The sequence below is a fragment of the Lentisalinibacter sediminis genome (assembly GCF_040706615.1).
Lineage (GTDB): Bacteria > Pseudomonadota > Gammaproteobacteria > Steroidobacterales > Woeseiaceae > Lentisalinibacter > Lentisalinibacter sediminis.
In genome coordinates this window covers 288358-377537 of record NZ_JAPDRF010000004.1, presented here as the reverse complement: position 1 = coordinate 377537, position 89180 = coordinate 288358, and the positions used below count along the sequence as shown (strand labels likewise).

Below are 89180 nucleotides of genomic sequence, written 5' to 3'. Positions count from 1 at the left end.
CAACACCGAGCTTCGCCAAAGACTGATCACCGCCGCCGCGGCCTGATCGACAACCCTCAAAAAAACAACGCCCCGGAATGCTCCGGGGCGTTGTCGTTAGTGCCGGCCCGCAGGGTTTTGACACACCCTGCCCGGGCGGCCTTTTTCGTCGATATCCATGTAGGAGGGCCTTCAGGCCCGATTGTGTAATGGATCGGGCCTGAAGGCCCTCCTATATGATCTATTCGTGTTCCACGTAGGTGGAGCGGGCGAACGTGCGGATGTACTCGTCGAGGATGTCCATGCCCTGCTTGGGGCGCAGCACGCCGGCGTTGATCTTCTCGCGCACGAGCGCGCTCATGCGCCGTTCGAGATCGTTGGCGAAGTACTGAACCTGGCCCAGGATCTCCTGCACACGGGTGCCCGGGATGATCTTCTCCACCCAGTAGTTGCCGGGCTCCTCGTCCTCCGCGTAGATGTGGGCCTCGGCGACGCGGCCGAACAGGTTGTGGGCGTCGCCCATGATGTCCTGGTAGGCACCCATCAGGAACAGACCGATGTAGTAGCGCTCGCCCGGGCGCGGGTCGTGCAGGGCCACGTAGGTCTTGTCCGCGTTGGCGGTGACGTAGTGGTGGATCTTGCCGTCGGAGTCGCAGGTGAGGTCCACCAGCACGGCACGGCGTTCCGGCCGCTCGTCGAGGCGTGCCAGCGGCATCAGCGGGAAGGTCTGGCCGATGGCCCAGTGGTCCAGGATGGACTGGAACACCGAGAAGTCGCACAGGTGCTGGTCCACCAGCGCCTCCTCGATCATGCCGAGCTCCGTCGGCGGCGGGTCCAGCTCGGCCGCTCGCAGCCCTTCGGCGATGAGGGCGCAGGTACTCCAGAACAGCCGCTCGATCAGTGCCTGCTGCTCCAGCGGCATGTAGCCCAGCCGGAAGCTGGCCTCGGCATCCCGGCGCACGTCCCGGCACTCGTGGTAGGCCTCGGTCAGCAGCGCCGGCCCGGCCTTGCCCTGCGCGGTGCGCCGGCGCAGCCGCTCCAGTACCCGGTAGAGTTTCTGCACCAGGGCGTGGTCCTCGTCGCCGGGCCTGAATTCAGCGGCGATCATGTCCTTGCCGTAACTGCCCAGGGATTCCACGACCAGCACCGAGTGGTGCGCCGTGATGGCGCGGCCGCTCTCGGATATCAGGGTGGGGTGGGGCAGTGACTGTTCCTTGCAGACGTCGTGCACGGCCGAGACCACCGCGTTGGCGTACTCCTGCAGGCTGTAGGTGATGCCGCTTTCCTCGCCCTCGTCGTAGCGCACGCCGAGCCCGCCGCCCACGTCGATGTAGCGGATCCGGATGCCGCGGCGTATGAGCTTGGCGTAGACCTGGGTGATCTCCTTCACCGCGCTGCGCAGCACCTGCACGTCGGAGACCTGGCTGCCCACGTGGAAGTGCAGCAGGACGAACGCCTCCTCGCGGCCGCTCTCGCGCAGCCGCTCGAGCAGCGTCACCAGCTCCGGGATGGAGACGCCGAACTTCGAACGGTCTCCGCCGGATTCGGCCCAGCGGCCAGCGCCGGCAGTAGTGAGCCGCACGCGGACGCCGAACGCGGGCACGGTCTCGCTGGCCGCGGTCAGCGCCATCCAGTGCTCGAACTCGCCGAACTTCTCGATCACCGGGATCACGTTCTTGCCGAGGCGCTGGCCCGCATGAATCAGCGACAGCATGCTCTCGTCCTTCACGCCGTTGCAGATCAGCAGCGTGTCGTCACGGGTGAGGTGGGGCAGGGTGGCGACCAGTTCCGGCTTGGAGCCGCATTCGAGACCCAGCCCGTAGGGTTCGCCGGCGTCCAGGACTTCCTCGACCACTTCGTGCAGCTGGTTGACCTTGATGGGGTAGACGCTGCGGTACTCACCCTCGTATTCGTGGCGCTCGATGGCCCGCCGGAAGGCCTCGTTGATGCGCCGCACACGGGAGCGCAGCACGTCCTGGAAGCGCAGCAGTACGGGCGGCTGGATGCCGCGCTCGGCGAGGTCCGCCACCACGTCGGCGATGCGGATGGCGATGTCGCTCTCCACGTCCGGTCGCACCGCGGCGTGGCCAGAGTCATCGATCAGGAAGAACCCGTCGCCCCAGACCTCCACCCGATAGAACTCGGCGGTGTCGTCGGTGGTCCAGGCCTCGGCGCTGTCGGGCAGCGCACGCGCGTCGCTCTGCTCGCTCATCGGCGCCCTCAGATACCCAGGACGCAGGCGAAGACGAGGGGCGCGACGATGGTCGCATCCGACTCGATGATGTACTTCGGCGTGTCCGCCGAGAGCTTGCCCCAGGTGATCTTCTCGTTCGGCACGGCGCCGGAGTAGGAGCCGTAGCTCGTCGTGGAGTCGCTGATCTGGCAGAAGTAGCCCCAGCGCGGGATGTCTTCCCTGCCGAGGTCCTGCTCGATCATGGGCACGACACAGATGGGGAAGTCACCGGCGATGCCGCCGCCGATCTGGAAGAAGCCGATGGAGGCATCCGTGCAGGTCTTCTGGTACCAGCCGGCCAGCGCAATCATGTACTCGATGCCGTTGCGCACCGTGTGCACGTTGCCGATGTCGCCGTTGATGCAGTGGGAGGCGAAGATGTTGCCCAGCGTGGAATCTTCCCAGCCGGGCACGAACAGGGGCAGGTCCCGCTTCGCCGCCTCCACCAGCCAGCTGTCGGCCGGGTCGATCTGGTAGTGCTCCACCAGCTCGCCGGACTGGATCAGCCGGTACAGGAACTCGTGCGGGAAGTACGATTCGCCGGCCTTGTCGGCCGTCTGCCATTCCTTCAGCACCGCATGCTCGATGCGCCGGATGGCCTCGTCCTCTGGGATGCAGGTATCGGTCACCCGGTTCAGGTGGCGTGCGAGCAGCTGCTCCTCGTCCTCCGGGGTCAGGTCCCGGTAGCCCGGGATGCGCACGTAGTGGTCATGGGCCACCAGGTTGAAGAGGTCCTCCTCCAGGTTGGCGCCGGTGCAGCAGATGGCATGCACCTTGTCCTTGCGGATCATCTCGGCCAGCGACAGACCGAGCTCGCCCGTGCTCATCGCACCCGCCAGCGTCATGAACATCTTGCCGCCGATGTCGAGGTGCCGGCGATAGCCGTCGGCGGCGTCCACGAGCGCGGCGCTGTTGAAGTGACGGTAATGGTGATGGACGAAGTCCGTGATGGCAGTCATTGCGGGGACCTCCGGATGGCGTGGGCGTCCCGGGCCCGCCAGGGGCCGCCGGGATGCGGAGAATAGGGCCAAAACACCATGCTAACAAGCGAAAGATTTCGTCGCAGGAGGCGCGCTGTCGGGCTACCAGGGCTCCGTCCACGGCAGCGGCTCCTCGTCCATGAGGGCGGCCTGTTCGCGCAGTGCCAGGATGTGCTCGCCCCAGTAGCGCTCGGTGTTGAACCAGGGGAAGGCGATGCGGAAGGCGGGATCCTCCCAGCGGCGGGCGAGCCAGGCGGCGTAGTGCATGATGCGCAGTGTCCTGAGCGCCTCGATGAGACGCAGCTCCCGCGCCTCGAACGGCCGGAATTCCGTATAGCCGGCCAGGAGCTCGGCCAGCTGGGGTGTCTGCTCCTCCCGGTCTCCGGAGAGAAACATCCAGAGATCCTGCACGGCGGGACCCATGCGCGCGTCGTCCAGGTCGACGATGTGCACCTGCTCGTCGCGCACGAGCAGATTGCTCGGATGCAGGTCGCCGTGCAGCCGCAGGTCGCGCGCCCCGCCCGCGACCTCGAAGCAGCGCTCGGCCCTGGCGAGAAGGTCGGCGCTCAGCGTATCGTAGGAGGTAGCGAGTTCGTCCGGGATGAAGCCTTCGTCGAGCAGGAACTCCCGCGAGGCATCGCCGAAGCTCTCGATATCCAGCGTGGGCCGGTGCCGGAACGACTCCCGGGCGCCGCAGTTGTGCAGCCGTGCCGTGAAGCGGCCGATCTGGCGCAGGAGGCGAGCGTCGTCCAGCTCGGCCGCGTGACCGCCGTGACGCCGGTACACGGCGAGGCGGAAACCGCCGACGTGATGCAGGGTGCGGCCGTCGATCGACATCGGCGCCACCACCGGGATCTCGGCTTCCGCCAGCTCCTGCGCGAAGGCGTGCTCTTCGAGAATGGCCTCGTTGCTCCAGCGACCCGGGCGGTAGTACTTGGCGACCAGCGGCGGGCCGTCCTCGATGCCCACCTGATATACCCGGTTCTCGTAGCTGTTCAGCGCCAGCAGGCGGCCATCGGTCAGGAATCCCAGCGCCTCGATGGAGTCGAGGATGTCTGCGGGTCCGAGCTGGCGGAAAGCCAGCGTGTCGTCTGCGTCGTCTGCCGGCATGGCCATGCTGCAGTGTAGCACCACGCCGCGGGCTGGCAGCCCTTGCGACCTTTGGGTACTCTTCATCGCCGTCTCGAAACGGAGAGTGCCGTCCATGCCCAGAGCCGATGCCAACGGAGTCGAGATCGAGTACGACGAGTTCGGGTCGCCCGATGCCCCGGCCATCCTGCTCATCATGGGGCTCGGCATGCAGCTGCTCGCATGGCGCGAGCCGTTTTGCCGGCTGCTCGCCGACGCCGGCTACCGGGTGATCCGCTACGACAACCGCGACACCGGGCTGTCGACCCGCTTCGGTCACCTGCGCACCCCGGCCATCCCCACGGTCGTGTTCCGCGGCCTGCTGGGGATGCGCCAGAAAGTGGCCTACACGCTCTCCGACATGGCGCGGGACGCCGTCGGCCTCCTCGACGCGCTGGGTATCGAGCGCGCACACGTCGTGGGTGTATCCATGGGCGGGATGATCGGCCAGATCCTCGCGGCGAAGCACGCCGAGCGGGTACAGTCGCTGACCTCCATCATGTCCACCAGCGGTCACCGTTCGCTGCCCCGACCGCGCCGGGAGGTACGCCAGCACATCTTCCAGGCCCGCCCGGCTGATGCCAGCCGCGAGGATGTGGTGGCCCACGCCGTGCGAACCATCGAGCTGATCGGCAGCCCCCGCTACCCGGTGGACCGGGACACCATTCAAGCCCACGCCGAGGAGGCCTACGACCGGGCGTACTACCCCGAAGGCATCATGCGCCACGTGGGCGCGATCATCGCCGACGGCAACCGCCGCGACCGGCTGCGGGCCATTCGCCGCCCGAGCCTGGTGATCCACGGCACGGACGACCCGCTGGTGCCTGTGGAAGGGGGCATGGACACGGCGGAGCATATCCCCGGCGCACGCCTGGAGCTGATCCCGGGCATGGGGCACAACCTCCCCGAAGGCCTCTACGACCAGCTCACCGACCTGATCACCACCCACGCCCACCGAAACCGCTGACCGAACCGTAGGAGGGCCTTCAGGCCCGATCTTTTCCGACCGCCCCCCCCTTCTCTTATGGCCGCCCTGCGGGGGTATCCGCCTTGCTCCCGACAAAAGGTCGCGGCGATGGATACCCCCGCATGACGGCCGCCTCGCGGTGGCGTGAAGGAAGCGCCAGTCAGTAGCGCCTGCTGACTGGCGCCAAGCCTCTCGGCTACGGGCCCGTCAGCGGCCGGGGTGGACTGCTGGCCCGTCAGCGGCCGGGGTGGACTGCTGGGGTCGTCCGGGCCGACTGGAGCCATGACGGCGGGAAGGAGGCCCGGCCGAAGCGAAGGAGGACAGGACGTCCGACTGAGCGTCCCCAGCAGTCCACCCCGGCCGATGGCGGGCCTACGCCAAGAGAACCTCATCGGGCCTGAAGGCCCTCCTACATGGGTCAGGCGTCAGTGCCGCAGTAGATGTCGTGCAGGAGGTTGATCATCTCCGTGGCTGGGCCGGGGACCAGCGAGTAGTAAATACTCTGGGCATCCCGGCGGGTGTTCACCAGGCCTTCGCGGCGCAGGATACCGAGCTGCTGCGACAGCCCGGACTGGCTCATCGGAATGCGATCGTTCAGCTGACCCACGGTCATCTCGCTCCCGGCCAGGGTGCAGAGGATCATCAGCCGATTCTCGTTCGACAGCGCCTTCATGAGCTGCGCGGCTTCTCCCGCGTGCTCGTGGATTTCCGAGAAATCGCGCTCGGACGCGGCCCGGTCGGGCGCCTCTACGGATTTCGACGGCATCGCCTGTCCCCCTCCGATTCCGTAATAACCACGATTGTATATTGCAAAATTATAATATACAAATATAATATCCGAGATGAACTGCGGAGCTTGTCCCGTGAGCACCCCGAAAGTTGATACTTTTTACCATGAAGACACCAATACGTTCTCCTATGTGGTGTCCGATCCGGCCACGCGGCAGGCCGCGGTCATTGACCCGGTGCTGGATTACTGCCCCGGTTCGGGGCGCACTTCGACCGCATCGGTGGATGCCCTGCTGGCCCGGGTGGAGCAGGAGAGCCTCCGCGTCGCCTGGATCCTGGAGACCCATGCCCACGCGGATCACGTGACGGCGGCCGAGTATCTGCAGGAGCGGACCGGCGCCCCCGTCGGCATCGGCGCCGGCATCCGCGACGTGCAGGAGAACTTCCGCCGTACGTTCAACCTGGGACCCGATTTCCCCGCCGACGGTTCCCAGTTCGACCGCCTGTTCGCCGATGGCGACGGCTTCTCCATCGGTGAGCTGCCGGTACGCGTGCTGGCGGTGCCTGGCCACACCGACGACAGCATCGCCTACCGGGTCGGCGAAGACATCGTCTTCGTCGGCGATACGCTGTTCCGGCCGGACTACGGCAGCGCCCGCTGCGACTTCCCCGGCGGGAATGCCGGGCGTCTGTACGATTCCGTCCAGCGCCTGTTCGAACTGCCGCTCGAGACCCGCCTGTATCTCTGCCACGATTATCCGGCCGAGGCGGCCGAGCCCCGCTCGGTGACGACCGTGGCCGAGCAGCGGGAACACAACCGTCACCTGCGTGACGGCGTCTCCCGGGAGGAATTCGTGCGCATGCGCGAGGAGCGCGATGCCGGGCTCGGTCTGCCGCGCCTGATCATCCCGGCCATCCAGATCAACATCCGAGCCGGCCGCCTGCCGCCCGCGGAAGGTAACGGCGTCTCCTATCTCAAGATTCCCGTCGACGCTTTCCCAGGGGGTGGAAAATGACACATATCGTCGTACTCGGTGCCGGTCTCGGCGGCATTACCCAGGCCTATGAACTGAAGCAGGCCCTGTCCGGCAAGGCCCGCATCACCGTCGTGAGCGACCTGCCGTATTTCGAGTTCACGCCGTCCAACCCCTGGGTGGCGGTGGGCTGGCGGGAGCCGTCCGATATCCGCGTGGATCTGGCCGACGCGCTCGGCCGCCACGGCGTCGATTTCATCGGCAAGGCGGCGGCGAAGGTGCGCCCGGAGGAGAACCGCATCGAACTGGCCGACGGCGAGAACGTGGACTACGACTACCTGGTGATCGCGACCGGGCCGGCCCTGGCCTTTGACGAGGTGCCGGGCCTCGGGCCCCACGGCGGCTACACCCAGTCCGTGTGCAAGACCGATCACGCCCGTCAGGCCATGGACGACTTCGAGAAGCTGGTGGCGGACCCGGGTCCGGTGGTGGTGGGCGCGGCCCACGGCGCCTCGTGCTTCGGCCCGGCCTACGAATATGCGTTCATCCTCGAGACGGAGCTCAGGCGCCGCAAGATCCGCGACCGGGTACCGATGACCTTCGTCACGCCGGAGCCCTACATCGGCCATCTGGGCCTGGACGGCGTCGGCGACACCAAGAGCATGCTTGAATCCGAGCTGCGCGAACGCCATATCCGATGGGTGACCAATGCGCGCATCGACGAGGTGACGGACGGCCGAGTCCGTGTGTCGGAGATGGCCTCCGCCGACGAGGTGGGTCAGGAACACGACCTCGAATTCCGCCATGCGATGATCCTGCCCGCGTTCCGCGGCATCGATGCCGTGCGCGACGTCGAGGGACTGGTCAACCCGCGCGGTTTCGTGGTCATCGACGACTATCAGCGCAACCCGAAGTATCCCAACGTCTACGCCATCGGCGTCTGCGTCGCCATCCCGCCGGTGGGACCCACCACCGTGCCGCTGGGCACGCCGAAGACCGGTTACATGATCGAGTCGATGGCGACGGCCGCCAGTCACAACATCGCCGATGCCATGGCGGGCCGGGAGCCCGGCCACCGGGCCACCTGGAACGCGGTCTGCCTGGCGGACTTCGGCGACCGGGGTGTGGCCTTCGTGGCGCTGCCCCAGATTCCGCCGCGCAACACCAATTGGTCCGGCGAGGGCAAGTGGGTGCATCTCGCCAAGGTGGGTTTCGAGAAATATTTCCTGCGCAAGGTACGCCGCGGCCAGACCGAGCCCGTCTATGAGCGGCTGGTGATGCGTCTGCTCGGCGTCGACAAGCTGAGGCAGTCCTCATGAGACAACCCCTGATGCAGCTGGCTACGGGCAAGCCCCGGATCGTCTACGTCCTCACCGTACTCCTGACGGTACTGCTGGGATCCCAGATCCCGCGTATCCAGATCGACACGGACCCGGAGAACATGCTGCCGGACGACCAGACGGACCGGGTCTTCCACAATCAGGTTGAGGAGACCTTCCGGCTGCACGACGCGCTGGTGGTCGGCCTCGTCAACACGAGCCACCCCGAGGGCGTCTACAACGTGCAGAGCATGACGGCGCTGCACAGGCTCACCGACGAGATACTGCAGCTCGACGGCGTGATCCGGCCCGATCTCATGTCGCTGGCCGTCGCCGACAACATCACCCAGGGCGAGCAGGGCCAGCTGCGCTTCGAGTGGATGATGAAGCAGCCGCCGGAGACGCAGGAGCAGGCCCGGACCCTGCGCGCCCACGTGGACGATCTGCCGATGCTGCGGGACACGCTGGTCTCCGGCGACGGCAAGGCGGCGGCCATCTACGTTCCCATCGAGAGCAAGGACCTGAGCTATACGCTGTCGCAGCAGATCCGCGTGCTGGCCGCCGAGCACGCGCCGGACCAGGAGATCCACATCACCGGTCTGCCGGTGGCGGAGGACACTTTCGGTCACGAGATGTTCGTGCAGATGGCCATCTCGGCGCCGCTGGCCGGCCTGATGATCTTCCTGCTGATGTGGTATTTCTTCCGCAGCGTGCGACTCATCATCGCGCCCATGATCGTGGCCATGGTGACAGTGATCGCCACCATGGGCCTGCTGATCGGCCTCGGCTTCACCGTGCACATCATGAGCTCGATGATCCCGATCTTCCTGATGCCGATCGCGGTGGTGGACTCGGTGCACATCATGTCCGAGTTCGCCGACCGCTACGGCGGGCGCGAATCCGCCGAGAAGGCCATCCGCGAGGTGGTCGGCCACCTGTTCCGGCCGATGCTGTTCACCTCGCTGACCTCGTCGGTGGGCTTCTTCTCCCTGCTGCTGACCCCCATCCCGCCGGTGCGGGTATTCGGCGCGTTCGTCGGTTTCGGCATCCTGCTGGCCTTTCTGGTCACGATCGTGTTCATCCCTGCCTACGTGGTGCGGATGAAGCCGGAGAGCCTGAAGGTGCTGGCGCGGCTCGGCACCGAGGAGCAGGAGAGTGACACATTACTCGCCCGGGTTCTGCGCAGGACGGGCTCTGCGGCGTTCGCCAATGGCAAGCTGATCCTCGCGGTCACGGCTATTGTGGTGGCACTGAGCGTCGCCGGCGTGATGCGCATCCAGATCAACGACAACCCGGTGCGCTGGTTCAAGGCCAGCCACGACATCCGCATCGCCGACCGGGTGCTGAACGATCACTTCGCGGGCACCTACGATGCCTATCTGGTGCTGAGCTACGACAACGAGGCCAACCGGGCCGGGACCCGCCGCGAACTCGAGCAGCTGGCGGGAGAGCTCGGTTCCGGCCCGGCGCTCGACGCTGTGCGCGAGGCTGTGAACGCCGAAGAAGACGAGAGCGGCGCCTGGCTCGACCGGGTGATCGCGGCCGCGGACGATGCGCTGTTCGAGGTGAGCGGCGACGACGACATCGAGACGCTGGAGGAGATCCTCTCCACGGCTGAGCAGGCGTCGTCGCGCTCGAACTACTTCCAGCGCCCGGAGGCGCTCTCCATGATCGACGACCTCCAGCAGGCGCTGGTGGATACCGGCAGGGTGGGCAAGGTCAACGCGCTGCCGGACGTCGTCAAGACCGTCAACCGCGAGCTCAGGAGCGGCGAGCCGGAAGACTACCGCCTGCCGGAGTCCCAGCGCGGCGTCGCGCAGACGCTCCTGCAGTTCCAGTCCTCGCACCGGCCCCAGGACCTATGGCACATGGTGACGCCGGACTATCAGCAGACCACGCTCTGGCTGCAGCTCACCAGCGGCGACAACCAGGACATGGAGCGGGTGATCGAGGCCACCCGGGAGTACCTGGACGACAACCCGCTGCCGGAGGCGGTGAGCGCGCGCTGGGCAGGCAAGACCTACATCAACCGGGTCTGGCAGCAGGAGATGGTGGAGGGCATGCTCTATGCGCTGCTGTCCGCCTTCGTCGTCGTGTTCCTGATGATGGCGTTCCTGTTCCGCTCGATCCGCTTCGGCGTGCTCGCGATGCTGCCGCTGTCCGCGACCATCCTGGGCGTGTACGGGCTCATCGGCTGGGTGGGCAAGGACTACGACATGCCCATCGCCGTGCTCTCGTCGCTGACGCTGGGGCTGTCCATCGACTTTGCCATCCACTTCATCCAGCGCATGCGTTCGCTGCACGCGGAGCTCGGTTCCTTCGCCCGGGCGGCGCAGGCGGTGTTCGAGGAGCCGGCGAGGGCGATCTCGCGTAACGCCATCGTCATCGCGCTCGGTTTCACGCCGCTGTTCCTCGCGCCGCTGGTGCCCTACATCACGGTGGGTGCCTTCATGGCCTCGATCATGGCCATCTCGGGCGTCGCCACGCTGATATTGCTGCCGGGATTGATGGGCGTCGCGCGACGCCTGTTCTTCCCGGGTGAAACCCATAACGCCAAGGCCGAGGGATCGGGCTGAAGCAAGGAGGTACAGAGATGATCCACCCCAGGACCAAACTGATCGGGCTCGCGGCCGTGCTGGCACTGCCGCTCGCAGCGGCCGGCCAGTCCGCACCCGACGTCGACACCATCGTCGAGAAGGCCAATCTCGCCGCCTACTACGCCGGCGACGACGGCCGCTCCGAGGTGCGCATGGTCATTTACGACGAGCAGGGCCGTGAGCAGCGGCGCCAGTTCACCATCCTGCGCCGGGACGTCGAGGATGGCGGCGACCAGGAGTTCCTGGTGGTGTTCAGCCGGCCCTCCGACGTGCGCGGCACCACCTTCCTGGTGAAGAAGCACGTCGGCCGTGACGACGACCGCTGGCTGTACCTGCCGGGCCTGGATCTCGTGAAACGCATCTCCGCCGGGGACAAGCGCACGAGCTTCGTCGGCGCGCACTACTTCTACGAGGACGTCTCCGGCCGCAGCCCGGAGGAGGACGAGCACGAGTTCGTCGAGGAGACCGAGGACTACTACGTGCTGCGCCACATCCCGAAGGACCCGGATGTGGTGGAGTTCAGCGACTACACCACCTGGATCGACAAGGAGACCTGGCTGCCGATGCGCATCGAATACCGCAACGCCGCCGGCGAGACGTACCGTACGATCGAGGCGGGGGCCGTCGAGACCATCGAGGGTTTCCCGACGGTGACCAAGAGCCGGGTCGAGGACAAGTCGCTGGGCGGCTACACGCTCATGCAGTTCCGTTTCATCGACTACGACATCGGCCTGCCCGCCGACATCTTCACCGAGCGCTCGCTGCGCCGCCCGCCCCGTGAGTGGCTGGAGCGCACGGAGGGCGGTAGCTGATGCCCCGAGTCCTCGCCATCACCCTGCTGGCGGCGCTGATGCTCGCCGCCGGCCCCGCCGCGGCCCGGGAGCAAGACCCGTGGGCGGATGAGGGGGCGGACGAGGGGGTGAGCGAGGGCGGCGAGGATCCGTGGGCAGAGGAGAGCGGTGAAGAGTGGGCCGAGGACTGGGGCGACGGCTGGGAAGACGAAGGCGGCGGCATCGTCGTCACCGGATTCGCGGAACTCGCCGCGGGCATGCGGGCCGACAGCGACGGCCCGGTGAACCGGCGCATGACGCTGGGCGATGCCCGCCTGCGTGCCGAGGCCGAGTGGATCGGCGAGGCGCTCGAGGCGAATGCTGTGGGCGACGTCTGGTACGATGCGGTGACGAGCGACTTCGAGGTGGAGATACGCGACCTGACCGTCGCTTTCTCGCCGACGGAGGACATCGACGTCACCGCGGGCCGCCAGGTGCTCACGTGGGGTACCGGCGATCTCCTGTTCCTGAACGACCTGTTTCCGAAGGACTTCGTCTCCTTCTTCGCCGGTCGCGACGACGAGTACCTGAAGGCGCCGTCGGACACGCTGCGGGCGGGCTTCTATAACGATCTCGCCAACGTGGAAGTGGCGTGGACGCCCCGCTACCAGCCCGACGAGTATCTCACCGGCCGGCGTTTCTCGTTTTTCTCGCCGCAGGCCGGCCAGGTGGTGGCGCCGGACCCGCCGATCGGCGCGGTGGAACCGAGCCGGTACGAGCTGGCGCTGCGGCTGTACAAGACGGTGCGCGGCGTGGAATACGCCGCCTACGGCTATTACGGCTACTTCAAGCAGCCGACGGCGGTGGACGCCGACGGGCGGCTCACTTTCGCGCCGCTGACGTCGCTCGGCGCCAGCTTGCGGCTGCCGCTGTGGTCCGGCCTCTTCAATGCGGAATTCGCCTGGTACGACTCACGGGACGACGAGGACGGCGACGATCCGGCCGTCCCCAACAGCCAGGTGCGCTTCCTGGCCGGGTTCGAGCGCGAGCTGGTGGCCAATTTCACCGCCGGCTTCCAGTACTACGTGGAAGTCACCCGGGACCACGACGCGCTGATCGCGAACTCGCCGGCGCCGCAGTTCGAGCCCGAGGAATACCGCCAGGTACTCACGAACAGGCTGACGTACCGCATCGCCCAGGACCGCTGGACGCTGTCCCTGTTCACGTTCCTCTCGCCCTCGGACGAGGACTTCTATCTGCGCCCGTCGGTGACATTCCGCCAGAGCGATGAATGGCAGCTCACCGCCGGCGGCAACTGGTTCGGCGGCCGGGACGATCACACGTTCTTCGGCCAGCTCGAAGACAACAGCAATCTTTACGTGCGTATCCGCTACCACTATTGAGCGAGAATCCAGTGACTACAGGAGGAGACATCATGTCCGTCGAAAGAGGCATCTTCGCATTCGCAGGCTTCATGGTCCTGCTCTCGGTCTTCCTGACCTACTTCGTGCACCCGTGGTTCGTCTGGCTCACGGTCTTCGTGGGCGCGAATCTGCTGCAGAGCGCCTTCACGGGCTTCTGCCCGGCCGCGATGGTCATGCACAAACTCGGCATGCGCACCGAGAAGGAACTGGCAACAACATGACAGGTGCCGGACCGAACTTTTGCAACTTTCCCAACTTGTCTGCGCGGCGCGCCGGCCGTCTGACCGGCGCGCTGGCGGTTGCGGCGCTGATCACCGCCTGCGGGACCGAGCCGCCGGCAGAGCCGAGCGCGCAGAAGGTTTCGCCGCAGAAGGCGGAGCAAGCCAGGGCGGCAACCTCCGAACTCGGCCAGCGCCTCAAGTCCCGCTTGATGGAGACCATCGGCAGCGAGGGCCCCGTCGCGGCCATCCGCGTGTGTTCCGAAGAGGCGCCGGAGATTGCGCGCGAGGTCTCGGCGGATGCCGGCCTCACGGTGTCGCGCACGAGCCTGAAGACGCGCAATCCGGACAACGCCCCGGATGCCCGTGAGCGCGCCGTGCTCGCGCTGTGGCGCAACAAGATCGACGCCGGCACGCCTGCCGCCGCGCTGGAGCCGTTCGCGAGCGACGGCGGCGACTTCCTCTGGATGAAGCCCATCGTGGTCGAGCCGCCGTGCCTCATGTGCCACGGCAGCGACGTGCCGGAGGCCGTGGCCGAAGCGATCGCGAAGCGCTACCCGCAGGACCGCGCGACCGGTTACAGTGCCGGTGACCTTCGCGGCGCCTTCGTCGTGCGATGACGCCGGCGGGGCCGTCCCTACCGACCCGGCAAACACCGGGCTGCAACGACAACAGGAGGATCAGATGCCTGCAGGGAAACTGGTGACTGCCACGATGACGTGGCTGGCCACGGCGACAGTACTGGCTATGGCTATGGCAATGCCCGCCGCGGCCGGCGCGGAGACCACCCGCATCCCCGTGCACGTCCTGTCCCAGGACGCCAAGCTCATCGGCAGCGGCGTCGGCGGGACCTGGGTGACGGTCACGGACACCGCCACCGGCGAGGTGCTCGCCCAGGGCGCCCACCGGGGCGCCACCGGCGATACGCAGAAGATCATGCGGCTGGATCCCCAGGAACGCGATACCGTGCTGTTCGACACCGATGGCGCTGCAGTCTTCGTGGCGGAATTCGATATCGACGAGCCGACCATCGTGCGCATCAGCGCAACCGGCCCGCTCGGCAATCCGGACGCGAGTATGCGGGCCTCGACCGAGATGCTTATCACGCCGGGGGCGGAGATCACCGGCGACGGAGTCGTGCTGACGCTGCACGGCCTGAACATCGAGATCCTGCAGGCAGCCGCCGACGCGGCGGGCGAGCCGATCCGGGTGCTGGTCAACGTCGGCATGATGTGCGGCTGTCCGCTCACCCCCGGCGGACTCTGGGACGCCGATACCGTCGAACTCACGGCGCGGCTGCTTCGCGACGGCGAGGTCGTCGCCACCGGCGCGCTCGACTACGCCGGCGAGCCCAGCCGCTTCAACGGTGCGGTGACGCCGCCCGAGCCCGGTGCCTACACGCTGGAAGTCATCGGCGCACAGCCCTCGAAAGCCAACTTCGGCCGCGCGCGCATGCCGCTCGCAATTGGCGACTGAGGAGCGTCATCAGCATTGTCGTGAGCATCGTCGCGGGAACGGTCAGCGCAGTCGAATCGGCCTGACCGTTCCCGCCACTCAGGCGGCGCGCAGGACGCGGCCGCATTTCTCCTTCCCGAACGCGGGCGTGTAGGCGTCGTCCTGCCAGACCAGCCGCCCGCCGACGATCACCCACGGCACCACACCGTCGGAGCGGTTCACGAGCTGGCTGTGCTCGAAGTCCTCCCGGTAGACGCTGCGGATGTTGGCTTCCGCGTCGTAGCCGGCCAGCGCCTCCGGGTCCACGATGGCGATGTCCGCCGCCGAGCCCGGGTCGATGCGTCCCGCCGGGATGCCGAAGAACGCCGCCGGGTCCCGGGTCAGCCGCCGCACCATGTAGGCTACACCCTCGTCGCCGTCCGCCGAGGCCAGCTGCAGTGCCCGCAGATTGCAGTCGTAGAACGCCATGTTGGTGAGATGAGCGCCCGAGTCGTTGAAGCCTGGAAGCAGCTTCGGGTGCATGATCAGCTGACGGGTCATCTCTGCATCCCGGTTGGCCGTGATCATGTACCAGTACAGGTCCGTGTCGTAGACCTTCAGCAGATGCAGGAAGAAATCGGCGTCGTCCCGTATCGGGTCCGGGAAGCTGGCGAAAGCCTCGCTCTCGGCCTCGGATCGGGCCATCGAACGGTCGCCCGCCTGCCAGCTCCCGAGCCGCTCGTGGATGTCGGACATCGCCTCGCCCGCCCAGTCCGGCACCGGACAGCGGTCCACCACCATGTCCTCCAGGGAGCGACCGAAGGCGAGGTCCTCGCGCTTCAGCCGCCGCTTGATCGCGTCCAGGCCGAAACCGCTCTTGCCCTTGTGCCACATCTCCCGGAAGTCGCGGACGAACAACGGGTCTTCCAGCAGCGCACGGCGGGCTGCCCGGTCCTCCAGGTCCGTCATATTCAGCTGCCGCAGGACGGGGATCTCCTCGAAGATCGGATTGATCGGACCCTCCGACCACACCTTGAACCGGCCGGCCAGCGCCTGCAGCGCGAAGCGGCCGTCGACGGCGCGGGAGTTCAGCAGCCGCGCGAGCACCATGCCCAGCTTTGCGATACCCCGGTTCGTGGCCACGTCCAGCGCGGCCACCACGGTGGTCTTCAGCGGCTTGCCGTGCAGCCGGCCGCTGGTGAGCAGAAGGTTCCTCAGCGTCTGGCCTACGCTGTCCTTGGGCGGTGTGGCCTGCCATACCCGGCCGTGGCGGCGCACCACCCCGGTCAGCCGCTTCAGCTCGCCGTAGCTGCCGTACTGCGTGGGTATCTTGCGATCCCGGTGCGGGTCGTTTGCCAGATAGTGGAAGGGCAGGGCGTCGGTGGAAAAGCCGGCGTAGCCCTGGCGCATGCCCTTGTCCAGCAGCGCCGCCATCTCGTCGAGTTCGGCTTCGGTGGGCTCGCGGCTGATGCTGTCATCGAGGCCCATTACCTCGATGCGCAGCATGGAATGCGGGATCATCGTCACGATGTTCGCGCCGAGCGGCAGCGAATCCAGGTGCTCCAGGTAGGCCCCGCTGTCGTGCCAGTCGGCCTGGTCCGCGACCTTGGAGAGCACGTGCTTCGGCACGTTCTCCACGCGGGCGAAGCAGTCGACCACGGGGTCCGCGCCGTCCCGGCGCTGGTTGCCGAAGGCGAGCCCGAGGCTGCAGTTCGCCACCACCACCGTGGTGGTGCCGTGGCGCACCGCCTCGGGCAGGCCGGGGGCGATCTCCACCTCCAGGTCGAAGTGGGTGTGGATGTCCAGCAGGCCGGGCATCAGCCACTTGCCGTCGGCGTCGATCACCTCGGCCGCGCCGGATTCCGGCAGGCCGATACCCCGGGCCGCGATCCGGCCGTCGCGCACCGCGACGTCCTCCACCCGCGGCGGCTCTCCCGAGCCGTCGAATACTTTGGCTTCCCGGATCAGCAGATCCCAGAACTTATCGGTCACCGGTGATTCCTCCCCCTCTGCAGGCAATGGTGGCAAGTCAGGCATTCTCCCCGGCAGGGAAGTGCGCATCAAGAAACTCCCGGTAGTGGGCGAGCACCTCCTCCGGCGCCTCCACCTGGGGATAGTGGCCGATCCGCGGCAGCTCCACGATGTCGCGCTGGCTCACGAGTTCCCGGTAGCGGGCTACCATGTGGGCGCCGGACACCGGGTCCATCGAGCCATTGATCAGCTGGATCGGGATCGCGGCCGTCCGCAGGGCCTGCACCCAGCGCTCCCGATGGCGGCGGCGGTCGCGGATATAGCGGATGAGCCGGTGGGCGATGTGGTCGCCGCGGCTCTCGGTGATCAGCGTCCAGAAGGCGTCGAGGTCCTCCGCCGACGGCGGCGTCTGCGGCCCGAACACGGCACGCAGGTTGCGCTCCAGCGTGCCCCGGCTCATCAGCCTGCCGATCACCGGGCCCAGCGGCCCGTGCAGCAGCTTCTGCGAGAGACGGGCGTGGTGGGTCTCCGGGAACAGCCCGCCGTTCAGCAGGCACAGCGACCGCCACCGGCGCTCCTCGCGGGGCCTCGCGTTGTCCCGCGCCAGCATCTCCTGGGCCACGGAATCGCCGTAGTCGTGGGCCATCACGTGGAAGCGGTCCAGCCCGACGCCTGCAATGACCTCTTCCAGCAGGTCCGCCTGTTCGTGGATGGTGTAATCGTGGCGTTTCGGCTTGTCCGAGAATCCGAAGCCGAGCATGTCCGGCACGACGAGCCGGTAGCCGGGCTCGAGGCCGGGCAATAGACGGTGGAAGTCCCAGCCCGCCGTCGGGAAACCGTGGATGAAGAAGACAGTATCCGGGCGTTCGCCGGCCGGGTCCGTGTCCATCAGGAACAACTCGTGGTCGCCCGCCTTCACCCGGCGGCCACGGTGTCGCCATTCATCCAGATCCATGCTCTCTCCCCGACGCATCATTGTGCTCGGGCGGAGATGCTACATCATCCGGCCGCGTTATACTGACGGGCTGCACCGACCCGGAAGGGCGCCCAGCGGCGCCAGGAGAACTCCCTGACATGTTGCCACGCATGCCCGCACGCCTCGCTCTCACGCTCGCCGTCGGCCTCGCCGCCCTGGCCGCTCTGGCCCCCGCCCTCGAGGCCCGGGAGCCTGCGGGCGAGCCAATCATCCGCTACGACGCCATCCATCACCCGGTGATCGATGCCGAGGGCATGGTGGCCAGCCAGAACGCGATCGCCACGGAGGTTGGCGCGCGCATACTCGCCGAGGGCGGCAACGCCGTGGACGCGGCCGTGGCGGTGGGTTTCACTCTGGCGGTGACGCTGCCGCGCGCCGGCAATCTCGGCGGCGGCGGCTTCATGCTGGTCCATATCGCGGAGGAGGATCGCACCATCGCCATCGACTACCGGGAGATGGCGCCGGCCGCGGCCGGACGGGACATGTACCTGGATGCCGAGGGCAACGTGGACAAGGAAGCGTCGCGCTTCAGCCATCGTGCGTCCGGCGTGCCGGGCACGGTGGCAGGCATGCACCACGCCCTGACCCGCTACGGCACGATGTCCTGGCCGGAGGTGATCGCGCCCGCGATCGAACTGGCGCGGGACGGCTTCCTGGTGAGCCACGACATGGCCTGGAGCCTGCAGCGCTGGAGCGAGCGGCTGTTGCACCATCCCGCGACGGCGGCGACCTACTTCAAGCCCGACGGCAGTGCCTGGCAGCGCGGCGAGCGCTTCCGCCAGCCGGACCTGGCCGCCACGCTGGCGCTGATCGCCCGGGAGGGCCCGACCGCATTCTACGAGGGCGCGATCGCCGAGAAGATCGCCGCCGAGATGCAGGCGAACGGCGGACTGATCACCCTCGAGGACCTGGCCGCGTACCGCGTGGTCGAGCGCGAACCGGTGGTGGGCGAGTATCGAGGTCACCGGGTGGCGCTGATGCCGCCACCGAGTTCCGGCGGTGTACACATCGTGCAGATGCTCAACGTGCTCGAGCGTTTCCCCGTAGCGGAGCTGGGTTACGGCAGCGCCGACGGGCTGCACCTGCTGGCCGAGGTCATGCGCCGGGCCTATGCCGACCGCAGCAAGCACCTCGGCGATCCGGACTACTACGACGTGCCGGTCGACTGGCTCACGGGCGAGGACTACGCGAAGCAACTGGCCGCCGCCATCGACATGGACGAGGCAACACCCTCCACGGAGATCCGCCCCGGCACGGCGCCACCCGCGGAGAGCCGGGATACCACCCATTATTCGGTGATGGACGCCGACGGCAACGCGGCGGCCAACACCTACACCCTGAACTTCTCCTACGGCTCCGGCATCACCATTCCCGGCACGGGCATCCTGATGAACAACGAGATGGACGACTTCTCGGCGAAACCCGGCGTGCCAAACGCCTTTGGCCTGCTCGGCGGCGAGGCGAACGCCATCGAGCCGGGCAAGCGGCCGCTGTCGTCCATGACGCCGACACTGGTGTTCAGGGACGGCGAGCCCCTGCTCGCCACCGGCACGCCCGGCGGCAGCCGCATTATCACCACGGTGCTGCAGCAGCTGGTGAACGTGATCGACCACGGCATGGGGATCGCCGATGCCACCCACGTCCCGCGCGTGCATCACCAGTGGATGCCGGACGTGCTGGGCATCGAACCCGGCTTCAGCCCGGACACGCTGGCGCTGCTTCGCGGCCGCGGGCACGAGCTGGCGGATGCGCGCTGGTCCATGGGCAGCCTGCAGTCGGTGATGTACCGGGACGGCTACTTCTACGGTGTGTCGGATCCGCGCCGGCCCGACGCGGCCAGCATGGGCCCGGCCCTGGTCCGCTGCCTCGCGGCCGGCCAGGCCTGCGTACACTGACATGAGCCAAGTCAACCGCCTGCGCAACATCGCGATCATCGCCCACGTCGATCATGGCAAGACCACGCTGGTGGACCGGCTGCTGCAGCAGTCCGGCACGCTGGACGCGCGCGCCGATCTCGGCGAGCGCATCATGGACTCGAACGACCTCGAACGGGAGCGGGGCATCACCATCCTGTCGAAGAACACGGCCATCCGCTGGGGCGAGTGGCGGGTGAACATCGTGGACACGCCGGGCCACGCCGATTTCGGCGGCGAGGTGGAGCGCGTGCTCAGCATGGTGGACAGCGTGCTCCTGCTGGTCGATGCGGTGGACGGGCCGATGCCGCAGACCCGCTTCGTCACCCAGAAGGCCTTCGCCCGGGGCTTCACGCCGATCGTCGTGATCAACAAGATCGACCGGGACGGCGCCCGGGCAGGCTGGGTGCTGGACCAGACCTTCGACCTCTTCGATCGTCTCGGCGCCACCGATGCGCAGCTCGACTTCCCCGTCGTCTATGCCTCGGCACTGGGCGGCTATGCCGGGCTGGAGCCGGATGTCAGCGACGGCGACATGACGCCGCTCCTGCAGGCCATCGTCGAGCACGTGCCCGCACCGGCCGTGGATCCGGACGGGCCGCTGCAGCTCCAGGTCTCGAGCCTGGACTACGACCCCTATGTCGGCGTGATCGGCATCGGCCGCATCACCCGCGGCACGCTGCCCGCGGCGAGCGCGGTCACGATCGTCGGCGCCCACGGCTCGCACCGGCCCGGCCGGGTGCTGGAGCTCTACGGCTTCCACGGCCTCGAGCGGCAGAAGATCGAGTCCGCATCGGCCGGCGACATCGTTGCCTTCTCGGGCATCGAGACGCTGCATATCTCGGACACACTGTGCGATCGGGAGTATCCCGAGGGGCTGCCCGCGCTGTCGGTGGACGAACCGACCATCAGCATGACCTTCCAGGTGAACAAGTCGCCGTTCGCGGGGAAGGAGGGCAAGTTCCTCACCAGCCGCCAGATCGGCGAACGGCTGGACCAGGAACTCAAGCACAACGTTGCCCTGCGGGTGGAGCGTACCGAGGATCCCGACAAGTTCCGCGTCTCCGGCCGCGGCGAACTGCACCTCTCCGTGCTGATCGAGAACATGCGCCGGGAAGGTTACGAGCTGGCCGTCTCCCGGCCCGAGGTCATTCGCATAGAGAAAGACGGCAAGTGGCTCGAGCCCTGGGAGATTCTCACGGTGGACTTCGCCGAGGACTATCAGGGCGCGGTGATGAGCCGGCTGGCCGAGCGCAAGGGTGAACTGCTGGGCATGCAGCCGGACGGCAAGGGCCGCATGCGACTCGACTACCGCATCCCGTCCCGGGGCCTGATCGGTTTCCGCACCGAGTATCTGACCGCGACGGCGGGCACCGGACTCATCCACCACGTCTTCGACGAGTACGGCCCGGCGGTGGAGGGCGGCATCGGCCAGCGCATCAACGGCGTGCTGATCTCCAACGTGCAGGGCAAGGCGCTCGCCTATGCGCTGTTCAACCTGCAGGAGCGTGGCAGGCTGCTCATCGGCCACGGCGCCGAGGTGTACGAGGGCATGATCATCGGCATCCACAGCCGGGGCAACGATCTGGTGGTAAACCCCACCAAGGCCAAGCAGCTCACCAACATCCGCGCGGCCGGCTCCGACGAGAACATCCTGCTGACCACCCCCATCCGCTTCTCGCTGGAGCAGGCGCTGGAGTTCATCGACGACGACGAGCTGGTGGAGGTCACGCCGGCGAGCATCCGGCTCAGGAAGAAGCTGCTGACGGAGAGCGATCGCAAGCGGGACTCCCGCCAGAAGCCCGCCGTCTGAGCCCGGTCGGGCCGCCGTACCGGCGCCGCCCCGTCCGGGTACGGGTATCCCCGGATTTCGCTGCCGGGCCCAGTCCTTAGACTCGGTCTAAACGCGCCGCTGCGCGCAGCCGACAGCGCCCGAGGAGGAGCGAGGACCCCATGGAAGCAGAAATGCTGGCGCGCATACAGTTCGCCTTCACCGTCTCTTTCCACATCCTTTTCCCGGCTTTCACCATCGGCCTCGCCAGCTGGCTGGTGATGCTCGAGGCGCTGTGGCTGAAGACGGGCAAGCCCGGCTACATGAGCCTGTACAAGTTCTGGCTGAAGATCTTCGCCGTCTCGTTCGGCATGGGCGTGGTCTCCGGCATCGTCATGAGCTTCCAGTTCGGCTCCAACTGGAGCGGTTTCTCGGAGGCCACGGGCAACGTACTGGGACCGGTGATCGGCTACGAGGTACTGACCGCGTTCTTCCTCGAAGCCACCTTCCTCGGCATCATGCTGTTCGGCGCCAACCGGGTCGGCAAGGGCCTGCATTTCTTCTCCACCTGCATGGTGGCCCTCGGCACGCTGATCTCGGCCTTCTGGATCCTCTCTGCCAACAGCTGGATGCATACCCCGGCCGGCTTCCGCGTGGAGGACGGCATCTTCTACCCCGTGGACTGGTTCCAGATCATCTTCAACCCGTCCTTCCCGTATCGCCTGGTGCACATGACGCTGGCGGCCTATCTCACCACCTGCTTCGTGATCGGCGCGGTCTCGGCGCGCTACCTGCTGGAGGGGCGCTTCCGGCAGCGTGCCCGGCACATGTTCTTCATGTCGGTGATCTTCGGCGCGATCGTGGTCCCGGCACAGGTACTCGTTGGTGATTTCCACGGTCTCAACACCAAGGAGTACCAGCCGCAGAAGGTGGCGGCGATGGAGGCCCACTGGGAGTCCGAGCCGCGGGCGCCGCTCATCCTGTTCGCGATACCGGACGAGGAAAACGAGACCAATCATTTCCAGCTGGGCATCCCCGGGCTCGGCAGCCTGATCCTGGAGCACGACATCAACGCGCCGGTCACCGGCCTGAAGGAATTTCCCCCGGAGGAACGCCCGCCAGTCGCGCCGGTGTTCTGGGCCTTCCGCATCATGGTCGGCCTGGGCGTTCTGATGCTGTTTGCTGCGGGCGCAGGCGTGGTGCAGCTCGTCCGCGGCAGGCTCTACGAGACGCGCTGGCTGCTGAAGCTCTACACCTGGATGTGGCCGACCGGGTTCATCGCCGTGCTGGCCGGCTGGTTCACGACGGAGATCGGACGTCAGCCCTGGGTGGTGTGGGAGCTGCAGACCACCTCTGACGCACTGTCTCCGGTGCCCGGAGCCAGCGTGGCCACCTCGCTGCTTCTGTTCTTCCTGGTTTACGGCGTCGTCTTCGGTGCGGGCATCTACTACCTGCTGCAGCTGATACGCGGCGGACCGGGTGAGATCGAGGGAGAGTCCGAGAAGGGCACGGCCCGCCGACCGCTGTCGGCGGCCGGGAAACCGGCAGAGGAGGGTACGTGATGGAAGGCGGCTGGCTGCCACTGATCTGGATCGTCCTGATCGCCGTGGCCATTTTCATGTACGTGCTGCTGGACGGCTTCGTTCTCGGCACGGGCATCCTGTTCCCGTTCGCCCCGGACGACGAGTCCCGCGACACCATGATGACGTCGGTGGCGCCGATCTGGGACGGCAACGAGACCTGGCTGGTGCTGGGCGGCGGCGGGCTGTTCGCCGTCTTCCCGCTGGCCTATTCCATCGTGCTGCCGGCCCTGTATCTGCCATTCATCTTCATGTTGCTGGCACTGGTGTTCCGCGGCGTGGCCTTCGAGTTCCGCTTCAAGTCGGGCAGGAACCGCCACCTCTGGGACCTGGCCTTCACCGGCGGTTCGATGGTGACCGCGTTTTTCCAGGGCATCATCCTCGGCACCTTCGTGAGCGGGTTCGCCATGGAGGGCACGCGCTATGTGGGCGGCACCTTCGACTGGCTGACGCCCTTCGGGTTGATCGTGGGCCTCGCCATGGTGGCGGGCTACGCCCTGCTCGGCAGCACCTGGCTCATCATGAAGGCGCCGGGCGAACTGGAGCAGTGGGCGCGGCGGGTGACCATCCCGCTGCTCGCCTCGGTGGTGGTGTTCCTGGCGGTGATCAGCATGTGGGTGCCGTTCCTGGAGAACCAGATCGCCGAGCGCTGGTTCACGATGCCGAACCTGCTCTACCTCTCGCCGGTGCCGGTGCTGACGGCCGTGGCAGGTTACCTGCTGTTCCGCAAAACTACGGGGGACGGGCACGCCTCGCCGTTCCTGCTCGCCATCGGCCTGTTCACGCTCGGTTACGCCGGGCTGGCGATCAGCCTGTGGCCGAACATCGTCCCGCACCAGATACCATTCTGGGAGGCGGCCGCAGCGCCGGAAAGCCAGCAGTTCCTGCTCATCGGTTCGCTGATCGCGCTGCCGGCCGTGTTCGGCTACACCGCGTATTCCTATTACGTGTTCCGCGGCAAGGTCACCGAGACTCACAGCTACTGAGGCGCTCGCCGGGCGCAAACGCGCCTCGCCACGATTCTTCCCTGATAGGCTAGAATGACCCGGCCCGCTTCGGCGGGCCTGTCATCAGGGGGAGAGAATCAGTGGAGCAGTCCGCGACGGCCGAGCGCCAGTCCATCAGCCCGGGGGCGAGACACTACGCCCTGTTCGTCCTGGTATTCGTCTACACCTTCAATTTCATCGATCGGCAGATCCTCTCGATCCTCATCGAGCCGATCAAGACGGAACTCGGCGTCTCGGACCAGGCCATGGGGTTTCTGGCGGGGGCCGCGTTCGCGGCGTTCTACGCCACCATGGGCATACCGATCGCACTCTGGGCCGACCGGGGCAATCGGCGCAACCTGATCGCCTGGGCACTCGCCATCTGGAGCGGCATGACGGCCGTCTCGGGGCTGGCCCAGAACTACTGGCACCTGGCGCTGGCGCGTATTGGCGTGGGCATCGGCGAGGCCGGCTGCAGCCCGCCCGCGCACTCGCTGATCTCGGACTACTACCCGCCCCAGCAGCGTGCCACCGCCCTTGGTATCTACTCGCTGGGTATTCCGTTCGGGATCATGTTCGGTCTGCTGGCCGGCGGCTGGGTCAACGAGTTTTTCGGCTGGCGCATGGCGTTCTTCGTCGTAGGCGTCCCGGGCATCGTGCTGGCATTCGTGGTGCGCTTCACGCTGGTGGAGCCGGAGCGGGGCCTGTCGGAGAACCGGGTCGCGGACCAGGACCGGCCCAGCATCAAGCGCACGTTCTTCTTCCTGTCCCGCCGGCGATCATTCATTCACCTCGCCTTCGGCGCGGCGCTGGCCGCCTTCAGCGGCTACGGCGTGGCCACCTGGTTTCCGGCCTTCCTCGTGCGCACCCACGGCATGAGCACGGGCGAGATCGGCACCTGGCTCGGACTCATCCTCGGCATCCCGGGTGGCATCGGCATCTTCCTGGGCGGCTATCTCGCCGACCGGCTGGGCTCGACCAACCCGAGCTGGAGTCTCTGGACCGCGGGCCTTGCCGCCCTCGTGGCCCTGCCGTTCGCCGTCGCCGTGTACTTCTTCGACACCCCCGGCTGGGCACTGCTGGTCTTCTGCGTGCCCGTCGTCCTCGGCAACTTCTACCAGGCGACCACCTTCGCGCAGACCCAGAGCCTCGTCGGCCTGCGCATGCGCGGCGTCGCCGCGGCGATCCTGCTGTTCATCATCAACATCATCGGCCTCGGTGCCGGTCCCTGGGCCCTGGGTGCCGTCAGCGACCTGCTGGTGCCGATGTACGGCGACGACTCGTTGCGCTGGGCGCTGGCGATCTTCGCGCTGCTGAACCTGTGGGTGGCGGTGCACTACTACCTGGCGGGCCGTTCCCTGCCGGGCGACCTGAAGCGCGCCGGCGACCCGGTCTGATGATGGTGCTGTAGGAGGGCCTTCAGGCCCGACGCGCTATCCCCCGGCTTCCCCGACGCCGTCGTCGATGGCGACCGCCCTGCGGTAGGCTTCCCGGTCGGTCGCCCGGGCCACGTAGGCGGCGAAGCTGTCGCGTTTCGGGACTGTGCCGAACTGGAGCCCGAAGGCGATCTGCGCGCCCACGTAGACGTCTGCGGCGGAGAAGGCGTCGCCGGCCACGTACGGCGAGTCGGCGATGGCGGTCTCGATGGCGTCCAGCGCGTGGTCTTTCGTGCCGTAGCCCACTGTCATCCGCTTGTCCTCAGGCACCTCGAAGCCGAGAGCGGCGTTGACGATGGCCGACTCCAGCGGTCCGGCGGCGAAGAAGAGCCAGCGGTAATAGGCGCCGCGCTCGGCGGGCGGCGGCACGAGCCCGGCCTCGGGAAACGCGTCCGCCAGATAGGCGCAAATCGCGGCGCACTCCGTGACCACCGTCTCGCCGTGCCGGATGGCCGGTACCTTGCCCATCGGGTTGATGGCCAGATACTCCGGCGACTTCATGGTGGTGCCGTACTCGAGTATCTCGGTGGCATACGGCGCGCCGACTTCTTCCAGCATCCAGCGCACGATACGTCCGCGCGACTGGGGATTCGTGTAGAAGACGAGTTCGCTCATCGGTTCACCCCTGTCTCTGTTTCCCGCAGATACCAGGCGCTACTGTAGCGCGGCCCCCTTCACTTTGACGAGCAGGGCCTGCGCGGTGGGGGCGGGCCGGGCCGTAAAGCCCTTGCGGAGGGATCGGGCCTGAAGGCCCTCCTACCCGGTTTGCTTGCGGCGGGAGCGGGCGATGCCGATCTCCGCCCGCTGGTGCTCGAACAGGGCCCGCAGCGGGTGCAGGTCCAGGCGTAGCGGCTTGCCATCGGCCATGGCCACGATCTGGCGATAGTACCAGGCGATGGCGGAGAAGGCGTTCAGCGCCTTGAACAGGAAAATGGGGCTGTCCGGGCCGAAGCGGCCCTTGCCGATGCCTATCTTCTCCTCCCACCGAACCGCTTCGTCCGCGCTGCCGTCGATCAACCGGCGGGGCAGGTCCGGTTCGGTACAGAGAGGACGCGCCAGTCCGATGATGTCCACCTCGTCGTTCGCCAGCGCCTCCAGCATGGCCTGGCGCGTGCGGAAGCCGCCGGTGACGGCGAGCGGTGCCTCGAGGCGCTCGCGCATGCGGGCCGCGTACTCCAGGAAGAAGGCTTCGCGCCGCTTCGTGCTCTCGCGCCGCACATCGGCCGCGTCCTCGGGACGGCCCTCGATGCCGAACATGGTCGGCTGCTCGTAATTGCCCCCGGAGATCTCGATGAGGTCGACGCCGGCCTCGTCGAGCCACTCGGCGACCTGCAGACTGTCCTCGAAGCTGAAACCTCCCTTCTGGAAGTCCGCGGAGTTGAGCTTTACGGAGACAGGGAAGGCCGGGCCCACGACCGAGCGTACGCCGCGGACGGCCTCGAGCAGGAACCGGGCCCGGTTCTCCAGAGCGCCGCCCCACTGATCGTCCCTGCGGTTGAGTTTCGGCGAGAGGAACTCGCTGATCAGGTAGCCGTGGGCGCCGTGGATCTGTACGCCGGTGAATCCGGTGTCGCGGGCGACGGCCGCCGCCCGGGTGAAGCCGCCCAGCGCCATCTCGATATCGTGTTCCGTCATGGCGACGGGCCGGCCGAAGTTGCCCATGAGATTGAGCTGCACCTCGGAGGGCGCCATGGGCCGTGAGGAGACGATCCGGCCGCACTGGCGGCCCGGGTGGCTCAGCTGCATCCACAGCTGGTTGCCGGCCGAGGTGCCGGCTTCCGCCCAGGCGCGCAGCGCCGCGAGCGCTTCTCCGTCGTCCGGGTCGTCGATGACCACGTTGCCCGGACGCTCCAGGAAACGCCGGTCGATCATCACGTTACCGGTGATCAGCGTGCCCGCGCCGCCCTTGGCCCAGCGGCGGTAGAGCCGCACGTGTCGCCCGGTGGCGCGATCGCGATCGTCGGCCAGGCCCTCGGTCATGGCCGACTTCAGGATGCGGTTCGGCAGCGTCACCCCGCAGGGCAGTGTCAGTGGCTCGCCCAGCCTGTCGCTCATCGGGTGGCTCCTCTGCGGCTACGTCTGGTTACGTCTGAGATCACGGTGATGATCCGGCTACGGAGTGTAGCGCGTCCCGCGACCCTCTTGCCTGAAGCGGACGGAGTCAGCATAGTGTGCTTTTTCCACTGACAGAAGAAGAGGCACTCGCGGTGCTTGAACAACTGACCGAGAAACTGCGCAACGAGTTCGCGGACAAGACCCCGCTGGGGTTCCCCATCAAATTCGACCTCGGCGACGAGGGCGTCATCCACGTGGACGGCACGACCACCCCCATGGAAGTCAGCAACGACGACAAGCCGGCCGAGACGACCTTCGGCGTCACGCCCGAGGACCTGGCGGCCATGGTGGACGGCGACCTGCCGCCGATGAGCGCGTTCATGAGCGGCAAGCTCAAAGTGGACGGCGACATGACCAAGGCCATGCAGGTGAGCGGCCTCTTCAGCTAGGCCGCTCCGCCAGGGTCGTCCCGTCGTATCACACGCGCCGTCGAGGTGGCGCGGGCGGTCAGCCGGCCCTCTTCGTCGAACAATTCTCCCTCCAGGAAGGCCACCGAACGGCCGAGCCGAAGGATGCGCCCGTGGGCCCGCTGGGGCCCGGCCAGAGTGGGGCGCAGGAAGCTCACGTTGATCTCCAGCGACGGCAGCGCGATGCGCATGCCGAGATCCATGAACACGGCATGCGCCATCGCGGCATCCAGCATGCCGGTCACGAAGCCGCCCTGCACGATGTTGCCGGAATGGCAGAACTCCGGTGGCATGGAGAAGCTCATGACGATGAGCCGGCGCTCGGGGTCGTAGTCCTCGACCCGCCCGCCGAGGCTCCTCACACAGGGCGGTGCGCCGCCATTCAGCTGGCGGATGCGCTCCGCAATGTCCCGGCCTGACGCCGCTTCGCTCATGTCGCCTCCGGCGCGTCCGGTTGGTGATCCGGGTGGGCGGCTGCGAAGGCCGGCAGTGCCGCGCAGTGGGCATCCACGCTCTCGATCACCGGGTAATCGTCCAGCGGCACGCCGAAGCGGCGGGCGTTGTAGACCTGGGGTACCAGATAGGCGTCGGCCAGGGTGACCGCGTTGCCGATGCAGTAGCGCCCCGCCGCCGAGCGGGCGGCCAGCAGCCGCTCCAGCGGCCCGAAGCCGGCGTGTATCCAGTGGGCGTACCATTCGCCGATGCCGTCCCGGTCCTGGCCATAGTGCTCGCCGATGTAGCGCATGACGCGCAGGTTGTTGACCGGGTGGATGTCGCAGGCGATGAGTGCGGCGATCTCGCGCACGCGGGCGCGGCCCACAGCATCCGCCGGCAGCAGAGCGGGTTCCGGATGGCGCTCCTCCAGGTACTCGATGATCGCTGGCGATTGCACGAACAGGCCGTCCTCGGCGGCGAGCGCGGGCACGGCGCCCATCGGGTTCAGCTCCCGGAAGGCGTTGTCGTGTTGCTCGCCCCGGTCCAGCGCTACCGGCACGTATTCGTAATCGATCCCCTTGAGATTCAGTACGATACGGGTTCGATAGCTCGTGCTGCTGCGATAATAGCCGTAGAGTTTCATGGGAGCTTCGTGGCCGGGCCCGTTTCGGCCCGGCGCGTAATCTACCACAATGCGGTGCGCCCGCCGCGGGCCGCGCCGGCGCGCACGCGAACGATTAGAATAGTGGCGCAACGGCAGCGAGAGTAACGTATGAGCCTGACACCCACCGTCGGGGTGCCCGCGGATCGCCGCATCGTGGGTCCCCATCCATTCCACATCGTGGGAGAGAAATACCTGCGCGCCGTCGTGGACGGCGCGGGCAGCCTGCCGCTGATGATCCCGGCCCTCGGCCGCCACATCGACCGGACCCACATGCTGGAGACCATGGACGGCCTGCTGTTCACGGGCAGCCCCTCCAATGTAGAGCCGCACCATTATGGCGGCCCGCCGAGCGAGGAGGGCACGCTGCACGATCCGGAGCGCGACGAGATGACGCTGCCGCTGATCCTGCAGGCGCTGGAGATAGGCGTGCCGGTACTGGCGGTCTGCCGCGGCTTTCAGGAGATGAACGTGGCGCTGGGCGGCACCCTGCACCAGCACGTGGAGCGCGTAGCGGACTACCATGACCACCGGGAGGACCACGAGGCGCCGCTGGAAGCCCAGTACGCGCCGGCACACCCCGTCCATCTCGTCCCGGGCGGCTATCTGGCCGGTCTGGCCAGCGGCAAGGACGAGCAGATGGTGAATTCGCTCCACGGCCAGGGCGTCGACCGTCTGGCGCCGGGCGTGACGGTGGAGGCGCGGGCCGACGACGGGCTGATCGAGGCGTTCACGGTGGACGGTGCGCGCTCGTTCGCCCTGGGCGTGCAATGGCATCCCGAGTGGCAGGTGGTGGATAATCCCTTCTATCTCGCGATTTTTCGCGCGTTCGGCGACGCCTGCCTGCAGCGGGCCTCGCACCGCAGAGGTGATGTGTGAGTGAAAAGGAAAACGCAAAAAAGTGGCTGACTGAGAACCGCATCGAAGATGTCGAGGCCTTCGTGCCCGACATGGCCGGCGCCGCGCGGGGGAAGGTGATTCCGGCCGACAAGTTCACCGAGCAGAACATGAAGATGCCGGAGGCGGTTTTCTCCCAGACCATCTCCGGCGAGTACATCGACGACCCTTCCAATCAGGAAGACCGGGACATGATGCTGAAGCCGGACCTGGACACCCTGCGTCCGGTGCCCTGGGCCGTGGATCCGGCCGCCTCGGTGTTCCTGGACTGTCTGCGCCTGGACGACCAGCCGGTGGCCACCTCGCCGCGGCAGATCCTGCGTCAGGTGCTGGCACTCTACGAGCAGCGGGGCTGGCGCCCGGTGGTGGCGCCGGAAGTGGAGTTCTACCTGATCAAGTCGCACACCGACCCCGGCGAGGAGGTGGAGCCGCCGGAGGGCCGGCTGGGGCGCACGGACCTCTCGCGCCAGCCTTACAGTATCGACACCATGAACGACTTCGAGCCGTTCATCATGGATGTCTACAAGTTCTGCGAAGAGCAGGGCATCCGCATCGACACGCTGTCCCAGGAGATGGGCCCCGCCCAGTTCGAGATCAATTTCCTGCACGGCGACCCGGTGGACCTGGCCGACCAGGTATTCCTGTTCAAGCGCACGGTGCGCGAGGCCGCCATCCGCCACGAGATGCACGCGACGTTCCTGTCGAAGCCGATGGCGGAGGAGCCCGGCAGCGCGCTGCATATCCACCAGAGCGTGGTGAGCACCGCGGACGGCAGCAACGTTTTCTCCACTCCGGAGGGCGAACCCAGCGAACTCTTCTCTGCGTTCCTGGGCGGGCTGCAGAAGTACATCCCGGAATCCATGCTGGTGCTGGCGCCCTACGTGAATTCCTACCGGCGCTTCCAGACCTACTCGGCGGCGCCGGTGAATCTGGCCTGGGCCATCGACAACCGCACCGTCGGGCTGCGCGTGCCGCAGTCCGGGGCCGAGAACCGCCGCATCGAGAACCGGCTCGCCGGCTCGGACGTGAACCCGTACCTGGCAACGGCGGTGACGCTCGCCTGCGGCTATCTCGGCATGGTGGAGGGTCTGCAGGCCTCCGAACCGGTCACCGGCAGCGCCTACGACGGCGAGCGCACGCTGCCCTGGAACATCTGGTTCGCCATCGAGAGCCTGCAGACCAGCGCCGCGATGCGGGGTACGCTGGGCGACCGCTTCGTGGACCTTTACTGCGGCCTGAAGAAGGCCGAGTACGCCGAGTTCGAGCACATCATCACCCCCTGGGAGCGGGAACTCCTGCTCCTGAACGTCTGAGCGGGCGCGGGCCCGGAAAGGAGAGCGCATGGCAGCCATCGAGCAGCGCAGCCGGGAGGACTGGCAGGCGGCGGACGCCGAGCATTACCTGCATCCGTTCACGGATCACAAGGCGCTGGGCAGGCAGAAGGCACGGATCATCACCAGGGCCGAGGGGGTCTACGTCTTCGATGCCGACGGCAACCGCATCCTGGACGGCATGTCGGGGCTGTGGTGCGTGAACGTGGGTTACGGGCGCGAGTCCCTGGTGGAGGCCGCCGCCGAGCAGATGCGGGAACTGCCGTACTACAACAGCTTTTTCCAGTGCGCCCATCCCCCGGCCATCGCGCTGGCGGAGCGCCTGACGGAACTGGCCGGCGAGCGTTTCCCGCGGGTGTTCTTCGCCGGCTCCGGTTCCGAGGCCAACGACACCATCGTGCGCATGGTGCGCCGCTACTGGGACATCCGCGGCGAGCCCGAGCGCCAGGTGATCGTGAGCCGCGTGAACGCCTACCACGGCAGCACCATGGCGGGCGCGAGCCTCGGCGGCATGAAACCGATGCACGCCCAGGGCGGTCTGCCCATCCCGGGCATCGTGCACATCCGCCAGCCCTACTGGTTCGGGGAAGGGCAGGGCGAGGACCCGGCGGAGTTCGGCCGGGCCTGCGCCCGGGCGCTGGAGGAGAAGATCGCGGAGGTGGGCGCCGACAAGGTGGCTGCTTTCATCGGCGAGCCCATCCAGGGCGCGGGCGGCGTGATCATCCCGCCGGCGAGCTACTGGCCGGAGATCCAGGCCATCTGCGAGCGGCACGGCATCCTGCTGATCGCCGACGAGGTCATCACCGGCTTCGGGCGGCTCGGCCGCTGGTTCGGCTCCGAGGACTTCGGCATCGAGGCGGACCTGATGCCCTTCGCCAAGGGCGTCACCTCCGGCTACCTGCCGCTGGGGGGCGTGATGGTGGGCAGCCGGGTGGCCGACGTGCTGGTGGAGGGCGGCGGCGAATTCCATCACGGCTATACCTACTCGGGGCATCCGGCCGCCTGCGCGGTGGCGCTGGAGAATATCCGCATCCTGGACGAGGAGAACCTGCTCGAGCGAGTGAGAAACGACATCGGCCCGTACCTGCAGAAGCGCTGGCTGGAGCTGGCCGATCACGAGCTGGTGGGCGAAGCCCGCATGCGCGGCCTGATGGGCGCCATCGAGCTGGTGCCGCCGGGACGCAAGGACGAGCGCTTCGAAGAGAAAGGCAAGGTCGGCACGATCTGCCGCGACCTGGCGGTGGAGAACGGGCTGGTGATCCGCGCCGTGGGCGACACGATGGTGACCGCCCCGCCGCTGATCCTCTCCCATGCCGAGGCGGACGAGCTGGTGGAAAAGACCCGCGCCACCCTCGACAGGTGCCGGACCGAACTTTCGTAACTTTGCTGCGATAGGTGCGATAGGTGCCGGACCGAACTTTTGGAACTTTTGCGACAGGTCGCTGCCTGAGGCGGCACGGAAAAGCGGCACGGTGTCGAGGTGCGCTGCCGATGGCCCCGATGCCGAGCGTTCGTTCACTTCCGGTGACCGGCACCACAAACGGAACTTTTGCAACTTATTCGCGATGACCTTCATGAGCCAGAAGCACGAGACCGATTTCGCCTTCACCGCGGAGGACAACTACGGCCGCCACATCGAGCCGACCTACGGCGGCGCGCTGTCTTTCCTGCGACGGCGCTACACGCGCGACCTCACCGGCGTCGACGTAGCGGTCACCGGCATCCCGTTCGATACGGCCACGTCGAACCGCCCGGGCGCCCGCTTCGGCCCCCGCGGCATCCGCGCGGCCTCGAGCTTCATGGCCTGGGAGCGCCTCTACCCATGGGAGTTCGATGCCTTCGATCGACTGGCCGTCATCGACTACGGCGACTGCATGTTCGACCCCGGCGTGCCGGAGCAGGTGCCGGCCGAAATCCGCGCCCATGCCAAGCAGATCATCGACCAGGGCCCCGCGCTGCTCTCGCTCGGTGGCGATCACTTCGCCACCTGGCCGCTGCTGCAGGCCCACGTGGAGAAATTCGGGCGACTGTCGCTCCTGCACTTCGACGCCCACACGGATACCTGGGACGACGAGTCGCCCCGGGTCGATCACGGCACCATGTTCTTCCACGCCACGAAGGAAGGCCTGATCGACCCCGCAAAGTCGGTCCAGGTGGGCATCCGCACCACCAACGACGACACCCTGGGCTTCAACATCCTCGACGCCCCCTGGGTACACGACCACACGGCGGACGAGATCGTGGCCGAGATCCGCCGCATCATCGGCGACGACCCGGTCTATCTCACCTTCGACATCGACTGCCTGGACCCGGCCTATGCCCCCGGCACAGGCACGCCCGTCTGCGGTGGGCTGACCACCCACCAGGCGCTGTCGATCATCCGCCGACTGCGCGGCCTGAACATCGTCGGTATGGACCTGATGGAGGTGGCGCCGCCGTACGATTCCGGGGAGATCACCGCACTGGCCGGTGCGCGCATTGCCGGCGAGCTGATCAGCCTGTACGCCACCAGTCCGCGCGGCGAGGCGGCGGCACGGGAAAAGGGCAGGCTCTGAGGCGCGCCCGAACCGCGCCCGGGTCGATCGAATGAACCGTGCGGCGGCCGGCAGGCGCTACAGCTGGCTGGTCTCCCTGGCCGTCGCACTCGGCGGCTTCCTCATGGGTTTCGACGCCTCCGTCATTTCCGGGGTCGTCGGATTCCTCGACACCGAATTCCGGCTGACCGACCTGCAGCTGGGCTGGGGGGTGGCGTCCCTGACGCTGAGCGCCACCGTGTCGATGATGATCTGCGGCCCGCTGGCGGACCGTTACGGGCGCCTCCGCGTGCTCAGGATCGCGGCGTTGCTGTTCGGTGCCTCCGCGGTGGCCTCCGCGCTGGCACCGAATTTCCTGCTGCTCGTGATCGCCCGGATGCTCGGCGGGCTCGGTGTCGGTGCCGCGCTGATCGTAGCGCCCATGTACATCGCGGAGATTGCGCCGGCGGATATCCGCGGGCGCCTCGTCGCGCTGAACCAGCTCAACATCGTGATCGGTATCTCGGCTGCCTTCTTCAGCAATTACCTGATTCTGCAGCTGGGGCAGGCGGATATTGCGTGGGCCGGGACCCTGGGGCTGGGCGTCTGGAACTGGCGCTGGATGCTGGGCGTCGAGGCGCTGCCGGCACTGGTGTATTTCGCGGCCTTGTTGCTGGTGCCGGAGAGTCCGCGCTGGCTCGGCATGCAGGGCCGGACGCGCGAAGCCCGGGCGGTCATGCAGCGGGTGCACGGTGCCGCCGGCGCCGACCGCGTGCTGTCCGCGCTGGCTGCCACGGCCGAGCCGGGCCGGCCCGCGCCCGCGATCCCGTTGCGCGAGTTGTTCGGCACGTCGATGCGCCGCGTGCTGGTCATCGCACTGGTCGTCGCCGTGCTGCAGCAGATCACCGGCATCAACGCCGTGTTCTTCTATGCGCCGATGATATTCGAGCAGTCGGGCATCGGTACGGACGCGGCCTTCATGCAGGCGGTGTTCGTCGGCTTGGTGAATCTGGCGTTCACCGTCGCTGCGTTGCTGCTGATCGATCGTCTCGGCCGGCGGCCGCTGTTGCTCGCCGGTACCGCAGGCGTCGCGGTCTGCATGGTTCTGCTCGCTTGGGCCTTCGGCTCGGCCACGTATACGCTCACCGACGAGGCGCTGGCGGCATTGCCGGCCGCCATCGACGGCGGCGCGCTCGCAGCACTGGCAGGGACCACCTTCGAAAGTGACGTCGCGTTCAAGGCGGCCCTGGCCGCCGCGGTGGGGCCGGAGACCATTGCCGAGTATGAGTCGGAACTCGTGGCGGCCGCGATCCGCGCGGACAGCGGCCTGATTCTCGCCGGCATCCTGGGATTCGTGGCGAGTTTTGCCGTCTCGCTGGGTCCGGTCATGTGGGTGCTGTTCTCGGAGCTGTTTCCGAACCGGATACGCGGCCTCGCCATCTCCTTCGTCGGGCTGGTCAACTCCTCCGTGAGCTTTCTCGTACAGCTCCTGTTCCCGTGGGAGATCGCGAACATCGGGAGTGCGGGCACCTTCCTGATCTATGGCCTGTTCGCCATCGCGGGGTTCCTGATCATCCTGCGTTTGATGCCGGAAACGAAAGGGCGCTCGCTGGAGGAACTGGAGGCGCTGCTCGTCGAGGCGCCGGCCGGGGTTACTTCGGGGCGGGCCCCGTCGACTCGCGGATGACGATCTCGGAGGCTATGTTCGCGTCCTCACCGCCGCTGTCGCCGTCGTATAGTCGTGCCAGCAGCAAGGCGGTCGCCCGTTCGCCCATCGCCTGCATGGGCTGGCGTATGGTCGTGAGCGGAGGCCAGACCTTGTGAGCCAGCGGGATGTCATCGAAGCCGGTGACAGATAATTCGTCGGGTATCCGGATTCCGAACTCGTGGGCGACGCTGATCAGGCCGGCGGCCATGTCGTCGGTACTCGCGATAACGGCCGTAGGGCGTCGCTTTCGCTGCAGCAGGCGACGGGCGCAGTCGACACCGGATTCGAACGAATTGTCGCCCTGGCAGACCAGCGATGTCTGGACTTTGAGCCCGGCTTCGTGGACGGCGCGGCGAAAGCCTGCGTAGCGCTGTTGGACGGCGAGCTGGTCGGGGTGTCCCACGATGAATCCGATATCCCGATGGCCGAGCGAGATGATGTAGCGGACGAGTTCGGCGCAGATCTCCTCGTCGTTGGTGCAGACCGAGCGACCGGCGTCGTCGTGCCCGCCCGGTGCGATGCGCGCGAGTGGTATGCCGCTTGCGTCGAGCTCCGCGATCAGCTCGTCCATGTCGGACAGGGGCGGCGTCAGGATCAGGCCGTCGAGCCGGGTGTTCCTGGCGAGTTCGCTGATCTGCCGCGGCAGGTCGGTATCGGTATAGATGCAGGGATGCAGCAGCAGCTCGAAACCCCCTGCCCGGCAGGCATCCACAGCGCCGGTGAGGATGTTGATGATGTAGCTGGCAGCCGGGTTGACGTAGAGGAGACCTATCAGGAAGCTGCGGTTGCCGGCCAGGCTGCGGGCGGACGTGTTCGGCGTGTAGTGGAGTTCGCGTATCGCCTTTTCCACGCGCCGCCGTGTATCCAGCCGAACGTTGGGTTCGCGATTGACCACGCGCGATACCGTCTTGATTGAAACGCCGGCGAGACTCGCGACGTCTTCGATCGTGACTCTTCCCATACCGCTTTCCCCTCGGCGGGCGGATCCGTTTGTCGGCCGGTGGCTCGCCGCGGGCGATTATAGCGCGTCGCGCCAATGGTGATAGCGCTGTCATTGGTTGGCCAAAAGAGGGTATGGCGACCCCGCGGCGCCGTTCGCGGTCGGTCCTCGATGCTGCCTGACGCCGAATAAGTTCAATAAGTTGCAAAAGTTCGGTCCGGCACCTCAGAAGGTGGGGGGGGTGCAGGCGGAGACGACCACGCAGTCGTCCGGGCCCGGGTTGCGGAAGCGGTGGGGCAGGCGGCTGTCGAAGAGGTAGGCGTCGCCCGGTTCGAGGAGCTCGGTGCGGCCGTCCACCGTGACCTCCAGGCGGCCGGCGATGATGACGCCGCCTTCCTCGGCATCGTGGGCCAGCGGCGAGCCGCCGGTATCGGCGCCCGGCCGGTAGCGCTCGTACAGGATCTGCAGTCGGTGCCGGCTGAGGTCGCCGCCGAGCTGGCGGTAGGAGATGGCGCCGCGGCTGATCTCCGACAGCTCGCCGGCGCGGAAAAAGACCTGCTCGTCGCGGGGCATGTCCAGGGCGAAGAAATCCGCCACCGAGGTCTCCAGCGCATCGAGGATGCGCTTCAGCATGCCGAGCGAAGGATCCGTCCGCCCGCTCTCGATCAGCGAGACGGTCGCGTTGCTCACGCCCGCCGCCCGCGCCAGCGCCCGCTGGGAGAGTCCTTTCGCCTCGCGTACGCGCCGCAGGCGCCGGCCCGTATCCTGCATCGGTTCCTGTCCGTTAAAGTGTTTAACAAATCGAACGATAATTCATCAGATGGCTGAAATACAACACAAAAAATATTCGGCGTTTAAATATTGTTAAACGTCGGTGCCCGGCGTAACCTGATCATGATGTACCAGCCGGCCGAACACGCACCCTCCTACTACGCCGCGACGGCGAAGGGAGGCGCCGACTATCCTGCGCTCGAAGGGACCGAGAGTGTCGACGTCGCGGTGATCGGCGGCGGCTTCACCGGCCTGTCCGCCGCGCTGGAACTCGCCGAGCGCGGCTACAGCGTGGCGTTGCTCGAGGCGAGCCGCATCGGCTGGGGCGCGAGCGGACGCAACGGGGGCCAGCTCATCGACGGCTTCGCCGAGCCGGCGAAGATCAGGAAGCGTTTCGGCGACGGTGCGGCCCGCATTGCCGCGCAGATGGGGCTCGAGTGCCGTGACATCGTGGTGGAGCGCGTGGAGCGCTACGGCATCGACTGCGATCTCAAATTCGGCTATCTCGACGTCGCAATGAAGCGGAGTGAGCTGCGCGAGCTCTGCGAGGACGCCGCCGAGAAACATGCCTCGGGTTATCCGCACAAGGTCGAGGTCATCCCGGAGGAGCGCCTGCCGGAGGTCATCGGCTCGAAGCGCTACATCGGCGGCGTACTCAACGAGGGCAACGGCCATCTGCATCCTCTGAACCTCTGTCTCGGCGAGGCCCGCGCAGCCGCAGAGGCCGGTGTGCGCGTGTTCGAGCGCTCGCCCGTCCTGCGCATCGAGCCGGGCGATCGGCCGATCGTGCACACGGAGCGCGGGCGCGTCTCCGCGGATTTCGTCGTGGCCGCCTGCAACGCCTATCTCGACGGCCTCATCCCGAAGCTCTCCGGCACCGTGATACCGGCAGGCAGCTACGTCATCGCCACCGAGCCGCTGTCCGAGGAGCGGGCCCGCGAGATCCTGCCGCAGGACTCGGCCGTCTGCGACCAGCGGGTGGCGCTGGACTACTATCGCCTGTCGGCCGACCGCAGGCTCCTGTTCGGGGGTATGTGCAACTATTCCGGTCGCCGGCCGAAGAGCATCCGCGCGAGCCTGGAACCGAACATGCTGACGGTGTTCCCCCAGCTCGCCGGGACGGCCATCGACTACGAGTGGGGCGGTGACATCGGCATCAGTATCAACCGCATACCCCAGCTGAACCGGCTGGGGACGAACATCTACTATGCCCAGGGTTACTCCGGCCACGGCGTCGCGCCCACCCATCTGGCGGGCCGCGTGCTGGCGGAGGCCATCGCCGGCCAGGCGGAGCGCTTCGACGTTTTCGCCCGCGTGCGCCACTGGCGCCTGCCGGGCGGGCGCTGGTTCGCCAATCCCGCGCTGGCGCTGGGCATGCTGTATTACCGGCTGCGCGAGATTCTCTGAGCGGCCGGCCTGGTAGAAGGGAGACGCGTCATGACCGAAGCCAATCCGATGCAGGCGGCCGAAGCCGGGCTGCCGAACCTGGAACCGTTCTGGATGCCGTTCACGGCCAACCAGTCCTTCAAGCGCAACCCGCGCATGATCTCCAGGGCCGAGGGTGTCTATTGCTGGACCCACGACGGCAAGCGGCTGCTGGATGGCGTCGCGGGGCTGTGGTGCTGCAACGCCGGCCACTGCCACCCGCGCATCGTGCAGGCGGTGAAGGACCAGATCGACACGCTGGATTACGCGCTTGCCTTCCAGGTCGGTCACCCGAAGGTGTTCGAGCTGGCCGAGAAGCTCACCGACCTGGCGCCGGACGGTCTCGACTATGCCTTCTTCGTCAATTCCGGCTCCGAGGCGGTGGACACCGCGCTGAAGATGGCGCTGGCCTACCATCGGCTGCGGGGCGATGGCGCGCGGACCCGCTTCATCGGTCGCGAGAAGGGCTATCACGGCGTCGGCTTCGGCGGCATCTCCGTGGGCGGCATCTCGCCCAACCGGAAGCTGTTCGGCGCCCTGCTGCCGGGCACCGACCACCTGCCGCATACCCATCATATCGAGCACAACGCCTATTCCCGTGGCCTGCCGGAGTGGGGTGGCCATCTCGCCGACGAGCTGGAGAACATCGTCGCCCTGCACGATCCGTCCACCATCGCGGCGGTCATCGTCGAGCCCATCGCCGGCTCGGCCGGCGTGCTCCTGCCGCCGCAGGGCTATCTGAAGCGCCTGCGCGAGATCTGCGACCGCCACGGTATCCTGCTGATCTTCGACGAGGTGATCTGCGGCTTCGGCCGGGTGGGCGCGGCCTTCGCGGCGCAGCGCATGGGCGTGACGCCGGATCTCATGACGCTGGCGAAGGGCCTCACCAGCGGGCACGTGCCCATGGGCGCGGTGCTCGCCAGCAAGGCCATCTACCAGGCCTTCATGGGCGCACCGGAGGGAGCCATCGAGTTCCCCCACGGCTACACCTACTCCGGTCACCCGCTCGCGGCGGCGGCCGGTTGCGCGGCGCTGGACGTCTACCGGGACGAGGGGCTGTTCGAACACGCCCACGCCATGGAGCCGGTGCTGGAGGACGCGCTGCACGCGCTCCGCGGCGAGCCCCACGTCATCGACATCCGCAACTACGGTCTGCTCGGCGCCGTCGAACTCGAGCCCATCGAGGGCAAGCCCACGGCGCGGGCGATGGACGTATTCCGCCGCTGTTTCGATGCCGGCGTCATCGTGCGTACCACCGGCGACATCGTGGCGCTCACGCCGCCCCTGACGGTGAACGAGGATCACATCGCCACCATCGTGGACACGCTGCGCGACGCGCTGCGGCAGGCCGATGGAGGAGTACGGGCATGACGGCGGAAGCGAGGAATATCGACCGGCTGCCGGCGCTCGGCCACTGGATCGCCGGCGGACGCAGCGACGGCACCGGCGAGCGCAGCGGTGTGGTCCACGACCCCGCCACGGGCGAGACGACGAAACGGGTGTCTTACGCGAGCGCCGCCGACGTGGACACGGCCGTGGCCGCGGCGAGGGACGCCCTGCCGGCCTGGGCGGCAACGCCGGTGCTGAGGCGTGCGCGGGTGATGTTCCGCTTCAAGGAGCTGATCGAGGCCCATCGCGACGAGCTTGCCGCGCTGATTACGGCCGAGCACGGCAAGGTGCTGTCGGATGCGGCCGGCGAGGTGCAGCGCGGCCTGGAGGTGGTGGAATTCGCCTGCGGCATCCCCCAGCTGCTGAAGGGCGACTACAGCGCCCAGGTGGGCACCGGCGTCGACAGTTATTCCATGCGTCAGCCGCTCGGCGTCTGCGCCGGCATCACCCCGTTCAACTTCCCGGCCATGGTGCCGATGTGGATGTTTCCGTTGGCCATTGCGTGCGGCAACGCCTTCGTGCTCAAGCCCTCCGAGCGCAATCCCTCGTGCTCCCTGCGGCTCACCGAACTGCTGGATGAGGCGGGCCTGCCGCCGGGTATCTTCAGCGTGGTCAACGGCGACCGCGAGGCGGTGGATGCGCTGCTCACCCATCAGGACGTCGCCGCCGTGAGCTTCGTCGGCTCGACCCCGGTGGCCGAGCATGTCTATCGGACCGCCGCCCAGGCCGGCAAACGGGTGCAGGCGCTCGGTGGCGCGAAGAATCATCTGGTCGTGATGCCGGACGCGGACATGGAGCAGACCGCGGACGCGCTGATCGGCTCCGCCTACGGCTCGGCCGGCGAGCGCTGCATGGCGATCTCGGTGGCGATCACGGTCGGCGACGCGGCCGAACCGCTGCTCGAGAAGCTGCTGCCGAAAATCGAAGCGCTGCGAGTGGCGCCCGGCACCGAGCCGGACGCGGACATGGGGCCGCTGATCACGGCGGAGCACCGCGACCGGGTGCGCTCCTACGTGGATCTGGGCGTCGAGGAGGGGGCGACCCTCGTGGTCGACGGCCGCCGGCATCCGCTGGCCGGGGAACCGGGCTATTTCCTCGGGCCCTGTCTGTTCGATCACGTGCGCCCCGGCATGCGCATCCACCAGGAGGAGATCTTCGGGCCGGTGCTGGTCATGATCCGGGCGCAGGACTTCGACGAGGCGCTGGCGGTCGTGAACGGCCACGAGTACGGCAACGGCACGGCCATCTTCACCCGCGACGGCGATGCCGCGCGGGAATTCGCCGCCCGCATCCAGGTGGGCATGGTGGGCGTGAACGTGCCCATCCCGGTGCCGCTCGCCTTCCACAGTTTCGGTGGCTGGAAGCGCTCCCTGTTCGGCGACATGGCCGTGCACGGGGAGGAGGGCGTTCGTTTCTACACCCGGCTGAAGACAGTGACCTCGCGCTGGCCCGGCGGCATCCGCGCCGGCGCCCAGTTCTCGATGCCGACGATGGAATAGCGTGGAGCCGTAGCCGCCACGGCAGCGCGGCGGGCGAAGGCCTACGCTCGGCCGATTCCGGCTGCCGCCCCCTCGTCCGCGAGCGCCATTTTCGCGGCGCGCAGGTTCTCCGCTCCCGCTTCGCCGAGCCGCAGAGCGAGGCTGACCTGGACGGCATCCAGGATCGCCAGTTGCGCGAGCCTGGATTCCATGGGGGTGTAGAGGCTCGTGTCCTCGGTGGAATGACTCTCCAGAATGTAGCCGGCTTCCCACCCCAGGGCCGATGCGCTCCGGGTGACTGCGATCACCGTGGCCCCTCGCTTCCGGCAGTGGACCGCCGCGCGGATCAGTTCGCCCTGCGCGCCGGTATGGGAGACGAACACGAAGACGTCCTGCGGGCCGGCGATGGCGGCACTCTGCAGGATCGTAGGACCGTCCGTGGCCACGGCGCAGGGTATGCCGAGGCGGAAGAACTTCTGGCGCGCATCCCGCGCCACATAGCCCGACGCGCCGAGCCCTGCGAAGACGATCTGGCGCGCGTCCGCCATCACCTCCACGATCTCCGCGATGGGCATCAGGCCCACGCTGTCGCGCAGCCCCATGAGTGCCCGCACGGCGCTGTCGATCACCTTGCCGACGGCGTCGGCGGCCGAGTCGTTCGGCAGTACGCCGCGGTGCACGAAGTCGGCGGGGCGGCCGAGAGACTCGGCAAGGCGGATCCGGAGCTCGCGGAACCCGCCCAGCCCGAGGCGCCGGCAGAAACGTACCACCGTCGGTTCGCTGGTGCCGGCGCCGGCGGCGACCTCGGCGAGGGTCGCTTCGAGGCCCTGGCGCGGATGGTCGAGCAGCCAGCGGCCCACCCGTGCCTCGGCGGGGCTCAGCGTAGGCAGCAGATGCTCGATTCGCGCCAGCATGTAGTAAAATTACAATAATTCTGAGACAATATCCAGGAAATCGCGGGCCTAAACGTCCGATAAGTAGCATAACTACAGAATCCGGGAGCAGAATGGCCAGGTTCATACCGGTCGAACCCTTCGACCTGATCATATTCGGCGGCGCGGGCGACCTGTCGCTGCGCAAGCTGCTGCCGGCCCTCTACCACCGCGACAGGGACGGGCAGATCCCTGCCGACAGCCGCGTGATCGCGCTGGGCAGGAGCGCCATGAGCGACGAGGACTACCTCGGCCGGGTGGAGGAGGCGCTGCGCGAGAATCTCGGCGAGGGCGAGTTCGACGACGACCAGTGGCGGTCTTTCTGCGCGCGGCTGACTTACACGGTGGCCGACGCCCTCGAATACGAGAGCTGGGGGTCGCTCTGCGATCTGCTGCAGGGCCGGGACGACCGAACCCGCGTCTTCTACCTGGCGACCGCGCCGTCGCTGTTCGGTGGCATCGCCCAGGGCATCCGGGCGAACGGCCTGATCACCGACGAGAGCCGCATCGTGCTGGAGAAACCCGTGGGCCACGACTACGAGTCGGCCCGCGGCATCAACGACAGCGTAGGCGAATGCTTTCCCGAGGACCGGATCTTCCGCATCGATCATTACCTCGGCAAGGAGACCGTCCAGAATCTGCTGGCGTTGCGTTTCGCCAACTCGCTGTTCGAGCCGCTGTGGCGCCGCGGCGAGGTGGATCACGTGCAGATCACCGTGGCCGAGGAACTGGGCGTGGAGGGCCGCATCGAGTTCTACGACCAGATCGGCGCGTTGCGGGACATGGTGCAGAACCACATCATGCAGCTACTGTGTCTGGTGGCCATGGAAGCGCCCTCGAGCCTGCACCACGATGCGGTGCGCGACGAGAAGCTGAAGGTGCTGCGCGCGCTGAAGCCGATCACGGGCGCCGACGTGAAACGCCACACCGTACGCGGGCAGTACTCTGCGGGGGCCATCGACGGGGTGGCCGTGCCCGGTTATCGGGACGGACTCGATTCCGCGGAGAGTCTCACCGAGACCTTCACCGCGCTGAAGGTCGAGATCGAGAACTGGCGCTGGTCGACCGTGCCGTTTTATATCCGCACCGGGAAACGGCTGAAGGAGAAGCACTCGGAGATCACCATGCAGTTCTCCCACGTGCCGCATTCCATCTTCCCGGAGAATCGATTCGACATCCTGCCGAACCGGTTGACCATCCGGCTGCAGCCCGACGAGGGGGTGAAGCTCTCGCTCATGGCGAAGGAGCCGGGTCCCGGCGGCTTCGACCTGCGCTCCGTCTCCCTGGACCTGAGTTTCGAGGAGACTTTCGGCATCCGTTATCCGGACGCCTACGAGCGGCTGCTGATGGAGGTGCTGCGCGGTAACCCGGCGCTGTTCATGCGCCGCGACGAGGTGGAGGCCGCCTGGCGCTGGATCGACGGGATCATCGCCGGCTGGGAGGAGGCCAGGCAGCCGGTGGAGACCTACGTCGCCGGCACCTGGGGGCCGATCGGCTCGGCCAATCTCCTGGACCGCGACGGCCGCTGCTGGTACCCGAACACATGAAGGCACAGATGAAGGCACAGATGAAGGCAGAGAAAGTCACTACCGCCCGGCGACCCATAGAAGAGATCTACTCCCAGCGCGAGATGGCCTCCGTCATCGCGGCGGAACGCATCGCCAGCGCGCTCCGGCGGCGGCTCGCAGCCGGCGGCGAAGCCGTGCTGGTCTGCAGTGGCGGCACCACCCCGGGACGCTGCTACGACGCGCTGTCCGCGGCGCCCCTCGACTGGTCACGCATCCGGGTCACGCTGAGCGACGAGCGCTGGGTGTGCGCCGAGGACAAGGCGAGCAACGAGCGCCTGGTCCGCCATCGGCTCCTGCGGGGTGAGGCGCGCGAGGCGGACTTCGTGCCCCTCCACCGGGAGGGCATGTCGCCGGAGCAGGGCTGCGAAGCCCTGACCGCGGATGCCGACGCCGGTCGCCTGCCGCGGCCGTTCGCCTGTTCGCTGCTCGGCATGGGCGAGGACGGGCATTTCGCATCCCTTTTCCCGGACAGCGCCGCGCTGGCGTCGGGTCTCGACCCCGCCGGGGACTCGCTCTGCCTGCCGGTCGTGACGGCGGCCAGCGAACTGCCGCGCGTCACGCTCACGCTCGTGCCGCTGGCCGAGAGCGAAGAGATCGTCCTGCTGATCTTCGGCGAGAAGAAGTGGGCGGTCTACGAGCGGGCGCGGGACGGAGACGAAGGGCTCCCGGTCGCCGCGCTGCTGGCGTCAGCCGCGACCCCGGTGCGGGTCGTCTGGGCGCCCTGACTCACCACGGATATCCACCCAGGGACAGTACACATGCATCCGACCGTAGAGACCGTCACCGACCGCATCCGCGAACGCAGCGCCGACTCCCGCGGCCGCTATCTCGAGAAGATCCGGGCGGCCGCCGACCGTGGGCCCACGCGCAGCGCGGTGTCGTGCAGCAATCTCGCCCACGGCATCGCCGCGTGCAGCGCCGAGGACAAGAGCCGGCTGACCAGCGACGAGACGCCCAACATCGCCATTGTCTCCGCCTATAACGACATGCTGAGCGCCCACCAGCCGCTGGAGACCTTCCCGCGGCAGATCAAGGAGGCGGCCACGGAGGCCGGTGCCGTCGCCCAGTTCGCCGGCGGCGTGCCGGCGATGTGCGATGGCGTCACCCAGGGCCAGGACGGCATGGATCTGTCGTTGTTCAGCCGCGACGTGATCGCCCTGTCCACGGCGGTGGCGCTCTCCCATGATCTGTTCGACGGCGCGCTGTGTCTCGGGGTCTGCGACAAAATCATCCCGGGACTCGTGATCGGCGCGCTGTCCTTCGGCCACCTGCCGGTCCTGTTCGTGCCGGCGGGGCCGATGGTGTCCGGACTGTCGAACAAGGAGAAGGCCCGCGTGCGCGAGCAGTATGCGGCCGGGGAGGTCGGGCGCGAGGAGCTGCTGGCCGCAGAATCCGCCGCCTATCACGGGCCCGGCACCTGCACCTTCTACGGCACCGCCAACAGCAACCAGATGCTGATGGAGTTCATGGGCATGCAGCTGCCCGGCGGCTCCTTCGTCAACCCCGGCACGTCGCTGCGGGACGCGCTCACCCGCGAGGCCGTCCGCCGGGTGATCGCACTGACCCGACCGGCCGGCGGCTACACACCGCTCGGCCACATACTCGACGAGAAGAGCCTGGTGAACGGCATCGTGGGTCTGCTGGCTACCGGCGGCTCGACCAACCACACCATGCATCTGGTGGCGATTGCCGCGGCGGCCGGGATCCGCATCGACTGGGACGATTTCGCCGAGCTCTCCCGGGCCGTGCCCCTGCTGGCAAGGGTCTATCCGAACGGCATCGCCGACGTGAATCACTTCCATGCCGCCGGCGGACTCGGTTTCGTCATGGGCGAGCTGCTGGAGGCCGGGCTGCTGCACGAGGACGTCACGACCATCATGGGGCAGGGTATGTCCCGGTTCTGCCGCGAGCCGTTTCTGGAGGACGGCGCCCTCGAGTGGCGTGCGGCTACGCGCCAGTCACACGACACCGAGATCGTGCGGCCCTGCAGCGACGCCTTCGACAGGGAGGGCGGCCTGCGCCTGGTGCACGGCAACCTGGGCCGGGCCATCGTCAAGGTGTCCGCCGTGGAGCCGCAGCACTACCGCATCGAGGCGCCGGCCCGGGTGTTCCACTCCCAGGAGGCTTTCATCGAGGCCTTCAAGGCCGGCCTGCTGGACGGGGATTTCGTCGCCGTCGTCCCCTGGCAGGGCGCCAGCGCCAACGGCATGCCGGAGCTGCACAAGCTGACCCCTTATCTGGGCGTCCTGCAGAACCGGGGACACCATGTGGCGCTCCTCACCGACGGTCGCATGTCCGGCGCCTCCGGCAAAGTGCTGGCCGCCATCCAGCTGACCCCCGAGGCGCTCGGCGGCGGTCCCGTCGGTCTGGTGCGCGACGGCGATACCGTGCTCATCGACGCCGATGCCGGCGTGCTGTCCGTCGAGGTTGCGGAAGGCGAGCTGACCGACCGGCCGGCCGTCGAAACCGATCTCTCCGCGAATCACGTCGGTCTCGGCCGTGAACTGTTCGGCGTCTTCCGCCGCGGCGTGAACGGCGCGGAGAACGGCGCCACCATCTTCACGGACCTGGGCTGATGGCGGGTTCGAACGGGGACATCCGGACACTCCTCGGCGGCACCCGGGTGGTACCGGTGATCGTGCTGGAGGATGCCGGCCAGGCGGTGGAACTGGCGCGGACGCTGTGCGCCGCGGGCCTGCCGGCGCTGGAGATCACCCTGCGGACCGATGCCGCGGCGCAAGCCATACGGCGCATCGCCGGCGAGGTACCCGAGGCCGTCGTGGGCGCCGGCAGCGTGCGCAGTGCTGCGCATCTTCGCGAGTGCGTGGAGGCGGGTGCGCAGTTTGCGGTGAGCCCCGGCGCCAGCCCCGGGCTGCTCGACGCCGCAGACGACACCGCGGTGCCCCTCGTGCCGGGCGCCGCGACGGCCAGCGAAGTGATGCGGCTGCTGGAGCGGGGCTACGTCCTGCAGAAATTCTTCCCCGCCGAAGGCGCGGGCGGCACCGCCATGCTGAACGCACTCGGCGCGCCACTTCCGGAGGCGCGCTTCTTCCCGACCGGCGGCGTCACCGAGACCCTGGCACGGGAATACCTCGCGCTGCCGAACGTCGATTGCGTGGGCGGATCCTGGATCGCGCCGACGGCGCTGCTGGCGGCCGGTGATTTCGCCGCCATCGGCCGCCTGGCATCGGCGGCCGCTGCTCTCTGACGACGACTCGTCCGGACTGCGCCGGGCGTCCGCGGCAGTGCCGGCGTGGATATCGGCGCTGCGCGGCGGTACTCTTCCCGGCGGCCGGATTCTCCCGGCCGCCGGGAGCCACGAAACCCCTATGGTCACGGACACCGTCATGCCAGCATTGCGCGAACGGATCGCGAGCGGCGATTTTGTCGTCACCGCCGAGGTCACGCCGCCCCGCGGGCCGGACACCGACCGCCTGCTGCGTGAGGCGGGCGTGCTGGCGCAGGCCGTCGATGCCATCAACGTCACGGATGGCGCCGGCGCCAACGTGCGGATGTCGAGTATCGCCGCAGCGGCGATACTGAAACGTGCCGGCTGCGAACCCATCGTCCAGGCGACCTGCCGGGACCGCAACCGGATCGCGCTGCAGAGCGACCTGATCGGCGCCGCCGCCCTCGGCATCGACAACGTGCTGGTGCTGACCGGCGATTCCGTGGAAGCCGGCGACCATCCGGACGCCACCCCGGTGTTCGATCTGGACTCCCGGGGGCTGCTGCGTGCGCTCGCTGCGCTACGCGACGAAGGCGTGACGCTCTCCGGCAAAACGGTGTCTCCCCGTCCGGCGTTCCTGCTCGGTGCGGCCGACGTGTGCCTGGATCCCGATTCCCCGACGTGGTCGGCGGAGCCGCTGCTGGCGAAGGTCCGGGCGGGCGCCGGCTTCGTCCAGTCTCAGTACTGCTTCGACGCCGAACGCATGCGCCGCCACGTCGGCAGGCTGCGCGACGCGGGCCTGCCCGCGGACGTGCGCTATCTCGTGGGCCTGGGGCCGCTGCGCTCGGCGCGCGTCGCGCGCTGGATGGCCGATGCGCTGTGGGGCACGGTGATGCCGGAGGGACTCCTGCGGCGGATGGAGCAGGCCGGCGACCCGGAAGAGACGGGGATCGATATCTGCGCCGAACTCCTGGCGGCCGCGGCCGCCACGCCCGGCATCGACGGCGCTCACCTGATGGCGCCGGGCCACCAGGCGGGCATCGTCGAGGCGGTGCGGCGCTCGGGTGTGGCTCAGGCGGCGGCGGTGTCGAGCACGCGCGCGTAGTCGCCCTTGGGGCGCACGCCGATCATCGTCTCCTGAACCTGGCCGTCCTTGAACAGCATCACCGTGGGGATGGAGCGGATGCCGTAGCGCATGGCCACCTGCTGGGCGGCGTCCACGTCCAGCTTGGCCACCGTCACCTTGTCTTCGTACTCGTCGGCGAGCTGCTCGATGATGGGTCCGAGCATGCGGCAGGGGCCGCACCACTCCGCCCAGAAATCCACGAGCACGGGCTTGTCGGAATCCAGCACCTTCTGCTGGAAATCACTGTCGCCGACTTCGATCATTTTGTCGCTGGCCATGGAGAACTCCTGTCGTTGGCTGTCCTGTGTGAAGGTCCCGGTCGCCGGTTGCGCCTCCTGTGCAACGAGATGGGGCGGGCGCCGGGGGATTCAAGTTCTCAGTAATTGTACTTGCTGATGCGGTCCGCCCGCATGGTGTAGTGGCTGTCGGCCACTTCGCTCGAGTATTCCTCCACTTGCAGCGTACCCTCGATCCAGTAGGGCTGCTGCAGCGAGACCAGGTTGAACGGCTCCTCGAGCGTGACGTAGACCAGCTGGTTCGGCGGCGGCGGTGGCACGTGGATGCATGCACCGAAATAGGGCACCAGCAGGAATTCGCTGATGAGGCCGCCCTCGTCGGACTCCAGCGGCACGATGAAGCCCGGCAGCTGCACCGTGCGCCCGTCCAGGGCCAGCACCGGCGCGCTGGAGGTCACGGCCAGCGGGTCGCCCGACGTCTTCGCCGGCACCATCTCCTCCCAGGTGAGCTTGGGAGCGTCCCGGGCCGGTGCAACCGTGGCGGCGAGCAGCAGCGCCAGGGTGGCGGCGAGTCGTACGGCGGTCATAGGCGGATGGTCATCCCATCGGCGAGCGAGTTGCGATAGGCGCGCCAGGCAGGCAGGGCGCCGAGGCCGAGGCCCGCCACGGTCACGACAGCGACGACCGCCGCCTCCGCCATGCCGGGCCAGACCCTCTCCAGCAGGATACCGGTGCGGGCCTGGATGGGCGAGGCGAGCGCGCCCAGCACGGCCGTCTTCAGCACGACCCCGAGCAGGGCCCCGGCGGCGGCCAGCAGCCCGGCCTCGGCGACCAGCAGCAGGAAAATCTGGCGCGGGCGGGCGCCCACCGAGCGCAGGATCGCCATCTCCCGCCGGCGTTCGTTCAGCGTGCCGAGGATGGCCACCAGCATGCCGACCAGGCCCGTGAGCACCGCCAGGGCGCCCACCGCGAGCAGCGCGTTCTCCGCCACGCCGATCACCGACCAGAGCTCGAACAGGGCGACGGCCGGGATGACCGCGGTGAGCGGCTCGCCGTCGTATTCGTTGACGGTCCGCTGCAGCCGCAGCACCTGCACCCGGGACTCGAGGCCGAGCAGGAATGCCGTAATGTCGGCCGGCTCACCCGGCTCCGCGTGTGCACCGTGGCCGTGGCCGTCGTCCTCCGCCGGCGCGGGCGCGAAGGACGGCCTGGTGCTGGCGTGGACGCGGTCCAGCGTCGCGAGGCTCACATAGACCGCCCGGTCGGCCACGGTCCCGGTCGGCGCCAGTATCCCGGTGATCGTGACCGGATGGCGGTCATGCTTCAGGAAGCTGGTGGCGCCGAGACCATGGGCAATGACGATCGCATCGCCGACCTCGTGCTCGAGTTTCCGTGCCGCCGTCGCGCCGAGCACCGCCTCGGGCCCCGCGCCGAATGCGCGGCCGGCCTTGAACTCGAGGCGCCGATCCCGGCCGTAGCGGAAATGGCGGAAGTAGGCGTCCGTGGTGCCGACCACCGCATGGCCCCGGTAGGAATCACCGAGGCTGAGCGGGATGCTCCAGTCCACGCCCGGCGCCGCGGCGAAGCGCTCGTAGCTCTGCCACGAGACGTTATTGGTGGGCTGGCCGATGCGGAACACGGCGTACAGCAGCAGGTTGACGCCGCTGGTGCGCGGCCCCACGAGCAGGTCCGTGCCCGAGATGGTGCTGGCGAAACTCTGCCGCGCGCTCTCGCGCATCTCCTGGACGCCCAGGACCAGCAGCACGCTGAGCGCCACGGCACAGCAGGTCAGAGCGGCGCTGGTACGCCTTGACGCGATGCTGCGTAGCGCGAGCCGCGCGATGGGGAAGCGGCCGCTCACGGCGCGCCTCCGGTCAGTTCGCCCATCGGGATGACCCGGTCGAACAACGGTTCCAGCGTGCGTTCGTGGCTGACCATGATCAGGGTGGCATCGACGCGTTCGCATTCCTCCTGCAGCAGCGCAAGGAAGGCCGCGCGGCTGTCCTCGTCGAGTGCGGAGGTCGGCTCGTCGGCGATCACGATCTCGGGGTTGCCGATGAGCGCGCGGGCCGCCGCCACCCGCTGCTGCTGCCCGATGCTGAGCCGCGCCGCGGAGGCGGAAGCCGCGTCGGGCAGTCCGAGTTCGGCAAGCAGGCGCTGGGCCGCGGCCTCTTCGCTGCCGTCGCTCGCCCGGGCGCGGGCGAGGCGCCGGGGGGAGAAGCGGCAGGGCAGCAGCACGTTGTCGAGGACCGGGAGATAAGGCAGCAGGTTGAACAGCTGGAAGATGATGCCAAGGTGCTCGGCACGGAAGCGGTCCCGCTCGCTCCCCCGCAGCGCCGAGAGGTCCGTGCCCAGCAGCGAGACCGTGCCCGACAGGGGCGTGAGGATGCCGGCGAAGAGATTCAGCAGGGTGGACTTGCCGGAGCCGCTGGCGCCACGGATGAGCACTTTCTCACCGGGCGCGATCGCCAGCGCGGGGATGTCCAGCAGCGGCGCCGACGGCTGCCAGCCGAAGCGGAGGCCGGTGGCCGCAAGCACTGGCAGCGGACCGTTTTGCGTCGCGTCGTGCATCATTCCGGGGGTAACGGGTAGTCGCCGGCGCGGGGCGCCTGCGCGAGGTGTCGTCTGCGCCGATAGTATACTAAGCTCTGCGGCGGCAACGACCGCAGCAGTCGCGGCAGCAACGTGAGCACGGCGTGGATATAAAGGGAGAATACAGGATCGCCAATACCCGTGAGCGGGTATGGCTGGCGCTGAACGACCCGGAGGTCCTCAGGCGCTGCATCCCGGGCTGCGAGTCCCTGGAGCGGGTCTCCGCCGAGGAGATGCAGGCGAAGGTGATGGCCGCCATCGGGCCGGTGAAGTCGCGCTTCAATACCACGCTGACGCTGGAGGATCTGAACCCGCCGGCGAGTTACCGCCTCGTGGGTGTGAGCAAGGGCGGCTCGGCCGGTTTCGGCAAGGGCGCGGCCGACGTCGAGCTGGTGGAGGACGGTGAGATCACCGTGCTGCGCTACGATGCGCAGTTCAAGGTCGGCGGCAAACTGGCGCAGGTGGGCTCGCGCCTGGTGCTTGGCGCCACGAAGAAGACCGCCGACGATTTCTTCGCCAACTTCTCCCGCGAACTCGACCCGGGCGCGACGAAGATCGAGGTGGAGGAAGCCGAGCCCTCGGGCGGCGCCGGCCTCGGGCGCAAGACCGCCTGGGCGGTGGCGGGTGCTGCCGTGGTGCTGGTGCTGCTTTGGCTGCTGTTCGGCCGATAGGACCCATGCTGAAAGTCGAATTCGAACTGAACGGAGAGCCGGCGAGCGTGGAGGTGGAGGCCCGCACGCTGCTGGTCGACGCCCTGCGCGGCGGCCTGGGCAAGACGGGCACTCACGTCGGCTGCGACACCAGCCAGTGCGGCGCCTGTGTGGTGCACCTGGACGGCCGTTCCGTGAAGAGCTGCTCGTTGCTGGCGGTGCAGGCCGCCGGGCGGCGTGTCACCACCATCGAAGGCGTCGGCGGGCAGGACGGGCTGCATCCGCTGCAAGCCGCATTCCGCGAGCACCACGGGCTGCAATGCGGTTACTGCACGCCGGGCATGATCATGAGCGCGCTGGATCTCCTGCAGACCAACCCGGACCCGGACGACAAGGAGATCCGCGAGTGGCTCGAGGGCAATCTCTGTCGCTGCACCGGCTATCACGGCATCGTGCGCGCGGTGCGTGCGGCCGCTGCCGAGATGCGGGGACAGCGCTGAGATGTACGACTTCGAGTATCAGCGGGCGGGCAGCGTCGACGAGGCGGCGGAGCGCCTCGGCGCTAACAGCGAGGCGAAAGTGCTGGCCGGCGGCATGACGCTGTTGCCCACGATGAAGCTGCGACTCGCCCAGCCCGAGGTGCTGGTGGATCTCGGCGGCGTGGAGGAGCTGCGCGGCGTCAGCGGCAGCGACCCGGTGGTGATCGGCGCCATGACCACTCATGGCGAGGTGGCGGCATCGGCGGAGGTCGGCGGCCACATCCCCGCGCTGGCGGCCTTGGCAGCCGGCATCGGCGACGCCCAGGTGCGCAACCGGGGTACCATCGGCGGCTCTCTGGCCAACAGCGATCCGGCGGCGGACTACCCGGCGGCGGTACTGGGTCTGGGTGCGACCATCCGCACGAACCGGCGCCGCATCCCTGCCGGGGAGTATTTCCGCGGCATGTTCGAGACCGCCCTGGAACCGGACGAGATCATCGTTTCGGTGAGCTTCCCGAAGCCGGCCCGCGCCGGTTACGCGAAGTTCGCGAACCCGGCCTCCCGCTACGCCGTTGTCGGTGTGTTCGTGGCGGATACGGCCGAGGGCCTGCGGGTGGCTGTCACCGGCGCCGGTCCCTGTGTGTTCCGTGTCGCCGAGATGGAGGCGGCGCTCAGCCGGGATTTCTCTCCGGAGGCCCTCAACGGCATCGAGGTGTCTGCCGACGAACTGAACGAGGACCTGCATGCCAGCGCCGATTACCGCGCCCATCTGATCGGTGTGATGGCGTGGAGAGCGGTCGCCGCCGCCCGTGGCTGAGGGCTCCGGTCAGCCTGCGCGGAGCCTGCCGGCATCGGTCGACGAAACCGTGGCCCTGCTCGCCGAGGGCAGCTACGTTGCCGGCCGCGATCTCGCCACCGCCGTGTACCTCGCGCTGAGCCTGCCGCGGCCGCTGCTGCTGGAGGGCGAGGCCGGTACCGGCAAGACGGAGGTGGCCAAGGTCCTTGCCGACCGGCTCGGCCGCCGGCTGCTGCGGCTGCAGTGCTATGACGGCCTGGATCTGGCCTCCGCGGCCTACGAGTGGGACTACCCGCGGCAGATGCTCGCCATCCGGCTGGCCGAGGCCCGCGGCGAGGGCGGCGTGGTCGCCGACGACATCTACTCCTCCGAATACCTGGTCAAGCGGCCCCTGCTCGAGGCGCTGGAACCGGCCCCCGGCGGTGCGCCGGTGCTGCTGATCGACGAGCTGGACCGGGCCGACGAGCCCTTCGAGGCATTCCTGCTCGAGATCCTCTCCGACAATCAGATCACCATCCCCGAATTCGGCCGGGTAGAGGCGCCCGAGCCACCCGTCGTGGTGATCACCTCGAACCGCACCCGGGAGATTCACGACGCACTGCGCCGGCGCTGCCTGTATCACTGGGTGGACTACCCGAGCGCCGAGGTCGAGCGGGAGATCCTGGCGCGCAAGTGTCCGGCGGTGACCGCGGAGCTCGGCACCCAGATCATCGATTTCGTGCAGGGGCTGCGGGAGGTCGATCTGTACAAGCGGCCCGGCGTGGCCGAGACGCTGGACTGGGCGGCGGCGCTGACGCAGCTGGGCGCCGACCGGCTCGGCGCCGGCGTCGTTGACTCTACGCTGGGCGCTTTGCTGAAGTATCAGGATGACATCGCGCGGGTTCGAGGCGATGAGCTCCGGGAGCTGCTGGGCAGCGGCGCAGAGCAGGCGGCCGGGTGAGCGCCGAGGAGGCCACAGGAGAGGCCTTTCGCGAACATCTGATCGTGTTCGTGCGCACCCTGCGCCATGCCGGTCTCGGTCTGGGGCCGGGCGACACCCGGGGCGCGCTCGAGGCGGGCGCGGCGACCGGTCTCCGCGACCGCGACGATCTGCGCCGGGCACTGGCGGCGTCGCTGGTGCGCAGCCCCCGCGACATGCCTCTGTTCCGGCAGGCTTTCGGTCTGTTCTTCGAGCGGCCCCAGGCGCTGCGCCGGCTGGCAGAAGCCGCCGCGGACCCTGCTGCGGGCGGGACCGGCGACGCGGCGGAAGACGGGCTCGGACGCCTCGCCCGGGCGCTGGCCGCCGCGGGGCACGGGCGGGAACGCTCACGCGAGACCGGCCGACGGCAGCGGGACCGGCACGGCGGCGCCTCCGCGCTGGAGGTGCTGCGGCGGAAGGACTTCGAGCAGATGAGCGCGGAGGAGCGGAGCATGGCCCGGGCCATGCTCCGCGAGGCGGCACTGCCGCTCGCGTCGCTGCGCACCCGCCGCTACAGCACTCACGCCCGCGGGCCGCGGCCCGACCTGCGCGCGACGCTGCGCCGCGGCGTGCGGCACGGCGGCGAGTTCATGGAGCTCGAGCGGCGCCGGCAGCGCCGGCGACCGCCGCCCCTGGTGCTGCTGGCGGATATCTCCGGGTCCATGAGCCGCTACACGCGAATGTTCCTGCATTTCGCGCATGCCCTGACAGCGCGCGGGGAGCGGGTGCATACGTTTCTGTTCGGCACCCGCCTCAGCGCGGTCACGCGCCGGTTGCGCGACCGCGACCCGGATCGGGCGCTGGCGCTCGTCGCCGACGACATCCGCGACTGGGACGGCGGCACGCGCATCGCGGACTCGCTGCATGAATTCAATCGTGACTGGGGCCGGCGGGTGCTGGGGCAGGGCGCGGTCGTTCTGCTGCTCACCGACGGGCTCGAGCGCGACCCGGACGCGCGGCTGGGTCGGGAGATGGAGCGTCTCGGCAAATCCTGCCGGCGCCTCGTGTGGCTGAATCCGCTGCTGCGCTATGATGAATTCCGGCCGCGGGCGCGCGGCATGCGGCTCATGCTGCCCCATGCCGACGACATGGTCCCGGCCCACAACGTCGACAGCCTGGAAGGCCTCGCGGCCCGGCTCGGCGGTTCCCTGCAGGCGAGGAGGCAGAGACGTAGACGATGAACACCAACGAGATGCTGCGCCGATTCTCCGAGTGGCGCGAGGCCGGCCGGCGCCTCGTGCTCGCAAGCGTGTACGAAACGGCCGGCTCCACCTACAGCAAGGCCGGCATGCAGATGCTGATCACCGGCGACGGCGATTTTCAGGGCCTGCTGAGCGGTGGCTGCCTGGAGGGCGACCTCGCCGAGCGCGCAGCCCGGGTGAGCGCGTCCGGAGAACCGGACACGATCAGCTACGATCTCGGCGGCGCGGACGACGAACTGTTCGGCCTCGGTGTCGGCTGCGACGGCACCATGCGCATCTTCCTGCAGCCGCTGCCACGGCCCGACTACCAGCCGTTCGCCGCCGTGGCCGAATGCCTCCAGGGTGACGAGCCCGGCGTGCTCGCGACGGTGATCGAGAGTGGAGCCACCGTGGCCGAGCCCGGGCAATTCGTATTGCTGGACCGTCGCGGCGTCCGGCACAGCACCCTCAGCGGGTCGGTCTCCGGTGCGGTGGAGGAAGCGGCGCTGCCGCACCTGGAGAGCGGCAGCTCGGCGATGGGCACCGTCTCCCTGCGGGACGGCGACGTGAGCGTGTTGTTCGCCGCCATCCTGCCGCCGCCCCGGCTACTGGTGCTGGGCGCCGGCCTGGACGCCGTCCCCCTGGTGGATCTGGCGGCCCGGCTGGGTTGGCGCGTCGCGGTGCGCGATCACCGGCCGGCCTATTTCGACAAGGGCGACTTCGGCCGGGCCGAGCAGTGCATCACGGGTCCGGCGGAGGAACTGGACGGAGACGAGCTGCCGCGCTACGCGGCGGTCATGGTCATGAGCCATCACCTTGCCACCGACCGTACCTACCTGCGGGCACTGGCGCAGAGCGACGTGCCGTACGTGGGACTGCTGGGGCCGCGGCGGCGGCGCGAACAGCTGTTGGCCGACCTGGGCGAGGCGGGCGAGCGCCTCGCCTCGCGGCTGTACGGTCCGGCCGGCCTCGATATCGGGGCACGCGGCGCCGAGAGTATCGCCCTGTCCATCGTCGCGGAGATCCATGCGGTGCTGGCGGGTACGGACGCGCCGGGCCGGCCGCTGGGAGCCCCCTGAACGGCGGATTCCGACGGCTTCAGTCGGTGGCCGTACCCAGGAACAGTCCGATCACGTAATCGGCGTAACCGCCGGCGCCGCCGTCGAGGGCGCTGCGCCCGGTCAGCTGTTCGTACTGGGCGCCGAAAGAGACGGCGCAGCCGGTCGCCCCCATCAGCGCTACGCAGACCTGGGCCGCTTCACCGCGGGCGATCAGGCCCTGCGACTGGAGCGACTCGAGCAGCGGGATCAGCATCCCGAACAGCCGGCCCATGTGGTTCTCCGTGAGCCAGCGCGCCCGGTCGCCGCCCTCCGCGGATGCGTCGCGGACGAAGTGATACCACTCGGGGTGCTCGGCCGAGTACAGCGTCAGCGTGCGGATGGCGCCGGTCAGCCGCTGGCGGTCGTCACCGGCGTCGGCGCCCGATACGACACGCTCCAGCCGCTCGTTGAGCTCGCCCAGCAGGTGGTCGGCGGCAGCCTGCCACAGGCGCGCCTTGTTGCGGAAATGGTAGGTGATCAGCGGATGATGAACCCCGGCGCGCTCGGCAATATCCCGTGTGGCCGCGCCGGCGTAGCCGGCTTCGGCGAATGCGGCGACCGCCGCGTCCACGAGCCGCCGCCGGGTGTCCAGGCTGCGGCGCTGCATGCGCCGGCCGGTGCTGGCAGCACTTTGTGTGGTCATTCGGAAATCCCATGCGAAGAGTGTGTCGTTCTTCGATGGGGAGAATGCCAGTTGGTTCCCTGTCCGTCGATGCCGGACGGGTGCCGGCGTGGCTCGGTCAGGGATCGATGCCGAAATTGATGCGGATGCGGATCCGCTCTCCTGCCGGCCAATCCGCGGCGGCGAGCGGCTCGTAGCGCCACTGGTCGACAGCCCCGATTGCGGCCTCGTCGAAAGTGCCGGCCGGGCTGGCGTCCGTTACGCGGATGTCCGTCGGCCGGCCTGCGGGCGTGAGCGAGAACTCGACGTCCACCCAGCCTTCCAGACTGCGCATCTGGGCTACCCGGGGATACTCCGGCGGCACGTAGGTGATGCGCTCCGGGCGGGTCGCTGGCGGCGTCTCCTCCGGGACGGTTTCCTCCCGACTCACCGCCGGCTCCCGAGGCCCGGCTGCGCCGGGGTCTGTCGTCGTGTCAGGGTCGTCCGCCGCTACGGCCGAATCGGCGGATGGCGTCGCGGCGGCAGTGTCGCTAGCTTCCGTGGTCTCCGCGACTTCTGACGTATCTGCCGGCGGACCCGTATCCTCAGGCATCGCCTCAGACGCCGTCTCGGACATCGCTTCAGACATCGGCTCCGGCGCGCGCTCCTCCGATGCCAAGGCGCCTTGTTCCTGCGCCGCCGGCGCCACAGCGGGCACGGCCGATTCCTCCACCACCGGCGCAGAGTCATCGACAGCAAGCGGCTCCGCCGATGCTGCCGGTTCGCCCCTGGTCTCGGGTTCCGGCGCGGGATCGGACTCGGGATCGGACTCGGGATCGGGAGCGGGCTGCGGCGCCCGCGTCTGCGCTGCCGGTGCCGGTGCCGAGGGCAGGCGCGCGGCGGCTTCCCGGAATGGCGCCAGGCGTGGCTCCTCGACGCCGCTGAGGCTGGCCTCCTCCAGCCAAAGCTCGGCGGCGGCGCGGTCGCCGGCCTCCACCGATTCGCGTATGCGCGTGATGAGGGCCGTGCGCAGGAAGGCCATGCCCTGGCGACCGGCGATGCTGTCGCTGTCCTGGGAGAGCACGGCGCGGTAGTAGTAACGGGCATTGTCGACGGCGGGCTCGACGAGCTGGTCCTGCAGCAGACGCTGATTGCCGAGTTCGAGCAGCAGCGTGCGGCCGCGATCGTCCGCGGCCGCCAGGATCGACTCGCGTCTCGCCGCCACTGCGGGGCTGCGGCCCGGCAGCAGTGCGGCGGCCTCGTCGAGCACCTCCATGGCCCTCGCGGTGTCGCCGGCGCCGGCCAGCTCGTCTGCGCGCGCCACGAGCCGGTCCTGTTCCGCTACGGCAAGGCGGGTGTCTATGATCTCGAGGCCGGGCGCGGCCGGGAAGCTGGCCCGGATCACGCTGCGCGCGGCGCGGGCTTCACCGGGGCGTCCCGCATCCAGTGCTGCCGCCACGGTGGCGACGGCTTCGGCGACGACCTGCTCGACTTCCGCCGCCAGGGCCGCGTCGTTCGGTGCCTGCGCCAGTGCGGTGGCGTAGAGTGCGAGCGCGCCGTCCTCGCCGGGTGCGAGCAGGCGGCCGGCCGCCACGGCCTGCCGGGCGCGCCGCAGGTCGCGGCTGACGGGCGGCGGGGCAGGCGGTTCCGCACGGGCCTCTCCGGCCGGGTCCGCGGCGGGCGCCGACGCGCCGGCCGACGTCCCGGCCGGCGATGTTGCCGCGCCTTCATCCGGACCGCCGCTCAGCGACCAGATGCCGCCGACCGTGATGAGCGCAAGCAACGCGCCCGCACCCGCGAGCAGTGCCGGACGCGAGAGACCCCCGCCGCCGGCATTCTCCGCCGGCACCTCGGCCTTCGTTTGGTCTTCCGGCGCCTTCGCTTTCGGTTCCTTGCGGCGGACCTTCGGCTTCGTGACGGCGGGCGGGGGCGTCTCCGGACGAAGCGGGGGAGTGCGCGTGGCCGGTGCCTCCTCGCTCAGCACCACTTCCTCGGCCCCCTCGAAGTCCGCGATGGTCGGCTCGACGCGCGCGCCCGGTGTCGGCGGCGCGAGAGGGGACGGTGCGGGTGCGGCCGGTGCGGCAGCCTTGGCCTTCTCCTGCGCCCGGCGGATGGCTGCCTCGATGGCGAGACGCGCCCGTCCCGGGGAAATGGGCTTCAGCAGGAAGCGGTAGACCATGCCGGCATTGATCAGATCCATCAGCTGATCGCCGTCGTCGCGGCGGCCGGCGACGATGGTCACCAGCCCGGGCTGACGGCTGCGCAGCCGGGTGGTGATGGCCTCCACGTCCCGGGGAGCGACGGCGGCGTCGGTGATCAGCACCGCGCTCCTGGCGTCGCCGACCAGTTTTGCGGCAGCCCGCAGATCGTCCACGGCGTGGACCGGCTGGCGTGGCGACAGCGCCTGGCGGATGGTATCCAGGAATACCTCGTCCTTGCTGAGCACGACCAGTTCCGTCGCCGCAACGGTCCCTGCCGCCGCCGGAAACGTCCCGCTGGCTTCCACGCCTGGCGCAGCCCGGCGGGCGGCCGGGCCGGCCTCGCGGGACGGCGCCGTGGGCGAGACGCGCGGGCGCGGGCCTGCCGATCGGTCGTTGGCTGAATCCTGCAGCGTGTTCAGCCGCAGCTGGTCGACGGCCTCGTCGATGACGCGGCGCATATCCTCCGGCGTGCCGATGCCGCGGATGACCTGGAACAGCGCCTCGCTGCCCACCAGTGCCTCGGCCTCGGCGCCGCTCATGTCCTCCGGCGCGATGAGGATGCCGAGGGTCTCCGGCGAGCGCTTCCTCGCCTCGCGCAGCGCCTCGATGCCGCTCATGCCGGGCAGCCGCTGGGCCGAGACCATGACGTGGATGGGGGTCAGCCCGAGGGTATTCAGTGCCTCGGTACCGCTGGTCGCCAGGTGCACGGAATAGGCGTCGCCGAGCGACGCGCTGAAACGGTCCAGCGTGCTCTGCTCGGAGTGCAGCAGCAGTACCTGAGTCTTGAACCTTTGCACGGCGTCCGATGCCTCTAGCGGTCTGATTCCCGGGCGGTTATCGAACGCCGAGTATATGCGCGCCCATGCCGCCGGCGGCCGGCTGGCCAGCGCGAATATGTCAAAGTGTGACCTGGGACACACTCCCGGCGGTACTGGTGCGCATTGCGGGCCCGGGCTGGCCCGGCGGGCGGCCGGGAGGTCAGCCGGCGGGCGGGGCGCGGCGCTGGCGATTCTCCGTGGCCAGCGTCTCGACAGCCTCGGCGAGCGGCAGCATCTGCTGGCGCTTGCTGCCCAGACGGCGGAGGGCCACGGTGCGTTCCTCCACCTCGCGCTTGCCGACGGCGATAATCACGGGGATTTTGGCCACACTGTGCTCGCGCACCTTGTAGCCGATTTTTTCGTTGCGCAGATCGGTCTCGGCCGCGAGTCCTGCCGCCCGGAGCGCCTCGGCCACCTCGCAGGCGTACTCGTCACCGTCCGAGGTGATGGTGGCCACCACCGCCTGCACCGGCGCGAGCCACAGCGGCAGCGCGCCCGCATAGTGCTCGATCAGGATGCCGATGAAGCGTTCCAGCGAGCCGAACATGGCCCGGTGGAGCATGACCGGCGTGTGCTTGTTGCCGTCCTCGCCGACGAAGCTCGCGCCGAGCCGCTCGGGCAGGTTCAGGTCCACCTGCAGCGTGCCGCACTGCCAGTCCCGGCCGATGGCGTCGCGGAGCACGAACTCCAGCTTCGGCCCGTAGAAGGCGCCCTCGCCCGGGTTGTAGGTGTACTCGAGTCCGGTCGTCTCGATGGCAGTCTTCAGCGCGGCCTCTGCCTGGTCCCATACCTCGTCGGCCCCCACGCGCACCTCAGGCCGGTCGGCGAACTTGATGCGCACGTCCTCGAAACCGAAGTCCCGGTAAATGCCCAGGATCAGGTCGCAGACGGCGATGGACTCGGCGGTGATCTGGTCGCGGGTGCAGAAGATGTGCGCGTCGTCCTGGGTGAAGGCACGCACGCGGAGCATCCCGTGCAGGGCGCCGGAGGGTTCGTAGCGGTGCACGGTGCCGAATTCCGACAGCCTGAGCGGCAGCTCCCGGTAACTGGTGATGCCCTGGTTGAAGACCTGCACGTGACCCGGGCAGTTCATGGGCTTCAGCGCATAGATACGGCCCTCTTCGGGTTCCGTGGTGAACATGTTCTCGCCGAAGGTCTCCCAGTGGCCCGAGGACTCCCACAGCGACCGGTCCATGACGATGGGTGTGGCGATCTCCCGGTAGCCGGCCGCATCCTGTCTCTCGCGCATGTAGTCGACCAGGCGCTGGTAAAGGGTCCAGCCGCGCGGATGCCAGAACACGGCGCCCGGCGCCTCTTCCTGGAAGTGGAACAGACCCATCTGGCGGCCGAGGCGGCGGTGGTCGCGCTTCTCCGCCTCCTCCAGCTGGTGCAGGTAGGTGCGCAGCTGCTTGTCGCTGGCCCAGGCCGTGCCGTAGATCCGCTGCAGCATCTCGTTGCGGGAGTCGCCGCGCCAGTAGGCGCCGGAAACCCGCGTCAGCTTGAACGCGCTGCCGAGCCGGCTGGTGGAAGGCAGGTGCGGGCCGCGGCACAGATCGAGGAACTCGCCCTGGCGGTAAACGGTGATGACCTCTTCTTCCGGCAGATCCTCGATGAGGCGGGCCTTGTACTCCTCGCCGTCGTCGCGGAAATAACGCACCGCCTCGCTCCGGCCCCAGACCTCGCGGACGATGGTCTCGTCCCGTGCGACGATGTCTCGCATGCGGGATTCGATCTTCTCCAGATCCTCGGGCGTGAAGGGCGTCTCGCGCGCGAAGTCGTAATAGAAGCCGTTCTCGATGGCGGGCCCGATGGTCACCTGGGTCTCGGGATAGAGCTCCTTCACCGCCTCGGCCATGATGTGCGCGGCGTCGTGGCGCAGCAGCTCCAGCCCGTCCTCGCTGTCGCGGGTGACAATCTCGACGGCGGCGTCGCCGGGTATCTCCCGCGTGAGATCGCGCAGTTCACCGTCGACCCGGATGGCCACGGCGTCCTTCGCCAGCTTGCGGCCGATGCTCTCGGCCACGTCGAGGCCGGTGACCGGCTTGTCGAATTCCCGTTTCGAACCGTCGGGCAGGGTGATGGATGGCATATTGCTCTCTGGGCTGCTTCTGGTCAGCGATTGGTCGGCGATCGGTCGGCGATTGGTGTGCGATGGGCAGGCGATAGATCGCGAAAAGGCCGCTATTCTACGCGACGCAGCGGCGCAATCGTAGCCTCGCGGGCAGCGCCGGCGACGCTGCGTTATCATGCAGCGCCAGTCCGGACACCCCGCTCGAAGAGGCTCATGAGCAGCGCAGACGCCGACCAGGACAGCCCGGTATTCCCGCCGGAGAATCATGACCACCGCCATTGCGTGGCGGACGCGATGGCCAATGCCGAGCGTCTGTGCCGGGAGCGGGGACTGCGCCTGACCGCGAGGCGCCGGCGCGTGCTGGAACTCGTCTGGACCAGCCACCAGCCGGTGGGCGCCTACGACATCCTGGAGGCCATGAGCGACGAGGGCCGCCGTCCGGCGCCGCCCACGGTCTATCGGGCCCTGGACTTCCTGATGGACGCGGGCCTGGTGCACCGCCTCGATTCCCTGAACGCGTTCGTCGGCTGCCGCGACCCCGAGCATCCCCACGCCGGACAGTTCCTGATCTGCCGCCGCTGCCGTTCCGTGGCCGAGCTGGACGATGGTGAGCTGCAGCGCGTGGTCAACGCGAAAGTGGCGGAGGCCGGTTTCCGCGCGGAGACCCAGATGCTGGAGATACAGGGCGTCTGCAGTCGCTGCCGTTCCTGAGATCCGTTCGGCGATAAAAAGAAAAGCCGGCGCGAGGCCGGCTTTTCCGTGCTGGCGAGCGGGCGCCCGCGCCGTGAGCATCAGAACTCGTAGCTGAATTCCAGTCCCCAGCGACGCTCCGCTCCCGGGTGAACAAAGGAGCCACCGAACTCGGCCGCCAGAATGACTTCCTCGACGATATCCTCGTCCAGGATGTTGGTGCCGAAGGCGGTCACCCGCCAGTTGTCCCGGCCGAAGCCGACGCGCAGGTCCCAGGTCTGGTAGGGGTCACGCTCGGTGACCGTGTAGTCGGCCGTGCCGAGTCCCGGGAAGCTGAGATCGAACAGCGTCAGGCGCTCCTCGTCCTGGGCCGTGTGGAACCAGGTCTGGCCGACGAAGGAGCCGTACAGCCCGCCGTAGAGATCCCAGCCGTTGCCGAGCGGATAGTTCACCTCGACTTCGACATTGCCGGTGTACTTGGGCGTGGACGGCGACTCGTTACCGACCGTGTTCGGACGCACCGAGTTGGCCTGGATACGGCTGGCGGTGTAGGCCCAGCCGCCGCCCACGGTGATGTAGTCGTTGAGCAGGTAGTTCGCACCGATCTCGGCGCCCGTCAGCTTCACCTCGTCGATGTTGGAGACGACGCGCAGGAGGCCGAAGGGGCCCACCTGGAACTCGAAGAACTGCATGTCGTCGACGTCCATCTGGTAGACCGCGCCCTCCAGGGAGAGCCGGCCGTCGGCGAGCTGCGACTTGAAGCCGAGCTCGAAGGCGCTGGAGGTCTCCTTGTCGAATTCGTCGCGGATACCCAGGTCCTTGCCGAGCGGCTGGTTGATGAATACGTCGATGGTGGCCGCCGAACCCTGGTTGTTGAAGCCGCCGCTCTTGAAGCCGATGCCCCAGGAGGCGAACAGCGTCACAGCATCGTTCACGTCGTGGCTGATGGAGAGCTTCGGCTGTACCTGGGTGAAGGTGCGGCTCTGGGGCTGCACGCCGCCCGGGTTCAGGGTCGGGTCGAGCGCCGGGTTCAGGGGAGCGCCGCCGCTGTACACGCCGTCGTTGGTGAAGTCCACGAACTCGGTGCGCGGCTCGGTGGGCACCAGGCTGCGGGCCTCGCGCTCCTCGCGGTCGTAGCGCAGCGCGAGGGCGAGCTCCGTGCGGTCGCTGAGGTCGTAGGCGAGCTGGCCGAACACGGCCCAGACGTCGGTGTCGAACTCGTCCCACAGCAGCTGCTCGGTGGGGTTGTTCGGGTTGTCCGTGTACAGCGTCGGGATGACGCCGAAGCCCCGGTCGATGGCCAGGTTCACGCCGACCTCGCGCTCCAGGGTGAGGTAGTACAGGCCGGCGATCCAGCGCAGGGCCTGGTCGCCCGGCGAGGCCAGGCGCAGCTCGAAGCTCACGTCCTCCTGGTTGCGCTCCTGGTACTGAGTGCCGTCACAGGTGGTCGGCGTGTAGGGGCCGAAGATGGGATCGTTCAACGGATCGCCGTCGAACACGTTCGCTGCCGGCAGGAGGATTTGCGGCGGCGGCAGTGTCACGCCCGAGAGGAAGAGATCCAGCGAGTTGGGCTGGCAGGCGTTCGGCGTCGCGTCGTCGGCGTTGAAGAAGCTGAAGGCCGCACTGGTGCCGTCCGAGGACAGCGAGTTCTCGATGTTGCTGTAGAGCAGCCAGCTGGTGAGGCTGGCCCAGCCGAGTTCGTAGTCCGCCTTGATGGAGAACTCGGTCGCTTCCTGATCGTTCGTCGGATCGATGTTCGGCTGGAAGACGAACTCGTGATCGTCGATATCTTCATTGAAGAACGAGGCGAAACCCTCACCGAAGATCGGATCGAGGGCGGGGGCGAATGCGGACGCGAAATCCGGCAGGTGGAAAGCGGCATTGAAGCTGATGGAGGCGGCGTCCACCTGCCCGTAGCGTGCCTTCACGTCCACCGTGAGGAGATCGGTCGGCTGGAAAACCAGCCTGCCGTTCACGTTGTAGTTCTCGAAGTCGTCGACCACGTCGGCGTCCAGGAAACTGTTCGTGTAATAGCCGTCGGTGTCGCGCCAGTCGCCGCCGAGGCTGAACGACACGGTGTCGGTGAGCGGGCCGCTCACGTAACCCGTGGCGTAGTAGGTGCTGTCGCCCGCGGCGCTCACCTTGACGTTGCCGCCCAGCTCATCGCCGGGCATCTTCGTGCTGACGATGATGGCGCCGGCGGCGGCATTGCGGCCATACACTGCGCCCTGGGGCCCCTTCAGAATCTCGATCTGCTGCAGGTTCGAGAACTCCCGGTTGAAGGCGGCCGGATTCGTCATCAGGATGCCGTCGATGATGAAGGCCACGCTGTTCTCGGCATCGCGGGCGCCGTTCAGGCCGCGGATGTTGATCTGCGTGTCGCCGACCTCGGCCGCGTCGACCAGGCTCACGCCGGGGGTCAGCTTGATGAAGTCCTCCGCGCGCTCTACGCCGGCACGCTCGAGGCGATCCTCGGTCAGTACCGTTACGGTGGCCGGCACGTCCTGCAGCGTTTCCTCGCGTTGCCGGGCCGTGACGATGATTTCCTCGATGCCCTGGGCCTCCTGCGCCACGGCGGGTACGGTATAACCGGCGGTCAAAGCGAGTACGCTCGCGACGCCGCAAAGCAGGGTCTTCGCACGCATAGGTCTCTCTCCTGGTCTGGTTCGGTCTTCGTGTTCCGCAACGATGTCGGTTATGGCATACATCGTTGTAGTCGGCTCTTGTTGGCCCCCACGGTATCGTATACAAAAGCGGGGGAGTGCGTCCAGAAAAAGCGCGGAAAAGCCAATGACTTGTGATTATTTGTATACAATCTGGTCTGTGTCGTCGGGTGGACAGGGAAGCCGGCTCGATGTCGCGCCTGCGCAACACGCGCCGGCCGCTTCGCGCCGGGAACGTTAGACGTGGATACCGTGACACAGGCCGTGCTCGGTGCCTCCATCGGCGCCGCGGTGGCCGGCCACGGCGAGCGCCGGCGCGGGGCCGCGTGGGGAGCCGCCTGCGGCACGCTGCCGGACCTCGACGTTCTCGTGCCCCTGGGCGACCCGGTAGCCGATTTCACCTGGCATCGGGGCTACAGTCATTCGCTGTTCGTGCTGAGTGTCGCGGCGCCGGCAATCTGGTGGCTGATAGCGCGGGTGGACGCGCGTGCGAGGCAGCGGCCGCGGCGCTGGCTTGCTCTCGTCTGGCTTGCCCTGTTCACGCATCCGCTGCTCGACGCCTTTACGGTCTACGGCACCCAGCTGTTCCTGCCGTTCAGCAATCACCCGGTGAGCGGCTCGACGTTGTTCATCATCGACCCGGCGTTCACCCTGTCGCTGGCGGTCGGCCTCGCTGTCGCACTGATCGTCCGTGACGAGCACCGTGCGCGGGCCGCCGTGGTCAGCGGCCTCACCCTCGCCGTGGCCTACCTTGGCCTGTCCGTCGCGGCCAAGCTGCACGTGGAGCGCTTCGCGCGCGACGCGCTGGCGGAGACGGGGATCGCGCACGGCGGTGTGCTCACGACGCCGGCGCCGTTCAACATCGTGCTGTGGCGCATCGTCGCGATGGAAGAGGGCGGCTATCGGGAGGGCTTCTACTCCCTGCTGGACCCGCCGGGCACGCTGTATTTCGAGCGTCACGAGTCGCGACCGGAGCTGCTGGACGGCATCCGGGATGCGTGGGCGGTGCAGCGACTGGCCTGGTTCACCCACGGCTTCTACCGGGTATCCCGCGAGGACGACCGGGTGGTGATGACGGACCTGCGCATGGGCGTGGAACCGGTCTACGTGTTCAGCTTCGCCGTCGGCCGGCTGGAGGCGGGCGGCGCGCGGGCCGTCGAGCCCGAGCAGCTGACGCCGCTGCGCCCCGGGCCGGGACAGGTGGCGCGGCTGCTCCGTCGCGTCGCGGGGCCGGTCACCTCCGCAGAGGATTCCCGTACAATACCGGGCTCCTGATTCGCGCTCATCAGCAGGCCTCCGACCGTCATGTCCGACACAACCACCGCCGGCAAGGACTTCATCCGCCAGATCATCGCCGACGACATCGCCGCCGGTAAGCATGGCGGCAAGGTCGTCACCCGCTTCCCGCCGGAGCCGAACGGCTTCCTGCACGTGGGCCACGCCACCTCCATCTGCCTGAATTTCGGGGTGGCCGAGGAGAACGGCGGCGTCACGTTCCTGCGTTTCGACGACACCAATCCGGGCAAGGAGAGCATCGAGTTCGTGCGCGCCATCGAGGCGGATATCCGCTGGCTCGGCTTCGACTGGGGCGACCGCCTTACCCATGCCTCGGATTACTTCGATCAGCTGTACGACTGCGCGGTCGACCTGATCCGTCAGGGCAAGGCCTACGTGGACGACCTCGGCGCCGACGAGATCCGCGAGTACCGCGGCACGCTGAAGGAGCCGGGCCGGGAGAGCCCCTGGCGCGGCCGCGGCGTGGAGGAGAATCTGGATCTGTTCGAGCGCATGCGCGCCGGCGAGTTCGCCGACGGCGAGAAGGTGCTGCGCGCCAAGATCGACATGGCGGCGCCGAACATGCACATGCGTGACCCGACGCTCTACCGCATACGCCACATCCCTCATCAGCGCACCGGCGACAAGTGGTGCATCTATCCGATGTACGACTTCGCGCACGGCCTGTCGGATGCCTTCGAGGGCATCACCCATTCGCTGTGCACGCTCGAGTTCGAGGATCACCGGCCGCTCTACGACTGGCTGCTCGATCAGCTCGATCTCCCGCACCGCCCGCGCCAGTACGAGTTCTCGCGCACCAACCTGGCCTACACGGTGACCAGCAAGCGTCGGCTGGCCGAACTGGTCGAGCGTGGTACCGTCGCGGGCTGGGACGACCCGCGCATGCCGACGCTCGCCGGGATGCGCCGCCGTGGTTATCCGCCCGGCGCGCTGCGGGAGTTCGCCCGCCGGGTGGGCATCACGAAGAAGAACAAGCTGATCGAGATGGGCTTTCTGGAAGCGACCGTGCGCGAGGTGCTGGACCCTTCCGCGCCGCGGGTGATGGGCGTCATCGATCCGCTGAAGGTGACCATCACCAACTACCCGGAAGACCGGGTGGAGCCGGTGACCGCGCAGAATCATCCGAACGACCCGTCCATGGGCGGGCGGGAGCTCGCCTTCTCGCGCACGCTCTGGATCGAGCGCGACGACTTCATGGAGGATCCGCCGAAGAAGTTCTTCCGACTGCGGCCGGGCGGCGAGGTGCGGCTGCGCTATGCCTATATCATTCGCTGCGACGAGGTGGTGAAGGACGAGGACGGGAAGGTGGTCGAGCTGCTGTGCAGCTACGACCCGGACACCCGGAGTGGTGCGACGGGCGCCCAGCGCAAGGTGAAGGGCACCATCCACTGGCTGTCCGCGGAGCATGCGGTGCCCGCCGAGGTGCGGCTCTACGATCGGTTGTTCACCGAGCCGGCGCCGGGGGTGAAGGGAGACTGGCACGAGGCGATCAACCGGGATTCGCTGAAGGTGGCCTCAGCGCAGGTGGAGCCGGGTGTTGCGGTACTTGCTCCCGGAGATGCGGTGCAGTTCGAACGGCTGGGCTACTTCACCGCCGATCCGGACTCGAGCGTGGAGTCGCCGGTGTTCAACCGGATCGTCACCCTGCGGGATTCCTGGGCGAAGGTCGAGAAGCAGGCGATGCAGCAGGCGGGCGGTGCATGACGATGGCGGGAAAGAACCGCGAGAAGTTTGCACGCGCCTGAACATGCACCTGATCAATTGTAGCGTCCGTTGCTGCCAGCCTCGGCTACCGAACCATCCGGCCGGTCGCAGCCTCTGAGTTCAGTGGGGACTCGTTGATGACTACAGAAAGGGCTGCGGAAAACTCAGTGTTCGGAATGACGGCAGTTGTTCTTGGCTTCCTTGCCTTCGCGGCGGTCATCGACAAGTTGGACTTCGAGTTCTAGTTCGGTGCGCGGCGTCACGATCTGAAACGCTCCTTCTGAATTGTCGCCATAGCCTCTACCCTGTGGTCATGACGACCTGGGTTCCACTTTGAATATCCTGATCCAGACCGCCGGTTCCCGGGGCGACGTCGAGCCCTATGTCGCGCTGGGCCAGGGCCTGCTGCGTGCGGGTCACCGCGTCGCGCTCAATACCTGTGACTGTTTCCGTGGCTTCGTCGCGCAGCGCGGCCTCGAATACGTCTATCTCAACAGCGGTCTGGTCGACCTGCTGGATACCGAGGTGGGCCGCGGCGCGATCGAAGACATGGGCAGCTTCTTCCGCGCCATCCGCATGGTCCCGCGGCTCATGCGCGAGAGCAGCGACATCCAGCGCTCGATGCTGGCAGAAGGATGGGACGCGGCGAGATCAGTCGACCCGGACCTGATCCTGTTCAATTCCAAGATGGCGGGAGCTCATTACGCCGAGAAGCTCGGCGTTCCCTCCGTCCTGGCCATGCCGCTGCCGCAGTTCGTGCCGACGAGTGCATTTCCCGCGCTCGGCTTCCCGCGACTCCCGCTTGGCCGCTCATACAACCGTCTCACCTACAGGGTGGTGCATGCCGCCGCCGACCGGATCGGCGGGAAGTTCGTCAGCGAATGGAGGCGCGCGCAGGGTCTGCCGCCGGCCGCGGGTCTCGGTCTGCTGCGACGCGGCGATGGTGATGCGGTCCCGGTACTGCATTGCTACAGCGAGAACGTCCTCCCGCGCCCGGACGACTGGCCCGACCATGTCTACGTCACCGGCTACTGGTTCCTCGACCGGGCCGCGGCGTGGTCGCCGCCGGCCGGACTGAGGGACTTCCTGGATGCCGGACCGCCGCCGGTCCACGTCGGCTTCGGCAGCATGGCCGGGCGGGACCCGGCGCGGACCGCGGGCATCGTGCTCGAGGCGATCGCACGGACGGGCCGGCGCTGCATCCTGGTGACGGGGTGGGGCGGACTGGCGCCCGAGGCCGTGCCGGACGACGTGTACGTGATCGATGCCGTGCCTTACGACTGGCTGCTGCCCCGGGTCGCCGCCACTGTCCACCACGGCGGCGCCGGCACCACGGCGGCCGGCCTGAGAGCCGGACGGCCGACCGTGATCTGCCCCTTTTTCGGTGACCAACCCTTCTGGGGCCGGCGTGTCCGGGAGCTCGGAGCGGGTCCCGACCCGATTCCGCAGAAGAGGTTGAGCGCTGCCGGGCTGGCCAGCGCCATCGAGCATGCCTGTACCGATGCCGCAATCGGTCGGCGCGCTGCAGAGCTGGGTGCGCAGATTCGCGGAGAGGACGGCGTCGGCCGTGCAGTGCGTCTGCTCGAGCGCCTGGCGGAGCGGAGCCCGGGATAACGCTGTTTCACGCCGGCGAGCTCCGGCGGCCGCTCAGCTCCAGAGGCGGTCGGTCGCGATCGCCGCGCCTTCGGCGAGGGAGGCGAGCTTGCCCCAGGCTACGTCCGGGTCGATGCCCTGCATGCCCACGTGCACGCTGAAGCCGCAGTCGACGCCGGCCATCACGCGGTCGCGGCCGACCAGCCGCGCGTAGCGCTCGATGCGCTGGGCCACCAGCTCCGGGTGCTCGATGTAGTTGGACTGCGGTTCGATGCAGCCGGGACAGAGGATCTTGTCGTCCGGCACCTGGACCGTCTCGAACAGGGTCCACTCGTGAGCGTGGCGGGGGTTCGCGGCCTCGAACAGGATCGTGCGCGGCTTGGCCTTCCAGACCAGATCGATGATCTCGCCCATCGCCACGTCGCAGTGATGCGGGCCGGGATAGTTGCCCCAGCACAGGTGCATGCGCAGCTTCTCTTCGGGAATGTTGCGCACGGCATGGTTCAGCGCCTCGATGTTCATGGCGACGCGCCTGCGGTACTGCGCGAGGTCCATGTCCGCGTAAGCCGAGTGCCGGCCCATGGCGAGGTCCGGGCAGTCCAGCTGCACGTACGCGCCGGCCGCGGCGATCGCCTCGTACTCGTGGCGCATGGCCTCGGCGACGGCGAAGACGTACTCCTCGTCGCTCTCGTAGTACTCGTTGCCGAAGAAGATGGTGACCACGCCGGGGGAGGCCGCGCTGGAGAAGATGCCCGCCACGTCGGCGTCCTTCGCCGAATTCGTGAGATTCACCATGTCGAGTGCCGCCGCCTCGGTGTCCTTCACCGAGATCGGGGCGTTGCAGGCGGGCGCCGAGCGCTTGCGGCGGCCGGGATTGGCGGCCACGATCTCCGCGCTCCTCGGGTAGTCGACCAGGTCGCCGAAAAAGTAGTCCTGCACGGACTCGCCGCCGAAACCGTGCAGCCGGTCCTTCACATAGGTGGCGTAGCTCGGCTTGGACATCTCGCCGTCGTTGACGATGCCGATGCCCGCGGCGGCCTGGCGGTCCACCATCTCCTGCACGGCACTCGCCACGCGCTCGGCGAGCGCCTCCTCGTCCACCGGGATGCCGTCGCCCTTCGCCCACATGATGCGGATGAGATCGTCCGGGCGGGGCAGGCTGCCGGTGTGGGTCGTCAGTATGCGGTCGGCGCCGGTGCTCATCGTCTCTTCTCCTTCAGGCCTCGGCGCGCAATTCGGCCGCGGCTTTCGACATGGCCGCGAGCTTGCCGAATGCCGCCTCGCGGCTCAGGTACTTCATGCCGCAATCCGGGGCCAGAACGATGCGTTCGGCGTCGACGTGCTGCAGCGCCCGGCGGACCCGCTCCTTTATAGTCTCGACCGACTCCACCTCGTTGCTCGAGAGGTCCAGCACGCCGAGCAGGATGTCCTTGCCCGGCAGGGACTCGAGCACGGAACAGTCCAGGTTGGACTGGCCGGTCTCGATGGAGACCTGGCTGCAGCAGGCGCCGGAGAACTCGGGCAGGAAGGAGTAACCCTCGGGCCGCTCGTGGATCAGGGCCGCATAGCCGAAGCAGATGTGCACGCAGGTCTGTCCGTCGACGCCGTCCAGCGCGCGGTTCAGGGCCTCGATGCCATACTCCCGGGCCTGATCGGGTCGGGCCTGCATGTAGGGCTCGTCGATCTGCACGACGTCGGCCCCGGCCGCGAACAGGTCGCGGATCTCGGCGTTCACGGCGTCGGCGTAGGCGAGCGCGGCTTCCCGGTCCGTCGCGTAGTGCTCGTTCTGCGCCTGCTGTGCCATGGTGAACGGATCCGGCACGGTGAACTTCACCGCCCGGTCGGTATTCGCCCGCAGGAAGCGAAGGTTGTCGACTCCCACCGGATGCCGGCGGCGGATCGGTCCGACGATCCGGGGCACGAACACCGGCTCGCCGCTGCGGTCCAGAGCCTCGCCCGGGTTGTCGAGGTCGATGCCGTCCAGCGCGGTGGCGAAGTGGTTGGAGTAGCTCTCCCGGCGGATCTCGCCGTCGGAGACGATGTCGAGCCCGGCTCGCTCCTGATCCTGGATAGCGATGCGGGTGGCGTCGTCCTGGGCCTGCTGCAGGAACTGTTCGTCGATACGCCAGAGCTCTTGCGCACGGGTGCGGGGAGGAAAGCGTCCCGAGAGCTTTTGCCGGTCGATGAGCCAGTCCGGCTGCGGATAGCTGCCGACGATGGTGCAGGGGAACAGCGGTAGTCTGGATGCCATGGATGAAAACCCGGGTTTTTCAGCCCGAGGCGGCCTCCTTCTTGTCGGCGTCAGAGTAGTCTATCAGTTTGGACTTGTACGTCTCCCGGGGCAGGGTGCCGTAGGGCACCAGCTCGACCTCGGTGGTCACCAGCAGGCGCGAGCGGATCTCCTGCCGGATGCGGTCGGCCAGTCCTTCCGGCGCGCTCGACATGCCCTCGCCGAGTTCGACGACCACCGGCAGTGGCGGCGACTGCAGCACCCCACGCTCCCTCGGTCGCACCTGCAGCAGGCCGCCGACGTCCGGTGCGAAGTCCTGCAGCAGGCTGCGAATGGCGGAGGGGAAGAGGTTCACGCCGCGCACGATCAGCATGTCGTCGGTGCGCCCGACACAGCGGATGCGCGGCCCGGTGCGGCCGGTGGGGTTGTCCTGCATGTTGACCACCACGTGGTCACGGCTGCGGAAGCGCAGCAGGGGCATGGCCTCGCGCTGCAGGGCGGTGTAGACGAGTTCTCCTTCCGCGCCGTCTTCCCAGGGGATGGGCTCGCCGCTGGCGGGATCGATCAGTTCCACGTGGACGTAGCCGCGCGCCATGAAATGCATGCCGTTGCCGTCGTCGTCCTCCGCCCAGGCAGAGAGCGAGATGTCGCCGATACCCATGGACTCGCGCACCTTGCAGCCGAACGCCTCCTCGATGCGCCCGCGCACCAGCGGGTCGCCGCCGCCGGGCTCGCCGGCGGTGATCATGTTGGTGAGGCCCAGGGAGCGGGTGTCGATGCCGTTCTCCTGACACCAGTCGATGAGATACAGGCCGTAGGAGGGCGTGCAGCTCACGCCGGTGGCCTTCAGGTTGCGGATGGCCGTGACCAGGCGCTCCGTGTTGCCGGTGCCGACCGGGATGACGGTGCAGCCGATCTTGTCGAAGCCGTAGTAGACGGCGCCGGCGACGAACGGTCCTGCGTTGAAGCCGACGGCGATGCGCTGGCCCGCCGAGAAACCGGCCGCGGTGTAGCCTCGGGCGACGTTGGTGGCGTAGACGTCCACGTCGTTACGGGTCAGCCCGAGATAGCAGGGCACGCCGGTCGTCCCGCTGGTGCTGAATACCCGCATCAGCTTTTCCGGCAGTGCCGCCAGGTGCTCGCCGAAGGGCGGGGCATCGGCCTGGGTCGCACGCAGCTCGTCCTTCTCGGTGAAGGGCAGTTGCGCGATCTCATCCAGCTCGCCCACGGCGCCCGCGTCGTCGAAGCCGGCCTCGCGCAACTTCTGCTGATAGAAGGTGGAATGCTCGAACAGGTAGGCGACCTGGCGCCGATAGGTCTTCCGGTCGAGGGCGAACTGCTCCTCTACCGGGCGCGTCTCTGTTCCCTTGTCATAAATCATCGGGGACCACCTTTGTTGTGTCGGGTCCTGTTGTGTCGGGATGCGCTCAGCCGCGGTTCCAGCGCAGCGAGCACTCGGCGACGCGTTGACCCAGGCGGCGCGCTGTCTCCAGATCGGCCTCGGGCGGGCAGACGTCGGGACCTTCGTCCACGTTCGACTGGGCCATGGCGCCCAGCGAGCCGCCCAGCCGGTTCACGTCGTCCACGCTGCCCTTCGAGCTGTTGTTGCCCGGCAGCAGATTGAGATTCACCCAGACCATGCCGTGCTGGGCGGCGAGGGTGAGGAAGGAGACCAGCGTGTTCTGCTTGTCGCCGTTCTGGGAGCCGGAGTTGGTGAAGCCGGCGGCGAGCTTGTCCGCCCACTTCTGCTCCATCCAGCGCCCGGACGTCGCCTCCATGAAACGCTTCATGTCGGCCGACGCGCTGCCCATGTAGGTGGGGCTGCCGAAGACGATGGCGGCGGCCTCGTCCAGTTCGGACCAGCCCGGGGCCTCGGTGTCCTCCAGCTCCGTGACGGTGAGCTCGATGCACTCGACGCCGTCGACGCGGCGGATGCCTTCGGCGACGGCGGCCGCCTGCTTCGCGGTGTGGCCGTAACCGCTGTGATGGACGATGCAGATCTTCGTGGACATGATTCCTCTCTCGGTGTCTCGCTGGTGTTCGGAACTCTTCCCCGGTGCCGGGCCGAGCGGGTCCGCGGGCCGGAGTCCGTGTCCTCCGGCCTCATGGCGGGGAGCCCGCGGTGCCGGCCGCCGTTCAGGCGGCCGCGGTTCGACTAGCGGTGGTACTGCTCGTTGTTCGGCGTGTGATCGCCGGCCAGCCAGCGCTTCAGTTCACTATGCGCCTTCGGCAGCTGGTCGGCGTTGATCTGGTCCACGTCCGGGTGGTCGACGGTGAATTCCACCAGCAGTTTGGCCGGATCGAACACGTACAGCGAATAGCAGTAGCCGTGATTGAGGATGTACATGTCGGGCTCCTTGTAGCCGGCGGCCTCGAGGCGTTCCCGGATGCCGTCCTGGCTCTCCTGGTCCACCTTCAGCGCGAGGTGGCGGAAGCCGGACAGCGGCAGCTCGGGGCCGAACTCCTCGGCATCGTCATCGTCGGCGAACTGGAAGAAGGCCAGTGCCTCGCCGTCGCCGATGTCGAAGAAGCAGTGCGCGTAGACCCGCTCCTTGCCGAACAGATCGGTCTTCTCGCACCAGGTGGCGGTCAGCGGGAAGCCGATGATGTCCTCGTAGAAGTGGCGCACGGCTTCCAGGTCGCGGGTGACGTGGGCGTTGTGGTGGAGTCGGGAATTTACTCTCGGTGCTTGCATGGTCTGAAACTCCTCGTCTGTTCCGTCTGCTTCGGGTCCGCTCAGAAGCGCTTGGAGAACTCGACGCCCCAGCGCCTGGGCATGCCCGGCCAGAGGAAGTTCGCCCCCGGCACGGGACCCGGCGAGAACTCGGTATTGTATTCCTCATCGAAGGCGTTCTTCGCCCACAGCATCACCGACCAGTCGTCCGGCATCTCCACGCCGACACGCACGTCGACCAGATCATAAGGGCTGCGCACGGAGATATTGCCCGGGTCCCACCAGGTGTCGCCGGTGCGCTGGTAGTCGACCCGCACGACGGCGTTCACGCCGCCGAAGAGCTCGGTGGGCCGCTGATAGAGCACGCCCAGATTGAGCGTGTACTCGGAGACGAGCGGCGCCTGATTGCCGTTGTCGGCGGGATCCGCGGCGCGCTCGATCTCGCTGTCGGTGTAGCCAAGACCGAAATTCACGCTGAGGTTGTCCGTCACGAGCGCGCTGCCTTCGATCTCCAGACCCTGGTAGGTGACCTCGGGGATGCTGCCCAGGTTCTGCGTGCTGGTGCCCGGATCGAAGAAGAAGAAGTAGGCGTTCTCGAAGTCGGTGTAGTAGACGCTCGCGGAGCCGCTGGCGCGGCCGCCCCAGAACGAGCCCTTGATGCCGGCCTCCCAGGTGTCCGCGATCTGCTCCTCGAAGATGTCTTCCACGCCGGGCTCGGGCACCGCGCCGCCCACGCCGGACTGGTTGAAGCCGCCACTCCGGAAGCCGCGGCTGTAGCCGCCATAGACCGTCATGGTGTCGCTCGGCTGCCAGGTCAGCGTGACCTTGGGCTGCCAGGCGTCCCAGGTCTCCTTGCGCACCTCGCCGAAAGTCGTCAGACCGCCCGTCGGGTCGTACAGCGGCTCGGTCAGCGTGGTGTTCTCGCGCTCGTCCTCGTCGTAGCGCAGGGATACCGACGCCTCGAAGGTGTCCGTGAGGTCGTAGGCGACCTCGCCGAAGACCGCCCAGGCGAAGTTGTCCTGCTCGTCCACCAGCAGGCCGAACTGGGGGCTCGGGTCCGTGGGGTCGACGAACACCGAGACGCGCGGCTCGGTGGTGACGTCGGGCACGCCGTTGCCGCGGTCGATCATGTTGCCGGTGGAGATGAACCGGTCCGTCTGGATGAAGTAGGTGCCGGCGATCCAGCGCAGGCGGTTCTCGGCCGGCGAGGTGAAGCGGAACTCCTGGCTGATGGCGTCGGATTCGAGGTACTGGGTCTGGCTGAGGTCCACGAACTCGTCGCCGGTCAGATCGCGGATGAGCGGGGCGAAGTCGAAGAAGTTGACCACGGACTCCTCCCGGGGCACGAAGTTGAACTGGTCGCCGGTCAGCAGTTCCTCGAGATCGTCATAGGCAGTGATGGAAGTGAACGTGCCGAAGTCGGCCTCGTAGTCGAGCTTCAGCGTGGCGTTGTAGAGGTCGCGCTCGTTCTTGCCCGGGTTGTTGACGCGTACCGGGATGTCGGTGTCGTCCGCCTCCGGGCCGATCACGAAGTACAGCGCCTGGGTGTCGAGCTGCGACGCGGACAGCCGCAGGTCTGCGGAGAAGCGGTCCGTCGGTTCCCACAGCAGCTTGAAGCGGCCGGAGATGTCCCGGTAGGGATCGGCTTCCTCGTCCAGGAATTCGTTCTCGATCCAGCCGTCCGTGTCCACGTAGGAAGCGGAGGCACGGAACTTGAGCGTCTCGCTGCCGCCGATCGGGCCGCTGACCGCACCGCGGGCGGTGAAGCCCGGGCCGTCGTCGGCGCCGAGTTCCATGCGGCCTTCCAGCTCGTCGGTCGGCTGCTTGGTCACGATGGTGATGGCGCCGCCGATGGCGTTACGCCCGTACAGCGCGCCCTGGGGCCCGCGCAGTACCTCGATCTGCTGGATGTCAAACAGTTGCTGGTTGAACTGGGCCGGGTTGGCCATCAGGACGCCGTCCACGAGGACTGCCGCCGACATCTCACTGTTGCGCGCCTGGGAGACGCCGCGGATGTTGATGAAGGAGTTGCCCGCGTTCTGAGTCTGGACCAGCGTCACGTTCGGCGTCAGCTGGATGAAGTCCTGCGGCGTGTTGATGCCGGCGGACTCGATCTCGTCGGCGGTGAACGCCCGCGCGGAGACCGGAATGTCCTCCAGCGACTCCGCGCGTTTACGGGCAGTGACCACCACTTCCTCGATGACCTGCCCCTGGGCGCGGACCTCGACGAAGGGCACGGCGAGCGTGGGTGCCAGCAGGCACACAGCGATCCTGGTCGATAGCTTCATTCTTGACTCTCCCCCGAGCTGTTTTTGGACAGGATGACGTGGATGCTATAATTTTCGCATAACGAATTCAACTTCGATATGCGAAAAAGTATCGACGGAGGGGAGACCATGGCAGACGAGACCACGACGGGCCACACGGGCATCTGCGGCTACGACGCGGACAACATCCTGATCCGCGGCCGGAATCTCGTGACCGACATCATGGGCAGCTACAGCTTCACTCAGCTGATGCTGCTGCAGGCGCTCGGCAAGGAACCCACGGAGACCCAGGTGCGCATCGTCGATGCGGTCATGGTCACGATCATGGAGCACGGCATGGTGCCCTCGGCGGTGGTGAGCCGGCTCACGCACTACGGGGCGCCGGAGTCCTTCCAGGGCGCGGTGGTGGCCGGCCTGCTGGGGGTTGGCGACCGCTATGCCGGCACGGCGGGCGAGTGCGGCGCCGTGCTGGAGCGTATCCTCGCGGCGGACGAGTCAGAGCGCAAGGCGAAGGCCATCGAGGAGGTGCGGAGCTATCGCAGCATCCGTCGGCCGATACCCGGCTTCGGTCATCCCATCCACCAGACGAAAGACCCGCGCGTCGAGCGGCTGCTGGAGATCGTCGGCGCGGCCGGTGCCGGCGGCGAGGCCATCGATGCGATGTATCTGCTGCAGGATGCGCTGCGCGAAGAACTGGGCAAGCCGCTGGTGACCAACATCAGCGCGGCGATGGCGGGGGCCATGGCGGAGGCCGGCATCCCCTCCCGGCTCATGCGCGGGGTGGTGCTGACCGCCCGCTGCGCCGGGCTGGTGGGGCACGTATTCGAGGAGATGTCCGAGCCGGCGGCCCCGGCGATCTGGGAGGCGGCCCAGGAGGCCGTCGACTACGAGCCGTGATGGCGGCGGAGGCGCCGGTGGGCAGCCGCTCCCACGAGGTGGTCGCGGACGGCGCGCGACTCCACGTCGAGGCGGTCGGCGTCGGAGCACCGTTACTGCTGGTGCACGGCTGGGCGATGGATCACCGCGTGTTCCGCCCCCAGATAGAGGCCCTGTCGCGGGATTACCGCGTGATCGCCTTTGACCGCCGAGGCTTCGGCCTGTCCGAGGGCGAGCCCGACCTCTTACGGGAAACGGGGGACATCGACGCCATCGCCCGGCAGCTGATCGGCGGTCCTTTTCACCTGCTCGGCATGTCCCAGGGCGGACGCATCGCCCTGCGTTACGCGGCACGGCATCCCGGTCGGCTGCGTTCCCTGATCCTGCAGGGCGCCGCGGTGGACGGCGAGGACCCGGGCGGCCCGGATGCCGAGCGTATCCCGGTCGCCGAGTACGCCGCACTGGCGGCCGAGGGCCGTATGGACGAGGTCCGGCGCCGCTGGCTGTGTCATCCCATGATGCGGGTCGGCGAGGGTCACCCGGAAGCGGAGACGCTGCTGCGACAGATGCTGGCGGATTACCGTGGCGAGGATCTCGTGCGCTTCCGTCCGGAAGCCTATGCCCGGTCCAACGATGTGCTCGGCGCCGTGGCCGGCGCCGGACTGCCTCTGCTGGTCCTGACCGGAGCCCGCGAGACGGAGGCGCGGCGCCGCCTCGCCCGGCTGCTCGTCGAGAAGGTGCCCGGTGCCCGCGAGGTAGTGCTGAGTGCCAGTGGACATCTCGGCAATCTCAGCGAGCCGGATGCCTACAACCGGGCGGTGCGGGAATTCTGCCGCGACGTCGATTGCGGCGATTGAGTCAATTGCGGCGATTGCGGCAATGACGGCCGCGGCGGCTCAGTCCGCGGCGCCGCGGATCGAGTGGACCAGGACGGGGTAGCGGCGCAGCTCAGTCTCGATCCTGTCGGCGGCACGACGCAGGTGCGGCAGCCGGGTCTCCACCATCTCCGCCTCGTTCACCCGCGTGGTGGCGGTCGAGCAGTTGATGGCCGCGATCACGGTGCCATCGTCCATGCGCACCGGCACCGCCACCGAGACGATGCCGTAGTCGAGTTCATCCTGGATGGAGGCGTAGCTGCATCGGCGTACCTCGCCCAGTATCTTTCGCAGCGCCGGCACCGAGGTCTCGGTCTTGTCGGTGAACTTCTCCGGTCGCATCTCCGCCAGCAGCGACTCGAGCACGTCGTCAGGCTGATGGGCGAGCAGCACGCGGCCGAGTGAGGTGCAGTACGCGGGGAAGCGGGTGCCCACGCCGGCGGCAAGCCGAACCATGCGGTTGGTGGAGACGTGCACCAGGTAGAGGATGTTCTGCCGGGACAGGACGGCCAGCGACGAGCTGTCGCCGGTGCGGTCGCGTACCTCCTGCAGGTACGGCCGGATGACTTCTTCCACATTCATGGACTCGAGGAACGCGGACGCGAAGCCGATCACCTCCGGCGTCAGCAGGAAGCGCTTGCCTTTCTTGCCCACATAACCCAGGTGCACCAGCGTATTCAGGCAGCGCCGGGCGACGGCCGGGCTGAGCGAGGTGGCGGCTGCGACCTCGCTGAGACTCATCTCGGGACGCTCCTTGGTGAACGAGCGCAGCACCGTCAGCCCCCGTGCCAGGGTGCTCAGGTATTCGCCGTCGCTGCGGGGATTTTCATTCGGCATGAATGGGTGGCGTCGACCTCGGGACGAGCCGGGATGGTAGTACGGTTTCGGCGCGGAGTGTTAGCCGCGTGCGCTCAGCCGGCCTCCATGATGCGAACTGGCGCGCCCCGGTCCAGGCCCAGCCCGGCGGCGGCGTTCGACTCCGCCCGCGCGATCTCCAGCACGCCGAAGGAGTTCACCAGCGCGAGATACTCGCCGGGTTTCGAGCGCCCGTAGGTCTCCTGCAATTCGAACTCGTGGCCGCCGGCGAGAATCAGCGGCCGTTCGAAACTCTCCAGGTATTCCTCGCCGATGTTCGTGATCAGGTTGCCGAAGTTGTCCACCGTCACGACCACGCCGACGACGCGGCCGTTGGCGCTCTCCGGCTCGTCCAGCCAGCCGGGGGTCCAGTCGTCCGCACGGGGACCCAGATCCGAGGGCGCCAGACGGTCCGACGCGAGCTCCGCGGCCAGCGGCGCGAAGATGTCCCGGCCGTGGAAGGTGGCGCTGGCCGGCGGCAGCGACAGCGACTCCAGGCCGGCGGTGTCCACCCGGTGCACCGCGGCGTCGGCGACCGTGTCGAGCAGTGGCGCCAGCAGGCCGTTGTCCGGGGCCAGGAAGACGTGGCGATCGGCCTCGGCGACGATGATGTCACGCTCGGTGCCCACGCCGGGGTCCACCACCGCTACGTGCACCGTGCCCGGCGAGAAATAATAATAGGAGCGCTGCAGCCAGAAACCGGCTTCCGCGGGCCAGTGCACCGGGATCTCGTGGGTGAGGTCGACGATCTTCGCATCCCGGAAGCGCGCCAGGATCACCCCCTTCATGACGCCGACGAAGGGCCCCTTGTGGCCGAAATCCGTGGTGATGGTGACGACGCCGGAAGCCATCGCTGCGCGCTCTCCCTCGATACGAAGCGACTAGCTTAACCCAGCGGCGGCCAGGCGGGCAGTCAGGCGGCGGCCGGGTCCGCCGTGCGCCGGGACCGGTGCCACCAGCGCGCCCAGTAGATGAACGGCGTGTCGATGACGGCGATGGCGAGCTTGAATACGTACTTGGCGGCGCCCAGCTGCAGGGCGGTGGCGAGATCGACCACACCCCACCACACCACCAGCGAATACAGCGTGGTATCGAGCGCCTGGGAGGCCATGGTGGAACCGTTGTTGCGCAGCCAGAGCCAGCGCCCGCCGGTGGCCTGGCGGATGCGGTGGAAGGCCCAGACGTCGAAGCTCTGGCTGATGAGGTAGGCGAGCAGCGAGCCGGCCACGAAGCGGGGCGTGAAATCCAGGATGGTGACGAAGGCCTCGTGGACTTCGCGGGAGAACGCGGCGGTCTTCGGGTCGTTGGACGGCAGATACTGCAGGCCCAGGCTCAGCATGATGACGATGATCACGCTCACGAAGAACCCCAGCCGCACCGCCTGGTTGGCCGCCTTCCGGCCGTAGTTCTCGCTCAGGACGTCCGTGGCGAAGAAGATGCTGGAGTAGAAGATAACGCCGAGACTGGTCTGCAGGCCGAATATCTCGGTGAGCTTCGGCCCCTGCAGGTTGGCGAGGATGATCGCGGTGACGATCGCCGCCTGCAGTCCGGCGCGGCCGAACAGGCGGAACAGGATGACGGTGAAGGCGAGGTCGGCCGCCAGTGTGGTCAGCCAGAGTGCCTCCTGGTTCGCGGCGAAGAAGGCGGACAGTGCTTCGGGGAACATGGACTATCCGCAGAACGGGAAGCGGCAGAACGGGGAGCGGCAGATCTGGAGAGGGTGCCCGCAGCCGCAGGCCGCGGGCACCCGCGCTCCCTGTCGCTCACATCAGGCCGGCGTAGCGCTCGACGTGGAAGTCGGCGTTGCCGAACAGCGTGTTGATCACCGTCAGCCGCTTGAAGTAGTGGGCGACGTCCAGCTCCCAGGTGACGCCCATGCCGCCGTGCAGCTGGACGGCTTCCTCGCCGATCTGGCGGCCGGCCGTGCCCACCTGGTACTTGATGGCACTGATCGCCCGGCGGGCCTCATCGGCGTCCTCGCTGTCCTGCGCCATCACCGCCCACAGCAGCAGCGACTTGGTCTGCTCGTAGAGCATGAACATCTCCACCATGCGGTGCTGCAGCGCCTGGAACGCGGCAATGGGCACGCCGAACTGGACCCGGCTCTTGGTGTACTCGAGGGTCTTGTGGTTCAGCTTCTCCATGATGCCCACGGCCTCGGCGCAGACGGCCAGCGTGGCCTCCTGGAGCACCGACTGCAGGACCGGGTATGCCTTGCCTTCCTCGCCGAGCCGCTGCGCGGCGGGCACGCGGACGTCCTTGAAGGTGATCTCCGCACCTTTCTGGCCGTCGACGGTGGCATAGCCGCGCCGCTTCACGCCGTCGCTGTCCGCGGCAAGTACGAACAGGCTGATGCCGTCCTCGTCCTTCTGCCCGCCCGTCGTGCGCGCGCTCACCACCAGCACGTCGGCCGTGGCACCGTTCAGCACCACGCCCTTCTCGCCGTTCAGCACGTAGTCATCGCCGTCCTTCTTCGCGCTCAGCGCGACGTCGGCGAGGCGGTAGCGGCTCTGGGGCTCCAGGTAGGCGAGGGCGCCGGTCTTCGATCCTTCGATCAGCGGCATCAGCCAGTCGGCCTTCTGCGCCTCGTCGGCCGTGCGCCGCAACGCGCCGCCGGCCAGCACGATGCTGGCGAGATACGGCTCGACGACCAGGCCGCGGCCGAACTGCTCCATGATCAGCATCAGTTCCACCGGACCGCCGTCCAGACCGCCGTCCTCCTCGGGGAAGGGCACGGCGGTCCAGCCCAGGTTGGCGAATTCCTGCCAATCCTCGGCGCTGTAGCCCAGCTCGCTCTCCGAGTGCTTCATGCGCTTCTCGAAGTCGTAGTCGTTGTCGATGAATTTCGCCACGCTGTCCTGCAGCAGTGACTGTTCTTCGGTGATTGCAAAGTCCATGCTCGATATCTCCGCTTAAGGGGCGACCGGCTCTACAGGCCGAGCACGTGCTTGGCCACGATGTTGCGCTGGATCTCGTTGGATCCGCCGTAGATCGATGCCTTGCGGTTGTTGAAGTAGACCAGCGAGGTGCGGGTCTCGGCGCCTTCGCCCACGTAGTCTTCCTCGCCGAAGTCCACCTGGTACTGATCCGGCACGAAGGGGATGGCGTAGTAGCCGGCCGCCTCCATGAACAGCGTGTCGATCAGCTGCTGCAGCTCGGTGCCGCGGATCTTCAGGATGGAGCTCTCCGGGCCCGGCGCCTTGCCGACGGCGACGGCGGCGAGCGTACGCAGATCGGTGTACTCGAGCGCCTTCAGCGAGATCTCGGCCTCGGCGAGCTTGCGGCGGAAGCTCCAGTCCTCGATGAGCGGCTCACCGCCGCGCACCGACGAGCGCGCCAGCTCCTTCAGCCGGTTCAGCCGGTACTGGGAGCGGGCCACGTCGGCGATGCTCGTACGCTCGTGCTGGAGCAGCACCTTGCCGTACGTCCAGCCCTTGCCTTCCTCGCCCACCAGGTTCTGCACGGGCACGCGCACGTCCTCGAAGTGCACCTCGTTCACCTCGTGGCCGCCCTCGATGGTGATGATCGGCTTCACGCTGACGCCCGGCGTCTTCATGTCGCAGAGCATGAAGCTGATGCCCTCCTGGCGGCGCTCGACGTCCTGGCTGGTGCGCGCCAGCAGGAAGATCCAGTCGGCGTGCTGGCCCAGCGTGGTCCAGGTCTTGGTGCCGTTGATGACGTACTCGTCACCTTCACGGTCCGCGCGGGTCTTCAGCGAGGCGAGGTCGGAGCCGGCGCCCGGTTCCGAGTAACCCTGCGCCCACCAGACATTGCTCTCCAGGATGTCGGGCAGGAACCGCTCCTTCTGCGCGTCGTTGCCGAAGGTGTAGATGACGGGGCCCACCATGCTGAGGCCGAAGGGAACCAGCCGCGGCGTGTTGTAGCGGGCCATCTCCATGGAAAAGATGTATTTCTGCACCGGGCTCCAGCCCGTGCCGCCGCACTCCACCGGCCAGTTCGGCGCGATCCAGCCCTGCTTGTAGAGAATCTTCTGCCAGCGGATGAAGTCTTCGGGATCGGGCTCGATCCCGTTGTTCATCTTGTAGGCGATGTCCTCCGGGTACTTCTCGTCGAGGAAGTTCCTGACTTCCTCGCGGAACGCTTTCTCCTCGGCGGTGAAATTTACATCCATGGTGCTGTCCTGATACTGACAAAATGGGGGCGATACCCCGTGTCCGCGGTCGCGCCCGGTCGGGCACGCAACGACCGCTGCGGCCGCAGCGGAGGCGGCCGCCGAAACAGTCCCGGCCATACGCCCGGGACCCCCTCAACGCCCGCAGAATAGCATTATATTGCACTGCACAACAATGCGGTGAAGCCTGCGAAAATCCGGACAGAACCTGTGTTGCGGTGCCCGGTCGGCCGCTCGACGGGGGGCGCCGCCGGCATGCTATGGTTACACGACTGCGGTGCCGGGAGCGGCGCCGGTCCGTTGCACGGCAGAGGGGATAAAGGGAATATCATGACCCGCGGCACACCCGAGACACCGGTCATCACCGATGCGCTGGCGCGCCCGCTGCGCGACCTGCGCATCTCGGTACTGGACCGCTGTAATTTCCGCTGCCCCTACTGCATGCCCGAGTCCACTTTCCACGCGGACTATCAGTTCCTGAAGCAGCGCCAGCGTCTCACCTTCGACGAGATCCACCGGGTCGCGCGCGCAGCGGCCGGCCTGGGGGCCACCAAACTGCGGCTGACCGGCGGCGAGCCCCTGCTGGAGAAGCGGTTGCCGGACCTGGTGTCGCTGCTCGCGGGCATTCCGGGGGTCAAGGACCTCGCGTTGACCACCAATGGCATGCTGCTGGCGCCGGTGGCACGCCGTCTGGCCGAGGCGGGGCTGTCACGGGTTACGATCAGCCTGGACAGTCTGGACCCGGACGTCTTCCGGCGCATGAGCGGCGGGCGCGGACGGCTCGAGGACGTGCTGGCGGGTATCCGCGCCGCAGATGAGGCTGGTCTGTCGCCGCTGAAGATCAACGCGGTCATCCAGAAGGGCGTCAACGATCACACCGTACCGGAGTTGCTGGAGCACTTCCGCGGCACCGGCCACATCGTGCGGCTGATCGAGTACATGGACGTCGGCAACCGCAACGGCTGGCGCATGGACGAGGTGGTGCCGTCGCGGGAACTGCTCGCCCGCATCGCGGAGCGCTGGCCGCTCACGCCCGTCGGCCGCAATTATCCCGGTGAAGTGGCCCGGCGCTACGTGTACGAGGACGGCGCCGGGGAGATCGGCTTCATCTCGAGCGTGACCGAGCCGTTCTGCGGCACCTGCAACCGGGCACGGCTGTCGGCCGACGGCACGCTGTACACGTGTCTGTTCGCCAGCCACGGCACGGATCTGCGCGAAGTGCTGCGCGACGGGGCGGACGTGGACGAACTTGCCGATATAATGCGCAGGATCTGGCTGCAGCGCGCCGACCGCTACAGCGAGCTCAGGACGCCGGGCGCGGCCCAGGCCCATGTGCTGCGCAAGGTCGAGATGTACCGGATCGGCGGCTGACCGCAGCAGGGCTGGAACCATGACATCATCCGATCTCAGTCACGTCGACGAGCAGGGCAGGCCGCGCATGGTCGACGTCGGCGGCAAGGCGGTGACCCGGCGCCAGGCGGTCGCGCGCACGCTGATCCGGCTGCCCGAAGCGGTTGCATCGCGGCTCGCCGACGGCGAGCTGAGCACCGCCAAGGGCCCGGTGTTCGCCACTGCGGTCGTGGCCGGCGTGATGGCCGCCAAGCGCACCCACGAGCTGATCCCGTTCTGCCATCCCCTCGGGCTGGACGACTGCGCCATCGACGTCGAGGTGCGCGACCCGGCGACGCTGGCCATCACCTGTCGCTGCCGCATCACCGCGAAGACGGGGGTGGAGATGGAGGCGCTGACCGGCGCGAGCGTCGCCGCGCTGACCGTCTACGACATGTGCAAGGCGCTGTCTCACGACATCGTCATCGGCGAGACCCGGCTGATCTCCAAGACCGGAGGCAAGAATGACTTTCACCACGCGGAGTGACGACTGCACCGCAGTGTACGGGGTGGAGCCCGCCTGCAACCTGCAACGGGTGGCGGGCTCGTGAGCAAGCGGCTGATCGTGCGTTACTTCGCGGCATTCCGGGAGCGGGCGGGCCGCGCGGAAGAGACCGTGGATACCGACGCCGATACCGCCGCGGAACTGTTCGAGGCCCTGCGCGACCGGCACGGCTCGGCGGAGCCCCTGGGCCACTGCAAGGTGGCCATCAACGACGAGATGGCGGACTGGTCCACGCCGCTGAAGGATGGCGATACCGTGCTCCTGTTCCCGCCGGTGGCCGGCGGATGAGCGGCATGGTCATCAGCCCGCACCCGATCACGGCCGGCGAGTCTGGCGCCGCGCTGGCGGACCCGGGCGCCGGTGCCTACGTGGGCTTCGAGGGCCGGGTGCGCAACCGCAACGAGGGCCGCGAGGTGGAGCGCCTGGAGTACGAGGCCTACGCCCCGCTGGCCGAGAAGGAGGGTGAGCGCATCATCGCCGAAGCGCGCGAGCGATGGCCCATTATCGCAGCCCGCTGCGTGCACCGCACCGGCGTGCTCGAGATCGGCGAGTGTGCCGTCTGGGTCGGCGTGGTCTCGCCCCACCGCGACGAGGCCTTTGCCGCCTGCCGCTACATCATCGACGAGGTGAAGGTGCGGCTGCCGATCTGGAAGAAAGAGCACTACACCGACGGCGATTCCGGCTGGGTGAACTGCGAGCGCTGCGCAGCCGGTCACAGCGAACCGGCGGGCGCCGAGGGGGTCGGCGGGAGCTAGTCCTCCCGGTCGGTCGACCGGGCCAGCGCCGCCGCATCGGCCGGCGTGTCGATGTCCATGGCGGCATGTTGGCAATCCACCGCCACCACGTCCTGCGGGTGCTGGCGCCGATGCCGCTCGATTACCGGCCGGGCACCACGGTCGCCGGTAAGCGCACGCAACTCCGGGAAGAGGCGACGCGGGAAGATGGCCGGCACGCCCAGTACCGCGCCGGAGTCTCCGCGGCCACCCTCGCCTTCGTCCCGGCATTCGCTATCCCTGCCGCCGTAACGGCTCGCCGCGATGGCGTCCGGGCGCTTGCACCAGGCCGCCGTCAGCTGCTCGAGGTCCGCCTCGTCGACGAGCGGCTGGTCGGCGAGCAGCACGAGTACGCCGCCGCAGGCGTCCGGCAGGCACTCGAGGCCGAGGGTCAGCGAGCTCGCCAGACCCTGCTGCCAGCCCTCGTTTATTATGAAGTACCGCAGCGCTGCGCCGGCACCCTCCAGCACCCGTGAATACTCCGCGCCCAGCACGAGCAGGGTACGGCTGCCACAGGCAGCGGCCGCCAGGCGCAGCGTGCGCTGCACCAGGGTCTCACCGCCATGGGTCAGCAGCTGTTTCGGGGCGCCCAGCCGCTGCGAGCCGCCGGCGGCCAGGATCAGGGCGAACAGCACGGGGTCGCGCGCGCCCACGTCAGCCCCGCCGCTGCCGCGCGATGCGATGCGAGACCCGCGGCCGCTCTTCGCCGAGGTGGTAGCGGAAGGCGGCGGCGAGCACCTCCATGTCGCCGCGGGTCAGCCGGCGATGCTGGCGCAGGTGTTCCAGCCAGGATTCGTCCACGAACACCTCCACGAACAGCCGCTCGTCCTCGGTGTCCTGGAACAGGCCCCAGGTGATGGCGCCGTTGCGCAGCCTGAGCTTGCGTACCGGCTGCATGGCGGCCGCGAAATCGTCAGCATCCGCCGGGTCGATCTCGTAGCGGATCTCCACCAGCACGGGGCCCTGGTCCTGCTGGATGGTGAAGGGCACGCTGGGATCGGGGATGGGGGTCACCAGGGTCGGGTCGGCGCTGGCGTAGCGGCGCATGTTCAGCGGCACGCCGAGCGCGACACCGATCACGCCGACGACTGCCGCGTACACCAGCGTCTCGGACAGCGACGTCAGCGAGGCGATCTTGCCCCAGAAAGCCGCCGCGCCGGCCACGGTCCCCATGAAGCTCGCCAGGAAGACGGCCAGCCCGCGGGCGCGCACCCACTCGGGCAGAGAGAGCTGGGCGACCACCTGCAGCGTGGACAGCACCGAGACCCAGGAGGCCCCCAGCAACAGCATGGCCGGCGCCAGCCACCAGGCGTCCCGGACGAAGGCCAGCGCGAGCGTCGCGGCGATGGTGCCCGCCGACCCCAGCGCCACCAGGGCGTCGTCGGACAGATAGCGGCGCAGTCGGGCCAGGTTCAGGCCGACCAGGACGGCGCCGACGCCGACCGCGCCGAGCAGCCGCCCGTACACCTCCGGCCCGGCGCCCATCTCCTCGCGCACCACCAGCGGCAGGAACGCGACCGGTGCGCTTACCAGCACGAAATACAGGATGCCGCGGGCGATGACCACCTGCAGGCCGCTGGAGCGCCGGGCGTAGCGCAGCCCCATGCGCAGGGCGCCGAAGAAGCGTTCGCTGGGCAGCGTGCTCTGGCGCCGCGGCGTGCGCGAGAAGAACAGCACGGCGAGCACGCCCAGGTAGCTCGCGCTGTTGATCAGGAAGACGAAGCCCGGCCCGGCCGCGGACAGCAGCAGCCCGGCCAGCACGGGGCCGATGGCGCGGGAGACGTTGAACGCGATGCCGTTCAGCGTGACCGCGGCGGGCAGCTCGGAGCGGGGCACCAGGTCCGGGATCAGCGCGGAGAAGGCGGGCATCATCATCGCCGCGCCCGTGCCCATGGCGAAGGTCATGGCGAGCAGACCCCAGGCCGTGATGGCGCCGGTGACGGTGAGCACGCCCAGCACGCCGGCGGAGAGCATCAGCCAGCTCAGGGAGAACAGCAGGAAGCGGCGGCGGTCGACGATGTCGGCGAGCGCGCCGGCAGGCACCGCCAGCAGGAACGAAGGTAACAGGGCGGCTGCCTGCACCAGCGCCACCATCACCGGATCCGGCGCGAGCGAGGTCATCAGCCACCCGGCGCCGGTATCGTGCATCCAGCTGCCGACGGTCGAGACCAGCAGTGCGATCCAGAGCCAGCGGAAGACGGGACGGCGGAATGGTGCCAGGCCGCCCGGGTCCGGCGCCGCCGACGGTTCTCCGGACGACAGCGGTGACGGTTTCGCGGCTGCTTCGGCTGTCGACGACACGGGGACTCCTCGCCCTGACACCGGCGCCGGGCGGCGCCTCGCGGGCATTATGGCACGGCGGTCCGCTTGGGCATTCCGAGGGGCGGCACCTATAATGATCGCTCTTTCGACAGCCGGCGGAGACCTCCGCCGGGCGGGGAACGACAGCTATGACGAAACTGGCAGGCAGGAGCGCGATCGTCTCCGGCTCGGGCCGCGGCATCGGCCGCGCCATCGCGATGAAACTCGCCGCCGAAGGGGCGCACGTCGTGGTGAACGACCTGGATGCCGGACCGGCCGAAGAGACGGTGCACGAGATCGAGTCGGCCGGCGGCGTGGCGGTGGCCGTGCCCGGCGACGTCTGCAACGCGGAGTTCGCGCAGCAGTTCGTCGATGCGGCCGTCGAGCGATTCGGCGGTATCGACATCATCGTCAACAACGCCGG

The 89180-nt window shown here is 68.1% G+C and carries 79 protein-coding genes (1 of these 79 running past the window's edge); 45 read left to right on the top strand and 34 right to left on the bottom strand.

Annotated elements, in window-relative coordinates; all coding sequences use genetic code 11:
• Positions 1-220 precede the first annotated feature (220 nt).
• The 3 genes from speA to ACJMKX_RS10320 form a co-directional block, all read right to left on the bottom strand.
• Positions 221-2191, bottom strand: a complete 1971-nt coding sequence (speA, locus tag ACJMKX_RS10330) for a biosynthetic arginine decarboxylase (protein WP_405224556.1) — start codon at positions 2189-2191, stop codon at positions 221-223.
• A gap of 8 nt (positions 2192-2199) precedes the next feature.
• The gene (locus ACJMKX_RS10325; RefSeq protein ID WP_405224553.1) at positions 2200-3171 is read right to left on the bottom strand and encodes a deoxyhypusine synthase family protein; all 972 of its coding nucleotides are present in this window, start codon (positions 3169-3171) and stop codon (positions 2200-2202) included.
• A gap of 123 nt (positions 3172-3294) precedes the next feature.
• Complete coding sequence (locus ACJMKX_RS10320; RefSeq protein ID WP_405224550.1) at positions 3295-4308, bottom strand: serine/threonine protein kinase; 1014 nt, start codon at positions 4306-4308, stop codon at positions 3295-3297.
• 88 nt (positions 4309-4396) lie between these two features.
• On the opposite strand from ACJMKX_RS10320, the gene ACJMKX_RS10315 reads away from it, so the two are divergent.
• Positions 4397-5287, top strand: a complete 891-nt coding sequence (locus ACJMKX_RS10315; protein WP_405224547.1) for an alpha/beta fold hydrolase — start codon at positions 4397-4399, stop codon at positions 5285-5287.
• 418 nt (positions 5288-5705) lie between these two features.
• On the opposite strand, the gene ACJMKX_RS10310 is transcribed toward ACJMKX_RS10315, so the two are convergent.
• Positions 5706-6053: an ArsR/SmtB family transcription factor gene (locus tag ACJMKX_RS10310; RefSeq protein ID WP_405224544.1), complete on the bottom strand. Its 348-nt coding sequence runs from the start codon at positions 6051-6053 to the stop codon at positions 5706-5708.
• A gap of 97 nt (positions 6054-6150) precedes the next feature.
• Between ACJMKX_RS10310 and ACJMKX_RS10305 the strand changes: the two genes are divergently transcribed.
• The 8 genes from ACJMKX_RS10305 (at position 6151) to ACJMKX_RS10270 (ending at position 14794) form a co-directional block, all read left to right on the top strand.
• On the top strand, positions 6151-7032 hold the full coding sequence (locus tag ACJMKX_RS10305; protein ID WP_405224541.1) for an MBL fold metallo-hydrolase: 882 nt from the start codon (positions 6151-6153) through the stop codon (positions 7030-7032).
• A complete protein-coding gene (locus tag ACJMKX_RS10300) occupies positions 7029-8309 on the top strand; it encodes an NAD(P)/FAD-dependent oxidoreductase (protein ID WP_405224538.1) in 1281 nt (426 codons plus the stop codon). The genes ACJMKX_RS10305 and ACJMKX_RS10300 overlap by 4 nt, the downstream gene beginning before the upstream one ends.
• Entirely contained in the window at positions 8306-10885 is a 2580-nt protein-coding gene (locus tag ACJMKX_RS10295) for an efflux RND transporter permease subunit (protein WP_405224535.1), read from the top strand. Before ACJMKX_RS10300 ends, ACJMKX_RS10295 begins: the two co-directional genes overlap by 4 nt.
• Before the next feature lie 17 nt (positions 10886-10902).
• The gene (locus ACJMKX_RS10290; RefSeq protein ID WP_405224533.1) at positions 10903-11718 is read left to right on the top strand and encodes an outer membrane lipoprotein-sorting protein; all 816 of its coding nucleotides are present in this window, start codon (positions 10903-10905) and stop codon (positions 11716-11718) included.
• Positions 11718-13079 (top strand): hypothetical protein, encoded by a 1362-nt coding sequence (locus ACJMKX_RS10285; RefSeq protein WP_405224530.1) that lies wholly within the window; start codon positions 11718-11720, stop codon positions 13077-13079. Before ACJMKX_RS10290 ends, ACJMKX_RS10285 begins: the two co-directional genes overlap by 1 nt.
• 32 nt (positions 13080-13111) lie before the next feature.
• Positions 13112-13321 (top strand): YgaP family membrane protein, encoded by a 210-nt coding sequence (locus ACJMKX_RS10280; RefSeq protein ID WP_405224527.1) that lies wholly within the window; start codon positions 13112-13114, stop codon positions 13319-13321.
• A gap of 35 nt (positions 13322-13356) precedes the next feature.
• Positions 13357-13938, top strand: coding sequence for a Tll0287-like domain-containing protein (locus ACJMKX_RS10275; RefSeq protein ID WP_405224525.1), 582 nt, complete (start codon positions 13357-13359; stop codon positions 13936-13938).
• Between the two features lie 64 nt (positions 13939-14002).
• Positions 14003-14794, top strand: coding sequence for a hypothetical protein (locus ACJMKX_RS10270; RefSeq protein ID WP_405224522.1), 792 nt, complete (start codon positions 14003-14005; stop codon positions 14792-14794).
• A gap of 78 nt (positions 14795-14872) precedes the next feature.
• Here the strand turns inward: ACJMKX_RS10270 and ACJMKX_RS10265 are convergent, their stop codons facing one another.
• Positions 14873-16744, bottom strand: a complete 1872-nt coding sequence (locus ACJMKX_RS10265) for an N-acyl-D-amino-acid deacylase family protein (protein ID WP_405224519.1) — start codon at positions 16742-16744, stop codon at positions 14873-14875.
• 37 nt (positions 16745-16781) lie between these two features.
• Entirely contained in the window at positions 16782-17678 is an 897-nt protein-coding gene (locus ACJMKX_RS10260; RefSeq protein ID WP_405224516.1) for an alpha/beta fold hydrolase, read from the bottom strand.
• Positions 17679-17797: 119 nt separating this feature from the next.
• Between ACJMKX_RS10260 and ggt the strand changes: the two genes are divergently transcribed.
• The 5 genes from ggt to ACJMKX_RS10235 all read left to right on the top strand — a co-directional run bounded on the left by ggt (position 17798) and on the right by ACJMKX_RS10235 (position 25346).
• Positions 17798-19594 (top strand): gamma-glutamyltransferase, encoded by a 1797-nt coding sequence (gene ggt / locus ACJMKX_RS10255; protein WP_405224514.1) that lies wholly within the window; start codon positions 17798-17800, stop codon positions 19592-19594.
• Between the two features lies 1 nt (position 19595).
• Positions 19596-21425, top strand: coding sequence for a translational GTPase TypA (gene typA, locus ACJMKX_RS10250; RefSeq protein WP_405224511.1), 1830 nt, complete (start codon positions 19596-19598; stop codon positions 21423-21425).
• A gap of 140 nt (positions 21426-21565) precedes the next feature.
• Entirely contained in the window at positions 21566-22945 is a 1380-nt protein-coding gene (locus ACJMKX_RS10245) for a cytochrome ubiquinol oxidase subunit I (RefSeq protein WP_405224508.1), read from the top strand.
• Entirely contained in the window at positions 22945-23949 is a 1005-nt protein-coding gene (gene cydB, locus ACJMKX_RS10240) for a cytochrome d ubiquinol oxidase subunit II (RefSeq protein ID WP_405224505.1), read from the top strand. The genes ACJMKX_RS10245 and cydB overlap by 1 nt, the downstream gene beginning before the upstream one ends.
• Before the next feature lie 101 nt (positions 23950-24050).
• Entirely contained in the window at positions 24051-25346 is a 1296-nt protein-coding gene (locus ACJMKX_RS10235) for a spinster family MFS transporter (RefSeq protein WP_405224502.1), read from the top strand.
• Positions 25347-25382: 36 nt separating this feature from the next.
• Here the strand turns inward: ACJMKX_RS10235 and ACJMKX_RS10230 are convergent, their stop codons facing one another.
• A complete protein-coding gene (locus tag ACJMKX_RS10230) occupies positions 25383-26000 on the bottom strand; it encodes a glutathione S-transferase family protein (RefSeq protein ID WP_405224499.1) in 618 nt (205 codons plus the stop codon).
• A gap of 141 nt (positions 26001-26141) precedes the next feature.
• The gene (locus ACJMKX_RS10225) at positions 26142-27440 is read right to left on the bottom strand and encodes an NADH:flavin oxidoreductase/NADH oxidase family protein (RefSeq protein WP_405224496.1); all 1299 of its coding nucleotides are present in this window, start codon (positions 27438-27440) and stop codon (positions 26142-26144) included.
• 152 nt (positions 27441-27592) lie between these two features.
• Between ACJMKX_RS10225 and ACJMKX_RS10220 the strand changes: the two genes are divergently transcribed.
• Entirely contained in the window at positions 27593-27889 is a 297-nt protein-coding gene (locus tag ACJMKX_RS10220; protein WP_405224493.1) for an SCP2 sterol-binding domain-containing protein, read from the top strand.
• On the opposite strand, the gene ACJMKX_RS10215 is transcribed toward ACJMKX_RS10220, so the two are convergent.
• Positions 27886-28341: a PaaI family thioesterase gene (locus ACJMKX_RS10215; protein ID WP_405224490.1), complete on the bottom strand. Its 456-nt coding sequence runs from the start codon at positions 28339-28341 to the stop codon at positions 27886-27888. The genes ACJMKX_RS10220 and ACJMKX_RS10215 overlap by 4 nt on opposite strands.
• Positions 28338-28985, bottom strand: a complete 648-nt coding sequence (maiA, locus tag ACJMKX_RS10210; protein ID WP_405224487.1) for a maleylacetoacetate isomerase — start codon at positions 28983-28985, stop codon at positions 28338-28340. Before maiA ends, ACJMKX_RS10215 begins: the two co-directional genes overlap by 4 nt.
• Before the next feature lie 129 nt (positions 28986-29114).
• Between maiA and ACJMKX_RS10205 the strand changes: the two genes are divergently transcribed.
• The 5 genes from ACJMKX_RS10205 to ACJMKX_RS10185 all read left to right on the top strand — a co-directional run bounded on the left by ACJMKX_RS10205 (position 29115) and on the right by ACJMKX_RS10185 (position 35431).
• Positions 29115-29882: a gamma-glutamyl-gamma-aminobutyrate hydrolase family protein gene (locus ACJMKX_RS10205; RefSeq protein ID WP_405224484.1), complete on the top strand. Its 768-nt coding sequence runs from the start codon at positions 29115-29117 to the stop codon at positions 29880-29882.
• Between the two features lie 71 nt (positions 29883-29953).
• On the top strand, positions 29954-31213 hold the full coding sequence (locus ACJMKX_RS10200; protein ID WP_405224588.1) for a glutamine synthetase family protein: 1260 nt from the start codon (positions 29954-29956) through the stop codon (positions 31211-31213).
• Between the two features lie 28 nt (positions 31214-31241).
• Entirely contained in the window at positions 31242-32612 is a 1371-nt protein-coding gene (locus ACJMKX_RS10195) for an aspartate aminotransferase family protein (RefSeq protein ID WP_405224481.1), read from the top strand.
• Between the two features lie 193 nt (positions 32613-32805).
• Positions 32806-33786, top strand: coding sequence for an agmatinase (gene speB / locus ACJMKX_RS10190; RefSeq protein ID WP_405224478.1), 981 nt, complete (start codon positions 32806-32808; stop codon positions 33784-33786).
• A 31-nt stretch (positions 33787-33817) separates the two neighbouring features.
• Entirely contained in the window at positions 33818-35431 is a 1614-nt protein-coding gene (locus tag ACJMKX_RS10185; protein WP_405224475.1) for a sugar porter family MFS transporter, read from the top strand.
• Here the strand turns inward: ACJMKX_RS10185 and ACJMKX_RS10180 are convergent.
• Positions 35397-36413 (bottom strand): LacI family DNA-binding transcriptional regulator, encoded by a 1017-nt coding sequence (locus ACJMKX_RS10180; RefSeq protein WP_405224472.1) that lies wholly within the window; start codon positions 36411-36413, stop codon positions 35397-35399. The genes ACJMKX_RS10185 and ACJMKX_RS10180 overlap by 35 nt on opposite strands.
• Positions 36414-36617: 204 nt before the next feature.
• Positions 36618-37163 (bottom strand): cupin domain-containing protein, encoded by a 546-nt coding sequence (locus tag ACJMKX_RS10175; protein ID WP_405224469.1) that lies wholly within the window; start codon positions 37161-37163, stop codon positions 36618-36620.
• Positions 37164-37289: 126 nt separating this feature from the next.
• On the opposite strand from ACJMKX_RS10175, the gene ACJMKX_RS10170 reads away from it, so the two are divergent.
• Genes ACJMKX_RS10170 through ACJMKX_RS10160 form a run of 3 tightly spaced genes read left to right on the top strand, consistent with a single transcriptional unit; the run spans position 37290 to position 41476 of the window.
• A complete protein-coding gene (locus ACJMKX_RS10170) occupies positions 37290-38570 on the top strand; it encodes an NAD(P)/FAD-dependent oxidoreductase (RefSeq protein ID WP_405224585.1) in 1281 nt (426 codons plus the stop codon).
• A 30-nt stretch (positions 38571-38600) separates the two neighbouring features.
• Entirely contained in the window at positions 38601-39959 is a 1359-nt protein-coding gene (locus ACJMKX_RS10165) for an aspartate aminotransferase family protein (RefSeq protein WP_405224467.1), read from the top strand.
• Positions 39956-41476 (top strand): CoA-acylating methylmalonate-semialdehyde dehydrogenase, encoded by a 1521-nt coding sequence (locus ACJMKX_RS10160; RefSeq protein ID WP_405224464.1) that lies wholly within the window; start codon positions 39956-39958, stop codon positions 41474-41476. Before ACJMKX_RS10165 ends, ACJMKX_RS10160 begins: the two co-directional genes overlap by 4 nt.
• A 41-nt stretch (positions 41477-41517) precedes the next feature.
• On the opposite strand, the gene ACJMKX_RS10155 is transcribed toward ACJMKX_RS10160, so the two are convergent.
• Positions 41518-42369, bottom strand: a complete 852-nt coding sequence (locus ACJMKX_RS10155) for a MurR/RpiR family transcriptional regulator (protein WP_405224461.1) — start codon at positions 42367-42369, stop codon at positions 41518-41520.
• A 92-nt stretch (positions 42370-42461) separates the two neighbouring features.
• Between ACJMKX_RS10155 and zwf the strand changes: the two genes are divergently transcribed.
• From zwf to ACJMKX_RS10130, 5 genes are all read left to right on the top strand, one after another.
• Positions 42462-43934 carry a glucose-6-phosphate dehydrogenase gene (zwf, locus tag ACJMKX_RS10150; protein ID WP_405224459.1) on the top strand — a complete coding sequence of 491 codons (1473 nt, stop codon included), beginning with the start codon at positions 42462-42464 and terminating at the stop codon, positions 43932-43934.
• Positions 43935-43954: 20 nt separating this feature from the next.
• Entirely contained in the window at positions 43955-44680 is a 726-nt protein-coding gene (pgl, locus tag ACJMKX_RS10145; RefSeq protein WP_405224457.1) for a 6-phosphogluconolactonase, read from the top strand.
• A 33-nt stretch (positions 44681-44713) separates the two neighbouring features.
• Positions 44714-46531 (top strand): phosphogluconate dehydratase, encoded by a 1818-nt coding sequence (gene edd / locus ACJMKX_RS10140; RefSeq protein ID WP_405224454.1) that lies wholly within the window; start codon positions 44714-44716, stop codon positions 46529-46531.
• Positions 46531-47163 (top strand): bifunctional 4-hydroxy-2-oxoglutarate aldolase/2-dehydro-3-deoxy-phosphogluconate aldolase, encoded by a 633-nt coding sequence (gene eda, locus ACJMKX_RS10135; protein WP_405224452.1) that lies wholly within the window; start codon positions 46531-46533, stop codon positions 47161-47163. Before edd ends, eda begins: the two co-directional genes overlap by 1 nt.
• Before the next feature lie 139 nt (positions 47164-47302).
• On the top strand, positions 47303-48229 hold the full coding sequence (locus tag ACJMKX_RS10130; RefSeq protein ID WP_405224450.1) for a methylenetetrahydrofolate reductase: 927 nt from the start codon (positions 47303-47305) through the stop codon (positions 48227-48229).
• Here ACJMKX_RS10130 and trxA read toward each other — a convergent pair.
• From trxA to ACJMKX_RS10110, 4 genes are all read right to left on the bottom strand, one after another.
• On the bottom strand, positions 48196-48528 hold the full coding sequence (gene trxA / locus ACJMKX_RS10125) for a thioredoxin (RefSeq protein ID WP_405224447.1): 333 nt from the start codon (positions 48526-48528) through the stop codon (positions 48196-48198). The two genes, ACJMKX_RS10130 and trxA, sit on opposite strands and share 34 nt — an antisense overlap.
• 98 nt (positions 48529-48626) lie before the next feature.
• The gene (locus tag ACJMKX_RS10120) at positions 48627-49073 is read right to left on the bottom strand and encodes a DUF3299 domain-containing protein (protein ID WP_405224444.1); all 447 of its coding nucleotides are present in this window, start codon (positions 49071-49073) and stop codon (positions 48627-48629) included.
• The gene (locus ACJMKX_RS10115; RefSeq protein ID WP_405224441.1) at positions 49070-50347 is read right to left on the bottom strand and encodes an ABC transporter permease; all 1278 of its coding nucleotides are present in this window, start codon (positions 50345-50347) and stop codon (positions 49070-49072) included. Before ACJMKX_RS10115 ends, ACJMKX_RS10120 begins: the two co-directional genes overlap by 4 nt.
• Complete coding sequence (locus tag ACJMKX_RS10110; RefSeq protein WP_405224582.1) at positions 50344-51057, bottom strand: ABC transporter ATP-binding protein; 714 nt, start codon at positions 51055-51057, stop codon at positions 50344-50346. Before ACJMKX_RS10110 ends, ACJMKX_RS10115 begins: the two co-directional genes overlap by 4 nt.
• 125 nt (positions 51058-51182) lie before the next feature.
• Between ACJMKX_RS10110 and ACJMKX_RS10105 the strand changes: the two genes are divergently transcribed.
• Genes ACJMKX_RS10105 through ACJMKX_RS10080 form a run of 6 tightly spaced genes read left to right on the top strand, consistent with a single transcriptional unit; the run spans position 51183 to position 56221 of the window.
• Entirely contained in the window at positions 51183-51749 is a 567-nt protein-coding gene (locus tag ACJMKX_RS10105; RefSeq protein ID WP_405224439.1) for an SRPBCC family protein, read from the top strand.
• Between the two features lie 5 nt (positions 51750-51754).
• A complete protein-coding gene (locus ACJMKX_RS10100) occupies positions 51755-52228 on the top strand; it encodes a (2Fe-2S)-binding protein (RefSeq protein ID WP_405224436.1) in 474 nt (157 codons plus the stop codon).
• 1 nt (position 52229) lies between these two features.
• Positions 52230-53024: an FAD binding domain-containing protein gene (locus ACJMKX_RS10095; RefSeq protein ID WP_405224433.1), complete on the top strand. Its 795-nt coding sequence runs from the start codon at positions 52230-52232 to the stop codon at positions 53022-53024.
• Positions 53017-53943, top strand: coding sequence for an AAA family ATPase (locus ACJMKX_RS10090; RefSeq protein ID WP_405224431.1), 927 nt, complete (start codon positions 53017-53019; stop codon positions 53941-53943). Before ACJMKX_RS10095 ends, ACJMKX_RS10090 begins: the two co-directional genes overlap by 8 nt.
• The gene (locus ACJMKX_RS10085) at positions 53940-55142 is read left to right on the top strand and encodes a vWA domain-containing protein (protein WP_405224428.1); all 1203 of its coding nucleotides are present in this window, start codon (positions 53940-53942) and stop codon (positions 55140-55142) included. Before ACJMKX_RS10090 ends, ACJMKX_RS10085 begins: the two co-directional genes overlap by 4 nt.
• A complete protein-coding gene (locus ACJMKX_RS10080; RefSeq protein WP_405224425.1) occupies positions 55139-56221 on the top strand; it encodes an XdhC family protein in 1083 nt (360 codons plus the stop codon). Before ACJMKX_RS10085 ends, ACJMKX_RS10080 begins: the two co-directional genes overlap by 4 nt.
• A 19-nt stretch (positions 56222-56240) precedes the next feature.
• Here ACJMKX_RS10080 and ACJMKX_RS10075 read toward each other — a convergent pair whose 3' ends face one another.
• The 3 genes from ACJMKX_RS10075 to thrS form a co-directional block, all read right to left on the bottom strand.
• The gene (locus ACJMKX_RS10075) at positions 56241-56885 is read right to left on the bottom strand and encodes a TetR/AcrR family transcriptional regulator (protein ID WP_405224423.1); all 645 of its coding nucleotides are present in this window, start codon (positions 56883-56885) and stop codon (positions 56241-56243) included.
• Between the two features lie 97 nt (positions 56886-56982).
• Positions 56983-59841: a TonB family protein gene (locus ACJMKX_RS10070; RefSeq protein ID WP_405224420.1), complete on the bottom strand. Its 2859-nt coding sequence runs from the start codon at positions 59839-59841 to the stop codon at positions 56983-56985.
• A gap of 181 nt (positions 59842-60022) precedes the next feature.
• Positions 60023-61951, bottom strand: coding sequence for a threonine--tRNA ligase (gene thrS, locus ACJMKX_RS10065; RefSeq protein ID WP_405224418.1), 1929 nt, complete (start codon positions 61949-61951; stop codon positions 60023-60025).
• Positions 61952-62146: 195 nt separating this feature from the next.
• On the opposite strand from thrS, the gene ACJMKX_RS10060 reads away from it, so the two are divergent.
• Positions 62147-62644: a Fur family transcriptional regulator gene (locus ACJMKX_RS10060; protein ID WP_405224416.1), complete on the top strand. Its 498-nt coding sequence runs from the start codon at positions 62147-62149 to the stop codon at positions 62642-62644.
• An 80-nt stretch (positions 62645-62724) separates the two neighbouring features.
• Here ACJMKX_RS10060 and ACJMKX_RS10055 read toward each other — a convergent pair whose 3' ends face one another.
• A complete protein-coding gene (locus tag ACJMKX_RS10055; protein WP_405224413.1) occupies positions 62725-65268 on the bottom strand; it encodes a TonB-dependent receptor in 2544 nt (847 codons plus the stop codon).
• A 261-nt stretch (positions 65269-65529) separates the two neighbouring features.
• Between ACJMKX_RS10055 and ACJMKX_RS10050 the strand changes: the two genes are divergently transcribed.
• The 3 genes from ACJMKX_RS10050 to ACJMKX_RS10040 all read left to right on the top strand — a co-directional run bounded on the left by ACJMKX_RS10050 (position 65530) and on the right by ACJMKX_RS10040 (position 69900).
• Positions 65530-66561 (top strand): metal-dependent hydrolase, encoded by a 1032-nt coding sequence (locus tag ACJMKX_RS10050; protein ID WP_405224410.1) that lies wholly within the window; start codon positions 65530-65532, stop codon positions 66559-66561.
• A 30-nt stretch (positions 66562-66591) separates the two neighbouring features.
• Positions 66592-68286 (top strand): glutamine--tRNA ligase/YqeY domain fusion protein, encoded by a 1695-nt coding sequence (locus ACJMKX_RS10045; protein ID WP_405224407.1) that lies wholly within the window; start codon positions 66592-66594, stop codon positions 68284-68286.
• A gap of 333 nt (positions 68287-68619) precedes the next feature.
• Positions 68620-69900, top strand: coding sequence for a glycosyltransferase (locus tag ACJMKX_RS10040; RefSeq protein WP_405224404.1), 1281 nt, complete (start codon positions 68620-68622; stop codon positions 69898-69900).
• Between the two features lie 33 nt (positions 69901-69933).
• Here the strand turns inward: ACJMKX_RS10040 and ACJMKX_RS10035 are convergent, their stop codons facing one another.
• From ACJMKX_RS10035 to ACJMKX_RS10010, 6 genes are all read right to left on the bottom strand, one after another.
• Positions 69934-71082 (bottom strand): cobalamin-independent methionine synthase II family protein, encoded by a 1149-nt coding sequence (locus tag ACJMKX_RS10035; RefSeq protein ID WP_405224401.1) that lies wholly within the window; start codon positions 71080-71082, stop codon positions 69934-69936.
• Positions 71083-71095: 13 nt separating this feature from the next.
• The gene (locus ACJMKX_RS10030; protein ID WP_405224398.1) at positions 71096-72130 is read right to left on the bottom strand and encodes a uroporphyrinogen decarboxylase family protein; all 1035 of its coding nucleotides are present in this window, start codon (positions 72128-72130) and stop codon (positions 71096-71098) included.
• A 19-nt stretch (positions 72131-72149) separates the two neighbouring features.
• Positions 72150-73490 (bottom strand): phenylacetate--CoA ligase family protein, encoded by a 1341-nt coding sequence (locus ACJMKX_RS10025; RefSeq protein WP_405224395.1) that lies wholly within the window; start codon positions 73488-73490, stop codon positions 72150-72152.
• A 46-nt stretch (positions 73491-73536) separates the two neighbouring features.
• Positions 73537-74121 (bottom strand): flavodoxin family protein, encoded by a 585-nt coding sequence (locus ACJMKX_RS10020; RefSeq protein WP_405224393.1) that lies wholly within the window; start codon positions 74119-74121, stop codon positions 73537-73539.
• 143 nt (positions 74122-74264) lie between these two features.
• Positions 74265-74804 carry a VOC family protein gene (locus ACJMKX_RS10015; protein ID WP_405224390.1) on the bottom strand — a complete coding sequence of 180 codons (540 nt, stop codon included), beginning with the start codon at positions 74802-74804 and terminating at the stop codon, positions 74265-74267.
• Between the two features lie 41 nt (positions 74805-74845).
• Positions 74846-77071 carry a TonB-dependent receptor gene (locus ACJMKX_RS10010; protein WP_405224388.1) on the bottom strand — a complete coding sequence of 742 codons (2226 nt, stop codon included), beginning with the start codon at positions 77069-77071 and terminating at the stop codon, positions 74846-74848.
• 108 nt (positions 77072-77179) lie between these two features.
• Between ACJMKX_RS10010 and ACJMKX_RS10005 the strand changes: the two genes are divergently transcribed.
• Both ACJMKX_RS10005 and ACJMKX_RS10000 read left to right on the top strand, forming a co-directional pair.
• A complete protein-coding gene (locus ACJMKX_RS10005; protein ID WP_405224385.1) occupies positions 77180-77947 on the top strand; it encodes a citryl-CoA lyase in 768 nt (255 codons plus the stop codon).
• Entirely contained in the window at positions 77947-78783 is an 837-nt protein-coding gene (locus ACJMKX_RS10000; RefSeq protein ID WP_405224382.1) for an alpha/beta fold hydrolase, read from the top strand. Before ACJMKX_RS10005 ends, ACJMKX_RS10000 begins: the two co-directional genes overlap by 1 nt.
• A 39-nt stretch (positions 78784-78822) precedes the next feature.
• Here ACJMKX_RS10000 and ACJMKX_RS09995 read toward each other — a convergent pair whose 3' ends face one another.
• From ACJMKX_RS09995 to ACJMKX_RS09975, 5 genes are all read right to left on the bottom strand, one after another.
• The gene (locus tag ACJMKX_RS09995; protein ID WP_405224379.1) at positions 78823-79638 is read right to left on the bottom strand and encodes an IclR family transcriptional regulator domain-containing protein; all 816 of its coding nucleotides are present in this window, start codon (positions 79636-79638) and stop codon (positions 78823-78825) included.
• A gap of 74 nt (positions 79639-79712) precedes the next feature.
• A complete protein-coding gene (locus tag ACJMKX_RS09990; protein ID WP_405224376.1) occupies positions 79713-80507 on the bottom strand; it encodes an SAM hydrolase/SAM-dependent halogenase family protein in 795 nt (264 codons plus the stop codon).
• Positions 80508-80569: 62 nt separating this feature from the next.
• Positions 80570-81322 carry a queuosine precursor transporter gene (locus tag ACJMKX_RS09985; RefSeq protein ID WP_405224373.1) on the bottom strand — a complete coding sequence of 251 codons (753 nt, stop codon included), beginning with the start codon at positions 81320-81322 and terminating at the stop codon, positions 80570-80572.
• 97 nt (positions 81323-81419) lie between these two features.
• Positions 81420-82553, bottom strand: a complete 1134-nt coding sequence (locus ACJMKX_RS09980; RefSeq protein WP_405224370.1) for an acyl-CoA dehydrogenase family protein — start codon at positions 82551-82553, stop codon at positions 81420-81422.
• A 32-nt stretch (positions 82554-82585) separates the two neighbouring features.
• The gene (locus ACJMKX_RS09975; protein WP_405224367.1) at positions 82586-83788 is read right to left on the bottom strand and encodes an acyl-CoA dehydrogenase family protein; all 1203 of its coding nucleotides are present in this window, start codon (positions 83786-83788) and stop codon (positions 82586-82588) included.
• Between the two features lie 330 nt (positions 83789-84118).
• Between ACJMKX_RS09975 and moaA the strand changes: the two genes are divergently transcribed.
• Genes moaA through ACJMKX_RS09955 form a run of 4 tightly spaced genes read left to right on the top strand, consistent with a single transcriptional unit; the run spans position 84119 to position 86437 of the window.
• Positions 84119-85159, top strand: a complete 1041-nt coding sequence (gene moaA / locus ACJMKX_RS09970) for a GTP 3',8-cyclase MoaA (RefSeq protein WP_405224365.1) — start codon at positions 84119-84121, stop codon at positions 85157-85159.
• A 19-nt stretch (positions 85160-85178) separates the two neighbouring features.
• The gene (moaC, locus tag ACJMKX_RS09965) at positions 85179-85664 is read left to right on the top strand and encodes a cyclic pyranopterin monophosphate synthase MoaC (RefSeq protein ID WP_405224363.1); all 486 of its coding nucleotides are present in this window, start codon (positions 85179-85181) and stop codon (positions 85662-85664) included.
• Positions 85665-85724: 60 nt separating this feature from the next.
• Positions 85725-85970 carry a MoaD/ThiS family protein gene (locus ACJMKX_RS09960; protein ID WP_405224360.1) on the top strand — a complete coding sequence of 82 codons (246 nt, stop codon included), beginning with the start codon at positions 85725-85727 and terminating at the stop codon, positions 85968-85970.
• A complete protein-coding gene (locus tag ACJMKX_RS09955) occupies positions 85967-86437 on the top strand; it encodes a molybdenum cofactor biosynthesis protein MoaE (RefSeq protein WP_405224357.1) in 471 nt (156 codons plus the stop codon). The genes ACJMKX_RS09960 and ACJMKX_RS09955 overlap by 4 nt, the downstream gene beginning before the upstream one ends.
• Here ACJMKX_RS09955 and ACJMKX_RS09950 read toward each other — a convergent pair.
• Both ACJMKX_RS09950 and ACJMKX_RS09945 read right to left on the bottom strand, forming a co-directional pair.
• On the bottom strand, positions 86434-87108 hold the full coding sequence (locus tag ACJMKX_RS09950; RefSeq protein WP_405224355.1) for a nucleotidyltransferase family protein: 675 nt from the start codon (positions 87106-87108) through the stop codon (positions 86434-86436). The genes ACJMKX_RS09955 and ACJMKX_RS09950 overlap by 4 nt on opposite strands.
• A 1-nt stretch (position 87109) precedes the next feature.
• Entirely contained in the window at positions 87110-88756 is a 1647-nt protein-coding gene (locus ACJMKX_RS09945) for an MFS transporter (RefSeq protein WP_405224352.1), read from the bottom strand.
• Positions 88757-88905: 149 nt separating this feature from the next.
• Here ACJMKX_RS09945 and ACJMKX_RS09940 point away from each other — a divergent pair, with 149 nt between their 5' ends.
• Positions 88906-89180: the 5' end (the start) of an SDR family NAD(P)-dependent oxidoreductase gene (locus ACJMKX_RS09940; protein WP_405224349.1), read on the top strand. It continues 550 nt past the right edge of the window; 275 of the gene's 825 nt are visible here — the first part of the coding sequence; its start codon is at positions 88906-88908; its stop codon lies beyond the right edge, outside the window.

Bases quoted from the DNA above. Each gene is read 5' to 3' on its own strand.
- speA (WP_405224556.1), bottom strand. From the start codon at position 2,191: ATGAGCGAGCAGAGCGACGCGCGTGCGCTGCCCGACAGCGCCGAGGCC.
- ACJMKX_RS10325 (WP_405224553.1), bottom strand. From the start codon at position 3,171: ATGACTGCCATCACGGACTTCGTCCATCACCATTACCGTCACTTCAAC.
- ACJMKX_RS10320 (WP_405224550.1), bottom strand. From the start codon at position 4,308: ATGGCCATGCCGGCAGACGACGCAGACGACACGCTGGCTTTCCGCCAG.
- ACJMKX_RS10315 (WP_405224547.1), top strand. From the start codon at position 4,397: ATGCCCAGAGCCGATGCCAACGGAGTCGAGATCGAGTACGACGAGTTC.
- ACJMKX_RS10310 (WP_405224544.1), bottom strand. From the start codon at position 6,053: ATGCCGTCGAAATCCGTAGAGGCGCCCGACCGGGCCGCGTCCGAGCGC.
- ACJMKX_RS10300 (WP_405224538.1), top strand. From the start codon at position 7,029: ATGACACATATCGTCGTACTCGGTGCCGGTCTCGGCGGCATTACCCAG.
- ACJMKX_RS10295 (WP_405224535.1), top strand. From the start codon at position 8,306: ATGAGACAACCCCTGATGCAGCTGGCTACGGGCAAGCCCCGGATCGTC.
- ACJMKX_RS10290 (WP_405224533.1), top strand. From the start codon at position 10,903: ATGATCCACCCCAGGACCAAACTGATCGGGCTCGCGGCCGTGCTGGCA.
- ACJMKX_RS10285 (WP_405224530.1), top strand. From the start codon at position 11,718: ATGCCCCGAGTCCTCGCCATCACCCTGCTGGCGGCGCTGATGCTCGCC.
- ACJMKX_RS10280 (WP_405224527.1), top strand. From the start codon at position 13,112: ATGTCCGTCGAAAGAGGCATCTTCGCATTCGCAGGCTTCATGGTCCTG.
- ACJMKX_RS10270 (WP_405224522.1), top strand. From the start codon at position 14,003: ATGCCTGCAGGGAAACTGGTGACTGCCACGATGACGTGGCTGGCCACG.
- ACJMKX_RS10260 (WP_405224516.1), bottom strand. From the start codon at position 17,678: ATGGATCTGGATGAATGGCGACACCGTGGCCGCCGGGTGAAGGCGGGC.
- ggt (WP_405224514.1), top strand. From the start codon at position 17,798: ATGTTGCCACGCATGCCCGCACGCCTCGCTCTCACGCTCGCCGTCGGC.
- typA (WP_405224511.1), top strand. From the start codon at position 19,596: ATGAGCCAAGTCAACCGCCTGCGCAACATCGCGATCATCGCCCACGTC.
- ACJMKX_RS10245 (WP_405224508.1), top strand. From the start codon at position 21,566: ATGGAAGCAGAAATGCTGGCGCGCATACAGTTCGCCTTCACCGTCTCT.
- cydB (WP_405224505.1), top strand. From the start codon at position 22,945: ATGGAAGGCGGCTGGCTGCCACTGATCTGGATCGTCCTGATCGCCGTG.
- ACJMKX_RS10230 (WP_405224499.1), bottom strand. From the start codon at position 26,000: ATGAGCGAACTCGTCTTCTACACGAATCCCCAGTCGCGCGGACGTATC.
- ACJMKX_RS10225 (WP_405224496.1), bottom strand. From the start codon at position 27,440: ATGAGCGACAGGCTGGGCGAGCCACTGACACTGCCCTGCGGGGTGACG.
- ACJMKX_RS10215 (WP_405224490.1), bottom strand. From the start codon at position 28,341: ATGAGCGAAGCGGCGTCAGGCCGGGACATTGCGGAGCGCATCCGCCAG.
- maiA (WP_405224487.1), bottom strand. From the start codon at position 28,985: ATGAAACTCTACGGCTATTATCGCAGCAGCACGAGCTATCGAACCCGT.
- ACJMKX_RS10205 (WP_405224484.1), top strand. From the start codon at position 29,115: ATGAGCCTGACACCCACCGTCGGGGTGCCCGCGGATCGCCGCATCGTG.
- ACJMKX_RS10200 (WP_405224588.1), top strand. From the start codon at position 29,954: ATGGCCGGCGCCGCGCGGGGGAAGGTGATTCCGGCCGACAAGTTCACC.
- ACJMKX_RS10195 (WP_405224481.1), top strand. From the start codon at position 31,242: ATGGCAGCCATCGAGCAGCGCAGCCGGGAGGACTGGCAGGCGGCGGAC.
- speB (WP_405224478.1), top strand. From the start codon at position 32,806: ATGAGCCAGAAGCACGAGACCGATTTCGCCTTCACCGCGGAGGACAAC.
- ACJMKX_RS10185 (WP_405224475.1), top strand. From the start codon at position 33,818: ATGAACCGTGCGGCGGCCGGCAGGCGCTACAGCTGGCTGGTCTCCCTG.
- ACJMKX_RS10180 (WP_405224472.1), bottom strand. From the start codon at position 36,413: ATGGGAAGAGTCACGATCGAAGACGTCGCGAGTCTCGCCGGCGTTTCA.
- ACJMKX_RS10175 (WP_405224469.1), bottom strand. From the start codon at position 37,163: ATGCAGGATACGGGCCGGCGCCTGCGGCGCGTACGCGAGGCGAAAGGA.
- ACJMKX_RS10170 (WP_405224585.1), top strand. From the start codon at position 37,290: ATGTACCAGCCGGCCGAACACGCACCCTCCTACTACGCCGCGACGGCG.
- ACJMKX_RS10165 (WP_405224467.1), top strand. From the start codon at position 38,601: ATGACCGAAGCCAATCCGATGCAGGCGGCCGAAGCCGGGCTGCCGAAC.
- ACJMKX_RS10160 (WP_405224464.1), top strand. From the start codon at position 39,956: ATGACGGCGGAAGCGAGGAATATCGACCGGCTGCCGGCGCTCGGCCAC.
- ACJMKX_RS10155 (WP_405224461.1), bottom strand. From the start codon at position 42,369: ATGCTGGCGCGAATCGAGCATCTGCTGCCTACGCTGAGCCCCGCCGAG.
- zwf (WP_405224459.1), top strand. From the start codon at position 42,462: ATGGCCAGGTTCATACCGGTCGAACCCTTCGACCTGATCATATTCGGC.
- pgl (WP_405224457.1), top strand. From the start codon at position 43,955: ATGAAGGCAGAGAAAGTCACTACCGCCCGGCGACCCATAGAAGAGATC.
- edd (WP_405224454.1), top strand. From the start codon at position 44,714: ATGCATCCGACCGTAGAGACCGTCACCGACCGCATCCGCGAACGCAGC.
- eda (WP_405224452.1), top strand. From the start codon at position 46,531: ATGGCGGGTTCGAACGGGGACATCCGGACACTCCTCGGCGGCACCCGG.
- ACJMKX_RS10130 (WP_405224450.1), top strand. From the start codon at position 47,303: ATGCCAGCATTGCGCGAACGGATCGCGAGCGGCGATTTTGTCGTCACC.
- trxA (WP_405224447.1), bottom strand. From the start codon at position 48,528: ATGGCCAGCGACAAAATGATCGAAGTCGGCGACAGTGATTTCCAGCAG.
- ACJMKX_RS10120 (WP_405224444.1), bottom strand. From the start codon at position 49,073: ATGACCGCCGTACGACTCGCCGCCACCCTGGCGCTGCTGCTCGCCGCC.
- ACJMKX_RS10110 (WP_405224582.1), bottom strand. From the start codon at position 51,057: ATGCACGACGCGACGCAAAACGGTCCGCTGCCAGTGCTTGCGGCCACC.
- ACJMKX_RS10100 (WP_405224436.1), top strand. From the start codon at position 51,755: ATGCTGAAAGTCGAATTCGAACTGAACGGAGAGCCGGCGAGCGTGGAG.
- ACJMKX_RS10095 (WP_405224433.1), top strand. From the start codon at position 52,230: ATGTACGACTTCGAGTATCAGCGGGCGGGCAGCGTCGACGAGGCGGCG.
- ACJMKX_RS10080 (WP_405224425.1), top strand. From the start codon at position 55,139: ATGAACACCAACGAGATGCTGCGCCGATTCTCCGAGTGGCGCGAGGCC.
- ACJMKX_RS10075 (WP_405224423.1), bottom strand. From the start codon at position 56,885: ATGACCACACAAAGTGCTGCCAGCACCGGCCGGCGCATGCAGCGCCGC.
- thrS (WP_405224418.1), bottom strand. From the start codon at position 61,951: ATGCCATCCATCACCCTGCCCGACGGTTCGAAACGGGAATTCGACAAG.
- ACJMKX_RS10060 (WP_405224416.1), top strand. From the start codon at position 62,147: ATGAGCAGCGCAGACGCCGACCAGGACAGCCCGGTATTCCCGCCGGAG.
- ACJMKX_RS10055 (WP_405224413.1), bottom strand. From the start codon at position 65,268: ATGCGTGCGAAGACCCTGCTTTGCGGCGTCGCGAGCGTACTCGCTTTG.
- ACJMKX_RS10045 (WP_405224407.1), top strand. From the start codon at position 66,592: ATGTCCGACACAACCACCGCCGGCAAGGACTTCATCCGCCAGATCATC.
- ACJMKX_RS10035 (WP_405224401.1), bottom strand. From the start codon at position 71,082: ATGAGCACCGGCGCCGACCGCATACTGACGACCCACACCGGCAGCCTG.
- ACJMKX_RS10030 (WP_405224398.1), bottom strand. From the start codon at position 72,130: ATGGCATCCAGACTACCGCTGTTCCCCTGCACCATCGTCGGCAGCTAT.
- ACJMKX_RS10025 (WP_405224395.1), bottom strand. From the start codon at position 73,490: ATGATTTATGACAAGGGAACAGAGACGCGCCCGGTAGAGGAGCAGTTC.
- ACJMKX_RS10020 (WP_405224393.1), bottom strand. From the start codon at position 74,121: ATGTCCACGAAGATCTGCATCGTCCATCACAGCGGTTACGGCCACACC.
- ACJMKX_RS10015 (WP_405224390.1), bottom strand. From the start codon at position 74,804: ATGCAAGCACCGAGAGTAAATTCCCGACTCCACCACAACGCCCACGTC.
- ACJMKX_RS10010 (WP_405224388.1), bottom strand. From the start codon at position 77,071: ATGAAGCTATCGACCAGGATCGCTGTGTGCCTGCTGGCACCCACGCTC.
- ACJMKX_RS10005 (WP_405224385.1), top strand. From the start codon at position 77,180: ATGGCAGACGAGACCACGACGGGCCACACGGGCATCTGCGGCTACGAC.
- ACJMKX_RS10000 (WP_405224382.1), top strand. From the start codon at position 77,947: ATGGCGGCGGAGGCGCCGGTGGGCAGCCGCTCCCACGAGGTGGTCGCG.
- ACJMKX_RS09995 (WP_405224379.1), bottom strand. From the start codon at position 79,638: ATGCCGAATGAAAATCCCCGCAGCGACGGCGAATACCTGAGCACCCTG.
- ACJMKX_RS09990 (WP_405224376.1), bottom strand. From the start codon at position 80,507: ATGGCTTCCGGCGTCGTCACCATCACCACGGATTTCGGCCACAAGGGG.
- ACJMKX_RS09985 (WP_405224373.1), bottom strand. From the start codon at position 81,322: ATGTTCCCCGAAGCACTGTCCGCCTTCTTCGCCGCGAACCAGGAGGCA.
- ACJMKX_RS09980 (WP_405224370.1), bottom strand. From the start codon at position 82,553: ATGGACTTTGCAATCACCGAAGAACAGTCACTGCTGCAGGACAGCGTG.
- ACJMKX_RS09975 (WP_405224367.1), bottom strand. From the start codon at position 83,788: ATGGATGTAAATTTCACCGCCGAGGAGAAAGCGTTCCGCGAGGAAGTC.
- moaA (WP_405224365.1), top strand. From the start codon at position 84,119: ATGACCCGCGGCACACCCGAGACACCGGTCATCACCGATGCGCTGGCG.
- moaC (WP_405224363.1), top strand. From the start codon at position 85,179: ATGACATCATCCGATCTCAGTCACGTCGACGAGCAGGGCAGGCCGCGC.
- ACJMKX_RS09955 (WP_405224357.1), top strand. From the start codon at position 85,967: ATGAGCGGCATGGTCATCAGCCCGCACCCGATCACGGCCGGCGAGTCT.